General features: G+C 63.5%; 99 protein-coding genes and 1 tRNA gene. 47 read left to right on the top strand and 53 right to left on the bottom strand.

Annotated elements, in window-relative coordinates:
* Positions 1-332 precede the first annotated feature (332 nt).
* The 6 genes from ntrC to rph form a co-directional block, all read right to left on the bottom strand.
* Entirely contained in the window at positions 333-1,802 is a 1,470-nt protein-coding gene (ntrC, locus tag C7440_RS18560) for a nitrogen regulation protein NR(I) (RefSeq protein ID WP_116519498.1), read from the bottom strand.
* Positions 1,803-1,875: 73 nt separating this feature from the next.
* Positions 1,876-2,931 (bottom strand): nitrogen regulation protein NR(II), encoded by a 1,056-nt coding sequence (gene glnL, locus C7440_RS18555; RefSeq protein WP_116519497.1) that lies wholly within the window; start codon positions 2,929-2,931, stop codon positions 1,876-1,878.
* A gap of 28 nt (positions 2,932-2,959) precedes the next feature.
* The gene (gene glnA, locus C7440_RS18550) at positions 2,960-4,372 is read right to left on the bottom strand and encodes a type I glutamate--ammonia ligase (protein WP_116519496.1); all 1,413 of its coding nucleotides are present in this window, start codon (positions 4,370-4,372) and stop codon (positions 2,960-2,962) included.
* Positions 4,373-4,623: 251 nt separating this feature from the next.
* On the bottom strand, positions 4,624-5,832 hold the full coding sequence (gene hemW / locus C7440_RS18545) for a radical SAM family heme chaperone HemW (protein ID WP_371743503.1): 1,209 nt from the start codon (positions 5,830-5,832) through the stop codon (positions 4,624-4,626).
* 12 nt (positions 5,833-5,844) lie between these two features.
* Positions 5,845-6,495 (bottom strand): RdgB/HAM1 family non-canonical purine NTP pyrophosphatase, encoded by a 651-nt coding sequence (rdgB, locus tag C7440_RS18540; protein WP_116519501.1) that lies wholly within the window; start codon positions 6,493-6,495, stop codon positions 5,845-5,847.
* 228 nt (positions 6,496-6,723) lie between these two features.
* Positions 6,724-7,500, bottom strand: coding sequence for a ribonuclease PH (gene rph, locus C7440_RS18535; RefSeq protein WP_371743501.1), 777 nt, complete (start codon positions 7,498-7,500; stop codon positions 6,724-6,726).
* A gap of 44 nt (positions 7,501-7,544) precedes the next feature.
* On the opposite strand from rph, the gene C7440_RS18530 reads away from it, so the two are divergent.
* On the top strand, positions 7,545-8,543 hold the full coding sequence (locus C7440_RS18530; RefSeq protein WP_116519493.1) for a YicC family protein: 999 nt from the start codon (positions 7,545-7,547) through the stop codon (positions 8,541-8,543).
* Between the two features lie 205 nt (positions 8,544-8,748).
* On the opposite strand, the gene C7440_RS18525 is transcribed toward C7440_RS18530, so the two are convergent.
* On the bottom strand, positions 8,749-9,765 hold the full coding sequence (locus C7440_RS18525; protein WP_165832640.1) for a DUF808 domain-containing protein: 1,017 nt from the start codon (positions 9,763-9,765) through the stop codon (positions 8,749-8,751).
* A gap of 135 nt (positions 9,766-9,900) precedes the next feature.
* Here C7440_RS18525 and C7440_RS18520 point away from each other — a divergent pair, with 135 nt between their 5' ends.
* Both C7440_RS18520 and C7440_RS18515 read left to right on the top strand, forming a co-directional pair.
* Complete coding sequence (locus C7440_RS18520) at positions 9,901-11,664, top strand: VRR-NUC domain-containing protein (RefSeq protein ID WP_133244307.1); 1,764 nt, start codon at positions 9,901-9,903, stop codon at positions 11,662-11,664.
* Positions 11,661-14,162 (top strand): ATP-dependent DNA helicase, encoded by a 2,502-nt coding sequence (locus C7440_RS18515; protein ID WP_116519490.1) that lies wholly within the window; start codon positions 11,661-11,663, stop codon positions 14,160-14,162. The genes C7440_RS18520 and C7440_RS18515 overlap by 4 nt, the downstream gene beginning before the upstream one ends.
* Here C7440_RS18515 and C7440_RS18510 read toward each other — a convergent pair.
* Positions 14,104-14,640, bottom strand: coding sequence for a cupin domain-containing protein (locus C7440_RS18510; protein ID WP_116519489.1), 537 nt, complete (start codon positions 14,638-14,640; stop codon positions 14,104-14,106). The two genes, C7440_RS18515 and C7440_RS18510, sit on opposite strands and share 59 nt — an antisense overlap.
* A gap of 11 nt (positions 14,641-14,651) precedes the next feature.
* Positions 14,652-15,593, bottom strand: coding sequence for a 5'-methylthioadenosine/S-adenosylhomocysteine nucleosidase (locus C7440_RS18505; RefSeq protein ID WP_116519488.1), 942 nt, complete (start codon positions 15,591-15,593; stop codon positions 14,652-14,654).
* Between the two features lie 232 nt (positions 15,594-15,825).
* On the opposite strand from C7440_RS18505, the gene pbpG reads away from it, so the two are divergent.
* Complete coding sequence (gene pbpG, locus C7440_RS18500) at positions 15,826-16,854, top strand: D-alanyl-D-alanine endopeptidase (protein ID WP_116519487.1); 1,029 nt, start codon at positions 15,826-15,828, stop codon at positions 16,852-16,854.
* A gap of 106 nt (positions 16,855-16,960) precedes the next feature.
* Here pbpG and C7440_RS18495 read toward each other — a convergent pair whose 3' ends face one another.
* Both C7440_RS18495 and C7440_RS18490 read right to left on the bottom strand, forming a co-directional pair.
* A complete protein-coding gene (locus tag C7440_RS18495) occupies positions 16,961-17,995 on the bottom strand; it encodes an ABC transporter substrate-binding protein (RefSeq protein ID WP_116519486.1) in 1,035 nt (344 codons plus the stop codon).
* A 272-nt stretch (positions 17,996-18,267) separates the two neighbouring features.
* Complete coding sequence (locus C7440_RS18490; protein WP_116519485.1) at positions 18,268-19,035, bottom strand: SDR family NAD(P)-dependent oxidoreductase; 768 nt, start codon at positions 19,033-19,035, stop codon at positions 18,268-18,270.
* A 223-nt stretch (positions 19,036-19,258) separates the two neighbouring features.
* On the opposite strand from C7440_RS18490, the gene C7440_RS18485 reads away from it, so the two are divergent.
* The 3 genes from C7440_RS18485 (at position 19,259) to C7440_RS18475 (ending at position 22,078) form a co-directional block, all read left to right on the top strand.
* Positions 19,259-20,293: an ABC transporter substrate-binding protein gene (locus C7440_RS18485; RefSeq protein WP_243410971.1), complete on the top strand. Its 1,035-nt coding sequence runs from the start codon at positions 19,259-19,261 to the stop codon at positions 20,291-20,293.
* A 54-nt stretch (positions 20,294-20,347) separates the two neighbouring features.
* A complete protein-coding gene (locus C7440_RS18480; RefSeq protein ID WP_116519483.1) occupies positions 20,348-21,172 on the top strand; it encodes a TauD/TfdA dioxygenase family protein in 825 nt (274 codons plus the stop codon).
* 102 nt (positions 21,173-21,274) lie between these two features.
* Positions 21,275-22,078, top strand: a complete 804-nt coding sequence (locus tag C7440_RS18475; RefSeq protein WP_116519482.1) for an NRDE family protein — start codon at positions 21,275-21,277, stop codon at positions 22,076-22,078.
* Positions 22,079-22,125: 47 nt separating this feature from the next.
* Here the strand turns inward: C7440_RS18475 and ypfH are convergent, their stop codons facing one another.
* Positions 22,126-22,866: an esterase gene (ypfH, locus tag C7440_RS18470; protein ID WP_116519481.1), complete on the bottom strand. Its 741-nt coding sequence runs from the start codon at positions 22,864-22,866 to the stop codon at positions 22,126-22,128.
* Between the two features lie 139 nt (positions 22,867-23,005).
* Here ypfH and imuA point away from each other — a divergent pair, with 139 nt between their 5' ends.
* The 6 genes from imuA to C7440_RS18440 all read left to right on the top strand — a co-directional run bounded on the left by imuA (position 23,006) and on the right by C7440_RS18440 (position 30,378).
* Entirely contained in the window at positions 23,006-23,734 is a 729-nt protein-coding gene (gene imuA, locus C7440_RS18465; protein WP_017522520.1) for a translesion DNA synthesis-associated protein ImuA, read from the top strand.
* Positions 23,664-25,142 carry a Y-family DNA polymerase gene (locus C7440_RS18460; protein WP_026067553.1) on the top strand — a complete coding sequence of 493 codons (1,479 nt, stop codon included), beginning with the start codon at positions 23,664-23,666 and terminating at the stop codon, positions 25,140-25,142. The genes imuA and C7440_RS18460 overlap by 71 nt, the downstream gene beginning before the upstream one ends.
* Positions 25,143-25,147: 5 nt before the next feature.
* Positions 25,148-28,441: an error-prone DNA polymerase gene (locus tag C7440_RS18455; protein ID WP_116519480.1), complete on the top strand. Its 3,294-nt coding sequence runs from the start codon at positions 25,148-25,150 to the stop codon at positions 28,439-28,441.
* Positions 28,442-28,613: 172 nt separating this feature from the next.
* The gene (locus tag C7440_RS18450) at positions 28,614-29,267 is read left to right on the top strand and encodes a ferritin-like domain-containing protein (RefSeq protein ID WP_116519479.1); all 654 of its coding nucleotides are present in this window, start codon (positions 28,614-28,616) and stop codon (positions 29,265-29,267) included.
* Positions 29,268-29,479: 212 nt separating this feature from the next.
* On the top strand, positions 29,480-29,941 hold the full coding sequence (locus C7440_RS18445; RefSeq protein WP_116519478.1) for a GatB/YqeY domain-containing protein: 462 nt from the start codon (positions 29,480-29,482) through the stop codon (positions 29,939-29,941).
* Complete coding sequence (locus C7440_RS18440; RefSeq protein ID WP_116519477.1) at positions 29,938-30,378, top strand: PaaI family thioesterase; 441 nt, start codon at positions 29,938-29,940, stop codon at positions 30,376-30,378. Before C7440_RS18445 ends, C7440_RS18440 begins: the two co-directional genes overlap by 4 nt.
* Positions 30,379-30,469: 91 nt before the next feature.
* Here C7440_RS18440 and C7440_RS18435 read toward each other — a convergent pair whose 3' ends face one another.
* Positions 30,470-30,868 carry a BPTD_2524 family lipoprotein gene (locus C7440_RS18435; RefSeq protein WP_040547958.1) on the bottom strand — a complete coding sequence of 133 codons (399 nt, stop codon included), beginning with the start codon at positions 30,866-30,868 and terminating at the stop codon, positions 30,470-30,472.
* A gap of 111 nt (positions 30,869-30,979) precedes the next feature.
* Positions 30,980-32,059 carry an alkene reductase gene (locus C7440_RS18430; protein ID WP_017522527.1) on the bottom strand — a complete coding sequence of 360 codons (1,080 nt, stop codon included), beginning with the start codon at positions 32,057-32,059 and terminating at the stop codon, positions 30,980-30,982.
* 93 nt (positions 32,060-32,152) lie between these two features.
* Here C7440_RS18430 and C7440_RS18425 point away from each other — a divergent pair, with 93 nt between their 5' ends.
* Entirely contained in the window at positions 32,153-32,806 is a 654-nt protein-coding gene (locus tag C7440_RS18425; protein WP_017522528.1) for a potassium channel family protein, read from the top strand.
* Between the two features lie 7 nt (positions 32,807-32,813).
* Positions 32,814-34,181 (top strand): TrkH family potassium uptake protein, encoded by a 1,368-nt coding sequence (locus tag C7440_RS18420; RefSeq protein WP_017522529.1) that lies wholly within the window; start codon positions 32,814-32,816, stop codon positions 34,179-34,181.
* Positions 34,182-34,208: 27 nt separating this feature from the next.
* Here the strand turns inward: C7440_RS18420 and C7440_RS18415 are convergent, their stop codons facing one another.
* From C7440_RS18415 to C7440_RS18410, 3 genes are all read right to left on the bottom strand, one after another.
* Positions 34,209-36,746 (bottom strand): mechanosensitive ion channel domain-containing protein, encoded by a 2,538-nt coding sequence (locus tag C7440_RS18415; RefSeq protein WP_017522530.1) that lies wholly within the window; start codon positions 36,744-36,746, stop codon positions 34,209-34,211.
* An 83-nt stretch (positions 36,747-36,829) separates the two neighbouring features.
* Positions 36,830-37,087 (bottom strand): hypothetical protein, encoded by a 258-nt coding sequence (locus C7440_RS19760; RefSeq protein ID WP_133244306.1) that lies wholly within the window; start codon positions 37,085-37,087, stop codon positions 36,830-36,832.
* Positions 37,062-37,138, bottom strand: a tRNA-Pro gene (locus C7440_RS18410). Before C7440_RS18410 ends, C7440_RS19760 begins: the two co-directional genes overlap by 26 nt.
* A gap of 171 nt (positions 37,139-37,309) precedes the next feature.
* Between C7440_RS18410 and pgaA the strand changes: the two genes are divergently transcribed.
* The 10 genes from pgaA (at position 37,310) to C7440_RS18360 (ending at position 47,897) form a co-directional block, all read left to right on the top strand.
* Positions 37,310-39,832 carry a poly-beta-1,6 N-acetyl-D-glucosamine export porin PgaA gene (gene pgaA, locus C7440_RS18405; RefSeq protein ID WP_243410970.1) on the top strand — a complete coding sequence of 841 codons (2,523 nt, stop codon included), beginning with the start codon at positions 37,310-37,312 and terminating at the stop codon, positions 39,830-39,832.
* A gap of 8 nt (positions 39,833-39,840) precedes the next feature.
* Positions 39,841-41,865, top strand: coding sequence for a poly-beta-1,6-N-acetyl-D-glucosamine N-deacetylase PgaB (gene pgaB, locus C7440_RS18400; RefSeq protein WP_116519476.1), 2,025 nt, complete (start codon positions 39,841-39,843; stop codon positions 41,863-41,865).
* Positions 41,862-43,193, top strand: a complete 1,332-nt coding sequence (gene pgaC, locus C7440_RS18395) for a poly-beta-1,6-N-acetyl-D-glucosamine synthase (protein ID WP_017522534.1) — start codon at positions 41,862-41,864, stop codon at positions 43,191-43,193. The genes pgaB and pgaC overlap by 4 nt, the downstream gene beginning before the upstream one ends.
* Positions 43,190-43,633: a poly-beta-1,6-N-acetyl-D-glucosamine biosynthesis protein PgaD gene (gene pgaD / locus C7440_RS18390; protein ID WP_017522535.1), complete on the top strand. Its 444-nt coding sequence runs from the start codon at positions 43,190-43,192 to the stop codon at positions 43,631-43,633. Before pgaC ends, pgaD begins: the two co-directional genes overlap by 4 nt.
* Before the next feature lie 162 nt (positions 43,634-43,795).
* Positions 43,796-44,248 carry a curli production assembly/transport protein CsgE gene (locus C7440_RS18385; RefSeq protein ID WP_017522536.1) on the top strand — a complete coding sequence of 151 codons (453 nt, stop codon included), beginning with the start codon at positions 43,796-43,798 and terminating at the stop codon, positions 44,246-44,248.
* Positions 44,249-44,701 carry a curli assembly protein CsgF gene (locus C7440_RS18380; protein WP_116519475.1) on the top strand — a complete coding sequence of 151 codons (453 nt, stop codon included), beginning with the start codon at positions 44,249-44,251 and terminating at the stop codon, positions 44,699-44,701.
* Positions 44,698-45,642, top strand: a complete 945-nt coding sequence (locus tag C7440_RS18375) for a CsgG/HfaB family protein (RefSeq protein ID WP_116519474.1) — start codon at positions 44,698-44,700, stop codon at positions 45,640-45,642. The genes C7440_RS18380 and C7440_RS18375 overlap by 4 nt, the downstream gene beginning before the upstream one ends.
* Before the next feature lie 93 nt (positions 45,643-45,735).
* Positions 45,736-46,374, top strand: a complete 639-nt coding sequence (locus tag C7440_RS18370) for a hypothetical protein (protein ID WP_017522539.1) — start codon at positions 45,736-45,738, stop codon at positions 46,372-46,374.
* A 123-nt stretch (positions 46,375-46,497) separates the two neighbouring features.
* A complete protein-coding gene (csgH, locus tag C7440_RS18365; RefSeq protein WP_116519473.1) occupies positions 46,498-46,824 on the top strand; it encodes a curli-like amyloid fiber formation chaperone CsgH in 327 nt (108 codons plus the stop codon).
* Between the two features lie 332 nt (positions 46,825-47,156).
* Entirely contained in the window at positions 47,157-47,897 is a 741-nt protein-coding gene (locus tag C7440_RS18360; RefSeq protein WP_116519472.1) for a response regulator transcription factor, read from the top strand.
* On the opposite strand, the gene C7440_RS18355 is transcribed toward C7440_RS18360, so the two are convergent.
* The 9 genes from C7440_RS18355 to C7440_RS18315 form a co-directional block, all read right to left on the bottom strand.
* Complete coding sequence (locus C7440_RS18355) at positions 47,822-48,772, bottom strand: EAL domain-containing protein (RefSeq protein ID WP_116519471.1); 951 nt, start codon at positions 48,770-48,772, stop codon at positions 47,822-47,824. The two genes, C7440_RS18360 and C7440_RS18355, sit on opposite strands and share 76 nt — an antisense overlap.
* Positions 48,773-48,911: 139 nt before the next feature.
* Positions 48,912-49,478, bottom strand: a complete 567-nt coding sequence (gene sufT / locus C7440_RS18350) for a putative Fe-S cluster assembly protein SufT (RefSeq protein WP_017522543.1) — start codon at positions 49,476-49,478, stop codon at positions 48,912-48,914.
* 9 nt (positions 49,479-49,487) lie between these two features.
* Positions 49,488-49,943 carry a Fe-S cluster assembly sulfur transfer protein SufU gene (gene sufU, locus C7440_RS18345; protein WP_116519470.1) on the bottom strand — a complete coding sequence of 152 codons (456 nt, stop codon included), beginning with the start codon at positions 49,941-49,943 and terminating at the stop codon, positions 49,488-49,490.
* Positions 49,940-51,199, bottom strand: a complete 1,260-nt coding sequence (locus C7440_RS18340; protein ID WP_116519469.1) for an aminotransferase class V-fold PLP-dependent enzyme — start codon at positions 51,197-51,199, stop codon at positions 49,940-49,942. The genes sufU and C7440_RS18340 overlap by 4 nt, the downstream gene beginning before the upstream one ends.
* Positions 51,196-52,506, bottom strand: a complete 1,311-nt coding sequence (sufD, locus tag C7440_RS18335) for a Fe-S cluster assembly protein SufD (RefSeq protein ID WP_116519468.1) — start codon at positions 52,504-52,506, stop codon at positions 51,196-51,198. Before sufD ends, C7440_RS18340 begins: the two co-directional genes overlap by 4 nt.
* Entirely contained in the window at positions 52,503-53,273 is a 771-nt protein-coding gene (gene sufC / locus C7440_RS18330; protein ID WP_116519467.1) for a Fe-S cluster assembly ATPase SufC, read from the bottom strand. The genes sufD and sufC overlap by 4 nt, the downstream gene beginning before the upstream one ends.
* Before the next feature lie 12 nt (positions 53,274-53,285).
* On the bottom strand, positions 53,286-54,734 hold the full coding sequence (gene sufB / locus C7440_RS18325) for a Fe-S cluster assembly protein SufB (protein WP_116519466.1): 1,449 nt from the start codon (positions 54,732-54,734) through the stop codon (positions 53,286-53,288).
* Between the two features lie 48 nt (positions 54,735-54,782).
* The gene (locus C7440_RS18320; protein WP_116519465.1) at positions 54,783-55,244 is read right to left on the bottom strand and encodes an SUF system Fe-S cluster assembly regulator; all 462 of its coding nucleotides are present in this window, start codon (positions 55,242-55,244) and stop codon (positions 54,783-54,785) included.
* Positions 55,245-55,372: 128 nt separating this feature from the next.
* Positions 55,373-57,181 (bottom strand): ABCB family ABC transporter ATP-binding protein/permease, encoded by a 1,809-nt coding sequence (locus tag C7440_RS18315; protein WP_116519499.1) that lies wholly within the window; start codon positions 57,179-57,181, stop codon positions 55,373-55,375.
* 87 nt (positions 57,182-57,268) lie between these two features.
* Between C7440_RS18315 and C7440_RS18310 the strand changes: the two genes are divergently transcribed.
* Together C7440_RS18310 and C7440_RS18305 are read left to right on the top strand one after the other, a co-directional pair.
* Entirely contained in the window at positions 57,269-57,787 is a 519-nt protein-coding gene (locus tag C7440_RS18310) for a sigma-70 family RNA polymerase sigma factor (protein ID WP_116519464.1), read from the top strand.
* Entirely contained in the window at positions 57,784-58,947 is a 1,164-nt protein-coding gene (locus C7440_RS18305; RefSeq protein ID WP_116519463.1) for a hypothetical protein, read from the top strand. Before C7440_RS18310 ends, C7440_RS18305 begins: the two co-directional genes overlap by 4 nt.
* 75 nt (positions 58,948-59,022) lie before the next feature.
* Here the strand turns inward: C7440_RS18305 and C7440_RS18300 are convergent, their stop codons facing one another.
* From C7440_RS18300 to C7440_RS18265, 8 genes are all read right to left on the bottom strand, one after another.
* Positions 59,023-59,811, bottom strand: a complete 789-nt coding sequence (locus tag C7440_RS18300; RefSeq protein WP_017522553.1) for a ferritin-like domain-containing protein — start codon at positions 59,809-59,811, stop codon at positions 59,023-59,025.
* Entirely contained in the window at positions 59,811-60,203 is a 393-nt protein-coding gene (locus C7440_RS18295; RefSeq protein ID WP_026067557.1) for a MerR family transcriptional regulator, read from the bottom strand. The genes C7440_RS18300 and C7440_RS18295 overlap by 1 nt, the downstream gene beginning before the upstream one ends.
* 65 nt (positions 60,204-60,268) lie before the next feature.
* Positions 60,269-60,598 (bottom strand): integration host factor subunit alpha, encoded by a 330-nt coding sequence (locus C7440_RS18290; protein WP_017522555.1) that lies wholly within the window; start codon positions 60,596-60,598, stop codon positions 60,269-60,271.
* 14 nt (positions 60,599-60,612) lie between these two features.
* On the bottom strand, positions 60,613-63,027 hold the full coding sequence (pheT, locus tag C7440_RS18285) for a phenylalanine--tRNA ligase subunit beta (protein WP_116519462.1): 2,415 nt from the start codon (positions 63,025-63,027) through the stop codon (positions 60,613-60,615).
* A gap of 46 nt (positions 63,028-63,073) precedes the next feature.
* Positions 63,074-64,096 carry a phenylalanine--tRNA ligase subunit alpha gene (gene pheS / locus C7440_RS18280; RefSeq protein WP_017522557.1) on the bottom strand — a complete coding sequence of 341 codons (1,023 nt, stop codon included), beginning with the start codon at positions 64,094-64,096 and terminating at the stop codon, positions 63,074-63,076.
* 77 nt (positions 64,097-64,173) lie between these two features.
* Positions 64,174-64,533 carry a 50S ribosomal protein L20 gene (rplT, locus tag C7440_RS18275; protein WP_017522558.1) on the bottom strand — a complete coding sequence of 120 codons (360 nt, stop codon included), beginning with the start codon at positions 64,531-64,533 and terminating at the stop codon, positions 64,174-64,176.
* 22 nt (positions 64,534-64,555) lie between these two features.
* Positions 64,556-64,753 (bottom strand): 50S ribosomal protein L35, encoded by a 198-nt coding sequence (rpmI, locus tag C7440_RS18270; RefSeq protein ID WP_026067558.1) that lies wholly within the window; start codon positions 64,751-64,753, stop codon positions 64,556-64,558.
* Positions 64,754-64,987: 234 nt separating this feature from the next.
* On the bottom strand, positions 64,988-65,467 hold the full coding sequence (locus C7440_RS18265; protein WP_116519461.1) for a MarR family winged helix-turn-helix transcriptional regulator: 480 nt from the start codon (positions 65,465-65,467) through the stop codon (positions 64,988-64,990).
* Between the two features lie 253 nt (positions 65,468-65,720).
* Here C7440_RS18265 and C7440_RS18260 point away from each other — a divergent pair, with 253 nt between their 5' ends.
* Entirely contained in the window at positions 65,721-67,076 is a 1,356-nt protein-coding gene (locus tag C7440_RS18260) for an MFS transporter (protein ID WP_017522561.1), read from the top strand.
* A gap of 16 nt (positions 67,077-67,092) precedes the next feature.
* Here the strand turns inward: C7440_RS18260 and C7440_RS18255 are convergent, their stop codons facing one another.
* Together C7440_RS18255 and C7440_RS18250 are read right to left on the bottom strand one after the other, a co-directional pair.
* A complete protein-coding gene (locus C7440_RS18255; protein WP_026067559.1) occupies positions 67,093-68,640 on the bottom strand; it encodes a YifB family Mg chelatase-like AAA ATPase in 1,548 nt (515 codons plus the stop codon).
* A gap of 42 nt (positions 68,641-68,682) precedes the next feature.
* Positions 68,683-69,129, bottom strand: a complete 447-nt coding sequence (locus C7440_RS18250) for a solute carrier family 23 protein (RefSeq protein ID WP_116519460.1) — start codon at positions 69,127-69,129, stop codon at positions 68,683-68,685.
* 11 nt (positions 69,130-69,140) lie between these two features.
* Between C7440_RS18250 and C7440_RS18245 the strand changes: the two genes are divergently transcribed.
* The gene (locus tag C7440_RS18245) at positions 69,141-69,869 is read left to right on the top strand and encodes a LysR substrate-binding domain-containing protein (RefSeq protein ID WP_017522564.1); all 729 of its coding nucleotides are present in this window, start codon (positions 69,141-69,143) and stop codon (positions 69,867-69,869) included.
* Between the two features lie 38 nt (positions 69,870-69,907).
* Here the strand turns inward: C7440_RS18245 and C7440_RS18240 are convergent, their stop codons facing one another.
* Together C7440_RS18240 and C7440_RS18235 are read right to left on the bottom strand one after the other, a co-directional pair.
* Complete coding sequence (locus C7440_RS18240; RefSeq protein ID WP_017522565.1) at positions 69,908-70,168, bottom strand: accessory factor UbiK family protein; 261 nt, start codon at positions 70,166-70,168, stop codon at positions 69,908-69,910.
* 422 nt (positions 70,169-70,590) lie between these two features.
* A complete protein-coding gene (locus C7440_RS18235; RefSeq protein ID WP_017522566.1) occupies positions 70,591-70,947 on the bottom strand; it encodes a hypothetical protein in 357 nt (118 codons plus the stop codon).
* A gap of 483 nt (positions 70,948-71,430) precedes the next feature.
* Between C7440_RS18235 and C7440_RS18230 the strand changes: the two genes are divergently transcribed.
* On the top strand, positions 71,431-71,769 hold the full coding sequence (locus C7440_RS18230; protein WP_017522567.1) for a P-II family nitrogen regulator: 339 nt from the start codon (positions 71,431-71,433) through the stop codon (positions 71,767-71,769).
* Positions 71,770-71,780: 11 nt separating this feature from the next.
* Positions 71,781-73,007, top strand: coding sequence for an ammonium transporter (locus C7440_RS18225; protein ID WP_017522568.1), 1,227 nt, complete (start codon positions 71,781-71,783; stop codon positions 73,005-73,007).
* Positions 73,008-73,183: 176 nt separating this feature from the next.
* Here the strand turns inward: C7440_RS18225 and ptsP are convergent, their stop codons facing one another.
* From ptsP to thrS, 6 genes are all read right to left on the bottom strand, one after another.
* Positions 73,184-74,938, bottom strand: coding sequence for a phosphoenolpyruvate--protein phosphotransferase (ptsP, locus tag C7440_RS18220; RefSeq protein ID WP_017522569.1), 1,755 nt, complete (start codon positions 74,936-74,938; stop codon positions 73,184-73,186).
* 22 nt (positions 74,939-74,960) lie between these two features.
* Positions 74,961-75,233 carry an HPr family phosphocarrier protein gene (locus tag C7440_RS18215; protein ID WP_017522570.1) on the bottom strand — a complete coding sequence of 91 codons (273 nt, stop codon included), beginning with the start codon at positions 75,231-75,233 and terminating at the stop codon, positions 74,961-74,963.
* Between the two features lie 64 nt (positions 75,234-75,297).
* Positions 75,298-75,699 carry a PTS sugar transporter subunit IIA gene (locus tag C7440_RS18210; RefSeq protein WP_116519459.1) on the bottom strand — a complete coding sequence of 134 codons (402 nt, stop codon included), beginning with the start codon at positions 75,697-75,699 and terminating at the stop codon, positions 75,298-75,300.
* 1 nt (position 75,700) lies between these two features.
* A complete protein-coding gene (gshB, locus tag C7440_RS18205; RefSeq protein WP_116519458.1) occupies positions 75,701-76,657 on the bottom strand; it encodes a glutathione synthase in 957 nt (318 codons plus the stop codon).
* A gap of 57 nt (positions 76,658-76,714) precedes the next feature.
* Positions 76,715-77,302, bottom strand: a complete 588-nt coding sequence (gene infC, locus C7440_RS18200) for a translation initiation factor IF-3 (RefSeq protein WP_218940713.1) — start codon at positions 77,300-77,302, stop codon at positions 76,715-76,717.
* Positions 77,299-79,236 carry a threonine--tRNA ligase gene (thrS, locus tag C7440_RS18195; protein WP_116519457.1) on the bottom strand — a complete coding sequence of 646 codons (1,938 nt, stop codon included), beginning with the start codon at positions 79,234-79,236 and terminating at the stop codon, positions 77,299-77,301. The genes infC and thrS overlap by 4 nt, the downstream gene beginning before the upstream one ends.
* 371 nt (positions 79,237-79,607) lie before the next feature.
* Here thrS and C7440_RS18190 point away from each other — a divergent pair, with 371 nt between their 5' ends.
* From C7440_RS18190 to C7440_RS18170, 5 genes are read left to right on the top strand one after another with little or no spacing between them, the layout of a single operon-like run.
* Complete coding sequence (locus C7440_RS18190; RefSeq protein ID WP_116519456.1) at positions 79,608-80,723, top strand: ABC transporter ATP-binding protein; 1,116 nt, start codon at positions 79,608-79,610, stop codon at positions 80,721-80,723.
* Complete coding sequence (locus tag C7440_RS18185) at positions 80,720-81,787, top strand: ABC transporter substrate-binding protein (protein WP_116519455.1); 1,068 nt, start codon at positions 80,720-80,722, stop codon at positions 81,785-81,787. Before C7440_RS18190 ends, C7440_RS18185 begins: the two co-directional genes overlap by 4 nt.
* 22 nt (positions 81,788-81,809) lie before the next feature.
* Positions 81,810-83,036 (top strand): ABC transporter permease, encoded by a 1,227-nt coding sequence (locus C7440_RS18180; protein ID WP_116519454.1) that lies wholly within the window; start codon positions 81,810-81,812, stop codon positions 83,034-83,036.
* A gap of 28 nt (positions 83,037-83,064) precedes the next feature.
* Entirely contained in the window at positions 83,065-83,958 is an 894-nt protein-coding gene (locus C7440_RS18175) for an ABC transporter permease (RefSeq protein WP_207775432.1), read from the top strand.
* A gap of 15 nt (positions 83,959-83,973) precedes the next feature.
* Positions 83,974-84,900 carry a LysR substrate-binding domain-containing protein gene (locus tag C7440_RS18170; RefSeq protein ID WP_017522579.1) on the top strand — a complete coding sequence of 309 codons (927 nt, stop codon included), beginning with the start codon at positions 83,974-83,976 and terminating at the stop codon, positions 84,898-84,900.
* Between the two features lie 45 nt (positions 84,901-84,945).
* On the opposite strand, the gene C7440_RS18165 is transcribed toward C7440_RS18170, so the two are convergent.
* The 3 genes from C7440_RS18165 to C7440_RS18155 all read right to left on the bottom strand — a co-directional run bounded on the left by C7440_RS18165 (position 84,946) and on the right by C7440_RS18155 (position 88,701).
* Positions 84,946-85,866 carry an alpha/beta hydrolase gene (locus C7440_RS18165; RefSeq protein ID WP_116519453.1) on the bottom strand — a complete coding sequence of 307 codons (921 nt, stop codon included), beginning with the start codon at positions 85,864-85,866 and terminating at the stop codon, positions 84,946-84,948.
* 70 nt (positions 85,867-85,936) lie between these two features.
* Positions 85,937-87,721, bottom strand: a complete 1,785-nt coding sequence (ilvB, locus tag C7440_RS18160; RefSeq protein WP_017522581.1) for a biosynthetic-type acetolactate synthase large subunit — start codon at positions 87,719-87,721, stop codon at positions 85,937-85,939.
* Positions 87,722-87,864: 143 nt separating this feature from the next.
* On the bottom strand, positions 87,865-88,701 hold the full coding sequence (locus tag C7440_RS18155) for a fumarylacetoacetate hydrolase family protein (protein ID WP_026067562.1): 837 nt from the start codon (positions 88,699-88,701) through the stop codon (positions 87,865-87,867).
* A 338-nt stretch (positions 88,702-89,039) separates the two neighbouring features.
* On the opposite strand from C7440_RS18155, the gene C7440_RS18150 reads away from it, so the two are divergent.
* The 3 genes from C7440_RS18150 to C7440_RS18140 are packed head-to-tail and all read left to right on the top strand — an operon-like array spanning position 89,040 to position 92,744.
* Entirely contained in the window at positions 89,040-90,068 is a 1,029-nt protein-coding gene (locus tag C7440_RS18150; protein WP_017522583.1) for an amidohydrolase family protein, read from the top strand.
* 49 nt (positions 90,069-90,117) lie between these two features.
* The gene (locus tag C7440_RS18145) at positions 90,118-91,593 is read left to right on the top strand and encodes an aldehyde dehydrogenase family protein (RefSeq protein ID WP_116519452.1); all 1,476 of its coding nucleotides are present in this window, start codon (positions 90,118-90,120) and stop codon (positions 91,591-91,593) included.
* Positions 91,590-92,744, top strand: a complete 1,155-nt coding sequence (locus C7440_RS18140; RefSeq protein WP_116519451.1) for an iron-containing alcohol dehydrogenase — start codon at positions 91,590-91,592, stop codon at positions 92,742-92,744. The genes C7440_RS18145 and C7440_RS18140 overlap by 4 nt, the downstream gene beginning before the upstream one ends.
* Before the next feature lie 44 nt (positions 92,745-92,788).
* Here the strand turns inward: C7440_RS18140 and C7440_RS18135 are convergent, their stop codons facing one another.
* Both C7440_RS18135 and mdeB read right to left on the bottom strand, forming a co-directional pair.
* A complete protein-coding gene (locus tag C7440_RS18135) occupies positions 92,789-94,198 on the bottom strand; it encodes a dihydrolipoyllysine-residue acetyltransferase (RefSeq protein WP_116519450.1) in 1,410 nt (469 codons plus the stop codon).
* A gap of 8 nt (positions 94,199-94,206) precedes the next feature.
* On the bottom strand, positions 94,207-96,876 hold the full coding sequence (gene mdeB / locus C7440_RS18130; RefSeq protein WP_116519449.1) for an alpha-ketoglutarate dehydrogenase: 2,670 nt from the start codon (positions 96,874-96,876) through the stop codon (positions 94,207-94,209).
* Between the two features lie 158 nt (positions 96,877-97,034).
* Between mdeB and C7440_RS18125 the strand changes: the two genes are divergently transcribed.
* Positions 97,035-97,499 carry an Lrp/AsnC family transcriptional regulator gene (locus C7440_RS18125; RefSeq protein ID WP_116519448.1) on the top strand — a complete coding sequence of 155 codons (465 nt, stop codon included), beginning with the start codon at positions 97,035-97,037 and terminating at the stop codon, positions 97,497-97,499.
* A 70-nt stretch (positions 97,500-97,569) separates the two neighbouring features.
* Here C7440_RS18125 and C7440_RS18120 read toward each other — a convergent pair whose 3' ends face one another.
* Positions 97,570-98,754, bottom strand: coding sequence for an ABC transporter substrate-binding protein (locus tag C7440_RS18120; RefSeq protein WP_116519447.1), 1,185 nt, complete (start codon positions 98,752-98,754; stop codon positions 97,570-97,572).
* A gap of 282 nt (positions 98,755-99,036) precedes the next feature.
* Between C7440_RS18120 and C7440_RS18115 the strand changes: the two genes are divergently transcribed.
* Both C7440_RS18115 and C7440_RS18110 read left to right on the top strand, forming a co-directional pair.
* Complete coding sequence (locus C7440_RS18115; RefSeq protein WP_116519446.1) at positions 99,037-100,578, top strand: class I adenylate-forming enzyme family protein; 1,542 nt, start codon at positions 99,037-99,039, stop codon at positions 100,576-100,578.
* Positions 100,575-101,294: a GntR family transcriptional regulator gene (locus C7440_RS18110; RefSeq protein WP_116519445.1), complete on the top strand. Its 720-nt coding sequence runs from the start codon at positions 100,575-100,577 to the stop codon at positions 101,292-101,294. Before C7440_RS18115 ends, C7440_RS18110 begins: the two co-directional genes overlap by 4 nt.
* 58 nt (positions 101,295-101,352) lie before the next feature.
* Here the strand turns inward: C7440_RS18110 and C7440_RS18105 are convergent, their stop codons facing one another.
* Positions 101,353-102,996, bottom strand: coding sequence for an FAD-dependent monooxygenase (locus tag C7440_RS18105; protein WP_243410969.1), 1,644 nt, complete (start codon positions 102,994-102,996; stop codon positions 101,353-101,355).
* Between the two features lie 291 nt (positions 102,997-103,287).
* Here C7440_RS18105 and C7440_RS18100 point away from each other — a divergent pair, with 291 nt between their 5' ends.
* Both C7440_RS18100 and C7440_RS18095 read left to right on the top strand, forming a co-directional pair.
* A complete protein-coding gene (locus C7440_RS18100) occupies positions 103,288-103,911 on the top strand; it encodes a VOC family protein (RefSeq protein WP_017522593.1) in 624 nt (207 codons plus the stop codon).
* 162 nt (positions 103,912-104,073) lie between these two features.
* A complete protein-coding gene (locus C7440_RS18095; protein WP_017522594.1) occupies positions 104,074-105,105 on the top strand; it encodes an aromatic ring-hydroxylating dioxygenase subunit alpha in 1,032 nt (343 codons plus the stop codon).
* A 13-nt stretch (positions 105,106-105,118) separates the two neighbouring features.
* Here the strand turns inward: C7440_RS18095 and C7440_RS18090 are convergent, their stop codons facing one another.
* On the bottom strand, positions 105,119-105,628 hold the full coding sequence (locus C7440_RS18090) for a MarR family winged helix-turn-helix transcriptional regulator (protein ID WP_116519443.1): 510 nt from the start codon (positions 105,626-105,628) through the stop codon (positions 105,119-105,121).
* A 64-nt stretch (positions 105,629-105,692) separates the two neighbouring features.
* Here C7440_RS18090 and C7440_RS18085 point away from each other — a divergent pair, with 64 nt between their 5' ends.
* Positions 105,693-106,424 carry an SDR family oxidoreductase gene (locus C7440_RS18085; RefSeq protein WP_116519442.1) on the top strand — a complete coding sequence of 244 codons (732 nt, stop codon included), beginning with the start codon at positions 105,693-105,695 and terminating at the stop codon, positions 106,422-106,424.
* A 24-nt stretch (positions 106,425-106,448) separates the two neighbouring features.
* On the opposite strand, the gene prpR is transcribed toward C7440_RS18085, so the two are convergent.
* Complete coding sequence (prpR, locus tag C7440_RS18080) at positions 106,449-108,389, bottom strand: propionate catabolism operon regulatory protein PrpR (RefSeq protein ID WP_306669725.1); 1,941 nt, start codon at positions 108,387-108,389, stop codon at positions 106,449-106,451.
* Positions 108,390-108,594: 205 nt separating this feature from the next.
* Between prpR and prpB the strand changes: the two genes are divergently transcribed.
* Together prpB and prpC are read left to right on the top strand one after the other, a co-directional pair.
* On the top strand, positions 108,595-109,509 hold the full coding sequence (gene prpB, locus C7440_RS18075) for a methylisocitrate lyase (RefSeq protein WP_116519440.1): 915 nt from the start codon (positions 108,595-108,597) through the stop codon (positions 109,507-109,509).
* Positions 109,510-109,533: 24 nt separating this feature from the next.
* Positions 109,534-110,724 carry a bifunctional 2-methylcitrate synthase/citrate synthase gene (gene prpC / locus C7440_RS18070; RefSeq protein ID WP_116519439.1) on the top strand — a complete coding sequence of 397 codons (1,191 nt, stop codon included), beginning with the start codon at positions 109,534-109,536 and terminating at the stop codon, positions 110,722-110,724.
* Positions 110,725-110,906 lie beyond the last annotated feature (182 nt).

Raw genomic sequence — 110,906 nt, 5'->3', positions numbered from 1 at the left:
GCATAAACCTCAACTTCTCGAACCGCCCGGTGCGGACCCGCATGCCGGGTGGTGTGGGAGGGGCGCAGCCTCAAGGCTGCCCCCTATCCCGATTTCGCGAGCGCCCCAAAAACAAGGTGACGCGAGGGAAGCCGGCAAAGCCGGCCGCAGCTCTCCGGCGCCCAAAATACGGCCCCGCAGCACGCCGGTTTAAGACTCAGAAACAACCTTCCGATCTGCATCACGCCAGCTTAAAGAATCTCAAAAAGCGGCCGCCATTCTCAGCAGCGCGCCGACTCAAGAACCCAAAGAATGGCCGCAGTACTCTGCCCCGACGACTCAAGAAAAGCCCTTCAATCAGCCGACGACAATTTCAGTTCCTGGCATTTGCGAGTCAGCGTATTGCGCCCTATTCCCAGCCGCTGCGCAGCCTCGGCACGGCGGTCGCGCGAATGCTTCAGAGCCGTGCGGATCAGCGTCGCCTCGAACTCGCGCATCAAGGTCGCCATGATCGCCGGCTCGTTACGCTCGAGCCGCCGGGCCACGTCTTGAGACAAAAGCTGGGACCACACCGGCGTGCCCAGGTCCTCCTCCCGGGCCGCGTGTTCCACCAGCCCCGTCACCGCAACACTCGATTGCGGCGACGCCTGATCACCCCCCGCCTGCACCTCCGGCGGCAGATCCTCCACGTCCACCCATTGGCCCGACGCCATCACCGTCAGCCAATGGCAGAAATTCTCCAGCTGGCGGATATTGCCCGGGTAATCGAACTCCACCAAAGCGCGCTGCGCCTCCGGAGTCAGGCGCCGCACCGCCACGCCAAGCTTCTCGGCGCTGTTCTGCAGAAACAGCCCCGCCAACGCGGGAATGTCCTCCTTGCGTTCGCGCAAGGGCGGCAGCCTGAGGCGGATGACGTTCAGGCGATGGAATAGATCTTCGCGGAACTGGCCCTGCGCCACCCGCTGCTCCAGCGGCTGGTGGGTGGCCGCCACGATCCGCACGTCTACCCTGATGGCCTGCGAGCCGCCCACTCGATAGAAACTGCCTTCGGCCAGCACGCGCAGCAAGCGCGTCTGCAGTTCAAAAGGCATGTCGCCGATTTCATCCAGGAACAGCGTGCCGCCATCGGCCTCTTCGAAACGGCCCCGCCGCATCGTGGTCGCGCCGGTGAATGCGCCGCGCTCGTGGCCGAACAGTTCCGCTTCAAGCAGATCGCGTGGGATGGCCGCCGCGTTCAGCGCCACAAAAGGCTTCGCGGCCCGTGAGCTATGCGTGTGCAGGGCGCGGGCGATGAGTTCCTTGCCGGTGCCCGACTCGCCCGTGATCAGGACCGTCGCGGGCGACACCGCAAGGCGGCCTATGGCGCGGAACACCTCTTGCATCGCGGGCGAGGCCGACTTCATCATCAGGCGCTCACCGCTCAACGCAGGCGTCGCTTCCTGCTCGGCTTCGTCCTGCCCCGCCGTGGTCTCGATGGCGCGCTGGATCAGGCTGACCGCCTCGTTGATGTCGAAAGGCTTGGCCAGATAGTCGAAGGCCCCTTTCTGGAAGGCAGCGACCGTGCTGCTAAGATCGGTGTAGGCCGTCATGACGATGACGGCCAGGCCGGGATGTCCCTGCTTGATCTCCTGCAGCAGCGCCAGCCCGTCCTTGCCCGGCATGCGTATGTCGGTAATCAATACGGCGGGAGTGGCGGTTTCCAGGGCGCGCAGCATCTCGTCCGCCGAAACAAAGCTGCGTGCGGGCAGATTGGCGCGCTGCAGCGCCTTCTCGAGCACCCAGCGTATGCTCTGATCATCGTCGACTATCCAGACGGCCTTCATGGCAACTCCAAAGAGAAATCGAGCGCAGCCGCTGCGCGGATCGAGGGTTCGAATTCGTCGGTCCACGCCGGCTTCATGGCGACTCCAGCGGCAGTATCAGGCGAAACTCCGTACAACCGGGGCAGGAATCGAATTCGATGATGCCGCCATGCTGCTGCACGAACTCCTGAGCAAGGCTCAGACCCAGGCCGGTTCCGCTTGCGCGCCCCGTTACCAGCGGATGAAAGACCTTCTCGCGCAGCGCTTCGGGTACGCCCGGCCCGTTGTCGATGACGGATATCACCACCCCCATGCGGACGGGGCGGCTGGCCAGCACCAGCTGGCGCCCGATGCGGGTGCGCAGGGTAAGCACCGGCTTCGATTCCGACCCATGCTCGAGCAGCGCCTGCGCGCCGTTGCGGGCGACGTTCAGCAAGGCCTGGACAAGCCTTTCGCGATCGCCGGTCAGATCCGGAACCGAGGCGTCGTAGTCGCGCCGCACTTCGACGGCCGGTGAAAACTCGGCGCGCACCAGGGTGAATACGCGTTCGCAGATTTCGTGAATATTGAAGCGCAGCATTTTCAGGCTGTCGCCTTGCGGCGCGATAAGCCGGTCGATCAGCGCTCGAAGCCGGTCGGCCTCGCCGACGATGACGCTGGTGTATTCGCGCAGGCCGCCTTGGCCCAGTTCGGCCTCGAGCAACTGGGCCGCCCCGCGGATGCCGCCCAAGGGGTTCTTGACCTCGTGAGCCAGATTGCGCAGAGATTCCCTTTGCACCTGCAGTTCTTTGCTCAACTGCTGAGTGCGGTCGGGCGCGCCCTGGTGCTCCAGGCTGCGAACCTCGAGCAATGCGGCCCAGTCGGGGTGGTCGACGGGCGCCACGGTAACGCCCACCGGCAAGTCGGCCGCCGAAGTCCTGGCCATGGTGGCCAGCCGCAGAACGCCGTAGTGTCCGCGCACCGCGTCCACAAAGCGCGACTCGAGCGCCGCGTCGCCGGCAAACAAGGCCAGTGCATCCATGCCGGCCAACTGGCGCTGAGACAAGCCGAACAGCTCTTGCGCCGCCACGTTGGCCTGCAGCACCAGGCCGTCATCGTCCAGCGCCAGTATTGCGGTGGCAAGCAGGTCGAAGTGATCGAATGATGTCATCGCTTCGCCCGCCTGCCCGAGTTCATGCCTACAGGCTGTAGTACATGTCGAACTCGACCGGATGGGTGGTCATGCGCAGGCGCGTGACCTCGGCCATCTTGAGTTCGAGATAGGCGTCGAGCATGTCGTTGCTGAAGACGCCGCCGCGCGTCAGGAACTCGCGATCCGCATCCAGCGACTCGATGGCCTGCTCGAGCGAAGCACATACCGTCGGAATCTTGGCGTCTTCTTCGGGCGGCAGGTCGTACAGGTTCTTGTCGGCCGGATCGCCCGGGTGGATCTTGTTCTGCACGCCGTCCAGGCCGGCCATCATCATGGCCGAGAAAGCCAGGTAGGGATTGGCCAGGGGATCGGGGAAACGCGCCTCGACCCGCCGCGCCTTGGGGCTGCTGACATAAGGAATGCGGATGGACGCGGAACGATTGCGCGCCGAGTACGCCAGCTTGACCGGGGCCTCGAAGTGAGGCACCAGGCGCTTGTACGAGTTGGTCGAGGGATTGGTGAGCGCATTCAGCGCCCGCGCATGCTTGATGATGCCGCCGATGTAGAACAGGGCGAACTCGGACAGGCCCGCATAGCCGTTGCCGGCGAACAGGTTCTGGCCGTCCTTCCAGATGGACTGGTGCACGTGCATGCCCGAACCGTTGTCGCCCACCACGGGCTTGGGCATGAAGGTGGCCGTCTTGCCATAGACGTGGGCCACGTTATGAATGGTGTACTTCAAGATCTGGTTCCAGTCCGCGCGCTCCACCAGGGTGGAGAAGCGGGTGCCGATCTCCATCTGGCCGGGGCCGGCCACCTCGTGGTGGTGCACCTCGACGGGCACGCCCTGCTGCTCCAGCAGCAGGCACATTTCAGAGCGCATGTCGTGGAAGGAGTCGACCGGGGGCACGGGCACGTAGCCGCCCTTGACCGAAGGCCGGTGGCCCATGTTGCCGCCTTCCAGTTCGAGGCCGCGAGACCAGGAGCCCTCTTCGGACTTGATCTTGACGAAGCAGCCCGAGGCGTCGTCGTTCCAGGTGATGCCGTCGAACACGAAGAACTCGGGCTCGGGGCCGAAGTAGGCGGTGTCGCCCAGGCCGCTGGACTTCAGGTAGGCTTCAGCGCGGCGGGCCAGCGAACGAGGATCGCGGTCGTATCCTTTGAGATCGGAAGGCTCGAGCACGTCGCAGGTAAGAATGAGCGTGCTTTCTTCGCGGAAGGGATCCAGGCGCGCGGTAGAGGGATCGGGCATCAACAGCATGTCCGAGGCTTCGATGCCCTTCCAGCCCGCGATCGACGAACCATCGAAAGCCTGTCCGGATTCCATTTTTTCTTCGTCGACGGTGCCGCCGGGGACCGTCATGTGGTGCTCGCGGCCGAGCGTGTCGGTAAAACGAAAATCCACGAAGGCGACTTCGCGTTCGGCGATCAGCTTCACAATATCTTCTGCGGTGGACATAGATGCTCCAGGCTGGTGAATGTCAAAAATAGGACGTCGATATGCATTACGCAACATCCATGCCAGTTTCTTCGGCAGGCCTGGCACAGCGGCGCCTGCTTGGTTTCGGGAAATATCAGGTGTTTTGAATGCGGAAAACGCCCTGTTTTGGTGCAACGCCCCATATTGGGTCAAATTGTAGTGCAAAGCCGGTGCACGGTATTCCGCCATTATGGAAACCAGTGGTAAGCGGCCAGGGGCTGTTAACAGGTCTAATCCAGAAACATGGCCTGCAGGTCGTTCAAGAAACGCCAGCCCAGCGGCGTGGCCTGGATGCGCGAAGGGTCGCTTTGCAGCAGGCCCTTGGCCACCGCCCGGTTCACAACCGGCAAAATGGCGGCCAGGCTCAAGCCCGTGCGCTCTTCGAAGCTGGCGGCGCTTACGCCGTGCTTCAGGCGCAGGGCGTTCAGCATGAACTCGAAGGGCAGCTCCGAAGCCTCTACACTGCGTTCTTCGGCGATATGGCCACCTTGCCGCTGCAGGGCCGCCGTCATCCACGATTGCGGCTGGCGCAGCCGCGACTGGCGCAGGATGCGGTCGGGAAAGGACAGCTTGCCGTGCGCGCCCGGCCCAATGCCCAGGTAATCGCCGAACTCCCAGTAATTGAGGTTGTGACGGCTGCGCCCTTGCGGCCGGGCGTAGGCCGACACCTCGTAGCGTTGCCAGCCGCCCTCTTCGGCCAGCTGCGCCACCGTGTCCTGCATGGCCGCGGCCGTGTCGTCGTCGGGCAAGGCCGGCGGCGGATACTTGGCAAAGACCGTGTTGGGTTCGAGGGTAAGGTTGTACAGGGAAAGGTGTTCGGTGCCGAAGGCCATGGCCGTTTGCAAATCGGCGCGACAGGCATCGGGGCTCTGGCCGGGCAGCGCGAACATCAGGTCGAGGTTGACGCGGCCGAAAGCCTTTTGCGCAGCCTCGATGGCACGCCTGGCCTGGGCTGAATCGTGTATGCGGCCCAGGGCCGCCAGCGCGGCATCGTCGAAGCTTTGTATGCCCAGCGACACGCGATTGACGCCGCTGCGCGCGTAGTCCTGGAAACGCGCCGCCTCGACCGTGCCCGGGTTGGCTTCCATGGTGATTTCGGCATCGGGCCAAAGGTTCAGGCAGGCGCGGAACATGGCCAGCATTTCATCCACCGCCGCGGCCGACAGCAGGCTGGGCGTGCCCCCGCCGATAAAGACCGTATGCACCTGCCTGCCCCATATCAGGGGCAGCGCCTGTTCCAGATCCGCACGCAGCGCCGACAGATACTCCTGCTCGGGCAACTCGCCCTTCAGTTCGTGCGAATTGAAATCACAGTAAGGACATTTGCGCACGCACCAGGGCACGTGCACGTACAGCGAGAGCGGCGGAAGGCTGGCCAGCCTGATGCCACCGCCAAAAGCCGAGGCCGGCGCGGCCTTGCCCTCGGGCGCAATGCGTATGACCTTTTGCACTTAGGACTCGTCGTGCCCCGCAAGAGCACGAAGCAATTTGCGCAAAGCGCGCGAACGATGGCTATGGCTATTTTTTTCTTCGGGAGCCAGTTCGGCCGCCGTCCTGCCCAGGTCGGGCAGGTAGAAGTAAGGGTCGTAGCCGAAGCCATTCGCGCCCGCGGGCTCGAGCGCGATCTGGCCGTGCCATACGCCTTCGGCAATGATGGGCCGGGGGTCGTCCGCGCTGCGCACGTAGACCAGCACGGCAACGTAAGACGCGGAACGATCGGCTTGCCCTTCAAGGGTTTGCAGCAGCAGCCTATTGTTGGCCGCATCGGATTTTTCACCGCCGTCCAGGCTGGCGTAGCGCGCCGAATACACGCCGGGCGCACCGCCCAGGCAATCGACGCACAGACCCGAGTCATCGGCCAAGGCCGGCAAGCCCGTATGCCGGCTGGCATGGCGGGCCTTGGTCAGCGCGTTCTCGACGAACGTGGCGTAAGGCTCTTCGGCCTCGCCGACGCCCAGTTCCCCTTGCGGCACCATCCGCATGCCCACGCTGGCCAGAATGGCTGAAAATTCCTTGAGCTTGCCGGCATTGTTGGAGGCCAGAACGACTTTGGACAGTGCGGATTCGCTGGGAGATTCGGACGAGGGAGCGTAGGAAGACATGGGAATGAAATAAAAAATGAGCGGGGCCCGCACAGTGGCTGCTGCAAGCTATGAGCTGCGCAGGCTGGAAACTTATACGGGGCCGAGCATGAAGGGCGCCCGCATGGGCGGCGCCCTTCAACATGGACGATGTCTGCATTTTAACCGACCGGTTCGGGCCGCAGGCTGCGCCGGCCCGGACGCCATGGCGGGTGGAACCCCAATGCGCCCGGCTTCTGGAAGCGTGCTTCAGGCCTCGCCCGACAGCGCCTGCTTCTGCCATTGCACCAGCTGCCCTATGCCCTGGGCGGCCAGGCCAAGCAAGGCGTCGAGCTGAGAACGGTCGAATGTCTGGCCTTCGGCCGTACCCTGTACCTCGACAAAGCCGCCTTGGCCCGTCATGACGATGTTCATGTCGGCGCCGCAGCCCGAGTCTTCCGGATAGTCGAGGTCGAGCACGGGCTGGCCGCCCACCAGTCCGACCGACACCGCGGCCACGTGATCGCGAAGCGGGTTGTCCGCAAGCTGGCCGCCCTGCACCAGGCCCCGCACGGCCAGCGCCGCCGCCAGCCACGCGCCCGTAATGCTGGCGCAGCGCGTGCCGCCATCGGCCTGGATCACATCGCAATCAAGATGAAGCGTGCGTTCGCCCAGCGCCTGAAGATCGAACACGGCGCGCAGGCTGCGCCCGATGAGACGCTGGATTTCCTGCGTGCGGCCGCTTTGCTTGCCCCGCGCCGCCTCGCGATCGGAGCGCGTATGCGTAGAGCGCGGCAGCATGCCGTATTCGGCGGTGACCCAGCCCTGCCCCTTGCCCTTCAGGAAGGGCGGAACCTTGTCGAGCACGCTGGCGTTGCACAGCACATGGGTGTCGCCCATTCTGATCAGCACTGAGCCTTCGGCATGGCGTGTGTAGCCGGTTTCAAGCGAGACTGGGCGCAATTGGTCTGGAAGACGGCCTGAAGGCCTTGGAGCGGGACTGGAAGACAAGAAAACTCCTGATTTGATGAAAGGTGCTGCCCGCATGGGCAATAATAGAGATCACCCATCATTATGCAGGATACCCATTCATGATAAGCAGCATGACCGCCTTTGGCGCCGCCCGCGCCGAATCCACGCTGGGCAGCGTTACCGTCGAAATCCGCACGGTCAACAGCCGCTATCTGGATGTCAGCCTGCGCCTGCCCGACGACCTGCGCCTGGCCGAAGCACCGCTGCGCGAGCAGATAGGCGCGCATCTTCGGCGCGGCAAGGTCGAAGTGCGCGCCTCGTTCGCACGCGCCGCCGACAGCGCCGAACAGGAACTTGCCGACGACTATCTCAAGCGCACGGCCGAACAGCTGGGCCGCGCGCGCGCCTTCATTCCCGATACGCCCGCCCCTACCCTGGCCGAACTCATCAAGGGCGCAAGCGCTTCCGACGAGGCGCCCGACCCCAGGGCCTGGAGCGCCCTGTGCACCGAGGCCAGCGGCCAGGCGCTGCTTGAACTGCAGGCCAACCGCGAGCGCGAAGGCAGGCGCCTGGCCGACATGATGCTCGATTGCGCGCGCGGCGTGGCCGATATCGTCGAAACAGTCGAAGGCGAAGTGCCGCGGCTGCTGGCCGAGCATCAGCAGAAACTGGCCACCAAGTTGCGGGAAACCCTCGAGGCCGCCAGCCCGGCGGGCCTGTCGATGATCAGCGGCGAAGAACTCTCGGCCCGCATCGCCCAGGAAAGCTCGCTGTTCTCGTTGCGCATCGACGTGGCCGAAGAGCTGTCGCGCCTGCGTTCGCACATCAGCGAGCTTCAGCATCTGTTGGGCGGCTCAGGCACCTCTTCCGTCGGCTCCGGCGCAAAGTCCCCTACCGGCAGTCCGACCTCCGCGGCCGCTTCGGCCGCCAAGCCCAAAGGCGCCGGCAAAGCGGCCACGGGCAGCATCGGCAAGCGGCTCGATTTTCTCTTCCAGGAAATGAACCGCGAAGCCAATACGCTGGGTTCGAAAGCCAGCGGCATCGAAGTAACCCGCGCCGCCATCGATCTCAAGCTGCTCATCGAGCAGATGCGCGAGCAGGCGCAGAATATAGAGTGACGCGCGAGGTGGGGAAGCCCCTGGGCCGGCCGCGCAAAAGTGGGCATGACCCAGGAACAGTTCGCAAAACATTTCTTTTGCCGCTGCGCGGTCTCATCAATGCAGTCGGGCCAATCCACTACAGAGGCTCCTTTGAGGAAACGCTTCCCTAGCACGCACTCGAACTCGAAATCAGCGTCCGAAGGCGGCTGCACCGCAAACGCCTCTAACCGCGCAGGCGGCGCAGCGCCACAAGCACCCCATATACGATGAAGCCCGCCACGATGCCGGTAGCGGCGCTGATCAAGGCGGGGCCCAGGTAGGACGAAACCGCTTCCAGTATGGAAACGTGTTCGCCGGCGGCGTGATGAAATGCGTGGTGCACCCAGCCTTCCAGCGGCGCAATGCCATGCACGAGCAAGCCGCCGCCCACCAGGAACATGGCGGCCGTGCCGGCGATTGAAAGGCCCCGCATCAGATAGGGCGCGAACGCCAGCACGCCCCGCCCCGTGGCTCGCGCCAGACGGGCGGTCGTGTGCGGGCCCTTGCGGCGCAGCAGATAGGCCCCGACATCGTCCAGCTTTACCACGGTGGCCACCAGGCCATACACGAGAATGGTCAGCAGCACGGCCACCACCGCCACCACCAGGGCGCGGGTGCCGAACGGCGCGTTGGCCACCGTGCCCAGGGTGATGGCCACGATCTCGGCCGACAGAATGAAGTCGGTGCGTATGGCGCCCTTGATCTTCGCCTGTTCGTTCGTCCTGAGGGTGGCCGCATCCAGGTCGGCCGTGACAGCGGCCATTTCCTGCCGGGCCTGCGCCGCATCATGAGGTTCCGCGTCCGCGACCGCTTCATGGCCGCCTTCCGCGGCGGGCTTATGAGCCCTGTTCGCCTTGTGCGCCTTGCGAAAAAAGGAATGGATGATCTTCTCGGCCCCTTCATAGCAAAGGAAGAGGCCCCCGACCATGAGCAGGGGCGTTACGGCCGCGGGCAGGACGGCGCTGATGAGCAGGGCCAGCGGAACGAGTATGAGCTTGTTCAGGAATGAACCCTTGGCCACCGCCCAGACGACCGGAAGCTCGCGCTTTGCCGCCACGCCGCTGACCTGTTCGGCGTTGAGGGCGATGTCGTCGCCCAGCACTCCGGCGGTCTTTCTTCCTGCAAGCTTGGTCATGGCCGCGACATCATCCAGTATGGTGGTGATGTCGTCCAGCAGCATCAACAGCCCGGCTCCAGCCATGTCGTCTCCCTTCCCGTATGTAAGCCGGCGTCGGCGCCGCCAGCCACCTCGGCCGTGCAGCGCCTGGCGCCGTGTCCATTTTTCCATGCCCGGGCCGGCCTGATATACTGTTTTTATACACAGCATATCGAATACATGGCGAAGCAGCTCGACAACCCCTTCTACTACCTCGACAACTTCGAGTTCGTGCTGAACTGGGTCGAGCAGCGCTACGCCGACATCCTCAACGGCGTCGAGGCCCGCTTCATTCAGCAATATCGGGGCCTGCCACGCGCGTCGCGCGCCTTGCTGGCCCGCATGGTCATGCGCCGGGGCGTCCTGTTCCGCCAAAGCCGGCTGCACTACCCCGAAATCGGCCCCGCCGCGCCGGCCCTGGCGCCGCTCGTGGCGGCGGGCTGGGTCGACGATGCGCCGCTGCTTGGCCTGCGGCAATTGTTCGATCTTTTCACCAAGCCCGAATTGCTTGGGGCATTCGCCGGCCAGGGCCTTCCCTCTACATTGTCGAAAGCGGCCATGTATGCCCGGATGGCCACGGCGTTGCCCCCATGCTTCGCCTCGGCCGAAGCAGGCGCCGTGGCAACGCCGCTGTCCGCCACCCACACCGAAGCGGCGCTCTCCGGCGAGCCCCGCGGCCACAGCGTGCACATGCCCGCCGGCCGTGAGTACCTCGCCCCCCTTTCCGGCTGGTGGGCGCAAGCCGGCGACCCGGTCTGCGAACTGCTCGTCATGCCCTTGTGCGAACGCTTCAGACTCATGTTCTTCGGCAATCTTCGCCAGGATTGGAGCGAGTTCGTGCTGGCCGACCTGGGCCTGCTGCGGTACGAGACAGTTGCCTTCTCGGCTTCGTGCCGCGCCCTTGAAAGCCGGCGCGACATCGACGACTACCTGCATCTGCATGCCTGCTCAGACCGCCTGCTGGCGGGTGAAGACGCCGCGGCCGTCATGGCCTGCGTTTCGCCGCAAGCCCATGCCAACCCCTGGATAGAGCGCCGCCGCGCCAAGCTGCTGTTCCGCATCGGCCAGGCTTGCGAGCGGACCCACGATTGGCAAGGGGCGCTGCGGGCCTACGGCGCAAGCAGCCACGGCGAGGCAAGAATGCGGCACATACGCGTGCTTGAACGGGCCCTGCTCTACGAGCCGGCCCTGCTGGCCGCCGAGGCAGCGCTGAACGAACCCGCCAGTGAGGCCGAGGCGCAGCAGCTGGCACGCATGCATCCACGGCTGAGGCGCAAGCTGGGTTTACCCGTCCAGGCCGCGCTCAAGCCGCATCCGCCCGCAACGCTTACCCTGCATGCCCCGCCCGAAGATGCCGCGCACGGCGTCGAGGAACTGGCGCGGCGGCAGCTGCACCAGGCCGAGGCGCCGGCCCACTACGTAGAGAACACGCTCGTCAACGCTCTGTTCGGCCTGCTGTGCTGGGAGGCGCTGTTCGCTCCCCTGCCCGGCGCCTTTTTTCATCCTTTCCAGCGGGGGCCGGCCGACCTGAGCGAGCCCGATTTCATGCACAGGCGACGGGCGCGCTTCGATACCTGCCTGTCGCAGCTTGATTCCGGCCAATACCTGCACACCATCCGGGCCAACTTCGACGCCAAGGCCGGACGCCAATGCTCCTTCGTGCATTGGCCGGCCCTGAACACCCAACTGCTGCAACATGCCCTGCAATGCATACCGCCTGAACACCTCAAGAAATGGTTCCTGCGCCTGCTGGCCGACATTCCCGCCAACCGTTCGGGCTTTCCCGACCTTATCCAGTTCTGGCCCGAACAGCGCCGCTACCGCATGATCGAGGTCAAGGGCCCGGGCGACCGCCTTCAAGACAACCAGCGTCGCTGGCTGGCCTATTTCGCCGAACACGACATGCCTGTGGCCGTCTGCTTCGTGCAGTGGGCGGAAACATGAGCTATGCCGTCTCGGTGCGCACATTATGCGAGTTCGCCGCCCGGCGCGGCGACCTCGACCTGCGTTTCCACCTGGGCCCCAGCGCCCAGGAAGGCATGCTGGGCCACCGCATCGTCACGGCCCGGCGCGCCGATCATTACCTGAAAGAGATCCCGCTTCAGGCCCAGCACGGGGCGCTGACCGTGCGCGGACGCGCCGACGGCTTCGACCCCGAATCCCGCCGCCTCGAAGAAATCAAGACCTATCGGGGCCGATTGCGCGACATGCCGGCCAGCCACAGCGCACTGCACTGGGCGCAAGCCCGCGTCTACGGGCACCTTATGTGCCGCAAGCTGAATCTGAATACCATCGAGCTGGCACTGGTGTATTTCAACGTAGCCACAGGACGCGAGACCATACGCAGCCAGGAATGCAAGGCCGCCGATCTTGAAGATCACTTCAATGCCCTGTGCGGCCGGTTTCTTGCCTGGGCGCTCCAAGAAATCGAACATCGCCGGCAGCGCGACGCGGCGCTGCAGGCGCTGCAACTGCCCTTCGAGGGCTTTCGCGACGGCCAGCGCACGCTGGCCAAGGCAGTGTATCGCGGCCTGCGCGACCGCACCCATCACGCCATCCAGGCGCCTACCGGCATCGGCAAGACCATGGGCACGCTGTTTCCCGCGCTCAAGGCCATGTCCGAACAGAAGCTGGACAAACTGTTCTTCCTTACGGCCAAGACGCCGGGGCGCAAGGTGGCGCTGCATGCCCTGCAAGCCTTGCAAGGCCCGCGGCTCATGCCCTTGCGGGTGCTGGAGCTGGCCGCGCGCGAACATGCCTGCGAGCACCCCGACAAGCAATGCAATGGGCAAAGCTGCCCGCTGGCCAGGGGTTTTTACGACCGTCTTGAAGGGGCGCGAGAGCAGGCGCTGAAAGAAGGCATGCTCGACCGGGCGGCATTGCGCCGGCACGCACTGCGCCATGACATATGCCCCTATCACCTGGGCGCCGAGCTTGTTCCCTGGTGCGACCTCGTCGTGGGCGACTACAGCTACTATTTCGATGTGGGCGCCACGCTGCACGCCCAGACCGTTGTGCAGGAGTGGCGCACGGCTGTCCTGGTCGACGAGGCCCACAACCTGGTCGAACGGGCTCGCGCCATGTACTCGGCCACGCTGCGCCAGCAAGATGTGCGGGCATTGCTGCGGCTCCTGCCTGCGGCACCCCGCGCTGCTTTCGGGCGGCGCCGTACCGGCACCGAAGCGCCGGCATCGGCCAAGCCGGTACCAGAACAGGTGCCGCTTTGGCTCGAGGCGGGCCCGCATGATGTGCAGGCCGACACCGCGCAACCCGCCGGTCTGCGCAATGCGCTGGACAGCCTGGCACGCAATTGGCAGAAGCTCATCGCCGGCCAGGCGGGCGCCCAGCCGGCTCAGGCGGCCCCGCCCGAGCCTCTTCTTCAATCGCTGCGGCAGGCTGCTGGCGCCCTGTCCGACCATCTGGAACAGGCGGACGATTCCACACACGATGAAGCATTGCGCCTGTACTTCGAGGTCCAGCATTTCCTGCGCATGGCCGAAAGCTTCGGCCCGCACTCCCTGTTCGAAACGACGGCATTCCATCAAAGCGCAGGCGGCGACGGATTCCACGAATGCAGTATCCGCAACGTCGTGCCGGCGCCCTTCCTGGAGCCCCGGTTCCAGGCCGCCCACGCCTGCGTGCTGTTCTCGGCCACCTTGCAGCCCAAGGCCTTTTACGCCGACGTGCTGGGCCTGCCGGAGTCGACCGCATGGCTGGACGTGGCCACGCCGTTCAGCGCCGAACAGCTTCAGGTGCGCGTGGCCGGCGGCATCTCCACGCGCTATGCCGACCGCCAGGCTTCACTGGCGCCCATGGTGGAACTCATCGCCGCGCAATACGCCCGCAAGCCGGGCAATTACCTGGTGTTTGCCAGCAGCTTCGATTACCTGCACCGCCTGGCCGAGGCGTTTGCCGATCGCCATCCATCCATCGCGCTATGGGTGCAATCACGCGAGATGGACGAGGCGGCCAGGGCTGATTTTCTGGCGCGCTTCGATGCTTCTGGGCGCGGCATCGGCTTTGCCGTGCTGGGCGGCGTCTTTGCCGAAGGCATAGACTTGCCCGGCGATCGCCTGATAGGCGCGTTCATAGCCACGCTGGGCCTGCCGCAGGTCAATCCCAGGAACGAAGCGCTGAAGCAGTGCCTGGAAGCCAGTTTCGCCGGATGCGGCTACGACTATGCCTATCTGTATCCCGGGCTGCGCAAAGTAGTGCAGGCGGCGGGCCGCATCATACGCACGCCGCAAGACGCGGGCGTGGTCTATCTGATGGACGACCGCTACAACAGGCCGGCCGTGCGCCGGCTGCTGCCGGCTTGGTGGCGCATCGAACAGGCGCGGGCCGCCCCAAGGCCGGCGCCCGAACTCCCATTGCCACCCGTGCTCAGCGCCGCGCAGGGGCAAGCCGACGAATCAGCCCGGCATGCTCGGGGTGCTGCCTGATCAAGGCCTGGGGGTCGGCCAGCTCGAACTCGCTGAACTCGAAGCCCGGAGCCACCGTGCAGCCCACCAGGGCAAATGCATCGCCCGCGGCTTGGTCCGGAGCGCGCAATGCGCGTGACGCCAGTTCGGCGGCAAACCAGCGCCCCGCCGGCACCACCGCCTGGAACGTGCAGCCGGCCTCGCGCAGCGGATCTCCCAATCGATGGGTCAGCAGGCCACCGCTCTCATCCAGCACATGGATGTCCAGGGCCTGGCCCGCATAAAAATGCCATAGCTCGTCGGAAGCAATGCGGTGCCAGGCGGAATAATCGTTGTCTTCGAGCAGGTAGTAGATGGCCGTGGAAGCGGCGCGGCGGCCCGCCTGAACCGTGACGCCCGCGGCACTGCGATAGGTTTCGCGGTAGTAGCCGCCCTCGGGATGAGGCTGCAGGCCGAACTGCGCGACCAGGCGATGAACGGGTGTGTCGATGCTGCTCATGCAAGGCTCCTTTATTGCCATGCCTTCAAGAAGGCCATCAGCACCCGGGTGGAATTTTCGGCGGCCAGGTTCAGGAAGGTGTGGATTTCGTTCGCGCCGTCGCCGCCTCCGGCCAGATCGCTGAGCGAGCGAAAGGCAATGAAGGGCACACCGTTGCTGTAGGCGACCATGGCGCAGGCGGCGCTTTCCATGTCGACGACGTTGGCCTGGAACGCATCGTGCAGGTGCTCACGCAGGGCTGCATTATCGACGAACACCGGCCCGGACACCCCGTTTCCCCCGATCACCAGCGACGGCCGCTTGCTCAGGCACTGCCCCTTTGCATCGCAGCTTGTCAGCTCGACATCCTGGATACCCTGCGCCGCCGCGAAAAGCCCCGGGTCGACGTCGAACCAGAATTTTTCATGCGGCATGGGCTGTTCGGCGGTGCGTACCTTGACAGGCCGGGTGAAGAACATGCCGAAGCCCGGTGCATCCACTGTGCCGCCCACGCCCATGGCATCGTAGCGTCCCGGCTCGATCTCTTGCGCGGCCACGGTTTCAAGATACTGGCCCCAGCGCCGGACCACCGTTACGTCGCCGATGTTCAGCTGCGGATTCACGCCTCCGGCCACGCCGCTGAAAAGGATGTGGGTGACAGTGAAGCGATCGAGCACCAGTTGAGTGTTCATGGCGGCATTGGTCATGCTGATACCGCTCAAGAAAACAACCACAGGCTTGTCTTGCAAGGTGCCCGTAAGGAACTCGACGCCGTTGATGGACCGGCTGGATGCGTCCTGCAGGGCCTCGCGCAATATGACCAGTTCCGGTTCGAAGGCGGAAACAATGGCGATGCGCGGCGTTTCGTCCACGCGGCTGTCGGCATGCGCCAGCGCGCTCATGCCGGCAAGGCAGAATGCGATCAGCAGATACAGGGGCAGGACGAAGCGGCGCAGGGGCACGAAGGGGCTCATGTGTTTTTGTGATCAAACGTAATTGGAATGTGCCCATTGTATTTGCATCGTCTGGCCCTGCAACCCCGGAATTTCGCAAGCCGCCGCGTTCCGCCGAAAAAATGGAAGCCGCGCCCAGAAGGTATAAAAAAGCTTTAAGTTATGAATGTAACCCCATAAATATATTGGTGATTTCGTTTTTGTCTGATATCATCGCCTTCAGTTTTCCTGCCTTGAAAAGCCCGCGCCCGCCATGCCTTTTGCCTATCGCCGACACCTCCTGTCCTGCTCCCTGGCCGCCGCCCTGGCCGCCGGCGTGCTGTCTTCGTCTCCACTGCGGGCCCAAGAGCCCAGCCAGGCCCGCATGCAGCCGGCGTCGGGGGCAGCGAGCCATGTCGCGCCCCGGCGCAGCCATGCGCTGGCGGGTAGCGGACAAGGCGGCGTCATCCAGGTGGCATTGCGCCAAAGCCGGCTCGAGACCGCGCCTCTGCCTTCGCATTCCGAACCCGCAAGCACGCTGCCTCATCTGGCCCAGCTGCATTCCGAAGTCGCCTTCGTGCAAGACCTGGACAGTTCTACGGTGCTGTACGACCAGAACAGCGACGAGGCGCGCCCCATCGCTTCGATCTCCAAGCTCATGACCGCGCTGGTAGTAGCCGAGGCCAAGCTGCCCATGGACGAAATCCTGACCATTGCCGACGAAGATGTCGACCGGGTGCGCTATTCGCGTTCGCGCCTGGCCGTGGGCACCAAGCTCAGCCGCGCCGACATGCTGCATCTGGCGCTCATGTCTTCCGAAAACCGGGCCGCCCATGCGCTAAGCCGCCACTACCCCGGCGGGCTGCCCGCCTTCGTGCGCGCCATGAACGACAAGGCGCGCGCACTGGGCATGCGCCGCACGCATTTCGTGGAACCCACAGGCTTGTCCGAGCACAATGTCTCGACGCCCCGCGACCTGGTCAAGCTGCTGCGCGCGGCATCCGGGCAGCCCCTCATCCACCGCTACTCTACCGATGAAAGCTATCAGGTTACCGTGGGCAAGGGCCGCTCTCTCAAGTACAACAACACCAATCGCCTGGTCAAGAGCAGCCAGTGGGACATCCAGCTTTCCAAAACCGGCTTCATCAACGAAGCCGGGCAATGCCTGGTCATGGTCACCCGCATCGGCGGGCGCGATCTGGCGATTGTCCTGCTGAACGCCACCGGAAGCTACTCGCGCATAGGCGATGCCGTGCGGCTGCGCAAGTTCGTTGAAAGCGAAACCAACCTGGCCATGATGTAGAGTGGGCCCCGGCACGAACCGGCTTGCCCCCTTCATTCGCTGAACATGCCCTTGGAACATGCAGGCGGGCGGACCGCCGCAACGGGGCTCCGCCTGCCTGGCCGGATCACCTGCCGTGGATGGCCGACTCGAAGCGCTGGTAGGCCTCTTCCTGTTCGTCCAGCACCGTGCCGGGGTCCAGTATCTTCAGCTTTATGCCTTCGAAAGGCGGATCGATCTTCTTGTTGGTGGCGTAGTAGCCGATCTTGCGCAACACGCCTTGCGCTTCTTCGCTAAGCATGTAGTCGTAGAACAGCATGGCTGCATGGGGATGCGGTGCGTTCTTCAGTATGCCCATGCCTATCGTGATGGTTACGGCCGGCTCGATGGCGAACCATTCTATCGGCGCACCGGTCTTCTTGGCCTGCTCCACGCTGTAGTCGTATACCGTCAATGCCAGCGGCACCTCGCCCGAACCCACAAGATTGGTCAGCAGCGGATGGCCATTGCGCACCGACAACTGGTTCTTGGCAACCAGGTCCTTGAAGAACTGCGTGCCCTTTTCTTCACCCATGTCGTGCACGACCGAGGCCATCCAATCATAGTCCGAACCCTCGATGGCCAGCTTTCCCTTCCACTTGGGGTCGAGCAGGTCTTCATAGGTCTTGGGCAGGTCTTCTTTTTTGACGGCCTTGGTGTTGTAGGCCTGCACCAGCGTCAGCAGGTTGATGGACACCCATTCCTGGTGACCGGGCACGGCTTCGTCGATCAGGTCTTCGAAATGCGGGCTCTTCACCTTCTGCAGCAGACCCTCGCGATGCAGCGCCTCCATGGGTGGAGACGTGCTGGCGATGATGTCGACCTTGGGCTGGCCGGAGCGCGCCTCATTGATGACGCGCTGCTGGATCAGTTCGGAGCGCGCGCGCCAGACCTCGACCTTGATGCCGTATTTCTTCTCGAAAGGCTGGATCAAGTCTTTGGCGTATTGGGTGGGAATGGTGGTGTAGAAGACCAGGTCGCCCTCTTTCTTTGCGCCTTCCTCTATGCGCGCCTGCCGATCATCGCCGGCGTATAGCGCGATGGGCTCCGTACTTTGGCTCCATGCAAGGGATGACACGCAGTAAAGCATCGAGCAGGCCAAAGCCCTGAACATCTTGTTCATCGCAGTTCTCCTTCTTTGGATGGCCGGACTCGCCCGCCCGAGGAGGCGGCGGCCCGATATAGGTTTTCTTTGCCGGCGTTTTTAGTATCGACGCGCTCATTTTGAGTGTCAACGCATTTGTTCTTTTATACGGAATATAGTTTCACTTTATTGAAATCGAGTGTGTTGGAACGGCGACCTTCCGTCCCCGGCCGCAGGACAACGGATGCCGGCCGGGACTTTTCACTTGGCGCCATGCGGCCCAGCCGCGGCGGGCCGGGCCCTAGCCGGCTTCAATGCATGCAGGAGCCGCCGTCCACCACCAGTGTCTGGCCGGTGATGAAGTCGCTGTCGGCCGAGGCGAAGAACACCACCGCACCGGTCAGGTCCTCGGGGCTTTGCACACGCTTGAGGGCACGCGTGGCACTGGCCTGGGTGCGCATCTTCACGATGCTCTCGTCAGGGTTTTCTTCTGACAAAGTGCTGCCCGGCGCCACGCAGTTGACGCAGATATTGTCCTTGCCCACTTCATTGGCCAGGGTCTTGGTAAAGCCCAGGACGCCCGCCTTGGAGGTAACGTAGTGGATGCGGCTGGGAGAGCCCTTCAGCGCCGTGCCCGAACTGACATTGATGATTTTCCCGTAGCCCTGCTTGCGCATCTGCGGGATGACCGCGCGGCTGGCCAGCCAGGGCCCCTTCACATTGACCGACATCATACGGTCCCACTCGTCGATGCTGATCTCATCGAACGGCGAGCGCGACATGGGCACGGTGGCGAATATCGCCGCATTGTTGACCAGTACATCGATGCGGCCGAAACGCCGGATGGCAGCCTGGGCCATCTGCTCGACGCTGGCGGGGTCGGATACGTCGGTGCGCACGCCCAGCGCCTCGTGGCCGGCATCGCCCAGTTCCTTCGCCACTGCCTGCGCCGCCGCTTCGTCGATCTCGGCAATGACCACCTTGGCCCCTTCCGCTGCAAGCCGCATGGCGTACGCCTTGCCAATGCCGTGCCCTCCACCGGTAACGATCGCTACACGGCCCTCGAGTCTGTCCTTCATCTTGTCTCCTGTTACGTGGCTGCAAATACACCTGGAACGGCGGAACGCCTTGCGCTACCTCGCATGCAGGCGGCCATGCCGACTCTAGCACCGGCCTTTTCCACGCGTCAATAAAATTTTCCATATAAAGGAACAATATCCCTTTATGCAGAAAATGTTCTACTTTCCCCCTATGTCGTGCTATAACCAAATCTCACATCGAGGAGACATCCTTATGATACATATGAGCATAAAAAGCCTGGTATCTTCAATCGCCGTATCGGCCGCCTGTTTCTTGCCGGCGCATGCTGCGTCGTTCGCCGAACTGGCTTCCAAAGACACACCGCAGCGCCATAATCAGTTGGTGGAACAGGCACGCAAAGAGGGTTCGCTTACGCTCTACACCTCCATTCCTTCGAAGGACATGGCCGTGCTCGCCGCCGACTTCGAAAAACGCTACGGCGTACGCGTGAATGTATGGCGCGCCTCCACGCTCAAGGTTGTCCAGCGCCTGGTTGCGGAACATAAAGCGAACCAGTGGAATTTCGACGTGGTCGACATTTCGTCTCCCGAACTCGAGGCCCTGTACCGCGAAGATCTATTGCAGGAAGTCGACTCGAAGCTGCATGCCGCGCTGCTGGAAGACGCCATGCCTTCCCATCGCGGCTGGGCGCCGCAATTCATCACTCTCTTCGTCCAGGCCTACAACACCAACGCCATCAAGAAAGAAGACCTGCCCAAGACCTATGCCGACCTGCGCGATCCCAAATGGAAGGGCCTTCTGGGCGTGGAGGCCAGCGATGGCGACTGGTATTGCGGGCAGATCGAACACCTTGGCCAGGAACAAGGCAAGCAGCTTTTCGACGACATCGTCAAAACCAACAAGTGGTCGGTGCGCAGCGGGCATTCACTGCTGGCGAACATGGTCGTTTCGGGCGAGGTTCCTATCGGGCTCACCACCTACAGCTACATGATCGACCAGGCCAAGCGCCAGGGAGCGCCCGTCGACTGGTTCGCCATCGATCCCATCATCGCGCGCACGAACGGCATCGCCGTATCGCGCCAGCCGGCCAATCCGCATGCCGCGCTGCTGTTCTATGAATATATGATCAGCGATGCCCAACCCCTGATCCTGAAGATGGACTACTACTCGCCCGTGAAGAAGCTGGCCTCATCGCCCAAGGGTGCAAGCATACGCTTCGTGGACCCCCTGACGGACCGGGCAGAGATCGAGCGCTGCAACCAGGCCTTCATGGAACTGAACAGACTGTCGAACTAAGCTGAACCAAAAGGTCGTCCGGCTTTGCCAAGCTTGCACGACCAGGAGACGAACATGGCACTTTCCTTCACTCCATTCGATGCCGCGCTTGGGGCAAGCGTGGCCGGGCTGGACATTACAAGCATCAGCGCAGGCGAAGCCGAGCAACTGCACGACGCCTGGCTGAAATACCATGTGCTCGTCATCCACGGTCCCGTCGTCACCGAAGACCAGCTCGTCAGCTTCGGCGAATGCTTCGGCAAGATCGAGAACGCCAGGCGGCAATCGGCGCTGGCGTCGCGGCCCGAGATCATGGTCATCTCGAACATCCGCGACAACGGCCAGGCCGTGGGCGCCCTGCCCGACGGCGAGCTGACCTTCCACTACGACCGCATCCACCAGAAGGTTCCCAACAAGGCCGGCGTACTACACGCGCTCGAGATTCCCGATGCCGGCGGGGAAACCTTGTTTTCGGACATGTGCCTGGCCTATGACACCTTGCCTGCCGACATCCGCCGGCGCCTGGACGGCCTGACCGCCCTCAATACCTACGAATACGGCCAGACCCATGCCGAAAACAAGAGGCTGGCGCAGGATGCGCCGACGGCGGTCCATCCCGTCGTCCGCACCATACCCGAGACGGGGCGCAAGGCCCTGTTCATCTGCCGCCTGATGACCGACCGCATCCTGGAGCTGAGCGAAACCGAGAGCCGTGAACTGCTGGACAGCCTGTGCGACCATGCCGAGGACGCACGCTTCATGTATGCGCACCGCTGGCAAGTGGGCGACATCCTGGTCTGGGACAATCGCTGCGCCATGCACGCCCGCCGCGATTTCGACGGCAGCCAGCGCCGCCTGATGAAGCGCGTCACGGTGGGCGAGACACGAGCGCCGCAATAAGACTTTCAATGCTGCGCCCCATCGATAGGGCAATGACGGCGGGCCTGCACCCTCCCAAATACAGTAAGCTAGGGCTCATCGTCATCCCTTCTTCGACAAGACATGTGCATTGCCTATTTGGCCATCGGCGCCCATCCCGACTGGCCCCTGTTCATCGCGGCCAACCGCGACGAGTTCCATGCCCGCCCCACTATGGTTGCGGGCCCCTGGCCCACGCATCCCGAGCTGCTTGCGGGCATCGACCAAATGGCCGGCGGAACCTGGCTGGGCGTGACGCGCCAGGGCCGGTTCGCCCTGCTTACCAATTATCGCGACATGGCTTACAAGGCTCAGGCTGCTTCGCGCGGCGCGCTCGTGGCCGACTACCTCAAGCAAGAAATGCCGCCCGGCGACTATGCCGCGCAGATTGCCCGGCAAGGCGGGCGCTACAACGGCTTCAACCTCATCGTGGGCGACCTGGAGCAAAGCTGCTATGCGAGCAACCGGCACGGCGACGGCCAGGCCGTCGTGCTCGAACCGGGCCGGCATGTGCTCTCCAATCATTTATTGAACACGGCCTGGCCCAAGACTCAAAGGCTGAAAGAGCGGCTGGATGAATACCCCATGCAGGAACTGGCCAAGACGCTGAACCCGGTTTTCGACATTCTGAAGGACACGACCCCCGCCGAAGATAATGCGCTGCCCAGCACAGGCCTTTCGCTCGAGCGCGAACGCCTGCTAAGCAGCCCCTTCATCATCAGCCCTGAATACGGCACCCGCTGCTCCACCGTCGTGGCCATCAATCGCGATGGCCGGGGCTTTTTCAGCGAGATCACCTACGATCCGCAGGGAATCCCCGCCGAACGCCATGACTGGCCCTTCAGCCTGGCGCGGCATCCCGTGCCGGCAGCGGGCTCTGAATCCTGAACCACGCTGCCCGGGCGTGCACCGTGCACAGAGGCCCAGTCTTTATATCAATGCAATGTTCGCGAAGGCGGATCAAGGTCGGACAGGTCGGGCGCATCGGGATCGTTGCGCAGTTCGCCCAGGGCCGCTTTCCAGCTGCGCAGCGGCACGCATGTCTGCAGGCGATAGATGGCCTGGCGAACCAGGGCGTCGTGCAGTTCGTGGCCCACCTTGGAAGCAACGTCGAGGGTGGCGTCGCCCTGCAACTCGGCCAGGTGTTCGTGGGTTTCACGCATGAACTCCACCGGCACGACCGGGTCGTCTTCGCCGTGCAGAAAATGCAGGGTGGTGGCCGGCGGCGCCATGTCGGGCAGGCGCGCATAACAGCCTGAAAACGCCAGCACCCGGCCCGCCAGGTCGAGTTGTTCGTGGACCGCCTCCAGCGCAATGGTGGCGCCCTGACCAAAGCCCACCAGAGCGGTGTGCTCTCCTTCGAGCAGATATTGCCTTTGCAGGCGCTGGATAAGGGCGACCAGGCCGGGGAGCGCCGTCTTGACGCGTTCCACATAGTTTTCTTCGGTCAGCCCTGTTTGCTGAAACCAATGGTAGGCGGTGTCGGCCGAGCGCAGCGGCGCATAAGGCAATACCACCATGCTTTGGGGAAAAGCCTGCTTGAGCGATTGGGCCAACTGGCCTAATTGCTCAGGCGATGAGGCGTCGTCATGAAGCAAGACGAAGAGCTGCCGGGGCGCGCCCTGGGCGGGCACGTAGATCAACGGCATGGGCGGCTGCCCTTTGGGTGTAGTCATGAATGGGTTCCATGCGAACTGGTTACATAAAGCTAGATTAGCCCAGGCGGGCCTTTTGTGACAAACCGGTCGGCCGGTTGGAAAACGCCGATCCGCCTGAGATATACTGTTCATAAATACAGTATTTGGCCACATTACCATGAAGCCTTCCCCGTCCCTCCTGCGCCACCCCGAGCATATCCATCCCAGCCTCTGGAAGGGCACCCAGCTGGCCCAGGCCCAGCGCCCGGCGCTGTCCACCGGTTTCACCCGGCTCGACGCCGAGCTTCCGGGCCGGGGCTGGCCCATCGGCGCGCTTGTCGAAATCTCCCTCGAACGCCCCGGCATCGGCGAAATCTCCCTGCTGCGTCCCGCCTTGGCCCAATTGGGCCGCGAACGCAGCATCATGTTCATCCAGCCGCCTTGCGCACCGCACTTTCGTTGCTGGGCCAACTGGGGCCTGCAAGACCAGCGCCTGCTCTGGGTGCAAACCGATAACCTGCACGACACCCTGTGGGCCTGCGACAAGGCCCTCAGGCACAACGCCTGCTCGGCCCTGCTTTGCTGGGCGCCCGGCGCCCAGGCCCAATCGCTGCGGCGTCTTCACCTGGCCGCCCAGCAAAGCAACACCCTGCTCGTCATGCTGCGCTCGCCGGCCGAGGCCCGCCAGCCCTGTGCCGCACCGCTGCGCCTGGGCCTGCGGCCCGCGGCGCAAGGCCTGCTGGTGTCCATCCTCAAGCGCCGCGGGCCAGCCTGCGAGCACGCCATTCCCATCATCCTGCATCCCGAACGCGCCTACTCCAGCTCAGGTGCCCATCATGTCTCTCTGGATCAGCCTTCATCTGCCCCGCCACAGCCTGGACGCCGTTTTTCCTCATTGGCGCACTAGGCGGCTTGCCGCGGCCGTCATCGACCAGGCACAGGTCTGCGCTCTTACGCCCGCAGCCCTGCAGGCTGGCATCACGCCGGGCATGCGCCATGGCACGGCGCGGTCCGTGGCGCCGCAGGCCCTGCTAAGCCGCCGCGACCTTCCGGCCGAAGCCCAGGGCCTGCAGCAGGCGGTGCTGTGCCTGCTGCAATTCACACCCGACATCACCTTGCTCGATGCACACTCATTGGCCCTCGAGGTCAGCGCCAGCCTCGACCTGTTCGGCGGCCCCCGCGCCTTGTGGCGCCGGGCGCAAGACGCCCTGCAAGATCTGGGCCTGACCCTGAGCCTGGCCATGGCCCCCACCGCCCAGGGGGCCTGGGCGCTGGCATTGCAAACACAAACCAGGCGCCGCCGCGTGCTCAAGCCCGCCACATTGGCACGGCGGCTCGATGCCCTGCCCGCAAGCTGTCTGCCCGCCCTGCTGCCCTGGGTCGACTGGATGCAGGGTCTGGGATGCTCTACCCTGGGCCAGTTGCGCCACCTGCCCCGCAAGGGCTTGCAGCAACGCACCGGGCCCGAGGCCATGCGGGCCATCGATGCCGCCTATGGTCGCCATGCTCCGCCCTTCACCTGGGTCGTACCGCCGGCCAGCTTCTGTCTTCGCCACGAGCCCCTGCAACACCTGGAACACATCAATGCCATGCAGGCCGTGGCCGGCAAGCTTGTCGACCAGCTATGCGGCTGGCTGCAGGCAAGCCACCGCTCAAGCAGCCGGCTCTCGTTCATGCTGCACCATGAAAAAGGCCGCCAGGCTCGGCCGCCTTCCCGGCTCGAACTCTCTTTGTCGCAGCCCGGCTGGCGACCGGACGATTTCCTGCCCGCGCTGGCCGAACACTTCAGCCGGCTGGTCCTGCCCGGCCACGTTCTGGCCATCGAGCTGTCGGTCGACGAAACCCAAGAGCGCGTGGCGCGCAGCCAGGGCCTGTTCCCCGAGCCCGCCCAATGGGCCCGCCAGGAAAACCGCCTTCTCGACCTGCTGCGCGCCCGGCTGGGCGAAGACCGCATCCTTGCCGCCAAGCCGTTTGCCAGCCATCTGCCCGAATCCGCCAATCGCTGGGTATCCGCCGCCCAGGCGGGCGAATCCGCCACGAACGTCCCCGCACCCCTCCTGCCCGAGCAGGCCCGGCCTTTCTGGCTGCTCGACCCACCCCTGGCCCTGCAGGTCGACCGCCACAGCCCCTTGTATCAGGGCCGCCGCCTGCGCCTCATGCAAGGCCCCGAGCGCATCGAAAGCGGCTGGTGGGCCCATGATCACCAGCAGCGCGACTACTTCATCGCCCAAGATGCGCAGCATGCGCGCTACTGGATCTACCGCCAGCGCGCCGCACTTGATGCGCGCTGGTTCCTGCATGGCCTCTTCGGATAAGCATCATGCAGCCTGACACGCTTCCCGACTACGCCGAGCTCGACTGCATTTCCAATTTCAGTTTTCTAAGCGGCGCCTCCCACCCTTACGAGCTGGTCCGGCAGGCGGCCAAGCTCGGCTACAGTGCCCTGGCCCTGGCCGATGAATGCTCGGTGGCGGGGGTGGTGCGGGCATACATCGAGTCGCTTGAACACAGCATCCACCTCATCGTCGGCAGCCGCTTCCGGCTCGACACGCATGGGCCGGACGAACTGCACATCGTCGCCCTGGCGCGCAACGACGAAGGCTACGCCAATCTTGCCGAACTCATCACCTTGGCGCGCACACGCAGCACACCCAAGGGGCAATACCAGCTAAGCCTGCAAGATATCCTTGAACCGCCGCGGGGCTTTGAGCACCTGCGCGGCCTGCCCGGCTGCGCCATCATCTTCAAGCCCGCCTACGGCATCCAGGCAGAGGCACTGCGGCGCCAATTGCAGCGCCTGCTCCCTGCCTTTCCAGAGGGCTTCTGGCTGGGGCTTACCCTGCACCACCGCCAGGACGACGCCCGCCATGCCATGGTGCTGCAGCAAGCGGCTCAAGAACACGGCCTGCGCATTACGGCCACCGGCGAAGTGCATATGCACAGCCGCTCGCGCCAGCCTCTGCACGACACGCTCACGGCCATCCGGCTGCGTACCCCCATTGCCCAGTGCGGCTATGCCCTGGCTTCCAATGCCGAACCGCATCTGCGCAGCCGCCTGCGCCTGCTGCAGCTATATCCGCCGCAGGCTCTGGAAGAAACCCTGGCCATCAGCCGGCTTTGCCGTTTCGATCTCAATCGCCTCAAGGATCGCTACCAGTATCCGCGCGAAACCGTGCCCCAGGACATGACTCCCGCCCAGTATCTGCGCCAAGAAACTTATAAGGGGGCCCGCGAACGCTACCCTCGAGGCATACCGTCCAAAGTCCAGGACCAACTGGAAGAAGAGCTGAACATCATCGCCACGCTGCGGTACGAGCCCTATTTCCTCACCGTATACGACATCGTGCGCTTTGCGCGCAGCCAGGGCATTCTTTGCCAGGGCCGCGGTTCGGCCGCCAATTCGGCCGTCTGCTATTGCCTGCGCATCACCGAGGTCAATCCCGACAACGGCAACGCCCTGTTCGCCCGCTTCATCAGCGCCGAGCGCAACGAGCCCCCTGACATCGACGTCGATTTCGAGCACCAGCGGCGCGAAGAGGTCATCCAGCACATCTACGAGTACTACGGGCGCAAGCGGGCGGCCCTGACCGCCGTGGTCATCACCTATCGCGCGCGCAGCGCACTGCGCGACACCGGCAAGGCCCTGGGCGTAGAGCTCGACCTGATCGAAAAAGTGACCAAGTCCTGTCGCCACTGGGACGGCAAGGGCGAGCTGATCCACAAAATGGCCGAACAAGGCCTTGACCCCGATTCTCGCCTGGCCCGGCAGTGGGCCGCCCTGGCCCAAGACCTGCGCGATTTCCCGCGCCATCTTTCGCAGCACCCGGGCGGTTTCGTCCTGGCCGACGACAACCTGGCCCGGCTGGTGCCCATCGAAAACGCCGCCATGCCCGGCCGCAGCGTCGTGCAGTGGGACAAGGACGATCTCGACGCGCTCAAGATCATGAAGGTCGACGTGCTGGCCCTGGGCATGCTGTCGGCCCTGAACCGCATGCTGGCCATGGTTACGCAGCGGCGCGGGCGGCGCTTTACCCTGGGCGACATCCCGGCCCACGACGAGCCTACCTTCGAGATGATCCGCCAGGCCGACACCATAGGGGTCTTCCAGATCGAGTCCCGCGCGCAAATGAGCATGCTGCCGCGCCTCAAGCCCAAAGTGTTCTACGACCTGGTCGTACAGGTGGCCATCGTGCGGCCCGGGCCGATACAGGGCGGCATGGTGCATCCCTACTTGCGCCGGCGCAAAGGAGAGCCCTTCGACGCTCCCGCCGGCATCAAGAAAATACTCGAACGCACGCTGGGCGTGCCCATCTTCCAGGAACAGGCCATGCAGATCGCCATCGACGCCGGCGGTTTTTCGCCCGGCGAGGCCGACGAGCTGCGCCGCTCGATGGCCGCCTGGCGGCGCAAGGGCGGCATCGGCCCTTTTCATGCAAAGCTCGTCAACGGCATGAAAGCAAAGGGCTACGACCAAGACTACGCCGAGGCCATCTTCAAGCAGCTCGAAGGCTTCGGCGAATACGGCTTTCCCGAAAGCCATTCGGCCAGCTTTGCCAAACTGGCCTATTTCAGCGCCTGGTTCAAGCGCCACGAGCCCGAAGCCTTTCTGGCCGCCCTGCTCAACTCCCAGCCCATGGGGTTTTATTCGTCCAGCCAGCTCGTGCAAGATGCGAGGCGGCATGGGGTCCAGGTCCTGCCTGTGGACGTCACTACCAGCGGTTGGGAAACTTGTCTCGTCCCGCCCGACGGCGGGCTGCTCGGCAAGGACTCTCCCTCCAGGAACATCGGCCCACCCTCTGACTCCAGCCTTTCGAAGAGCGTGCCTGGCAACCATGAATCGCTGAATGAAGCGACCTTATGCGATGATGAAGCGCGCAAAAGCTGGGTCTCGTCCGAGGACGCCCCTCGGCCTGCGGTGCGACTCGGCTTCAACCAAATCAAGGGCTTTTCCAAAGAAACCGGCCTGCGCATTCAGGCCGCGCGGCAAGACGGCCCTCTTCGTGACCAGCACGACCTGGCCCTACGGGCCGGCCTCGAACGCGCCGACCTCGAACGGCTGGCCGGCGCCGACGCCTTGCGCCAACTCAGCGGCCACAGGCGCCAGGCGCAGTGGCAGGCCGCCAATCCGCCCTTGAAGGGCCTGCTGCGCGATGCGCCGGTCTGCGAAACCGAATTCCCTTCGCTCGAGCGGCCCACCGAGGGCAGCGAAATCCTGGCCGACTATCATTCCACACAGCTTACGCTGCGGCGCCATCCCCTGGCCCTGTTGCGCCGCCTGCCCGAACTGCGGCCCTTTGCCAGCGCCGCCCAGCTGCAGCAGTGCCCCGATGGCCGCCTGGCCCGGGCCTGCGGCCTGGTCACCATGCGCCAGCGGCCGCAAACCGCGAACGGCATCATCTTCGTCAGTCTCGAAGACGAGACCGGCATCGTCAACGTCGTCGTCCGGCCCCCGGTGGCCGAACGCCAGCGCATCCCGCTGCTGCAGTCGCGGCTGATGGGGGTGCACGGGGTCTGGCAGCAGCACGAGGGCATCTGCCACTTGATGGCTGGCCGGCTCATCGACATGAGTGCCCTGCTCGGAACCCTGCCTGCCCGCAGCCGCAATTTTCATTAAAGCGCAGGTACCCCCAAACTCTGCCCGATCACGATGGGGTAGCCATACCCGCGACAGCCCGCGTCGCTAAAGCGGCGGCATGATATTTGCTCGCTCGACATGAGCCGCGCAAGCGGCCGGGGCGACGGCGCGCGCCGTCGCAGCGAGAAAATTCAATACAGGAGTGCGCCGTATGCAAGCCAAGGAAAATCAAGCTCAAACTTCGGGACATCAGAACCCCACTGCCGAAAACCGAGGCCATGAACCCGAAAAAAGAGGCGGCGCCGATAATCGGGATACCCGTCAAGGCGCCCAAAGGCCGGACAAATTCGAATTCGACGTCCAGGCCGCTCGTGCCCGGGCCCGCGAAAATATCGATGCCGGCGTGATCACTGCCGCCTACGGCGCAAACCGCGAAGAAGTGCTGCGAATGCTTAACGAAGCCCTGGCCACCGAGCTTGTCTGTGTGTTGCGCTATAAGCGCCACTACTTCATGGCCAGCGGCATCCATGCCGATCCGGTTGCCGCCGAGTTCGCCGAGCACGCCACCCAGGAGCAGGATCATGCCGACCGGATCGCCGCCCGCATCATCGAGCTTGGGGGCAAGCCCGATTTCAATCCCGTCACCATCGCGCAACGAAGCCATTCCGAATATGTGGAAGGCGAGAACCTGAAGGACATGATTCGCGAAAACCTGGTCGCGGAACGTATTGCCATCGACAGCTACAAGCGCATGGTCGACTACATCGGCGATGGCGACCCGACCACCCGCCGCTTGCTGGAAGACGTTCTGGCGGTCGAGGAGGAACACGCGCACGACATGGCGGATTTTCTCGAAGCCGGCTGATCCCACCACGGCGAGCCGCTCATCCGCGCGGTAAGAACGACCTGGCACACTTATCGCGCTTGCCTGGCTTGCAAAGCCTGCGTGCCCGAAGGCTGCGTTAAAATGAGGCAGGCGACGATCGGCCCGTCTCCGCCCAATCCCGTTCCCACACATCAAGCGGCCCGGGCCGCCCCTTCAATGCGGCGCCCAGCGCCCTCTACACAGGACACACCATGAGCAACACGCTCAAGCCCCAACTGAGCGACGCCGTCAAGGCCGCCATGCGCGCCAAGCAAAGCGAACGCCTCGCCACGCTGCGCTTCCTTCAAGCCGCCATCAAGCAAAAAGAAATCGATGAAAGGCGCGATCTCGACGATGCCGAAGTCACCGCCATCATTGAAAAACAGGTCAAGCAGCGCCGCGAGTCCATCGCCGCGTTCGAACAGGCGGGCCGCACTGAAACCGCCGAACAAGAAAAAGCCGAGCTGCGGGTACTGCAGGAATTCCTGCCCGAACAGGCCAGCGCCGAGCAAGTGGATGCCGCCATCGAGCAGGCCGTTGCCCAGGTCAACGCCGAAGGCGCAAGCGGCCCCGCAGCCATGGGCAAGGTCATGGGCCTGCTCAAGGCCTCGCTGGCCGGCAAGGCCGACATGTCCGCCATCTCGGCAAAGGTCAAGGCGCGCCTCAATCCATGAGCCCCCGCCCGACACCCCCTGCCGGTCAGGCGCCAGAGTCGCCCGACTACTTCGGGCTGAGCATTCCCTACATGGCTTCGCTCGGGCTGGTGCCCGAACAATCGACGCCCGAACTGGCTCGCACCCGCATGCCCCACCGGCCCGACCTGCTCAACAGCCGGGGCGACGTGCACGGAGGCGCCCTGATGAGCGCGCTCGATTTCACGCTAAGCGCCGCGGCGCGTGCTCATGAACCCGGCACGGGCATGGCCACCATCGACATGACCACGCATTTCCTGGCGCCCGCCCGGGGCACGGTGATATTCGAAGCGCGCTGCCTGCGCATCGGCGCCTCGCTGGCCTTTTGCGAAGGCCAGGCCCGCGATGAAGAAGGCACGCTGCTGGCCACCGCCAGCGCCACCTTCAAGATCGTGCGGCGCAAGCGCGCAAGCGGCTGAGCCATGAAAAAACCGGCGACATGTCGCCGGTTGATGATTATGTGGGCCTTGCAAGGCCCGGCCCGCCGCGCCCATGGCGCCGGTGCGGCCATTATTTATAGACGTGGCATACGGAAGCGTCCATGCGGATGGACTGCTGCATGGCGTTGAGCACGTCCTGGTTCCAGGAACCGTGCCCCGAAACGATCTGCACCACCTCGGTATGCTTGGCATCGACCGCCTTCAGGCTGGTGCGCGCCATTTCAACGCCGGTAATGGGATCGATCACCGAGACGACCCCGGTGCTCATGGCAGGGTCGATGCGGCTGCGCACCTTGACGGTACTGTTTCCGTACTGGCATTCATTGGCCTGGTGGGCGGCCCGCATATAAACGACCTGATAGGTGTGAGGCACCGTATACGTGACATTGGGCGAGCTGCCGTCCGTCTGTATGCCCAGCGCACATCCGCCAAGCAGGCCCATTGCCAGAACCGCCGACCACGCTTTCATGGTGTTTCTCCGACTGATGATACTGTCCGAATCATACGCCCGCCGTCCTCCGCAAGCCAGCGCATCCGTCTTGCGCATGACGTCGGGCCTGGATGGCGCTTGCAGCGGCCCCTAGGCGGACAGTTCGGAAGCGCTACAGGCCGTGATGCAGGGATAGTCGGTGTAGCCCCGGGGGCCGTCCCCATAGAAAGTAGAGGGATCCCAGGTGTTCAGGGGCAGGTCTTCGCGCAGGCGGCGCACCAGGTCGGGGTTGGCGATAAAGGCCTTTCCGAACGCCACGGCGTCGGCCAGGCCCTGGTCGAGCAGGTGCTGGGCGCTTTGCGCGTCGTGCCCCTCGTTGGCGATGACAGGCCCGCCAAATTGCTTTTTGATGGTGCCCAGCAGGCTGCCGGGCCCGGCCGATTCGCGCACGAACACGAAAGCCAGTTTGCGCTGGCCCAGTTGCTCGGCCACATAGCTGAACAGCGCCTGGGGATCGGAATCGCTCATGGAGTGGGTGTCCCCGCGCGGCGACAGGTGCACGCCCACCCGATCGGCGCACCAGATGCCCACGCAGGCATCGACGATTTCAAGCAGCAAACGGGCCCTGTTCTGTACAGACCCGCCGTATTCGTCGGTGCGCTGGTTGGAGCCGTCGTGAAGGAACTGGTCGATCAGGTAGCCGTTGGCGCCATGCACCTCGACCCCGTCGAAACCCGCTTCTTTGGCATTGCGCGCCGCATGGGCGAAATCGGCGATCACGCCGCGTATTTCGTCGGTTTGCAGGGCCCGGGGCACGACGTACTCGCGCTTGGGTCGCAATTGGCTGACATGGCCCTCGCAGGCGATGGCGCTGGGCGCAACGGGAATCTCGCCGTTAAGGTGTTCGGGGTCTGATACGCGCCCCACGTGCCAGAGCTGCAGGAATATCTTGCCGCCCTTGTCATGAACCGCGCGGGTGATTTTCTTCCAGCCCTCGACCTGGGCATGGCACCAGACACCGGGGGTGTTGGAATAGCCCACGCCTTGAGGCGAAACAGAGGTGGCCTCGGTGACGATCAGGCCGGCACTGGCCCGCTGACAGTAATACTGCCGCATCAGCTCGTTGGGAATACGCCCCGGCGCAGCGCGCGTGCGCGTCAGGGGCGACATCACGATGCGGTTATTCAGGGACACGGCGCCCAATTGGACGGGTTCGAACATACTGGTCATGAGAAACTTGTATTAAGGTAAACCCTAGTACTCATAAAATTAACATAGTTCGTCCGGATATACTCGCTCAAACCACTTTCAGGCGGTAAAAACATGGCGCAATTTGCTGTATTGGGGCTGGGCCGCTTCGGTTCAGCAGCCTCTCAGGAACTCATCAAGCTGGGACATTCGGTGCTCGGCGTCGACGCGGACAACAAACTGGTGGCCAAGTACGCCGACGAACTCACCCGCGCCGTCATCGCCGACGTCACCGACAAACAGGCCCTGGAAGAACTGGGCGTCGACAGTTACGACGTGGTGCTGCTTGCAGTGGGCTCCGACATCCAGGCCAGCCTGCTGTGCGTCGTTCATCTCAAAAGCTTGGGCGTGAAGTCCATCTGGGTCAAGGCCTCGTCGCATACCCATCACCTCATCTTGAACAAGCTGGGCGTCGAACGCATTATCCATCCCGAAGAAGAAATGGGCATACGCATCGCCCAGGCGCTCAGCTACCCCATGGTCGAAGACTATATTTCGCTGGGCAACGGCGAATTCATCGTTGAAATCCACCTTAGCGAGCAGCTCGAAGCCGCCGCCCTGGGCCGCCTGCTTCACGATACGCCCTCGCCCATCCATGTGCTGATGGTCAAGCGCCGTGCCGACATCACCGTCCACCCTCCCGTGGAATTCGAAGTGCAGGGCAATGACGTGCTGGTGCTGCTTGGCCAGTTGAATGCGCTCAAGGCCATTGCGCCCAAACTGGCTTAGGCAGCACATGCGCCTTCACAAGCTCTGGTCCGGCCATGCACCTTATAAGCGGCTGCGCAGCGGCGGCGTGTTCAGCGCCAGCCCGCCCATGGTGCTGGCCGGGGGGTTCATGCTGCTCATCCTGCTGGGTGCCGGCCTGCTCTGCCTGCCCTTCGCCGCCGACAAGCCCCTGGGCTTCTTTACCGCCCTGTTCACGGCCACGTCCGCGGTCACTGTTACCGGCCTGAGCATCCTCCAGGCCGACACCCAGCTGCGCCCGTTCGGCTACGCGGTGGTGGCCGCACTAGTGCAGATCGGCGGGCTGGGCTTTGTCACATTTGCGGTCGTGGCGGCCATGTCGCTGGGCAAGAAAGTGGCCCTGCAATACCAGGCCGTGGCGCTCGAAGCCTTCAACCAGACCAGCGTGTCCAAGATCCGGGCCACGGCCTTCGCGGTGTTCAAGCTGAGCGCAGGCATAGAGATCATGGGCATCCTGGTGCTTACGGCATGGTGGCTGCCCGGTTCGGGTTTTCTGCAGGCCCTGGCCGACGCCGTGTTTCATACCATCATGGCGTTCAACAATGGGGGCATGACCCTGCCCGGCACCGCAATGAGCCGCTACCTGGGCGACCCGATCACCATCCTGTCCACGACCGCCCTCATCATCCTGGGCGGCATCGGCTTCTCGGTGCTGAACGACGTGCGCACCAAGCGAAAATGGGGCACGCTTACTTCTTACACCCGCATTATCCTGTTGGCCACGCTATTGCTGAACCTGTTCGGCTTTCTGATGATCTGGGTCCTGGAATACGGCAACCCCGACACCCTGGGCCAACTGCCCGTCCACGCACAGGCCCTGACGGCCTGGCTGCAAAGCGTAGCCTCGCGCACCGCGGGCTTTCACAGCCTCGACCTGGCCCACATGCGCGACGAGACCACCCTGGTGCTGATGCTGCTGATGTTCATCGGCGGCGGCTCGCTGAGCACCGCCAGCGGCATCAAGGTGGGCACCTTTGTCGTGCTGCTTGCCGCGGCCTGGGCCTATATACGCGGCCATCGCGAAATCGTGCTGCTTCGGCGCACCATCGCTCCCGACACCGTGCAAAAATCGCTCGCCCTGCTGCTCGTCACCGGCGCACTGGCTTTCGTGGCCACCCTGCTGATGTGCATAATCGAAAAAGCCCCCTTCATCGACATACTGTTCGAAGTGATTTCCGCCCTGAGCACCACCGGCGCCACGCGCGACCTTACCCCGGGCCTGTCGTCACCGAGCCATCTGCTGCTGATCGTGCTGATGTTCGTGGGCAGGCTGGGCCCCCTGACGCTCATCTACAGCCTCAGCACCCAGCGCGCCAGCCGCGTGCGCTACCCCGAAGCCCCCTTCCAGGTAGGCTGAGGCCGGCCCGCGGCGAAGGGATAGCGGCTAACGGCCCGAATCCGGGCCGCCGCCCACGTCCGGCCCCGAAGGCCCCGGCCCCTGGGTTTCGGGCTTGCCGCCCGAGGACGGTCTGGCGGCCCCTTCATCCTCGCCATTCGGCTCCGACAGGTCGTGTCCCGCTGCGGGGGCCTGCTGCAAAGCCAGCCCCTCGGCGTCGCCCGGCTGGGGCTTGGCAAAATGCAGCACGGTCTGGGGATACGGCAGGTCGATGCCCGCCTCGGCAAAGCGCTTGCGCACCAGGCGGTTGAATCCGCGCTGTACGGCCCATTGCATGCCGGGCACCGTCTTGATCAGCACGCGGATGTTGTAGCCGCGCTCATGCAGCGATGTAACGCCAGGGATCTCGATATTGTCCAGCACCATGCCGGCCAGGTCCGGATCCTGCATGAACTCGTCGAACGCTGCGTGCAGGTGGCGGACGGCTTCGTCCACGTCGGCCCCATAGGCAATCGCATATTCACCGTAGTGATAGCCGAAGTCGCGCATGTGGTTGGACACCTTATCGATGGCCGAGAACGGGATCAGGTGATAGCCGCCGTCCAAAGTGCGTATGCCGACCGAGCGGATGGTGATTTTCTCGACCGTGCCGAAAATGCCCGCTACCTCGACCACGTCATTGTGATTCATGCCGTTTTCGAGCTGGATGAACACCCCAGTGATGACGTCCTGCACCAGCTTCTGGGCGCCGAAGCCTATGGCCAGGCCTACCACCCCCGCGCCGGCGATGAGCGGGCCGATGTCCACGCCTATCTGCGACAGCACGACCAGCACCGTCATGGTCACGATGACCGCCAGGGCGGCGCTGCGAAACAGCGACAACAGCGTCTTCTGCCTTTCGGTGGTGCGCCCCGACGAGTCGTCGTTCAGACGGCTTTCAATAATGCTGGCCACCACCGTCCATATGCCCATGGCAAACAGCAGTATCACCGCCACGTGCACCAGGGTGGCGATCGCTTCGCGCCCTTCCGGCGAGTAAAGCCATGCGCTCAGGTTGAAGGCCCGCCAGGCATCCAGCACCAGCAACAGGGCGACCACGAGAATGACGCCCCTCAGCAGGCGTATGGCGCCCGGCACGTAGGAGTTCAGGCGATGCTCGAGCAGCGGAAGCCGCCGGCGCAGGTCGGAAGAAAGCGTGATGCGCCGCGTCAGCAGGGAGGAAAGCGCTGCGGCCAATACCGTGGCCACGCCCACGATGATCAATGTGCGCAGCGTCGCCTGCGCCATGAAGGGCAGCGCGTCTTGCTGGTCCACCTGGGTGGCGATGAGCAAGGCGGTGAAATAGGCCAGGCCGACCCAATGCCACAGCCTGCCCGCGACGCGGTACAGGGTGGAGAAGAAGGCGTTGGAAGCCGCCTCGGCGCGCTGCTCGAGACGCCCGCGAACATCGTGCCGGTTGGTCCAGATCACCCTTACGGCGTATACATATACGCCCAGCATGATGAACAGCCCCGCAAGCTGCCCGATGGAGGGCGTCAGCATCTGTTGCACTACGGGCACCGCCACCAGCATGCCGTAGCCCGTAATGCTGATGATGCGCTGCAGCCAATTGCTCCAGTATCTGGCCCGGTCGTCCTCCATGCGCCACAGGCGCAAATTGGGATGCCGCTCCGAGAACACGGCCCGACACAGCGAGCGCGCGAACTCAATGGCCACGAAGGCGCTGACGAAGATCAGGGCCAGCAGGATGGAGGTGCGCCACTGCTCTTGTATGAACAGGGCGAGTGCATAGCCGGCCAGGGCGGCCAGCAGGATGGCCCCCGCATCGATGGCCAGCGCGCCGACGATGGCTCCCACGCGCGGGGTCAGATGCATCGGGCGCCGGCGCACACGGGCCGAGCCAGGCACGTGTTCCGTCTGGCTGGACCGGACCCATGCGTCCAGGCGCCGAAAAAACCACAGCGCCACAAGACGGAAGACCGCAAAGGCAAGCAAGGTCGCGACGATGACCAGCACCAGGTTCAGCAGGCGTGAACGCCACTGTTCGGCTGTCATGCCATGTATGCCTTCGCCCGCGAAAAGCCCGCGCAACATGCCGGCCGTCTGGGAAAAGTCATGGGCCATTCCGGCGGCGAAAGCCTGCAGTGCACCGGCTACCCCGCCCAGGGGATCGTCTTCGCCGGAGCCCGATGCCTCGCCTTGCCCTGTCGTTGCAGAGCCCGCGGCGCCGGCGGCGCTCGTTCCGCCCCGGGGTTCAGGGGCCGCGGCGCGTTCAGCGCCCTCTTCGGCGGCGGAAGACGTAGCGGGCGTTTCACCGGCCAGTTCACGCAGCTGTTCGATCAGGACCTGGCGGGATCGTTCGTCTTCAAGCAGGTTTGCCAGCGCAGCGTATGAAGGCGTGCCGGCCGGCGCGGCACGCGGCGCCGGAGAATTTCCGGAACCGGCCTGTGCGGACGATGCAGGCGGAGAGTCCGCCGGCTGCGCCGAGGCAATCGGCACCACCGCAAAGAAACAAAGAAGCAATATATAAAGCAGCAGAGTCTGCACCCGGACGGCAAAAGCGCCCTCACCGTTGCGACAAATCAATACCCATCTCCTTGTTTTTCTGACCAGACGGCTGCAACGGCCGCGCCATCGCAGTTGCCCTTAAAGGGTAACATCGCAAGGCTTCAGGTAAAACCGCGGGCCGCCGTGGTCACGTCGACGATGGGTTCGCCGGCACCGCCGAGTATCTGATCAGCCGTAAGAACGCCGGAAAATGCAGGATTGGCGCTACGCTGAGCGGCCGCCTTTTGCACCAAGATTGTGTGCCTGGGCAAGGCCGCATCAACATCAACAGAACCACAAAAACCAAATGGGCTTACAGATTGACTCTGTAAGCCCATTTGGTTTGGAGAATTTTGGTCGGGACGGAGTGATTCGAACACTCGACCCCTTGCACCCCATGCAAGTGCGCTACCAGGCTGCGCTACGCCCCGAGAAAGAACAAGATTCTAGCATAGATTTTTTTGGCGTGTAAGCGCCCTTCGTCCCCCTTCATACGGCTTAGGTTTTCCGGCTCGTATCTGGTACGCCATACGCCGCATGTCCGTTTGTTGCACTTTGTCTAATATTTTTGCCAAGGGCCGAGAACTGGGGAGAACGGAAAAATGCGCCGTGCCGTATGCGATCACACAAATCTGCCATGGGCGGCACGGCCGGCGGCGCATCGCGCCCGGATTCTGGACTGCGCCTGCGTTGTACTGGCGCTGGCCGCCGCGGCTCCGGCGCAGGCGGTCACCGCTAGAGCGGGAGGCGAGGAGTATCGGCAGTTGATCGAACAGGCGCGTGCCGGTCGCCATGATTGGGCGCTGGAACGCCTGGCCGAACAGGCCCGGCTGCATCCGCAAGACCCGCGCATCAGGCAGGACCAGTTGATCGTGGCCGGCTGGGCGGGCCGCCATGACGAAGTGCTTCGCCTATACCAGGCATTGCCCCCGAAAGCCCTGCCCTTGCCCCGCGCCGCCCTGGCCGCGGTGGCCCGGGCATACCGGGACGAACGCCAGTGGCCCGCAGCCTTGTCCTTGTATCACGAAGGAATACGCCGCTTTCCTGGAGACGCCGACTTTCGCCTGGGCGAGGCGCTGGTGCTGGCCGACTCAGGGGAAGCGGAGGCCGCGCTCGACATGGCCCATGGCCTGGTGGAACGGTCTCCGAACAATCCGTCCAGCCATCTCGTCCTGAGCTATGCGTACAGGCTGAATCAGCAGCCCTATGCCGCCCTGGAGGCGGCCTCCAAAGCCTATTCGCTTGCACCCGCAAACCGGAACGTCGTAGAGGAATACATCAGCGCGCTGGCGGCCGCGGGGCTCGCCGACTCGGCGCTGCGCGTGGCGCGCGACCATTCCGACATGGTCCCTGCCCGCCACATGCTCGACCTGGAAGGCGATCGTGCGGCCGAGTTGACCCGGCTGGCCTCCAGGCCGTCCCGCCAGGAGACCGAGCGCTATGCCGTGGCCGACCGGGCCCTGCAGGCCTACGCCCAACTGCCGCCCGATGGCGAAGCAAAACCGGAGGGCTACGCGGCCCTGGCGCAGCGTGAGCGCATCGATCGGCTCATCGCATTGCATTCGCGCGCCCGAATGGGCGAAGTGGTAAGCGAATATGAGAAACTGCGCGCCGAAGGCGTAGAGGTACCCCACTATGCTCTGGGCCATGTCGCGGATGCCTACCTCGACCAGCGCCAGCCGGAAAAAGCGGCCGAACTCTATCTGCAGATCCTCAATGCCGAGCACTCGCGCCAGGTCGACCCGTCGGTGCGCCTGAGCCATCAATCCGGCCTGTTCTATTCCCTGGTGGAATCCGAACGCTTTGATGACGCACAAGAGGTCGTGTCGGGCGCCCTGGAGGAACAGCCCGCCTGGCGCCATCTGAAAGGCACGCCGGTGCCCCAGCCCAACGACCTGAACCTGGAAGCAAGCCAGTATGCCGCCATGGGGCATCACTATGCCGACGATACCGTTCAGGCACAGGAAGGCCTGGAACACCTGGTGGCCCGTGCCCCCGGGCATTCGGGCCTGCGCAGCGCCCTGGCCCAGGTCTACCTGGCCCGCGGATGGCCCCGGCGCGCCGAAGAGGAACTGAAGATCGCCGAGACCCAGACGCCACGCTCGCCGGCCGTGGTCGCGGAACAGGGCAAGACGGCCATGGCCCTGCAGGAATGGAGGCAGGCCGACCTGCTGATTTCCGACGTGGCGGCGCGCTACCCGGAAAACTCTTATTCCAGGCAGCTGGTGCAAGACTGGGAACGCCATAACCGCGCCGAACTGCGCATTTCGGCCACGCGCGGGCTGGCATCGGACAGCCCGGTCGCGGGCAATGGCGACCTGGTCACGGATGCGGTGGTCTACACGCCCCCCATCGACTACAACTGGCGGGGCTTTGCGGGCGGCGGTCTGGCGAAGGCCGACTTCGATGAATACGATGCCGACTACCATTGGTTCCGCGCCGGCGCCGAATGGCGCAGCCGGGGCCTGACTGCGGAAGCCGAAGTCTCTTCCAACCATTATGGCCGCGGCGCCAAGGTCGGCGCCCGCGTGCAGCTTGCCCACGACCTGGATGACCAATGGCAAATAGGCGGGCAGTACGCGTTCCGCTCGCGCGAGACCCCCCTGAAGGCGCTGGCCAACGACATCACCGCCAACCGCCTGGACGCTTATGTCCGCTGGCGGGCAAGCGAACGGCGGGAGTGGAGCCTGACGCTTTCGCCCTCGCGCTTCAGCGATGGCAATCGCCGGACGGAGGCCGCCATATCCGGCCGCGAACGCCTGTACACGGCGCCGCACGTCAAGCTGGACGGCCATCTCGATATCTCGGCTTCGCACAACACACTGCAGGACGCCCCCTATTTCAACCCTCGGGCCGACTTGTCGGTGCTGCCCTCCTTGTCCCTGACGCACACCTTGTACCGCCGCTACGACACGGTACTGGAACAGCGCTTCATGCTGGGCGCGGGCATCTATGCGCAACGCGGCTATGGGTCGGGCGCCATAGCGGCGATCGGATACGGCCTTCGCTACCGCTTCAACGAAATGCTGGACGCCGGAGTAAGCATCACAGGCGTCAGCCGCCCCTACGATGGCGTGCGCGAGCGCGAAGCCCGCGTCATGTTCGACCTTCAACTCCGATTCTGAGACACGAGATGGCTGCCTATCCGACCCGCCTGTCCTGCCTCGCACTCCTGTTCTGCGCCCTGCTCGCGATGGCGGGCTGCGCGGGCCAGCGGACGACGTTCGTACCGCCCGACCAGCGTCCCCTGGACAAATCGGAGCAACCCTGGCCGCTCAATCATTACCTGGTGCTGGCCTACCATGACGTGGAAGACGAGGATCCGGACCAATCCTTCGTGTCCGTGCGCACCAATCACTTGATCGAGCAGTTCTCGTGGCTGCGCGACAATGGCTACCGGCCCGTCACGGTGGACCAGATTCTGGCCGCCCAACGGGGCGGTCCGGCCCTGCCCGACCAGGCGGTGCTGCTTACCTTCGACGACGGCTACCGAAGCTTCTACACCCGTGTGCTGCCAATACTGAAGGCCTTCAAATGGCCGGCCGTGCTGGCGCCGGTAGGCGTCTGGGTCGACACACCGACCGGATCCAGCGTCGATTTCGGCGGCAAGAAGGTCGAAAGAAGCCGCTTCCTTACCTGGAGCCAGATCGCCGAGATCTCGCGCTCGGGCCTGGTGGAAATCGGGGCCCATACCGATGCGCTGCATTACGGCGTGGTGGCCAACCCCCAGGGCAACGAGCAGCCCGCGGCCGCCGCGCGCATCTATGACCCGCAAAACCGCTCCTATGAAACAGATGCGGCCTATGAACAGCGCGTACGCCGGGACGTCAGGAGCATCAGCGAGAAGATCCGGCGCGTAACCGGCAAGACCCCCAGGGTGTGGGTATGGCCCTATGGCGAGGCAAGCGGCCAGGCGCTCCGGATCGTTCAGGAGAACGGCTACGAGCTCGCCCTGAACCTGGACAACAGCCTCGCCTCGGTCGACAAGCCGTTCAGCGTGCCCCGGCTTCTGGTGGCCAACGACCCTACCCTGCAAAGATTTTCCCAGGCGGTCGTGAACATGGAAAACACCGTGGAAATGCGGGTGGCCCATGTCGACCTGGATTATGTCTACGACAGCGATCCCGAGCAGATGGAGCGCAACCTGGACAAGCTTGTCCAGCGCGTCGCCAACCTGGGCGTCAACACGGTGTTCCTGCAAGCCTTCGCCGACCCCAACGGCGACGGCCTGGCGCGCGAACTCTACTTTCCCAATCGCCATCTGCCCATGCGTGCCGATCTGTTCAACCGCGCCTCATGGCAACTGCGCAGCCGTGCGTTCGTCAAGGTCTACGCCTGGATGCCGGTGTTGAGCTTTCAGCTGGACCCTTCGCTGCAGCGGGTCACCCACTGGTACCCGGAGGGACCGCGCGTCGATCCCGGGCAGTACCAGCGGCTGTCGCCCTTCGACCCGCGTGCGCGGCAGCAGATCATCGACATCTACGAGGACCTTGCGCGCAGCGCGCTCTTTGGCGGAATCCTGTTCCACGACGATGCGCTGCTGTCCGACTTCGAAGATGCCAGCCCTTCTGCGCTGGCCGCCTATCGCGCTGCTGGGCTGGGCGACTCGATCGAGCAGCTGCGCTCGGACCCCGACACCCAGCAACGCTGGACACGTTTCAAGAGCCTGTATCTGGTCGACTTCACCAAAGAGCTGGCGCAGCACGTGCGCACCATACGCGGACCACAGCTGATGACGGCTCGCAATATGTTCGCCTCGCCCATCGTCGAGCCGGAAAGCGAGGCCTGGTTCGCCCAGAACCTGGACGACTTCCTGGCCGCCTACGACTGGACCGCGCCGATGGCCATGCCCTGGATGGAGGGCATATCAGAGGCGGAAAGCAAGGCCTGGCTGCGTCGCATGGTCGACACTGTGGCCGAACGTCCGGGCGCGCTCGACCGCACCGTCTTCGAGCTGCAGGCACGCGACTGGCGCCGCGGCCCCGACGGATCGGAAGCGGGCCACGTGGATTCGGTCCTGCTGGCCGACTGGATGCGATGGCTGCAGATAAGCGGGGCCCGGAATCTCGGCTACTACCCCGATGACTTCGTGCAGGACGAGCCCCATCTGGAAACCGTCCGTCCCTTTCTGTCCAACAATTGGTATCCCTTCCAATGACTGCGCGCCTGACTGCCCTGCTGATCCTGTGCATCGTCCTCGGCATCCCGATCGGCCTGACCATTCTGACCACGAGCAGCCTGCTGCTGAGCTTCGTGTTCTTCTACCCCTTGTTCATGTCGGGCATCTGGATGGCGGGCGGCCTTTACTTCTGGCTGGTCTGGGAAAGACGCTGGCCCTGGGCCCCGGGCAAGATCACACCCGTCCTGCCCGGCAACCCTCTCATCAGCATCGTCATACCCTGCTACAACGAGGCCGAAAACGGGGCGGAAGCCATACTCGCGGCGCTGGCCCAGCGATACACCCACATTGAAGTGATTGCAGTCAATGACGGTTCGACGGACGACACGGCCTCGATGTTCGACGAACTCGCCGCCCAGCATCCGGCCCTGCGCATCATCCACCTGGCCCGCAACCAGGGCAAGGCCATGGCGCTGCGCATGGGCGCCATGGCGGCGCGCGGCCAGTACATCGTCTGCATCGACGGCGACGCCATGCTCGAGCCCGATGCGGTGGCCTACCTGGTAGCGCCCATGCTGGGGCGGCCGCGGGTGGGCGCAGTCACGGGCAACCCGCGCATCCGGACGCGCTCCACCCTGGTGGGCCGCATACAAGTGGGTGAATTCTCGTCGATCATCGGGCTCATCAAGCGCACACAGCGCGTCTATGGCCAGCTCTTCAGCGTGTCGGGCGTGGTCACGGCGTTTCGTGGCCGGGCCCTGGAGGACGTGGGCTACTGGAGCCTGGACATGATCACCGAGGACATCGACATCACCTGGAAGCTGCAACGCAACCATTGGCAGGTGTTCTTCGAGCCGCGCGCGCTGTGCTGGATATTGATGCCAGAAACCCTGCGCGGCCTGTGGAAGCAACGCCTGCGCTGGGCCCAGGGCGGCGCCGAGGTATTCCTGAAGAACATCGGGCTGTTCGGCAGTTGGGAACACCGCCGCATGTGGCCCCTGATGCTCGAGTTCATGCTGTCGACCATCTGGGCCTTTGCCATGGCCCTGACCGTATTGCTGTGGCTGACCGGATTGCTGTTCGACGTCGAACCCGCGCTTCGAGTGTCGCGGGTCTGGCCTCCGTCGTTCACCGGCATGGTGTTGGCCGCGACCTGCCTGCTGCAATTCGCGATCAGCGTTTTCATCGAACGACGCTACGAACGCGACATCTCGCGCGCCCTGTATTGGATCGTCTGGTATCCATTCGTGTACTGGCTCATCAACCTGTGCACCACTCTCGTCAGTTTCCCCAAAGTCATGCTGCGCATCCGCCGCCGGCGCGCCCGGTGGACCAGTCCGGACCGCGGCATCAAGGAGTTGTCATGACCCCCATCATCCGCACCCATCGCTCACGCGCCCTTGTCATCATCGACGCCCTGATAACCGCCCTGGGCTGGCTGGCTTTCAGCTATCTGGCCACGGCGGGCATCATCGCCGTCATGACGGGCCTGGACCACAGCTTCGAGTTTTCCTTGATGGGCAGCGAAGTACCCGTGACCCATGCCTTGCTGCTGTATGTGACCATCGCTGCCCTGAATGCCTTGATCCTGATTCTGTGGGGCACCTATCGCAGGCGCTCGACCCGGACCGCGCCGCAGAGCAACGCCGCTTCGGATGATGCCTCGCTGGCCGAACGGTTTGCGCTTTCAGGCGCCCAGCTGCAAGACATAAGGCTGAGCCGGCTGCTGGTCATCCACCATGCCGACAACGGCGAAATCAGCCGCTGGGAAGGCTATGACGCCTCGAATATACGCCTTACGGCCTAGATCGCGAGCGACGCAAAACAGGCGAAAAGACTTACGCCGTATGGCGGTCGCCACTTTAGGGCATACGCCTCATGTTGTGCTGCGGATGGCTCTTTATTATGAACATACGGTTTCCACAAGTAATAACACCTTTCTTTTGTAAGCGCGAGAGGGGGCAGGCAAATGAGACGCTGGATCAAGCATGGCCAGGCAGCGCTGTTCACTTTGGGTTGGGTGGCCGCCTACGCGGCGACGGCACAACTGGACAGTGACCTGTTACAGAAAAGGCCTGAAAGAAGCGTACTCGACGATCCTCTGAGCGGCATCGTGGTCAACCGTACCGTCACCGTGCTGGGCAACGATTTCTATCAATACTTCGCACGTGCATGGCGTGAGAAGGACGGCGATCACCGCTACTCGATCTCCGTGCACGAACGGCCTTCCGCGCGCTGGGGCAGCGAGATCTGGGTCCAGTATCGCCAGCAACGGGTGTTTCACATGTTTCTGTCGCCGGCCCGCCAGGCAGCCAAGGAAATCAGCGAGCAGGCGGCCCAGCTCGTTTACGAGAACGTCGTCAATAGCGAGATCCAGCGGATGCTGGTTCAAAGCCAGGACTTGGGAGAAGAGGAGCTCTAAATGAAGACCAAACACAGACTCCATGGCGCGGCATACTGCGCATCAGCGGCCTTGGCGGCCCTGCTGGCAAGCTCGCCCGCCACGGCCACCGAAATGGTGTACTACCCGCTCAACCCCTCCTTTGGAGGAAGCCCGCTGAATGGACCGGTGCTGCTGAATTCCGCACTGGCCACCAACAAACATACGGATCCGGCGGCCGATCAGGATTTGTACGGCAGCAACCAGCAGTCGCCGCTGGAAATATTCCAGGACACGCTCGAGCGCGCCATTCTGGGCCGACTTGCAGCATCGGCCACTTCGCGCATCGTGGGCGAGGACGGCAAGCTGATCCCGGGCAATCTCGAAACCGAGAACTTCACCATCAACATCGTCGACGTGGGCGGCGGACTGCTCTCGATCACGACCGTGGACAAGGTGACCGGCGGATCAACGACCTTCCAGGTGGGACAATGAAGACGCGCGCCCGCCACCCGGCCGCCCTACGCCCGGCACGCGGCCTGAAGGCCGCCGCCCTGGTCGTTGCCTGCGGCGTGCTCACCGCCTGCGCCTCTTACCGGGAACCCGTGGAAGTGGGCACGGCCGCCCAGCTGACGCCGGCCACCCCCTCTACCCACGACCTGCTCAAGCTGCCCGAGCCCAAAGGCAAGATCGTGGTAGCCGTGTATGGCTTCCGCGACCAGACGGGCCAGTACAAGCCTTCGCCGGACAGCTCGTTCTCGACCTCGGTCACACAGGGCGCCGCCTCGATGCTGGTCAAGGCGCTGAAGGATTCAGGCTGGTTCACCCCGGTCGAGCGCGAAAGCCTGCAGGAGCTCCTGACCGAGCGCCGCATCGTGCGCGCGCTGGACGGATCGCAGGACAAGAACGCGCCGCAGATCAGCATACCCGCGCTGCTGCCCGCCTCGATACTGATAGACGGCGGAATCATCTCGTACGAAAGCAACGTCCGGACGGGCGGCCTGGGCGCGCGCTTCCTGGGCATAGGCCTGTCGACGCAATATCGCATGGACCAGGTGACCGTGGGCCTGCGCAGCGTCGACATCCGCAGCGGCCGCGTGCTGCAGACCGTCTCGACGACCAAGACGATTTTTTCCTACGAGGTCCGGCCCAGCGTCTTCAAGTTCGTGAACTTCAAGGACCTGCTGGAAATAGAGGGCGGCATCACCCAGAACGAGCCCGCACAGCTGTGCGTGAAGGAAGCCATCGAGGCGGCCGTGGTGCATCTGACGGTCCAGGGCCTGAAAGACAGCAACTGGGCCTTGAAGAATCCCGACGACTGGAACTCTTCGATCATCCAGGACTATCTGCGTGCCGAGGCCGGCTACGCACAGCCTCTGGATGAAGCGCAGGCGTCCACTGTCGCGGCCGCATCGACGGCTGCCCAGTCCGAATGACCAGGCACCCAATCGAGTTGTGATCGGGCCCGGTTCTGAAGACCGCCGGGTACCCGTGAAGCATCCCCGGTCTTCATAACGAGGAGAAACACTATGACTTTCAAACTATCCGCCATCGCATTGGGCGTCGGCATCATGTTCGGCGCGGGTTCCGCCCTGGCCGACACCGCCACTATCTCGCAAACAGGCTCGTGGAACGATTCGTCGATCGAGCAGTACGACAACAACAACGCTGTCTCGACCATCACGGTAGACGGCTACGGCAACGATGCCGTGGTCGTCCAGCAGGACGTGAACTCTGCATCGGCCCACATCACCCAGACCGCAAACCGGGGCGATGCCACGATCGATCAGAGCGGGTCCGAATACTGGCACCACACCGTAGCGGGCAACAACCAGACCGCCAATATCAATCAGACATGGGGTTGGGGCAACACCGCGTGGGTCACGCAGCGCGGCGACAACACCGACGCCATGATCACCCAAGGCGGATTCGGCAACCTGGCTGGCATCGAGCAGCGGGGCACCGGCAACACCCTGGTGGCGGCAAGCATCACCCAAAGCGGCACGCTCAATGACGGCTACGTCGAGCAAAGGGGTTCCAACCTGAACGCCAGCATCAACCAGACCGGCTACAAGAACGAAGGAGTGATTCTGCAAACCGGTTCGGGCCATGTTGCGACCATGACCCAAGTGGGCGCCCACAACGTCGGCTACATCAAGCAGCGCTAAGAGCCGCGCCAGTCGCTGATCAGCGCGATGCCGGCCCCTGGCACGGGTTGTGCATCGCGCCCCGAGCGAACGGCTGCAGGCCGAATCAACACCGACACGTCGAAATCAACAGGAGCATGAACCATGAATGCCGACACCGACCTGCAGGTATGGCTGGAAACACAAGCCCAGACACGGCCCGGGATAATCGTGCCCTACGTGCAAAGCAGTCACTCCACCCATTTGCGCTATCTGCTTCGCACCACGGTAACCCGAGGCGGAAGCAGCAGCCGGGTAAGCCAGGGCGGCATGCTGGAAGTACCTGCCGGTACCGCCGTACCCTTGCCCCGCTTGGCCGTCAGCCAGCCAGATGGACAATGCCGTATCGAACTGGTACTGGCTGAGAAAAAGGGTTCGGAAAGACACTATGAATTTGACTGCGCTTCTGCGCGCCCCGCAGCGGGCTACTGACATATAACCGCAGTTTATTCACTCATATACTTAGTATTTATCCCCATATTTTATATTTATTTATTTACTCATACATTGAATTACAATGTTGCAGTTAATTTCCAATGAAATCATTTACTTGTACATATTATTTCATTTAAATTATTGACGTCGCGAAAAGGGCGAAAATACGCCACATAGAGGGGAGCCGCCTGCTGGGCAGGCCCAGTGCAGAATCATCCTACGTGCAACAACCGTTTGTTGCGATCGGCAAGGGGATACTTTGTGCGCCACACCAGTCAGACGCGAATCCCAACCCTCTAACATGCAACGTCGCACGTAGGAAGATAAGCATGACCATTATCAAAGTAGTGGAACCACATGCAATACTCCGGTTGGGACTCCTGCAACTCATCGCCAACGTCGTCCCCGACGTCAAGATCGAAGGCGCAGACTACGCCGCCATGACCGGAGCCAGCCGCGACCCGCGCGACATCGACCTCGTGCTACTGTCGATCTCACCCGCAGAAGACACCAACCACCTGATAGACGCGGCGCTGCACGCCTACGCGCCCCGCTCCATCATGCTTCTGTCGGACCATCATCAGTTGCCGGGCTCTATCGCCCTGCCCGCCGCCGTATGCGGGTATGTGCCCAAAAATGCCGACCCCGAGGTGCTGCAAGCGGCCATCCGCCTGGTCCTTGCCGGCGGCACTTGCTTCCCCTTGCGCAAGCAGATCACGCCGGAGCAAAGGGTGCGCCCGTCCAAGCGGCCCGACACGCCAGGTCCCGACAGCAAGGCCCAGGAACCGTGCCAGGGCAAGCTTTCGCTGCAGGCGCATGCCGAGTCGGAGATGCTGGGCCTGACGCCTCGACAGTACGAAGTGCTGGTGCTGCTGGCCAGGGGCTATCCGATGAAGACGGTAGGCCGCTATCTGAATATCTCGGTGGCCACGGCCAAGGCGCATACGGAAACCCTGTACCAGCGCCTTGACGTGCACAACCGCAATGCGGCGGTCTATGCCGCCGTGTCGCGCGGCGCCAAGCTGGGCTGGACCTGCATCGGCGGGCAGTCCGAGACCTCGGGCCGGTAGCCGCCGGCCCGGGCTTTTCCCGCCGCGGACGCCGGGGTGGGCTTGTGCTCGTCCATATGCCGGGACAGTTCGCAAAGCAGCGGGCCGGGCACGCTGGCAAAAGGCCGTGATTCGGGCATGCCAATGTAGAAACCCTGGCCACCCGGTATGCCGATGCCGCGCAGAAACTGCAGCTCTTCCACTTGTTCAATGCCCTCGGCGACCACTACCGCCCCCGACTCGAGCGCAATGTCGCGAATCGAGCGCAGGAACTGCTGCTTGAGGGAGTCAAGATGGACGTCGCGCACAAAATACATGTCGACCTTGACGTATTCGGGCTTGAACTCCGACCAGCGGCGCAGGCTGGAATAGCCCTCACCCAGGTCATCGATGGCCAACTGGAAGCCCGCGCCTCGATACGACGCGAGCAGACCGGGGAAATGCTCGCGATCATGGACGGAGTGCTCTGTCAGTTCGAGGACGATCCGGGCCGGCGCCAGGCCCAGGCTCTCGAGGTTCAGGGCCATGGCCTTGCCGTCGCGGGCAAGCCGCGGCAATGCGGGCGCACCGATGTTGAGAAACAACTGGCCGGGCAGGCCAAGGCCGGCAAAGCGGCGCAGCAAGGTCTGGCAGCAACGCAGCTCGAGCTCGATGGTCAGGCCGTTCTCGCCCGCCACCCGGAATAGGTCCAGCGGCGAACGCAGCGGGCTTCCGGAGGGGCCGCGAATGAGTCCCTCGTAGCCTACGAGGGTCCCCCGCTGCAAGTCGACAATGGGCTGGAACACCGGCACGAGCCGGTCATGCCTCAGGATGTCGCTCAGGCAGTCGAGCAGAGTCGCTTGAATAGGTTCCCCCTGAAATCCGGGCGGGCTTCCAGCAACCTCGTGCAACGACATATTCAACGCCTCCCGACTTTCACACCAACACTACAGCGCGCAGCCATAGGGTTCGCAAGGGTATAACGGACGACGCGAAGAAAAATTTAGCGCCACCGCGTCGATGCTATCTTACAACGGTGTTGCGCTTGCTGGCATCCTACATCAGGCCTAGTTCCAGTTTGCCATGCTCGCTGATCATCTCACGGCCCCATGGCGGATCCCACACCAGGTCGACGCTGACGTTTTCTACGCCGGGAATCGACATCAGCTTGGTGCGCGCTTCATCGGCGATGAAGGTGCCCATGCCGCAACCTGGCGCAGTCAGTGTCATGTCCACTTCGATGCGGAACGTGCCCTCTTCCTGGCCCGGCAGCACCTCGCAGCGATACACCAGCCCCAGGTTGACGATGTCCACGGGAATTTCAGGATCGTAGCAAGTGGCCAGCAGTTCTAATGCCGAGGCCTCGACCGACTCGGCCGTGACAGGTCCGGAGGCGGGCTGGACCGCCGGCGCCTCGACCGGCTCCAGGCCCAGGGCGTCTGCATCACGGCCCTCGATGCGGTAAAGATTGCCTTCTACGTAGACGGTGTAGCTGCCGCCCAAGCGCTGGGTGATTTGTGCCACGCAACCTTCCTGGATGGTGACGGCCTCGCCAAAAGGCACCGACACGGCCGGGCAGTCCCGGCTGACGACAACTTCATTGGGTCTTCTATTGTGATACATGGAACAGCCTCATTCGGTTTTGGCGGTGTCCGCCACGCCGGCCAGGGCGTTATGCAAGGTGTGCCAGGCCAGAGTCGCGCACTTGACCCGCACGGGAAACTCTTTGACGCCGGCCAGCACCTGCAGCTTGCCGAAGTCGCGCCCTTCGGGCTGGGACTCGGTAAGCATGGCGTGGAAATCGCGAAACAGGGCCTCGACTTCGTCGAGCGGCTTGCCGCGCACCGCTTCGGTCATGAGCGAGGCCGACGCGGTAGAGATCGCGCAGCCCTGACCCACGAAACTGGCTTCGGCCACGACGCCGTTTTCGACCCGCACGTAGACGGTGAGCTCGTCGCCGCAAAGGGGGTTGTGGCCGCGTGCAACGTGGCTGGGCCGCTCCATGCCATGATAATTTCGCGGGCTTCGGTTGTGGTCGAAGATGACTTCCTGGTAAAGCTCGCGCAGATCGGGCTGCATGTCGCTCATGAGGCCTCCTGTATGCCGAACAATGCCTGGGCCTTGCGCACGGCGGCCACCAGGGCCGTGACGTCATCGACGCTGTTGTACAGGGCGAAGGAGGCCCTGGCCGTGCCCGGTATGCCGTAGCGAGTCATGATGGGCATGGCGCAATGATGGCCGGCCCGTATGGCCACGCCCTCGGAATCCAGTATGGTGCCCAGATCGTGCGGATGGATGCCGTCTATGACAAAAGAAAGAATGCCCGCCTTCTTGCGCGCCGCGCCGATCAGCCTTACGCCGGGCAAGGCCGATATCTCTTGCGTTGCCAGGTCGAGCAGATGCTGCTCGTGCGCGGCGATGCGATCGAGTCCGACCGACAGCACGTAGTCGATGCCCGCCGCCATGCCTATGACGCCCGCGATGTTGGGCGTGCCCGCCTCGAACCGCTGCGGCGCGTCGGCATAGGTAGAATTCTCGAAGCTGACGGTAAGAATCATGTCGCCGCCGCCCTGCCAGGGCGGCATGGCCTGCAGCAGTTCGCGCTTGCCGTACAGCACGCCGATGCCGGTAGGCCCATAAAGCTTGTGGGCCGAGAAGGCATAGAAATCGCAGTCCATGGCCTGCAGGTCGACGGACTGGTGGGCCACGGCCTGTGCGCCGTCGACCAGCACCCGTGCGCCCGCTCCATGAGCCAGGCGCACGATCTCGTCGACGGGATTGACCGTTCCAAGAGCGTTGGACACATGGGCCACACAGACCAGCCGCGTGCGCGGACTCAACATTGCTTCGTACTGGTCCATCAGGAGTTCGCCGCGGTCATCGATGGGCGCGACCTTGATCTGCGCTCCGGTCTGGTGGCAAAGCAGCTGCCAGGGGACAATGTTGGAATGATGCTCCATGCCCGTGAGCAGGATTTCGTCGCCCGCCTTCAGGTTGGCCCGGCCCCAGCTCTGGGCGACCAGATTGATGGATTCAGTGGTGCCGCGCGTGAAGACGATTTCGTCGTCATGGCTTGCGTTGAGAAACGCGCGCACGGTGGCGCGGCCCGCTTCGTACAGGTCGGTGGCATGCTGCGACAGCCAATGCACACCGCGGTGGATGTTGGCGTTGGATTGCTCGTAGAAATCCGATTCGGCCCGGATGACCGACAAGGGCTTTTGAGTAGTGGCCCCGTTGTCGAGATAGCAAAGGCGCTTGCCCCGGACCGGCCGCGCGAGTATGGGGAAATCGTGCGCGAGATCCAGAATGGGTTGCGAAATAGCGCTGGATGCATTGGCGCTCATGCAATGTCTCCAAGAAGGCTGCCGCCCGGCAGCAATGCCCGAACCGTGGCGGCCACGCGGCGGCGCATGGGCTCCAGCGCAATGCGCTGAAGCGCCTGGGCCGCGAAAGCGTAAGTCATGACGCCATGCGCATGCGCCTCGGACAGGCCGCGGGAACGCAGGTAGAACAGGCTTTCTTCGTCTATCTGGCCCACCGTCGCCCCATGCGCGCACTTGACGTCATCGGCATAGATTTCGAGCTCGGGCTGCGATGTGACCCGAGCCGTGCGCGACAGAAGCAGGTTGTCGGAACGCTGGATGGCATCGGTGCCATCGGCGCCCTGCCTGACCTGGATGCGTCCGGTAAACACTCCCTGCGCCGAATCGGACAAGATGCCCCTGTAATACTCGTGGCTTGTACTGTCGGGCCGGGCGTGATCGATGCAGGTATGGTGATCGACGTGGCGCCGCCCGTCGGCATAGAAAAGGCCATTTAGCAGCGCATGGCAATGCCGCCCGTTGAAACGCGTTGCGATATCGTTGCGCGCCAGCCTGGCGCCGAACGAAATGGAGTGCGATTCATAGGTCGAGCCTTCGTCCTGCTGGATGTCGACCGACGCCAGGTGGAAGGCCTCTACGTGCTCTTGCTGCACTTTCAGGTGGGTCAGCCGCGCATCCCGCTCGAGCCTGCCGCGCAGCACGGTGTTGGTCAGCGTGAACGACCCGGCGCTGCCCAGGTAATGCTCGACCAGCGTGGCGCTGGCGCCCTGACCCAGCAGCACCACGCTGCGCGGGAAGCTGGCCGCGCCCGCGCCGGCGGCAATGTGCACCAGGTGCAGCGGTTCGTCGAGCGAGGTGCGCGCCGCCAGTTCGACATAGGCGCCGTCCGCCGCCAGGGCCAGATTCAGGGCGGCGGGGCTGCCGCCTTCTTCGGCCTGGCCCAGGCTGGCCTCGAGCTGCCCGGCATCACCGGCCAATACCTGCGCCAGCGGTGCAATGCGCACGCCCTCGGGCAGGCTGCCGATACGAGACAGGCCGGCCTCGAACCGCCCGTCCACGAACACCATCCAATGGCCGTTCTGCCCCTGGCGCAATGCCTCCAGATCGAACCCCGACGGGGTCCCGCGCGATCCGTCGAACTTCTGCTGCTGCAGGAAGGCCAGCGAGGTATGGCGCCAATCTTTGTGGCGGGTGGTGGGCCAGCCTTCGGCCATGAAGCGGTCGAGCGACCTTTGGCGCGCGTTGGCCAGCCAGGGTGCACGAGCCCCTGGCAGACTCGGCCCCTGGGCCTGCGCCCGGTCGAACCACGTTTGAAGCACTTCGCTCATGCGCTGGCCTCCTTGCCCTGGACGGCTTCTTTCTTGATCCAGCCATAGCCGCGCTCTTCGAGTTCGAGCGCCAGCTCGCGCCCGCCGGAGTGGGCAATGCGCCCCGCCGACAGTACGTGGACATGATCGGGCACGATGTACTCGAGCAGGCGCTGGTAGTGAGTGATGACGATCAGCGCGCGATCGGGCGAACGCAGGCGGTTCACGCCTTCGGCCACCACGCGCAAGGCATCGATGTCCAGGCCTGAATCGGTTTCGTCCAGTACTGCCAGACTGGGTTGCAGCAACGACATCTGCAGCACCTCGTTGCGTTTTTTCTCGCCGCCCGAGAAGCCCTCGTTGACCGAACGATAAAGAAATTCTTCTTTCATGCCCACGGTCTTCATTTCGGCCTTGACCAGGGTCAGGAAATCCATGGCGTCTAGCTCGGGCTCGCCGCGATGACGCCGTACGGCGTTGACCGCGGCCCGCAGGAAATAGGCGTTGGAGACACCCGGTATTTCGATGGGGTACTGGAAGGCCATGAACAGCCCTTCTCGTGCCCGCTCTTCGATGGGCATGGAGCACAGGTCGCGTCCGTTCCAGGTGATCGAGCCGCTTTCGATGTGAAAGTTTTCGCGGCCTGCAAGCACCTGGGCCAGCGTGCTTTTTCCGGAGCCGTTGGGCCCCATGATGGCATGCACTTCGCCCGCCCCGACCGCCAGGTCCAGCCCGCGCAGTATCTCTTTTTGGCCGATCTTGACGTGAAGATCCTTGATTTCCAACATGTTCCGTTCTCCTTAGCCGACGCTGCCTTCAAGGCTGACGCCCAATAGTTTCTGTGCTTCCACGGCGAATTCCATGGGCAGTTCCTTGAAGACCTCTTTGCAGAAGCCGTTCACGATCATCGAGACCGCGTCTTCGGCCGACAGGCCGCGCTGCATCGCATAGAACAGCTGGTCTTCGCTGACCCGAGAGGTGGTCGCCTCGTGCTCGACGTGGGCGCTGGGATTCTGCGCCTCGATGGTCGGGAAAGTGTGCGCCGCGCATTCCTTGCCTATCAGCAGAGAATCGCACTGCGTGTAGTTGCGCGCGTTCTCGGCCTTGGGCGTAACGCGTACCAGCCCGCGATAGGTGTTGCTGCCGTGGCCGGCCGATATGCCCTTGGAGATGATGGTGCTGGACGTGTTGCGGCCCATGTGGATCATCTTGGTGCCCGTGTCGGCCTGCTGGCGGTGATTGCTCAGCGCCACGGAGTAGAACTCGCCCACCGAATCGTCGCCGCGCAGCACCACGCTGGGGTATTTCCAGGTAATCGCCGAACCGGTCTCGACCTGGGTCCAGGAAATGCGCGAACGCGCGCCGCGGCAGTCGCCGCGCTTGGTGACGAAGTTATAGATGCCGCCCTTGCCGTCCTTGTCGCCCGGGTACCAGTTTTGCACTGTCGAGTACTTGATCCTGGCGTCGTCGAGCGCAACCAGCTCGACCACGGCCGCATGCAGCTGGTTCTCGTCGCGCATGGGCGCCGTACAGCCTTCGAGGTAGCTGACGCTGGCGCCTTCCTCGGCAATGATGAGCGTGCGCTCGAACTGTCCGGTATCGCGCGCATTGATGCGGAAATACGTGGACAGTTCCATCGGACATCGCACGCCCTTGGGTATGAACACGAAGGAGCCGTCGGAAAACACGGCCGAATTGAGCGCCGCATAAAAGTTGTCGCCCGGCGGCACCACCGTGCCCAGGTATTTGCGCACCAGTTCCGGGTGCTCTTGCACCGCCTCGGAGAACGAGCAGAAGATGACCCCGACCTCGGCCAGCTGCTTGCGGAAGGTGGTGGCCACCGACACCGAGTCGAACACCGCATCTACGGCAACGCCCGCCAGGCGGGCCCGTTCGTGCAGCGGCACGCCCAGTTTTTCGTAGGTGCGCAAGAGCTCGGGGTCGACCTCATCGAGGCTTTTGGGCCCGTCGGCCTTGCTCTTGGGCGCTGAATAATAGACGATGTCCTGGAAATCGATGGGCGGAAAGTCGACCATGGCCCATTCGGGTGTTTCCATCTCGAGCCAGCGCCGATATGCCTGCAGCCGCCATTCCAGCATGAACTCGGGTTCGCGCTTGCGGGCCGACAGCTGCCTGATCGTATCTTCGGACAAGCCCTTGGGCAAAGAGACCGACTCGACTTCGGTCACGAAGCCGGCCTCGTACTCGCGGTCCAGAAACGATCCGATGTTGGGGGAAACACTTTCCATTTGATATTCCTCTTGAAGGCGCGCCGAAGCGCGCGTCGCCGATTCAATTCAGACTAGTTGCTGCCTGCGCACCACGGCCCGAGTCCCGGGGGGGCGCGAAAGCGGAGGCGGCTGGGCCATGTCGGCCACTGACACGTCTTCGAGCGTGCGCCGCACGATCGCATTGATGCGCTGCCAGTTTTCGCGCAATGTGCAGCCGGTTTCAAAATCACAGCTGCCCGGCACAGCGGTGCATTCAGTCAGCCCGAAAGGCTGGTCTTCGAGCGCGTCGATGACCTGGGCGATGGAGATCTGCGCAGCCGGACGCCCCAGGGCATAGCCGCCCTGCACGCCGCGCACGCTGCGCACCAGCCCGTGCCGGCCCAGCAGCTTGAGCACCTTACTGACAGTAGGAGGGTTCAGGCCCAGCGCCCTGGCCAGCTCGGAAGCACTGCACAGGCGCTCGGGACAGCCGGCCATATAGGTAAGCACCAGGGTGCCGTAATCCATGATCTTGCTGATGCGCAACATGATGCGGGCTCCAGTGAATGTCTTGGCAGTTGGCGGCAAATACCGGCTTGGCCGCCCCGCTGCCTGCTTATCTATACAGTACTCTGCTGGTCCTATATGAGTCAAGCATGCCCCTACCCTTGGCAGGGTCAGGAGGAGGTGAGCTCTTCTTCGCCATCCTCCTGCCCCGCCTGCTGCAGCATCCACATCTGCGCATAGCGGCCTCCCTGCAGCAGCAGCTCTCGATGCGAGCCCTGTTCGATCACCCGGCCGTGGTCCAGCACCAGGATCTCGTCCGCATCCACCACCGTCGACAGCCTGTGGGCAATGATCAGCGTCGTGCGGTTGCGGGCAATCTGACGCAGTTCGTCCTGGATCGCCCGCTCGGTGCGCGTGTCCAGCGCGCTGGTGGCCTCGTCCAGGACCAGTATCGGCGGGTTCTTCAGCAGGGTCCGCGCAATCGCCACCCGCTGCTTTTCGCCGCCCGACAGCTTCAGGCCCCTTTCGCCCACCTGGGTTTCATATCCTTCCGGCAGGCTCATAACGAAATCGTGGATGCGCGATGCCCGGGCCGCCTCCACGATGTCCTCCCGGCTGGCGCCAGGGCTGCCATAGGCAATGTTGTACAGAATGGTGTCGTTGAACAGCACCGTGTCCTGGGGCACGATGCCGATGTGGCGCCTGAGGCTGGCCTGCTCGAGGTCGCGCACATCCATGCCGTCGACCTTGACCGCGCCCTCGCTTACATCGTAGAAGCGGAACAGCAGGCGCGAGAGGGTCGACTTGCCGGCACCCGAGGCGCCCACCACGGCAAGCGTGCGGCCGGCGGGAATCTCGAAGCTCACATCGAACAGTATCTGCCGGTTCAGCTCATAGCCGAAGTCCACATGCTCGAATTGCACCGAGGCGCTGCGCGTGTCCAGGACACGCGCCGAAGGCTTGTCGGCCACCTCGAGATTCTGCTCGAGCAGGCCGAACATGCGCTCCATGTCCGCCAGGGCGTGCTTGATCTCTCGATACACGAAACCCAGGAAATTAAGCGGCGCATACAACTGCGTAAGATACGCCGACACCAGAACCACGTCGCCCACGGTCATAGTCTGCTTTACCACGCCGCTGGCAGACAACCACAGCAGGGCCGTGACGCCCACGGTAATGATGACGCCCTGCCCCATGTTCAGCAGATTGAGCGACACCTGGTTCTTCACCGCCGATTCCACCCAGTTGCCCAGGTTGCGGTCGTAGCGGTTCAGCTCATAACTTTCGTTGCCAAAATACTTGACCGTCTCGTAATTGAGAATCGCATCGATCGCCTTGCTGTTGGCCTGGCTGTCCAGGTCGTTCATGCTGCGCCGGTACACCATGCGCTTCTCGGTAACCAGCAGCGTAAAGACGATGTACGAGGCAATGGTGCCCAGCGTGACCACGGCAAACAGGAAGTCGTAGCGCCACAGCAGTATGGCCGCCACCATCCCTATCTCGAGCAAGGTCGGCAGCACGTTGAACACCATGAAGTTCAGCAGGAAGCCGATGCCCTTGGTGCCGCGCTCGATGTCCCGGCTAAGCCCGCCGGTCTGGCGCTGCAGATGGAAACGCATCGACAGGGCGAACAGGTGCTCGAACAGGCGCACAGCGATACGGCGGATCGAACCTTGCGTGACGCGCGCAAAGAGCGCGTCGCGCAACTCGCCGAACACGCTGGAGGCCAGCCTGGCGAAGCCATAGCCCAGCAAGGCCGCCACCGGCTGCACCATCAGGGTCTGCGGCAGGCTCAGGCCATCGACCAGATCCTTCAGGAACAGCGGGGTGACCACGCTGGCGATCTTGGCCGCGATCAGACAGGAGAGCGCAAAGATGACGCGCCATTTGAACTGCCATACAAAGGGAAGTAGCGAACGTATCGTCTTGATGTCGTCGCGATTGGCTGGGGCCGGGCCCCGGTAGTGGATTCTGCTCATGAACGAAGATGAAAAGTGAAGGACCGCGAACGGCGGCGCAGGCAACACCTTATACAATAAACCCGCAATCAAGAAACCGGAGACCACATGGTCGACTCGACTTTCGACTACCACGCCGCCCTGTCCGCCTGCGCACAGGGCGACCCCCAGGCTCTGCAAGACCTCTACACACAAGAGGCTCCGCGCATGCTCGCCCTGGCCAACATCATGCTGGGCGACCAAACCGTCGCACAGAACGCCGTCCACGACGCCTTCGTGCTGGTATGGAAAAACGCCGGCAGCTACGACGCGCGCACGGGCAGCGCCCGCGCCTGGATCTACAGCATCATGCGCTACCGCAGCCTTAGCCTCCTGCGGCGCAACCCCGCTCCGTCCTCCGCCGCGCCGGCCACGCCCGGCGCCCCGCCGCTTCGCGAAGACGCCGCCGCCGGCGTTGCCGCAATGCTGGCGCGGCAGCCCGAAAATACGCGCAAACCCGTGCTCATGGCCTTCTACAACGGCCTGAGCTACCCTGACATCGCGGCCCGGCTGGGCTGCTCGACGGCCGAATTGCGCAATCGCGTGCGTTCCTGCCTTCGCGCCTTGCGGGAGTGCGAACCGGCATGAGCCTGCTGCATCACAAAGACGATTTCCTCATCGCCGAGTACACGCTCGGCCTGCTCGATCCGGACGAAGTCGCCCAGGCGCATGCCGTGCTTGGCGGCGACGACGACGCCGTAGTGTGCGCCCTGCAGTGGGAAGCCCGGCTGCTCGAGCTGACCGATGCGCTGACTCCCTTGAATCCCCCCGCGCCCTTGCTGGGGCGCATCCAGGCTACGCTGGGGCTGCCGCGCAACGCTCCGGTCCAGGCACGGCCCTCGGCCGGAACGGCCGCCTCGGCGCCGCCCGCCACGCTCGGTATGCGGCAAGCCGGTGCGGGGCAACGTCCCGTGCCGCCCGTGCAACGCCAGGCGCCCCCCCCTCCTTCACCCCGGGTTCCGGCACCGCCCGCCTCGTCGGCGCAGTCGGGCATGGCCATGGATTTCGAACCCCGGCTCATCCGGCCCGACGCGGCATCCACCGCCCAACCCCGGGCGGCGAGCCCTGACCGGTCCGTGGCTGATTCCGCCGGAGGCCCAGCTGTAAACACGCCCTCCGCGCATACGGCACCCGAAGCGCCCTCATCCGAACCGCAAAGAACCGGCGAGACGACCTCGGGCCCGCCGCGCGTACGCACTGCGCCGCCCGATCCCCTCGAGGCCTTTCGGCCGGGCGCCGGCTCGCGTCGGCCGCCCAGGCAGGCGATCTGGCGCAGCCTTTGGTTCTGGCGCGCCCTCAGTGCGGCATTGGCGATACTGGCGGGGGTGCTGGTGCTGCCCAAAGACACGTTCAAGCACGACCCCGCACTCAGCGCCTCGCTGCAGCCGCCCAGCACGCCGGCGCCCAAGATCGTGCAGATTGCCATCATGCAGGCCCCCGGACTCAGTTCGACACCCGGCTGGGTGCTGACCGTCGACAGCCGGCAAAACCTCGTCCTGGCTCCGCAGGTGGATATTGTCGTGCCCGAATCGGAATCAGTGTACTTGTGGACCCACAACGAACAGTCGCCTCATCCGCGGCTTCTTGGCGTGGTCGATCCCACCCGCTCCTTGACCCTGCCCATGGAAGTCACCGGCGAGATCGTTCCGGGGCAGATCTTTGAAATGACGCAAGAATCCAACGTCGCACCGCCCAGAGAGCCCGACGGACCGATACTGTTCATCGGACGCACCGTCAGCCTTGGATGAACACAGCGGGACTTTCGCGGTTGGGGGGGCCGTGCCTCTTCAGGCCGGCCCTGCCGCTTGAACACCGCCCCGGGGTCAATCCGACGCTACGGCGGCCTGCTGCAATGCCTGCAATTCGGCCTCGCTGAACCCAGCCTGCCGGCGGGCCTGCAGATTGAAGGGGCCGCGCAGGCGCGGAGCGCGATACTGGCGCGCCAGTTCACGATACTGCGCCACCGGGTCTAGCCCTTGCTGCCGGCATAAATGCCCGTACCATTTGTTGCCAATGGCCACGTGCCCGATCTCGTCACGCAGGATCACGTCGAGTATGGCCGCGCCCCGCTCGTCGCCCGCTTCCGCCAGCTTGCCACGGATGGCCGGCGATGCGTCCAGGCCGCGCGCCTCGAGCGTGCGGGGCACCAGGGCCAGGCGCGCCAGCAGGTTGTCGGAGGTGCGCTGCGCCATTTCCCACAGGCCGTCGTGGGCCGGAAAATCGCCATACTCGTGGCCCATGCCGCGCAGATGCTCGGCCAGCAGGCTGAAGTGATGGGCCTCTTCGCGTGCCACGCCCGCCCAGTCGCGGTAGAACCCGGCGGGCATGCCGGCAAAGCGCCAGACAATGTCCAGGGCAAGATTGATGGCATTGAACTCGATGTGCGCCAGCGAGTGTATGAGTGCCGCCCGGCCTGCCTCGGTATGCGCCGAACGCTGCTTTACCTTGAACGGCCCGACCAGTTCGGGCCGGGCGGGACGCCCGGGTATGCCCTGCGGTTCGGCTACACACCAAGATGAGTCGACATCGTGCGATGCATCGATCATGGCCACGGCGGCGATCTTGTCGGCCGGCGCCCGGCACAGCAGCGCCGCCAGGGCTTGCGCCCGCATTACTGCCCGCCGGAAGCGCCCAGGGCCTGGGCCAGTTCGTCGCGCGCAGCCTGCAGCTCGGCGCGCACCATTTGCAGCTCGTTGCCGCTGAGGCGAACCGCCGCCTCTTGGTCGAAAGGCGCCTGGGCGTCGCCCAGGCGGTTGCGCGCGCCGCTGATGGTAAAGCCCTGCTCGTAAAGCAGGTCGCGTATGCGGCGAATGAGCAGAACCTCGTGGTGCTGGTAATAGCGGCGGTTGCCGCGCCGCTTGACAGGCTTGAGTTGGGTGAATTCCTGTTCCCAGTAGCGAAGCACATGCGGCTTGACGCAACACAGGTCGCTGACCTCACCGATGGTGAAATAGCGCTTGGCCGGAATCGGCGGCAAGGTAACGGAGGTTTCAGTGGAACTCATGGGCGATCGTTATATGAATGAATGGCGTGGTTCGATCGGGCAGGCCCGGCGTGCCTTCTTGCTGCTTAGTCGGATCGGCTTGCTGACGTGGATGCCCCGGCCTGCTCGACCACGCTCTTGAGCTTCTGGCTGGCGTGGAACGTAACCACGCGCCGGGCTTCGATGGGTATGACTTCGCCGGTCTTGGGATTTCGGCCCGGGCGGGGGGGTTTGTCGCGCACCTGGAAATTGCCGAAGCCCGAAAGCTTGACCTCGGTGCCCCGGGCCAGGCATTCGCGGATTTCTTCAAAGAAGGTGTCGACGATATCTTTGGCTTCGCGCTTGTTCAGCCCTACCCGCTCGAACAGCAACTCGGCCAATTCGGCCTTGGTCAAGGTACGCGAGTCTGGATTCATACTAGATAAGCTCCTTAAGCACGCTGGCGCGCCCCATGGGCGTCGACAAGCGCCTGCAGCAATCGGCCCATGCACTGTTCGACCCGGGCGTCGTCCAGGGTGACCTGTTCGTCTTGCAGCCAGAATCGCAGCGCCATGCTTTTGTCGCCGCCCGCCGGGGCCTGCGACGGATCGCGCCATACGTCGAACAGCCTGATGTCCTGGACAATGCCAAGAGTAGCATCAGATTCAATGGTTTGGGTAAGGGTGTTCAGTAAATCCTGATACAAGACGTTCGCACCTACCCAGAAAGCCATGTCGCGCACGGCGACCGGCTGGCGCGAGAGCTCGCGCGGACGGGGCATGGGAGCAACCTCCAGGGCCTGGACGTCGATCTCGAACACCACCGGGGCATGCGCCAGGTCGGCCTGTTGCACCAGGCGCGGATGCAGCTCGCCCAGCCAGCCCACCGCCCGGCCGTCGAGCAGCAGGCCGGCGCCGCGGCCGGGATGCAGGGCCGGATGCTCGGCGGGCTGGCAGCACAATTGCGCCGCGCGCGCGCCCAGCAGGGTCTCGACATCTTTCTTTACATCATAGAAATCGACCTGGCGCGTGGGAGCGCCCCACTGCTCTTCCAGGGCCGGCCCCCATGCCGCCCCGGCCAGCCGCTGCGGCTGGGCCACCCCGGCTACGGACAGTTCGCCGTCGCGCACCGAAGCGTCGCGGTAAAAGACGCGGCCCAGTTCAAAAACCCGCACCCTGGGCTGCTTGCGGTTGACATTGTGGCATATGTTGTCGACCAGGCCGGCCATGAGGCTGGAGCGCATGACCGCAAGCTGGCTGGCGATGGGATTTAGCAGGCGGATGGGATCGGCGTTGCCGGCGTACTCGCGCTCCCAGTCTTCCTGGACGAAGGAGAAATTGACGACTTCCTGATAGTCCATGGCGGCCATGGCGTGGCGCAAGGCATGAGGCCCGCGCAGCGTCTCGGGATCGACGCGCATATGGGCCGGCGCGCGCGGCGGCTGGTCGGGCAGGCGCTCGAAGCCGTAGATGCGGGCCACCTCTTCGATCAGGTCTTCTTCGATTTCAATGTCGAAACGGTACGAGGGCGGCACCACGCTGAAGACCGCGTCGCGGCATTCCCAGGCAAAGTCGAGGCTATCGAAGATGCGTTCGACCTCGGCCTGTTCGACCGGCACACCCAGCACCCTGTGGCAGCGCTGCAGGCGCATCTGCACCGGCTTGCGCTCGGGAAGGTTGATGCTCTGGTCGTCGATGGGGCCGGCCTGGCCGCCGCAGACCTGCTGGATGAGACCGGTAATGCGCTCGAGGTCGCGCACGATGTTCTGGAAATCGACTCCGCGTTCGAAGCGATGGCTGGCTTCCGAGCTGAACTTGTAGCGCCGCGCCTTCCCCATGATGGCGTCGGGCCACCAGAATGCCGCCTCGACGTAGATGTCGGTGGTGTCCAGCGTGACCGCGGTGGCTTCGCCGCCCATGATGCCGGCCATGCTTTCCACTACGTCGCCGGCGGCGATAATGCCCACGTCGGGAGCAAGTTCCACCGTCTGGCCGTTGAGCAGCTCGAGCTGCTCGCCCTGTTTCGCCCAGCGCACGGTCAGGCCGCCCTGGATGCGCTGCAGGTCGAACACGTGGGTCGGACGGCCCAGTTCAAGCATGAGGTAGTTGGAAATATCGACCAGGGCCGACACCGAGCGCTGGCCGGCGCGCTCGAGCCGTGAAACCATCCAGTCGGGCGTCTGCGCACGGGCGTTGACGCCCCGGATGACGCGGCCGGCGAACCGGCCGCATAGGTCGGGCGCCTGCACGTCGACCGCCAGGCGATCGTCTATCTCGACAGCGGCCGGCAAGGCTTCCGGCAGGGCCAGGGGCGAGCCGGTCAGGGCAGAGACTTCCCGCGCCACGCCCAGTATCGACAGGCAATCGGCCCTGTTGGGCGTGAGCTTGAGGGTGAACAGCGTATCGTCCAGGTCGAGCGTCTCGCGCAGCGACTGCCCGACGGCCGCCTGGGCATCCAGCTCGAGCAGTCCGGCGTGGTCTTGCGACAGGCCCAGCTCGCGCGCCGAACACAGCATGCCGAACGACTCGACCCCGCGCATCTTGGCCTTGCCGATCTTCATGCCGCCGGGCAGCACGGCGCCCAGCCGCGCAAGCGGAACCTTCAGGCCGGCGGCGGCATTGGGTGCGCCGCATACGATCTGCAGCGGCTCGCCCGAGCCATCGTCCACGCGGCATACACGCAATTTGTCCGCGTCGGGGTGCTTCTCGACTTCGAGGATGTGAGCCACCACGATGCCGCTGAAGGGCGGCGCGACGGGCTCGGTTTCCTCTACTTCAAGGCCGGCCATGGTCAGACGATGGGACAGCTCGTCGGTGCCCAGGCCGGGATTAACAAACGTGCGTAGCCAAGATTCCGGGAATTGCATGATGTTTTGTCAGATCCGTTTGCAGCGGCTGGCGTCCAAGAGGCGCTCAGCGATTGAATTGACGCAGGAAGCGCAAATCGCCTTCGAAAAACTGGCGCAGGTCGTTGACGCCGTGACGCAGCATGGTCAGGCGCTCGAGACCCGATCCGAAGGCGAAGCCGATGTAGCGCTCGGGGTCAAGCCCGAAGTTGCGCACCACCTGGGGATGCACCTGCCCCGACCCCGAGATTTCGAGCCAGCGGCCCTGGTTGGGGCCCGAGGTGAACATCATGTCGATCTCGGCCGAGGGTTCTGTGAAAGGGAAGAACGAAGGACGGAAGCGCACCGAAAGGTCATCGGTTTCAAAAAAGGCGCGCAGGAAGTCGGTATACACGCCCTTCAGGTCGGCAAAGGAAATGTCCTCGGCGATCCACAGCCCTTCGACCTGATGGAACATGGGCGAGTGGGTGGCGTCGCTGTCGACGCGGTAGGTGCGGCCGGGTGCGATGACCTTGATGGGCGGCTTGTTCATGCGGGCATAGCGTACCTGCATGGGGCTGGTGTGCGTGCGCAGCAGTAGCGGCAGCCCGCTTTCGTCGTTCATGTCGACGTAGAAGGTGTCCTGCATGGAGCGGGCAGGATGGTTCTCGGGATTGTTCAGCGCGGTGAAGTTGGTCCAGTCGTTTTCGATCTCGGGGCCTTCGACCGAATCGAAGCCGATCGACGAGAAGATGGCCTGCACCCGCTGCCAGGTCTGGATCACGGGATGAATGCCGCCGACGCCCCGTCCCCGGCCAGGCAGCGTCACGTCGATCGTTTCGGCGGCCAGGCGCTTGTCGAGCTCGGCCTGGGCAAGCTCGGCGCGGCGCTGGTTGAGCAGCCCCTCGATCTGCTGCTTGACCTGGTTGATGCGCCCGCCCTGCTCGCGCTTCTGCTCGGGATCGAGCTGGGCCAGGCCCTTGAGCAAAGCGGTAAGCGCCCCCTGCTTGCCCAGAAAGCGCGCCTTGGCGTTTTCGAGCGCAGCCGGGTCGGCTGCCTGGGCGAAGAGTTCTTTTGCCTGGGATATCAGGTCATCAACCGGTAAAGTCATGGATCATCGCTTCCAAAAGCAAACGGAGCCCCCGAAGAGCCCCGTTCGCAGCAACACAATATCGTGATCGAAGTAGCTTAGGCAGCCAGGGCGGCGCGCGCTTGGGCGACGACGGCGGCAAAACCCGCCTTGTCGTTTACCGCCATGTCGGCGAGCACTTTGCGATCGAGTTCGATAGAGGCTTTTTTGGTACCGGCGATGAACGCGCTGTAGGTAATGCCGAGTTCACGGCAGCCCGCATTGATGCGGGTGATCCACAGGGCGCGGAAGGTGCGCTTTTTGTTGCGGCGATCGCGGTAGGCGTACTGGCCGGCCCGCATGACCGCCTGCTTGGCGATGCGGAAGACATTGCCGCGGCGACCGCGGTAGCCTTTGGCGGCATTGATGACTTTTTTATGACGGGCGCGGGCTGTAACGCCGCGTTTTACGCGTGGCATGGTATGGGATCTCCGTTAGATATCAAGCAAAAGGCATCATGGCCTTGACCGAGGCGACGTCGGCCTTGTGCACGGCCGTCGAACCGCGCAGGTGGCGCTTGTTCTTGGTGGTCTTTTTAGTGAGGATATGGCGCTTGAACGCCTGTCCGCGCTTGATGGATCCGCTACCACGAACCACGAAGCGCTTTGCGGCGCCTCGCTTGGTTTTCATTTTAGGCATGACAAAAACTCTGTTGTGATTTATGGCCGCAGGTGGCTGCCGGCAAAAAGGCAGCGCTTGGCAAACCCGCCGAAAAACCTCGGCCCAAAGCACCCAAAAGTGCTTAAAGCAAAAGTCTTCGTGAGCCATTTATGGTTCTTTCCCCCGCTTGGGCTTAAGGGCCCAATAAAGGAAAGCCCTTGATTATACGACATTTCTTCATAACCTGCATAGGCCAGGCAGGTAAAAACGGTGTCAGCCTGCACGAGGTGTTTTTCTGGGCGCCCTGCTGAGGCTGTTGTTGCCATTGACCAGAACGGCGATCAGGCGCATGAATTCGGCGCGTTCGTGCTCGGGCAAAGGCTCCAGGAGAAGCTCCTGCGAGCGCAGCACGGCCGGCGTAGCCGCCTGGAGAAGCTCGCGCCCCTGCTCGGTGATGGTAAGGCAGAAAGCCCGCCGGTCCGTCGGCGAAGGCCTGCGCTGCAGCAAGCCCCTGCCCTCGAGACGGTTGACCACCCCCGTGGTGGTGGATGCATCTTGCCCGATGGCGCCCGCCAGGGTGCGCTGGTCTATGTCGGGGTTGGCCAGCACGGACTGCAAGGCTGCAAACTGCACCGGGGTAATGCCGAAGGGCTCGGTTTCCTGCAGGAAGATGGCGACCGATATCTGATGCAGACGCCGAGCGAAATTGCCGGGCAAGCGGTTGAATTCGATCGCGGCGGGGTCTGTTTTCATATATTTAAGGGTTAACCCTAGTTTCATTGAAAAATGCTGGTAAGCGATTTTTTTAGTTAGTATACTCATTATAAGTGCACTCACAAACAGGGTTTTCCCTGAGCCAGACAACAAGCTGCCGGCCCGTTGCCAAGTCCGGTGCTCTCTTCAGTGCATCAATCCTTGAACCCGCCTATTTCTTTCTGGCGGACGAATCGCCCCTGCATCGCAAGCTGGGCATCTACCAAACCCGCCCCTAAGGGCCGTCACCGAAATGTCGCAATCCACTCATATCGACGTCCAGGACTTCCTGGACAAGCAAAAGCTGTCGGGCTTGCAGATCCTGACTCTGTTCCTGTGCTTTTTCATCGTCGCCGTCGATGGCTTCGATACCGCCGCCATCGGCTTCATCGCGCCGGCCATCCGGGCCGAATGGGGTCTTGACGCCGCGCACCTGGCGCCCGTTTTCGGCGCCGGCCTGTTCGGCCTGATGGCCGGATCGCTTATCTTCGGGCCATTGGCCGACCGCTATGGGCGCAAGCGCATCCTGATGCTGAGCGTGTTCTTCTTTGGCCTGATGACGCTGCTTTCAGCCTGGTCCACCTCGGTCGAAATGCTGATCGCACTGCGCTTCCTTACCGGCCTGGGCCTGGGCGGAGCCATGCCCAACGCCATTACCATGAGCTCGGAATACTCGCCCCAGCGCCACCGATCGGTACTGGTCACCACCATGTTCTGCGGCTTTACCCTGGGTTCGGCAATGGGTGGAATCGCCGCCGCGCACATCGTCGAAAGTTTTGGCTGGCACTGGGTGCTGGTAATGGGCGGCGTGCTGCCCATCGTACTGGTACCGGTCCTGGCCCTGATCCAACCCGAATCGCCCCGCTACCTGGCGCTCAAAGGGGGTGCGGACGAACAAGTGCGCCGCCTGATGCAACGCATCGCTCCCAATGAGGATCTCGCCGGCGCCACCTTCACGGTACGTGAAAAGCGCGCGCCCGGCTTTCCCGTCAAGCACCTGTTCGCCCCCGAGTTGCGCTTTGGCACCCTCTCGCTGTGGGCCACCGTGTTCATGACCTTGCTGGTGATCTACCTGCTGTCGAGCTGGCTGCCCACCGTCATCAACAACACCGGCATGTCGCTCAAGAATGCATCCCTGGTAACGGCCATGTTCCAGGTGGGCGGCACCGCGGGCGCCATCATTCTCGGCCGGCTCATGGACCGTTACTCTCCTCAGCGCGTCCTGGGCATCACCTACCTGATCGGCGCCGCCTTTACCTTCATGATAGGCAGCACGACCGGCAGCACCGCCATGCTGGTGCTGGCCGTGTTCGGCGCCGGCTTCTGCGTATCGGGCGGCCAGGTCGGCACCAACGCATTGGCCGCGGCCTTCTATCCCACCGGCTCGCGAGCCACCGGCGTAAGCTGGTCGCTCGGAATCGGCCGCATCGGCTCGATACTTGGATCGTTGGCCGGCGGCTGGATGCTGGTGCTGGGCTGGAGCATTTCCACCATCTTCCTGGCCGTCAGCATTCCCTCGCTGATAGCCGCCTTGTGCATGGCCGCCATGGCCCGCAAGCGCAAGCAGGCGGCGCCTGGCCTGGAGCAGGCGATAGGCGTCTCGAGCTAGAGCCTGCCCAAAGGCCCTAAGCCTCGGGGCGGCCGCCCGCGCCCCAAGGCTGGCGATAGCGGGCAGCTTCGGCAAGATGCCCGCTATCGATGGCGTCGCTGCCCCCCATGTCGGCCAGGGTACGCGCCACGCGAAGCACGCGGTGCACGACCCGGGCCGACCAGCTCCAGCGCCCCATGGCCTCGCGCAACAGCGAACGCGCATCGTGCTTCAGGGCGCAATGGCGCTCCATGCCCTCTACACCCAGCTTGGCGTTCAGGCACGACTGCCTTTCCAGCTGCCTGCCGCGGCAACGCTCCACCCTTGCCCGAATGGGTTCCGACGCCTCGCCGGACGGGGCATCAAGCCAGTCGGCGCCCGCCGCCGGCAGGCTGATCTGCAGATCGACGCGGTCAAGCAAGGGCCCCGAAATGCGGCTGCGATATTTCTCGATGCGGTCGGGCGTGCAGGCGCATCGCATGCGCGCGTGGCCCAGCCAGCCGCAGGGGCAAGGATTCATCGCCGCAACCAGCTGGAACTGAGCCGGAAACTGCAGGGTGAGGCTGGCCCGGGCGATGGACACGCAGCCGGTTTCCAACGGTTCACGCAAGGCCTCGAGCACATGGCGCTGGAATTCGGGCAACTCGTCCAGGAAGAGAACCCCATGATGCGCCAGGCTGATTTCGCCCGGCTTGGGACGTACGCCGCCTCCTACCAGGGCAGGCATGGAGGCCGAATGATGAGGAGCCCGGAACGGGGCCATCGAGCTGAAACGGGGCTCTTTGCCTCCCACGCTGGCAAGCGCGGCGACCTCGAGCGATTGCTGGTCGCTAAGCGCCGGCAAGAGGCCAGGCAGCCGATGGGCAAGCATGCTCTTGCCGGCGCCCGGCGGGCCCGACATCAACAAGCTGTGTCCGCCGCAAGCCGCGATTTCGAGGGCGCGGCGGGCATCGGCCTGGCCCCGCACCTCGGACATGCAGGGCACCGGCGCGCAATGCGCCGCCCAAGGCGTGGCGGATGCCGGGCCCAGAGGCGCGCCGCCACGGAAATGCTCGACCACTTCGCGCAGGCAGCCCGCCGCCAGAACCCGCAAGCCGGGCACGTGCGCCGCCAGCCCCGCGCACGCGGCCGGCAGCACCAGCGCGGCCCCCGGCTGACTGTGGGCGACGGACAGCGCGATGGCCAGCGGCGCCGCCACGGGCACCACCGCGCCGGTAAGGGAAAGCTCGCCCGCGAACACGTAGCCGCCCAGTTCCGGAGGGTGATCCGCCTTGCCGCCCTGGGCCGCCGGCGCGGAGATCTGGCCCGAGGCCGCCAGTATGCCCAGCGCGATCGAAAGGTCGAAGCGCCCGGATTCCTTCGGCAGGTCGGCGGGCGCCAGGTTGACCGTAATGCGCCCCGCCGGGAAATCGTAGCCGCTGCTGAGTATGGCCGAGCGCACACGCTCGCGGCTTTCACGCACGCCCGTATCGGGCAGCCCCACCAGGCCGAAGGACGGCAAGCCCGGCCCGACGTGCACTTCGACCCGCACGGCAAAACCCTGCAGCCCGCACAAGGCCTGGCTGGCCAATACCGCTAAGGACATGAAGGCATACCCCGCTGCAATGAAGACAAACGGCAGTATGCGTCAGGAAAGCTTGCTGGCGGGCAGCCCGCGGATGAACACGTCCATCCGTATTACGACCCTGCCCAGCAAAGCCGCCACGACAAAGCCTATGACAATGCCCAGCAGTACGGCGATGTTGCGCAGGAAACCGCGCGCATACTTGTTGATGGCAATGATGGAGAACAGAACCAGGGCGGTGATGCCCAGGTTGACAGGGTCGCCCGCGTTGGGCCCCCGGCCCGCCACCCAGTTCACCCCCACCGGAATGAGATTGAGCCCCGTAACGGTAATGACCGTGCCCGTGACCACCGGCGGGAACAACTTGATCATGCGGCCCACCAGCGGGGCAAGCAGCAAGGTGATCAGGCCCGCCGCAATAATGGCGCCGAACATGCCCCGCAAGCCGATGCCGGGGTTCGAGACCATGACCATCATCGGCGGTACGGCGGCGAAGGTAACTCCCATCATCAGAGGCCGGCGTGCGCTTTCATCAAGAGGTCGAAAAAACCTTGAAAAGCCTGGACGGCGTGGTGGCCGACCTGCGCGACCTGACCTCCTTGCGCACTGGCAGGGTGCGCGTGGTTGCCTCCACCGTCATATCATCCGGCCTTCTGGCCAAGGCTTTCAAGGAATTCAAGGAATTGCATCCGAACGTGCAGTTCGCGCTTCATGATGTCGCCGAGGAAGCCATCATGCGCACGGTATTGGCCGGCAATGTGGATTTCGGCATCGGCACCGCGAACGAACTGGCTCTTGGCCTGGACGAAGAACATTTGTTCGACGACCGCTTTATTGCACTATTCCATCAAGGCCATCGCCTGGCGCGCCGGCGGCGCATCACGTGGGCTGAACTGCAGGGCCTGCCGTTTATCGCCCTGGCACCCAAGAGCCCCATACGCAAGCTCATTGACAATGCGGTACAGGACGCAGGCCTGAGGCTGAACATCGTCAATGAAGTATCGTTTGCCACCACCGTGCTCAGCCTGGTGGGGGCGGGCATCGGGGTCAGCGTACTGCCCATGAACAACCACCCTTCTTTGCCCGCATACCAGGTGCATGGAAGCCGGCTGGTCGAGCCGGTTATTACCCGCAAGATATCCATATTGAAGCCCAGCCACCGATCGCTGTCGCCTGCTGCGCAGGCATTCGCCCGCTTTCTGCATGAGCAGGTAAACCGCAAGGACTGGCCTGGACCGCCTTCGCTATGAGGCAGGAACAAGCAAGGCGCGACTGGCAACACCAGCCCTTACTCTTGCGGCGAGCCGCCCAGGCTGGCAGCGGTCTCGAGGGCCTGCACCTTGGCCTCGAGCACGGCAATGCGCGCCAGCGCCCGTTCCAGCAGTTCGGACTGGGTGTCGAACTCTTCGCGGGTGATCAGGTCAAGCCGCGAGAACGTCTGCGCCATCATCGCCTTGACGTTGCGCTCGATGTCGGCCGCGGGACTTTTGGCGATCAGCTCGGAAATGTTCTTTTGAAATTCTTCAAAAAAATCGCTGCGGTTGGCCATGACGGGCTCCAGAAAAGTGATCAAACTCGAAATTACCCATAGTTTAGTTAAATTCCACCCTCAGCCGCGGAAGATTCTTGCCGGGCGCCGTCGCTTCACGCCAGCGGGCAATACAGCCCTTCGTCCAGGGCGCGGCGCCTAGCGTGGGGGCGTTTTTACCGGGGGCGCCGAGCCTTGGGGCGGCCCGGCGGTAAAAAAGCCCCCACGCCGCGCAGGCTACTGCCTGCTTGCTGTCCACCTCGCGGCCTGCATGCCGCTCGGATTCGCCAGGCGCAGGACAGTCCGCAGGGACTGTCCTGCGTCCGGGCTCATCCCCCGAGGGGCGTTTTTACCGGGGGCGCCGAGCCTTGGGGCGGCCCGGCGGTAAAAAACAGGCGGGCCGCTGAACGCGGCCCGCCTGCATTTCAATGCGCCGGAAAGGCTTAGTTGGACGAACCGCCAACCTTGTCCTGGATCGCCGCGTCGGCCTTGGCGGCGCCGTCGGCGACAGCCTGGCGGGCACTTTCGGCGGCAGAGGCCACTGCGTCACCGGCGTTGTCCGCCGCCTCGGAAGCCGACTCCTTGGCGTCGTTCATGGAGCTGCTCGGAGCGGGAGTGGCGGGTGCGCCGGCATCCGGCTGCGTGCCAGGGGCGGGCGTCATGGGATCGGCGGGAGCTGTGGCGGGCGGCGCGCCGGCATCGGCAGGCGGCGCGTTGTCGTCTTCGTTGGAGCACGCAGCCAGCAAGCTGACGGAAGCGGCCATGGCCAGAACAGCAACGTAAGTACGGGTTTTCTTCATGGATTTCCTCACTTTGTCCAGAGTCGCGGTTTTACTTGACACTGAGCCCGGTGCGACTAACGGTTCAGTAGCGAGCTTGTAACAACTGGCTTGGTTACAAGTCTAGCCACCGATTCGGGAAATCACCTAAAGCTAGTGTAAACCGTGATTACAGCGGGGGCCCACGGCCGAACCCGGCAATTGCCCTTCGAGCCGCATGAAGACAGCACTTGCGGAGAGCCGATGCGTTCCGGCCGGCATACATCAGGACACAAAACCCCCGGCCCATCCACCTCTTGTTACAGGCCCCTGCCCCATAGACCATCGCTGCGCAACCATGCACCGGCATGAGCATAAACGCACCGGCGTGGTGCGCTTGCCGTGTTCCATCACACAGCGTCCGCGGTAAAGGCCCCCGGCAAGCCACGTGCCTCTTTACCCGAAAAAATTGGCATGGATGTTGCGTATGGCTAAAGGCACCCCTTTGGAAAAGGACCTACTCACATGAAACTCATTACCGCGATCATCAAGCCGTTCAAGCTGGACGAAGTGCGTGAAGCCCTGGGCGCCATCGGCATCCAGGGAATGACCGTAAGCGAAGTCAAGGGCTTCGGCCGGCAGAAAGGCCACACCGAGCTGTATCGAGGCGCGGAGTACACCGTCGACTTCCTGCCCAAGCTGCGCATCGACATGGCGGTTTCCGAAGCCATGCTGGAACAGGCTATTGAAACGCTGTGTTCGGCCGCCCACACCGGCAAGATCGGCGACGGCAAGATCTTTATTACCCCCCTCGAACAGGCCGTGCGGATCCGCACCGGCGAATACGACGACGCGGCGCTATAGGAGGCCAGGCCATGGATAAAGCTGATTTTGTTTGGGTGAGCGTATCGACCGCTCTGGTGCTTCTGATGGTGGTGCCCGGCCTAGCCCTGTTCTATGGCGGCCTGGTGCGCGCCAAGAACGTGCTGTCCGTGCTGGCGCAGGTGCTGAGCGTATTCTGCCTGGCGATCATCTTGTGGTTTGCATATGGCTATTCGCTGGCCTTCACCGAAGGCAATGCCTTCATCGGCGGTTTCTCGCGCGTGCTGTTCAGCGGCATGGCGCAGCTGGACACCATGAGCTTCGAGATGGCGGGCAGCATTCCCGAGATGGCCTTTGCTTCTTTCCAGGCCACCTTCGCGGGCATCACCTGCGCACTTATCGTGGGCGGATTCGCCGAACGCGCCCGGTTCGGCGCGGTCCTGCTGTTTACCGCGCTGTGGCTCACCTTTGCCTACCTGCCCATCGCCCATATGGTCTGGGCGCCCGGAGGCTGGCTGTTCGAGCGCGGGGCGCTGGACTTCGCCGGCGGCACGGTGGTTCACATCAATGCCGGCATCGCGGGCCTGGTCGGCGCCTACTATATCGGCAAGCGTCTCGGCTACCGCCAGGAAGCCATGCCGCCGCACAGCCTGCCGCTGACCATGGTGGGCGCCTCGCTGCTGTGGATGGGCTGGTTCGGCTTCAACGCCGGTTCGGCGCTGGGCGCGAATGAAACAGCCGCCCTGGCCTTCTTCAACACACTGCTGGCAACCGCCGCGGCGGTGCTGGCCTGGATTGCCGTGGAATGGATAGGCAAGGGCCGTCCTTCCCTGCTGGGTGGAGTGTCGGGCGCCGTAGCCGGCCTGGTGGGCATCACGCCCGCCGCGGGCCTGGTCGGCCCAGGCGGTGCGCTGATCATCGGCGCAGTCACCGGCGCGGCCTGCGTATGGGGCGTCAACGGCCTCAAGCGCCTGCTGCGCGCCGACGACGCCCTGGACGTGTTCGGCATACACGGCGTGGGGGGCATCGTGGGCGCAATGCTGACAGGCTTGTTCAACGCCCAGGCACTGGGCGGGCCGGGCCTGGCTTCCATGAGCGAGGTGCCCTATCAGCTATGGATACAGCTGGAAGGCATTCTGATCACCATCGTGTGGTGCGGGATTGTTTCGTGGCTGGCCTACATAGTTGCCGACAAGGTCTGCGGACTGCGGGTCAGCATGGATGCCGAACGCCAGGGGCTGGATGTTCACGAGCACGGGGAAACTGCTTACCAGCGCTGACCACTCGCCAGGCTTTGGCTCTCTCGTCAAGGCATGAGCGCCCCAAGATCTGGACTACTTGTCCGGCTCTTGGGGCGCGCTTCACCTCTACGCTTGTCCAGGCATGAGCCGCTGGGGGCGCTTAAAAACTCAATAGAAGCGCCACGCCAGGCCCCTGGCGCGACCCAGGCGAAAGATCAGCCCTCGAGCGATGCCAGGTCGATGCGTTCGGCGCGGTTCAGCGCCGAGGCCACCTTGACGCGCAAGGCGTTGGAGTGAGCCAGGCGGATTTCCTTCTTCACGTCGAGCAGCTGCTGCGGATGCATGGAGAACTCTTTCAGCCCCAGGCCCAGCAGCATGCGGGTCATGCTGGAGTCGCCGGCCATTTCGCCGCAGACCGCCACGGGCTTGCCGCCCCGCTCGGCGGCATTGATGGTGTGGGCGATAAGGCGCAGCACCGCCGGATGCATGGGGTCGTACAGGTCGGCCACGTCGCTGTCGCCCCGATCGATGGCCAGCGTGTACTGGATGAGGTCGTTGGTGCCTATCGAGAGAAAATCCAGGGCCTCGACAAAAGGCTCGATGGCGATGGCAATGGCCGGAATCTCGACCATGGCGCCCAGGGCAACGTTCTTGTCATGCGGTTCGTTGCGGGCGTCGAGCTCGCGCCCCGCCGCGATAATGGCCTGCTTGACCGCGCGCACCTCGTGCATGTGCGAGATCATGGGAATGAGTATGCGCACGGGCCCATGGGCGGCCGCCCTGAGCAGCGCGCGCAGCTGGGCGGCGAATATTTCCGGATTGGCCAGGCAATATCGTATGGCGCGCAAGCCCAGCGCCGGGTTGGTGGCCACGGCGATCTCGCCGTCCAGCGTCTTGTCGGCGCCGATATCGAGGGTGCGTATGGTAACGGGCCGGCCCTGCATGGTGCGTACCACCGAGGCATAGGCCTGGTACTGCTCTTCTTCGGTCGGCAGGCTGCTGCGCCCCATGAAGAGAAACTCGCTGCGGAACAGGCCTATGCCGTCGGCGCCCGCCCGCATGGCCTCTTCGGCCTCTTCGGGCAGCTCGATGTTGGCCTCGAGCTTCACCGCCACGCCATCGAGCGTCAGCGCCTCGGCGTCGCGCAGCAGCGTCAGTTCGGCGCGCGCGTCGGCATAGGCGCTTTGCCGGCGCATGTATTCGTGCAGCACGAAGTCGGGCGGGTTCACGATGACGGCGCCGGTCATGCCGTCGACGACCAGTACATCGCCATCGCGCACCAGCGCCCTGATGTTGCCGATGCCCACCACGGCGGGCACGTTCATGCTGCGGGCCACAATGGCCGTATGGGAAGTGGGACCGCCCAGGTCGGTCAGGAAGGCGCCGAAGCGGGCGCCGCGCAGGCGCAGCATGTCGGCGGGAGAAATGTCGCGCGCCACGACGATGAGGGGCTCGCCGTCGTGGCCCGCCTCGAGCTGCGGCAGCAACGCCGTGCTGCCCGACAGTACGCGCAGGACGCGTTCGATGACCTGGCGGATGTCGGCGGCGCGCTCGCGCAGATACTCGTCTTCCATCGCCGCAAACTGCTCGGCAAGGAGCTGGCCCTGCGTCGTCAGCGCCCACTCGGCGTTGTACTGCCTTTCAGCAATCAGATCGCAGGTCTGCTGGGCCAGCATGGGGTCGTCCAGCAACAGGCTGTGCACCGTAAGCAGCGCCGCCATCTCGCGCGGCGCATCGGCCGGCAAGTTGCGCACCATGTTCTGCAGATCGTCCCGCGCGGCCGCCAGCGCCTCGGTAAGGCGCCGGCATTCTCCGGGGACGTCGTCCGGCTGTATGCGGTAATGAACCACCTCGAGGGCGGCCGCGCCCATTACCGCCGCCCGCCCTATCGCATAACCCTTGACTACGCCCTGGCCGCGCATGCAGATCGTGGCGTTCAGGGCGGAGACGGCGGACTCGGCAGCGGTCATGGGCGATCCTAAAGGGTGGCGGCTATTCGTGCTCGCCGAATTTGTTGGCGAACAAGGCCTGTATTTCGGCCAGGGCGCGGTCCGCATCGGGCCCTTCGGCATCGACGGTGACCGTTACGCCGAGGCCGGCCGCCAGCATCATGACCCCCATGATGCTCTTGGCGTTGACCCGCTTGCCCTTGCGCGCGATGAATATCTCGCAATTGCTGAAGCCCGAGGCCAGTTGCGTGAGTTTCGCCGCCGCTCGCGCGTGCAGCCCCAATTTATTGCTGATGACGATATCGACTGCCGGCATGTCTGTTCTACTTGATTAGTGTCCGTATGAATGACTGGCGTGGAACGGAAGCGTTGCGCCCCGTTCAGGGAATACAGTCGGCCCGCACAATGCCTTTCAGTGCCCCTTGGCGGACTTTTTCGCTGAGTTCTTCAGGGTTGTCCTGATTGTCGGTAAGCGCCTTGAGCACCATGCAAAGATTGGTGCCGGTTACCAGCGCCACGCTCATGCCCTGGGCGGTAAGGCTGCGCACCGCCCGGCTGGCGATGTTGAAGGGAGTGGCTCCGTAGATGTCGCACAGGATCAGGGCGCCTTCGCCGCGATGGGGCGCCAGCAGGCTTTCGAGCCTTTGAGCGGAATCGTCGGGCGAATCGTCGGCATGCACGTCGAACACCAGAATGTCGGGTTCATGACCCAGGATATGGGCGGCGCAGTCGGCAAAAGCCTGGCCGAGCGGCGCATGCATGACAAGGGCCAGGCGTACCATCTCAGCCACCCGCCGCCCGCTCGAGCGCCACCGCAAACGCCTGTGCCACGTCGAAATCGGTTTGTTCGGTAATCTCGACGAAACAGGTCGGGCTGGTGACGTTGACTTCGGTCAGGTAGTCGCCAATGACGTCGAGGCCCACCAGCAGCAGGCCCCGCTCAGCCAGGCGCGGCCCGAGGGAAAGGGCGATTTCCTTGTCGCGGGCGGTAAGCGGCTGCGCCACGCCCCGGCCGCCGGCGGCCAGGTTGCCGCGGGTTTCGCCGGCAAGCGGAATACGCGCCAGCGCATAAGGCACGGGCTCGCCGCCTATGATGAGGATGCGCTTGTCGCCGGCCACGATCTCGGGGATATAGCGCTGCGCCATGATGGTGCGCTGGCCATTGTCGGTAAGCGTTTCGAGAATGGCGCCCAGATTGGGCTCGGCCTTCTGGAGCCTGAAGATGCCCATGCCGCCCATGCCGTCGAGCGGCTTCACGATGACGTCGTGGTGCTGGGCATGGAAGGCGCGCAGCCGGGACATGTCGCGGGTGACCAGCGTGGGCGAGGTGAACTCGGCAAACTCGGTGATGGCCAGCTTTTCGGGGTGGTTGCGTATGGCCGCACCCGTGTTGAATACCTTGGCGCCCTGCTTCTGAGCGAACTCGAGCAGGTGGGTGGAATAAAGGTACTCCATGTCGAACGGAGGGTCTTTGCGCATCAGCACGGCGTCGAAGCCGTTCATCGACACGTCGGCCCGGGCGCCCTCGCGCCACCAGCCGGGCTGGTGAAGATCGGCGCCGTCGACGAGCTGGATGGCCTGGCACTGCACCTTGACGACACCCGCGTCGATATACAGATCGCCCTGCAGCGCAACGCTGAGCGTATGGCCTCTTGCGGCCAGCGCACGCATCATTGCCACGGACGAGTCTTTATAGGCCTTCAGGGAAGGCAGCGGGTCGATAACGAATAATACGTGCATGGAAAGGCTCTGTGTGCCACCCGGCCGCGGCAAGGGCCGCCGGGTGGCGCTGTGGGATCAGGAGGCGGAGTCGTTCTGCTTGCCGCCCGCCTTCTTGCGGGGAGCCAGCACCATGACCATCTGGCGCCCTTCGAGCTTGGGCATGGCCTCGACCTGGATGAGTTCGCCCAGATCGTCGCGCACGCGTTCAAGCACCCGCATGCCGAGCTCTTGGTGAGCCATCTCGCGACCGCGGAAGCGCAGCGTTACCTTGGCCTTGTCGCCGTCTTCGATGAAGCGGCGCAGATTGCGCAGCTTGACCTGGTAATCGCCTTCGTCGGTGCCGGGCCGGAACTTGACCTCTTTGACCTGGATGACTTTTTGCTTGGCGCGCGCTTCAGCCTGGCGCTTTTGCTCTTGGTACTTGAACTTGCCATAGTCCATGAGCCGGCACACGGGCGGCGCGGCATTGGGGGCAATTTCGACCAGGTCGACTTCGTTTTCTTCTGAGAGACGGAGAGCCTCGGATGTCTTGACTATACCCAGCTGCTCGCCGTCGACGCCAATAAGTCGCACCTCGGGAATACGAATTTCACCATTGATGCGATGTGGTTTTTCGGTTGCGATATCTACGACTCCTAGAGTTGATGAAAAATGCGGCGTCAGGCCGCCCCGACGTCACGCCGGGTGTCGATGTCTTGTTGAAGACGCTGCGAAAACTGTGCCAACGGCATGCTGCCCAGGTCGCCTCCTCCGCGAACCCGCACCGCGACAGTGGCCGTGTCGCGTTCTTTTTCACCTACTACCAGAATGTAGGGAATTTTCTGCATGCTGTGTTCTCTGATTTTACGGGTGATCTTTTCACCGCGCAAATCGGCGCTGGCCCTAAACCCTTGTTTTTTCAGGCTTAGGGCGACTTCAGCGGCATAATCGGCAAAATGCTCGGAAATGCAGCACACCACCACCTGCTCGGGAGACAGCCAGGGAGGCAGCGCGCCGGCGTAGTTTTCGATCAATATGCCGATGAAGCGCTCGAACGAACCCAGGATGGCCCGATGCAGCATGACGGGCGTCTTGCGCTGGTCGCTGGCGTCGACATACTCGGCGCCCAGCCGCTGCGGCATGGAAAAATCAACCTGTATGGTGCCGCACTGCCAGTGCCGTCCGATGGCGTCTTTAAGGGTGTACTCGATCTTGGGACCATAGAAGGCGCCCTCGCCTTCGGATATCTCGAACTGGCAGCCCGTGCGGTTCAGGCTTTCGATAAGGGCCTGCTCGGCCTTGTCCCACACTTCGTCGGAACCGATGCGCTTTTCGGGGCGGGTGGCCACCTTGTACAGAATCTCGGTAAAGGCGAAATCGGCATAGACCTTTTGCAGCAAGGCGGTAAAGGCCGCGCATTCATCTTGCAGCTGGTCTTCGGTACAGAAGATGTGGCCGTCGTCTTGCGTGAAGCCGCGCACCCGCATCATGCCGTGCAGCGAACCCGAGGGCTCGTTGCGGTGGCATTGGCCGAACTCGCCATAGCGTATGGGCAGCTCGCGATACGAATGCAGGCCCGCATTGAAGATCTGCACATGGCCCGGGCAGTTCATGGGCTTGAGGCCGTAGACACGGTTCTCGGACTCGGTGGTGAACATGTTCTCGGCGTAGTTGTCCCAGTGGCCGGTTTTTTTCCACAGCGACAGATCAAGGATTTGCGGCGCCTTGACCTCTTGGTAGCCGTTGTCCAGGTACACCTTGCGCATGTATTGCTCGACCTGCTGCCACAGCGTCCAGCCCTTGGGATGCCAGAAGATCAGGCCCGGCGCTTCATCTTGGAAGTGAAACAGGTCGAGCTCGCGGCCCAGCTTGCGGTGATCGCGCTTCTCGGCCTCTTCGAGCATGGTGAGATAGGCGGCCTGTTCTTCTTTGGTGGCCCAGGCCGTGCCGTAGATGCGCTGCAGCATCTCGTTCTTGCTGTCGCCGCGCCAGTAGGCGCCGGCCACTTTCATCAGCTTGAACACCTTGAGCTTGCCGGTGGACGGCACGTGGGGGCCGCGGCACAGGTCGATGAAGTCACCTTCGCGGTACAGGCTGATGGCCTCGTTCGAGGGAATCGACGCGATGATCTCGGCCTTGTAGGCTTCGCCTATGCCCTTGAAGAACTCGACCGCATCGTCGCGCAGCCATTCTTCGCGGGTGACGACTTCATCTTTGCGGGCCAGCTCGGCCATTTTTTTCTCGATGGCCTCGAGGTCTTCGGGAGTAAACGGGCGCTTGTAGGAAAAATCGTAGTAAAAGCCGTTTTCGATGACGGGGCCGATGGTGACCTGGGCGTCGGGGAACAGCTCTTTGACGGCATAAGCCAGCAGGTGGGCGGTAGAGTGCCGGATAAGGTCGACGCCCTCGGGGTCTTTGGCGGTAACGATGGCCAATTGCGCGTCCTGCCCTATGACGTAGCTGGTATCGACCAGCTTGGGCTCGTGGCCGGGCAGCGTGACGCGGCCCGCAAGCGCGGCGCGTCCCAGCCCGGCTCCGATGGAGCTGGCTACGTCGTGGACGGACACCGGGCCGGGAAACTCGCGGCTGGAACCGTCGGGCAGGGTAATTTGAAGCATAAATCGTCCTAATACAAAAAACGCGGCCTATGCCGCGTTTTTATGGGAATGCACTGCTGGGGTCTGTTGGTGATCGATACGCGGCGACGACTAACAAGCCGTTGTCGTAGTTCGTTCGATTGGAATATGCATGGATTGCGGACCCCTGTTCATGATCTACACAGTGTAACACTTAACCTGCTTATTCTCCTGTGAAAAACGGTGAAGGCCGGGGCTTGCCGTCCTGGTATTCGCCGATCTGTTGTTTAAACCCCACCGGCAACCCAGGGTAACCCCCGCTTTCGCCGCCTCGCCGGAATTGCTATGCTGTGGCGGGCGTTTTTTGGAGGAACCCCCGCAGCCGCCGTCGACCAGGACAAGAATGCCAAACAATGAATGAAGCAGCGTTTCTCAAGTTTTCCCATGTCCGCAAAACCTATGATCAAAAGTCCCTGGTCGTCGATGATTTCAATCTGGACGTAAACAAAGGCGAGTTCATCACCCTTCTGGGCCCGTCGGGGTCGGGCAAGACCACCGTCCTGATGATGCTGGCGGGCTTCGAGCATGTCACCAGCGGCCACATCACTGTTGGCGGCCAGCCCATTACCCGCATCGCGCCCCACAAGCGCAACATCGGCATGGTGTTCCAGAACTACGCCCTTTTTCCGCACATGACGGTGGCCGAGAACCTGGCCTACCCGCTCAAGGTAAGGCGCACTCCGGCGGCCCAGATAAAACAGCGGGTGGCCGAGTATCTCAGGCTTATCGAGCTCGAGCCCTTCGGCGACCGGCATCCCGGCCAGCTGTCGGGCGGGCAGCGCCAGCGCGTGGCCCTGGCGCGCGCCCTTATTTTCGAGCCCACGCTGGTTCTCATGGACGAGCCCCTCGGGGCGCTCGACAAAAAGCTGCGCGAACAGATGCAGTTCGAAATCACCCGCCTGCACCGCAAGCTGGGCTTCACCGTCATCTACGTCACGCACGACCAGTCCGAGGCGCTGACCATGTCCAGCCGCATCGCCGTGTTCAACGCCGGCAAGGTCCAGCAATACGCCAGCCCCGACGCGCTGTACGAACAGCCCGCCAACGCCTTCGTGGCCAGCTTCATCGGCGAGAACAACCTTATTTCGGCCGGACGCCCCGACGCCGATGGCCCCGGTACTATCCGCACTACCTTGCCCGACGGCACCGTGCTGCGTGCGCGCAATGGCGATTGCCAGGCTTCCACCCGGCGCTGCGTGCTTTCCATCCGTCCTGAAAAACTGGCCATTTCGCAGCCGGGCCAGACCTTCGACAACCAGGTAACGGTGGGCTTCCTCACCCGCCATTATGTCGGCGACTTCATTCGCTATTACTTTCAATTGCCCGGGGGCGGGCGCGCCGTCGTCAAGCTGCTGAACGACACCCGCGCGCCACTCCTGCGCGACGGCCAGCCCGCCACGCTGGGCTGGGCCACCTGCGACAGCTTCGCCTTCCAATCCGACGCACCGATCCAAGGAGAAACAACATGAAGAACAAAACAGCCCTGTCACTGGTCGCGGGCGCATTGCTCGCGCTGGGCCTCTCGGGCACCGCTGCAGCGCAAGAGGCCCTGACCGTGGTGTCCTTCGGGGGAGCCTATGGCGCCACACAGAAAAAACACCAGATCGACCCCTATGTGGCCGAGACCGGCAAGCGCGTCATCTTCGAAACCTATAGCGGCGGCATCGCCGAAATGAAGGCCCAGGTGCAGTCGGGCAACATCCAGTGGGACGTGGTCGACATGGAAACCATCGACCTGGAGCGCGCCTGCTCCGAAGGCCTGCTCGAAATCATTCCCCGCGACATCCTTCTGCCCGGCGACGACGGCACGCCGGCCGAGCAAGATTTCATACCCGAAGGGCTGGCAAGCGAGTGCGCCGTGGCCGAGATCGTCTACAGCACCATCTATGCCTACAACGAAAAAACCATAGGCCCCAACCGCCCGGCCACGGTCGAGGACTTCTTCGACGTAAAGAAATTCCCGGGCAAGCGCGGTCTGCGCAAGAGGCCGCAATTCGTCATGGAGTGGGCGTTGATGGCCGACGGCGTGCCCGACAAGGACATCTACAAGGTGCTTGCCACCCCCGAAGGCCAGGCCCGCGCCTTCGCCAAGCTGGACACCATCAAGAACGACGTGATCTGGTATGACAGCTGGTCGCAGGCGCCGCAAATGCTGAACGACGGCGGCGTCAGCATGATTCAGGTGGCCAACGGCCGCATCTTCGACGCCATCCGCAACGAAAACAAGCCCTTTACCATCGTGTGGGACGGCAATATGTACGACCTGGGCGCCTGGACCATACTCAAGGGCACGCCCAAGCTGAAGCAGGCGCTGGAATTCGTCGCCTTCACCACCAGCACCAAGGCCCTGGCCGGTTTCGAAGACGTGGCCTACGGCCCGCCGCGCAAGTCATCGCTTGCCCTGGTCGACAAAGACGTGCTTACCCACCTGCCCAGCGCCCACATGGATGAAGGCGTTCAGGTAGACAGTGTGTTCTGGGCCGACTACGGTGAAAGCCTCAGCGAAAAGTTCAATGAGTGGCTGCTGAAGTAGAACCGCAGTGGAAGCCTTGCCAATGCTGACACCTGACGAGGCTCGCGCCGAGCGGCGCGAGCTGCGCCGCCGCCGGCGCACCGCCCTGCTGCTGGTGGCGCCGTTGCTGGCCTTCGTGCTGTTCGCTTTTTTTGCTCCCATTGCCAACATGCTGTACCGCAGCGTCTACAACCCGACGCTGGCCGAGCTCATCCCTCAAACGCTTGCGCACCTCAAGCAATGGGACGAGGCCCCCTTGCCTTCGGCTGAAACCTTTGCCTCGATGGCGATCGAGCTGAAAAAGCTCTCGGCCGAGCGCAAGGCGGGGGTGCTGGCCGCAGCGGTGAACCAGGCCTACCCTGGCGCTTCCAGCCTGATCAATTCAACAGCCCGCCGCATGCGCGGCCTGGACGACGGCATTGCCCCGGCCGAGGCGGCCCAGGCCTTGCGCGACGCCGACAATCGCTGGAGCGAGCCCGACCTCTGGCACGCCGTCAAGCGCAGCGGCCAGGTACATACGATTACCCACTACCTTACCGCCCTTGATCTCGAGCGCAACCAGCAGGGCGAGATCGTGCAGCGCGAATCGGCGCGAATCTATGTGCAGCTATACAGCCGGACCCTGGGCATGGCGCTGGCCATCACGCTGATGTGCATCGCCCTGGGCTACCCCCTGGCCTATTATCTGTGCCGCGCGCCCAAGCGCCTGGCCGGCGTGCTGATGATATTCGTGCTGCTGCCCTTCTGGACCTCTTTGCTGGCCCGCACCACCGCCTGGATCGCCCTGCTCCAGCCCCACGGCATCATCAATTCGGTGCTGCTGTCGCTGGGTGTCATACGGCAGCCGCTCGAGCTGCTTTACACCGGCCTGGCAACGGTCATCGTCATGACCCACATCCTCCTGCCCTTCATGATCTTGCCGCTGTACAGCGTGATGCGCGGCATCGACCCCGGCTATGTGCGCGCCGCGCAGTCGCTGGGCAGCACGCCCTGGTCGGCGTTCTGGAGGGTGTTCCTGCCCCTCAGCATGCCCGGGCTCAGCGCGGGGGCGCTGCTGGTATTCATCATCTCGATCGGCTACTACATTATTCCTGCGCTGGTGGGCGGTACCGACGGCCAGATGATCTCCAACATCATCGCCTTCCATATGCAGCGCTCCAACAACTGGGGGCTGGCCGCGGCATTGGGCACATTGCTGCTGGCCGTGATCGTGATCCTGTACTGGGTATACGACCGCCTGGTGGGCGCTCGCAACCTGCGGCTGGCCTAGGGCCTGTTAACGCTAAAAGGACAGTCGCATGAACACGCCGACAGCCGAACATCGCAATACCGGGCACAAGCGGCGCCCAGCGCCCGCGAGCCCCGTCGAAGGAAGCGCCCGGCTGGGGCATTGGGCGCTTCGCATCGCAGCCTGGGGGGCGCTGGCCTTCCTCATGCTTCCCATTCTTGTCGTCATCCCCCTGTCGTTCAACGCCGAGCCTTTCTTCAGCTTCACTTCCGGCATGCTGCGCTTCAGCCCCGACGCCTATTCGGTCAAGTGGTACGATGCCGTCTTTGCCAGCAACAGCTGGATGATGGCCATACGCAACAGCCTTATCATCGGCCTGTGCTCAACCGCCATCGCCACCGTGCTTGGAACCATAGCCGCAATCGGGCTGGCCAGCTCCGACATGCCCTGGCGCCGGCCCATCACCGCGGTATTGCTTGCGCCCATGATCGTTCCTCTTGTCATCGTCGCCGCGGGCATGTTCTTCTTTTATACCCGCTTCAACCTGGTGGCCACCTTCAGCGGCATCATCATCGCCCACGCCGCCCTGGGCGTGCCCTTCGTCGTGCTGACCGTCACGGCGACGCTGGCGGGCTTCGACCGCTCGCTCTACCATGCGGGGCTCAACCTGGGGGCTTCTCCTGTACGCGCTTTCATCGACGTCGTGGTCCCGGTCATCCGGCCCGGCGTCATCTCGGGCGCCCTGCTGGCCTTCGTTACCTCGTTCGACGAAGTGGTGCTGGTGCTGTTTCTTGCCGGCCCCGAGCAGAACACCATTCCGCGCCGCATGTTCTCGGGCCTGCGCGAGCAGATCAACCCCAGCATCCTGGCGGTGGCGACTTTGCTCATCCTGATGTCGATCTGCCTGCTGTTCGCGCTGGAGTTCCTGCGCCGCAGGTCAGAGCGGATCAGGGCGGGGCGCTAATAATTAAGGACGGCCATGAAACTCATACAATTGCGCAACCTGCTGGCCATCTCCGAACAAGGCAGCGTGCGGGCCGCGGCGCGCCAGCTGGGCATTGCTCAGTCGGCGCTTACGCGCAGCATACAAGAGCTCGAGCGCGAACTCGACGTCGCCCTGTTCGAGCGCCAGGCCAAGGGAGTGCGCCTGACCGAAACCGGCAAGCACTTCATAGTCCGGGCGCAGGCCATCCACAACGAGGTCCGACGCGCCCAGGAAGAAATCGAGCAACTGCGCGGCATCGCCAAAGGCGTGCTTCACCTGGGCCTGTCCACCGTTTCGCAGATCGCGCTCTTTCCCTATGCGGCCAAGGCCTTTCGCGCCCGCTATCCCGACGTCGTGCTGCATGTGCGCGACGGCTTGTATCCCACCATGGAACCCTACCTGAAGAACGGCACGCTCGACGTGTACGTGGGCCCCGTCCTGAACCATCGGCCGGCGCCCGACATCACCGTAGAGAAACTGCTGGACAATCCCCGGGGAATCATTTGCCGCAAGGGCCACCCCTTGGCCAAGGCCAGGTCGCTGAGCGACCTCGTCGATGCAGGGTGGGTTACCACTTCCGTAACGTTCAGGGCCGAAGAAGAGCTGGGCCCCTTGTTTGCGCAACACGGCCTGCCCAAGCCGAGGCTGATATTCCGCGCCCACTCGGCCCTGTCCTTCGTCACTGCCATGGTGTCGTCGGACGCCTTGGCGATGCTGCCCGTGCAGTTTGCCGAACTGACCATGGCCGGCGCCGAGCTCGAGGTCATCCGCATTGCCGAACCCCTGCCCGAGCCTCCGCTTTGCCTGGTGCGCCGCAACGACATCCTTCCGACGCCGGCGGCGGAATACTTCTGCGACATGATACGGCGGGCCAGCGGCCATATCGAACAAGAAAGAAAGGCCTCGAAAAAAGCCCTTTGACTCGAGGCGGGCGACGCCCCAGGCGCCGCCCGCCATGCCCGCGGCTTATGCTTGCGGCGGCCGCACGCAGCAGCGAAGCGCAAAGGCAAGTTGCTCGAGCTGAAAAGCCGCGCCCAGCCGGTGAAAATCGATGCAATGCCCCGCGTTGTAGAAATTGGCGGCATCCACCCGGGGCGAATGGGTGAAGGCGGCAGCGAATCCCGCAATCTGGTCTTCGCCCGTGATCCACAGGCGATCGAACTCTCCCTGACGGTAATGGACAGGCACCTGGACCCGCGCGGCAAGGTCTTTCACCGACGAATGCCAGGTCGTGACGATGTCGATGAGTTCAGCGCGGGGCACCGGCGCGTCGGAGGCATGGCTTCTTTCAGGCGCATCCGCTTCGAACGTCCAGGAAGGGCCGAACATGACCTGTTCCTTGAGTGCACCGGGCAGATCGATCATGGGTATGTCGGGCAAGGCGGCCCACTGCTCCCCGCTCTCGGGGGGCGTGACCATGCCGACGCCCGAGACCGCTATGCCCAGCAAGGGCCATGACGGCCGCCGGGCGGCGATCGAGACGGTGATGGCGCCGCCGATGGAATGTCCGATCAGCACCACGCCTCTGGCCGCGCCGCCCGCGTGGCGCCATACGTGGCCGATCGCGTCGTCCAGCCATTCGGCGTTATGGGCTACCGTGGCGTCGGCGGGCGCCAACGGCGTCGTCTCGCCATAGCCTGGACGATCCAGCGCGATGATGGGCAGTCCCAAGGCCGCGGCACGTTCGAGCAGCGAAAAGCCCGGCAGGCCGAAATACGCGGACGAATAGGTGCCGCCATGCAACGCGATGATCAGGGGATAATCCTTGCCCGGCGGCGATGCCGGCTCGCGTTGCCGCCCGGATAGAACGCCTCCTTCGAAAGCGGTGTTGAAACGGGCGCTGCGCGGCTCGGCTGCGCGCTGGTGTTTTTCTTCTTGATTCGACATCCAGTCCTCCTTTTGAAAAGTCATACTCACGGGCGCGGAGCCATGTCGCGGCAGCGCCGGGATAGGCGGCTCACACGGCCTCGTCCAGGTCGTGCGCGCCCAGCAGCATTTCGTTCAAGCCTTTTCCGGCCTCGATCATCGGCCAGACGCTTTCCGCCTCATCCGTGATGAAGTTCATGAAAACCAGCCTGTCTTTCATCTGAAAAGCTTCGCGCAGCGAAGCCGCCACGTCGCCGGGGTTCTCGATGGTCATGCCGACGTGGCCGAACGACTCGGCCAGCCGGTCGAAATCAGGCAAGGCGTCCATGTACGACTCGGAATGGCGCGAACTGTTGTAGACGTCCTGCAGCTGCCGCACCATGCCGAGCGAACGGTTGTTGAGCATGATGATCTTGGGCGTAAGGCGGTACTGCCTGCAGGTCGCAAGCTCCTGGATGCACATCTGGATCGAGGCCTCGCCGGTCACGCAGGCGACGGTCGAACCCGGATGCGCAAGCTGCACTCCCATGGCGTACGGAAGCCCGACCCCCATGGTGCCCAGCCCGCCCGAGTTGATCCAGCGCCGCGGAGCGTTGAACTTGTAGTACTGTGCGGCCCACATCTGATGTTGGCCCACGTCGGACGTGATGAAGGCGTTTCCTCCGGTGACCGCGCAGAGCTGCTCGATCACGAACTGCGGCTTGATGGCCTTGTCCGCGGCCGGGTATTTCAGGCAGCCCTTCGCGCGCCAAGCATCGATCTCCTTCCACCAGTCGAGCACCGGCGCGGGCGTCGACGCCTGCTCATCCAGCTGCGCCAGCATCTGCGTCAGAACGGCCTTGACGTCTCCGACGATGGGGACGTCTACCTTGACGCGCTTGGAGATGGATGTGGGATCGATGTCGATATGGATGATCTTGTGCGCTTGGCGCGCAAAATGTGCCGTATTGCCGATGACCCTGTCGTCGAATCGCGCGCCGATGGCCAGCAGCACATCGCAATGATGCATGGCCATATTGGCTTCGTATGTGCCATGCAATCCGAGCATGCCCAGGAAGTTGCCGCTCGTTCCCTTGTAGCCGCCCAAGCCCATCAGCGTATTGGTGCAGGGATGGCCCAGCCGGTCGACCAGCCGGTTGAGTTCGGGCGCGGCGTCGGCCAGAACCACGCCGCCGCCCGTGTAGATCAATGGCCGCTTCGCCTTCAGCAGCATCTTCAGCGCGCGCTGGATCTGGCCCGGGTGCCCTTCCGTGTTGGGCTTGTACGATCTGACGCTGACGGGCTTGCTGTAGTCGAACCGGCATTTGCTCGTGGTGATGTCCTTGGGGATATCGACAAGCACCGGTCCCGGGCGTCCGGTGCGGGCGATGTGGAACGCTTTCTTGATGGTCGCCGCCAATTGCCGGACGTCCCGGACCACGAAGCTGTGCTTCACGCAGGGCCGCGTGATGCCCACGGCATCGCACTCCTGGAACGCGTCTTGTCCGATGACGCTCAATGGAACCTGGCCCGAGAGAACGACCAGGGGGATGGAGTCCATATACGCCGTGGCGATGCCGGTCACCGCATTGGTGACGCCCGGCCCCGAAGTGACGAGCGCCACCCCCACGCGGTTCGAACTGCGCGAATAGGCGTCGGCGGCATGGACGGCCGCCTGCTCGTGCCGCACCAGCACGTGCGTCACGATATCTTGCTGAAACAGCGCATCGTAGATGTTCAGCACTGCGCCGCCCGGATAGCCGAAAACGTGTTCGACGCCCTCTTCGATCAGGCATCGCACGACGATTTCGGCGCCGGTCGGCACGTCGTCGCACGTGCCATCCGAAACGCTGGCAGCAGGGTTTTCGTGAACGATCGAATCTTCCAGAGTTTCCATTTTCCCGCCTGAGCTCAGGTGTTATGAATAGGAAATAGGATAATCGCGTCGCCACGAAATTTGCTGCTTAATTAAACCGCCCCTTGCCCAGCATGCAGTGTTTAAAGTTAGTTTTTTATACGTAGGCGGTTTTTTATACCGGGCTACACCACTTTCTGCGTCTGCGCGCCCAACTGGTCCATGCGCAGGGTGATGACATCGCCCTTCTTCAGGAACTGCTGCGGCTTCATGCCCAGGCCGACGCCGGAAGGCGTGCCGGTAATGATTACGTCGCCCGGCAGCAAGGTCATGAACTGGCTCAAATGGGAAACAATCTGGGCCACAGGGAAGATCATGTCGGCGGTAGTGCTTTTTTGCCTTGTTTCGCCATTGACCTTCAGCTCCATCTCAAGCACCTGGGGGTCGGGGATTTCGTCGGTGGTGACCAGCCACGGGCCGATGGGCCCGAAGGTGTCGAAGCTTTTTCCCTTGCTCCATTGACCACCGCGCTTGGCCTGCCAGTTGCGCTCGGAAACGTCGTTCGCCAGGCAGTATCCGGCAACGTGCTCGAGTGCCTTCTCGACGGGCACTTTTTGCGCCTTCGTACCGATGATCAGGCCCAGTTCGATCTCCCAGTCGCCCTCTTGCGCGCCGTCGGGCAGGACGATGTCGTCGTTGGGTCCAGACAGCGAGGTGATGGCCTTGGTAAAGATGACGGGCTCTTTGGGGATCTCCATGCCGGCCTCTTCGGCATGCTTGCGGTAGTTCAGGCCGATAGCGACGAACTGGCGCGAGCCCGCGACCGGCACGCCGATGCGCACGGACTCGTCGACCAGGGGCAGCTTCTGCAGGTCGATGGCCGTAAGGGCCCTGAGACGCTCTGGCGCCAGCCACTCGGGTGTCAGGTCGGGCACCAGAAGGGAAAGATCGCGCATGCGTCCTTGTGCATCGAGCGCCCCGGCTTTCTCCTGCCCTGCCGGGCCATAGCGTAGTAGTTTCATGGTCGTTTCCTGGTGAATGATTGAGAGTCATTGCATCGTACACACACCGCCGTCCAAAGCCAACAGACCGCGGAACAGGCCGGATGCCGGAGAACGCATCCGGGAACGGGCGCACAGGCCGATGATTCGCTGGCGTTGGTCGGGCATGCCTGGCGCCGCAATGATGCTTTCAAGTGATCGGCAAGGTGTTTTTCTCATCTGTCGCAGCGGGAGGCTCTTGCCTACACTCGAAAAAAACAGACCCGCGAGACAACATTCCCCAGCCTCATCCGGCACACTCCAGCCGCCGATCCGTCCGCATCCGAACCGCGGCGCGCAGGCGCAGTCGATCAGAGACCATGAAAAAAATAGACATCTACAACCACGTGCTTCCGCCTCAATACCTCGAGCTGGTCAAGACGCACTCCAAGGACGCCGGCATCGTCAAGCGCATGGTCGGCCTGCGCATGCTGTGGGACATGGAGGCGCGCGCCGCCATGATGGTCGAGAAGTTTCCCGACGTGGTGCAAGTGCTTACCCTGAGCCAGCCTTCGCCCGAGATGCTGGGCGGGCCGGAACAATCGCCGGAGTTCGCCCGTGTGGCCAACGACGGCATGGCGGAGATCTGCCGCCGCTGGCCCGACCAGTTCCCCGCTTTCGTGGCCGCCTTGCCCATGAACAACGTGCCCGCCGCCTTGAAGGAGATGGACCGCGCCATCAATGAACTGGGTGCGCGGGGTGTGCAGGTGGTGACCAACGTGAACGGACGCCCCCTGGACGACCCCGAGTTCTTCCCCATTTTCGAGGCCATGGCCACGCGCCACGAGCTGCCGGTGTGGATGCATCCGTTCCGGCCCGGCACGGTCAACGACTACAAGGACGAAGAGCGCTCGAAATACGAAGTGTGGCAAGTGCTTGGATGGCCGTTCGAGACCTCTGTCGCGATGTCCCGCATCGTATTCTCGGGCATGCTCGAGAAGCTGCCCGCCCTGCGCATCATCACCCATCACTGCGGCGGCATGCTGCCCTACTTCGCGGGCCGCGCCGAAACCCTCTGGGCGCAGTTGGGCAGCCGCAGCGCCGACGGCAGCGAGGCTGAGGTGCTCAAGCGCCTTTCAAAGCCGCCCATCGAATACTTCAAGATGTTCTACGGCGACACCGTGCTGGGCGGCTCGGCGTCGGCCCTGCGCTGCGGGCTCGACTTCTTCGGTGTCGATCATGTGGTCTTCGCCTCGGATTGCCCTTTCGATCCCGAGGGCGGTCCCATGTTCATCCGCGAAGGCATACGTTCCATTGAAAGCCTGGATCTCAGCCCCGACGACGCCGACAAACTGTACTTCGGCAATGCGCTGCGGCTCATGCGCCTGCGGCGCCTGGGAAAGCAGTAGGCGGCGAGACCCGCCCGGCCTGAAAACACGATGAACAAGGAAACATGACATGAACAACGCAATTGCGGTGCAAACGCGCCAGTACTGCCAGTTGATAGCAGGAGAATGGGTCAATGCCGACGACGGCGATGCCTTCGACGACATGAACCCCTATAGCGGCGAAGTGTTCGCCCGCATCCCCGCTTCGGGAAGCGCCGAAGTCCAACGTGCGGTCGAGGCGGCCCACAAGGCCTTTCCCGCCTGGGCGGCGATGGGTGCGCGAGAGCGCCAGGCGCTGTTCCTGAAAGCGGCCGACATCCTCGAACGCCGGGCCGACGAAGTGGTTCTGATCATGGCCCAGGAAACCGGCACCGCCACGCCCTTTGCCCGGTTCCAGATCCAGTGGGCATCGGGCTTCCTGCGCCAGGCCGCCGGCTATCCCTATTTGCCGGGCGGCGAGATCGTGCAGTCGGACACGCCGGGCGTATTTGCCATGGCCGTGCGCAGGCCGCTGGGCGTGGTGGCGGGCATTTCGCCCTGGAACGGCGCCCTTGCCCTGGGCTTCCGCACCATCGTCGCGCCGCTGGCCTGCGGCAATACAGTCGTGCTCAAGCCGTCGGAAGAAGCTCCCGTATCGGCGGGGCTGCTGATGGGCGAAATCATGACCGAGGCGGGCTTTCCCGCCGGGGTGGTCAACGTGGTCACGCACGCACCCGGCGCAGTGGGCCCCATCGCCGACCATCTGTTCGAAAGCCGCAAGGTCCGTGCGTACAACTTCACGGGCTCGTCGGCCACGGGCGCGCTGCTGGCCGCCCGTGCGGGCAAGCACCTGAAGCGCATCGCGCTTGAGCTGGGCGGCTACAACCCCATGATCGTCCTCAAGGACGCCGATCTCGACTATGCGGTCGACACGGCTGTTTTCGCGGCCTTCTTCCACCAGGGGCAGATCTGCATGAATACGCGCAAGATCCTGGTCGAACGCTCGCGCTATGAAGACTTCCTGGCACGCTTCGCGGCGCGTGCGCGCGACATCAAGCCCGGCGATCCCAGCGACCCGCGAAACAAGATCGGCCCCCTGATCAACGACGCGGCCGCCGAGAAAGTGAAGCAAGCCATCAAACAGGCGGTGGACAAGGGCGCCCGCATCGTGGCGGGCGGTGGTTCGGAAGGCCGCTGCGTAGAGCCCACGGTGCTGGTCGATGTTCCCAGAGACGCGCCCATCCATTGCGAAGAAGTGTTCGGTCCGGTGGTGATCGTCCAGCCGTTCGATACCGAACAGGAAGCGGTGGACGAGGCCAACGGAACCGACTATGGCCTCACGGCCTCGGTCATGACGGCGGACGTCTGGCAAGGCATTACCCTGGGCGGCCGGATACAGGCCGGCATGGTCAACGTCAACGGCCCCACCATGGGCGGCGAGCCGCAAATTCCGTTCGGCGGCGTCAAGGACAGCGGATGGGCACGCTTCGGAAGGTGGGCCATCGACACCTTCAGCGACCTGAACCTGATTACCGTCAGCAACGACAAGCGCAGGTACCCTCTATGAAGCGCGGCGAAGCCGGCGCGGCCGCCCTGGTCCTGGATCTGCCGCGCACAGTCTGCGCTGCGGGCTCCATTTGCACATTGGCCGGCGAACTGGAAGCGCTGGGGGTCCGGCGGCCGCTGCTGGTCACCGACAAGGGCATACAGGCCGCCGGCCTCGTGGCCAGGCTGGCCGATGCGTACGGCAATGCAAACGCCCTGGCCGTCTTCGGCGACGTCACCGAAAACCCCTTGTTCTCCGACGTGGACCGGGGCGTGGCCCTGTACCAACAGCATTCGTGCGATGGGGTCGTGGCGCTGGGCGGCGGCTCGGTCATCGACACGGCGAAGTTCATCGCCCTGCTGGCATGCAATACGGGGCACATCGCCGACTACGCCGGCAAGCCGGGCGTTGCGCACAAGGCTTCAGCCCCCCTCGTCGCCATTCCCACCACAGCAGGAACAGGCAGCGAAGCCTCGCACTCCGCGGCGATCCACCCCGACGCTTCGGCGCCCGCAGTCGGCATGAGCTCGCGCCATCTCATCCCCCGTGTCGCCATCCTCGACCCCGAACTGACAACCGGCCTGCCGGCCCGGCTTGCCGCCGCCACGGGTATCGATGCGCTGTCTCATTGCATCGAAGGATATCTGTCCGACAAGGACCAGCCCCTGGGCAAGGCCATTGCGCTGGAGGGCATCGCGCGCGTTGCCGGCGCGTTGCGGCGCGCCGTCGCCGAACCCGCGGATCTCGATGCGCGCACCGACATGATGCTTGCCGCCTATGCCGGAGGGGTGTCGATCGGCATGGGGCTGGGGCCTGCCCACGCCGTGGCGCTGGCGTGCAGCGACCAGGGCTTCCACCACGGGGTATTGAGCGGCATCGGCCTGGTTGCCACGCTGGAAGCCACCGTGGCCAAGGTGCCCGAACGCGGGGCGGCGGTGGGCGATGCATTCGGCCTGGCGCCCGGCGCCTCGCTGGCCGCCGCGATTGCGGACCTGATGCGCGAACTGGGACTGCCCGCCACCTTGGCCGAGCTGGGCTATGCAGCGGACGGGGTCCAGGCCCTTGCCGATGCCGCGCAGCGCAGCCACTTCAATATCTTCGCGCCCGCCAAGCCGACTTCGGCCGAGTATGCCGCCATGCTGGCCGAATCGCTGGCCGTTCCGGTTTCCTGACGCCGGAGCCGGGGCGGCCGGCGAAACGGCCGGCGGCAGCCGCCTTAGAGCAGCACCCTGCGCAGATCGGTCAGCGCCGCACTGAGATAGACACTGAAGCGCGCGCCCAGCGCCCCGTCCACCACGCGGTGATCATAAGATAGCGACATGGGCATCATCAGGCGCGGCGCAAATTGCTCGCCATTCCATACAGGCTTCAATGCTGTGCGGGACAAGCCCAATATCGCCACCTCCGGCGCATTGATGATGGGCGTGAAGCCCAGGCCGCCGATGCCCCCCAATGAAGAGATCGTGAATGTGGCGCCCTGCATGTCGGCCGGCTTGAGCTTGCCTTCCCGCGCCTGGGTGGATAGCTGGGCCATTTCCTGCGCGATAAGCATGACCCCTTTCTGGTCGGCGTCTTTGATGACGGGCACAACCAGCCCATGCGGCGTGTCGGCGGCAAAGCCGATATGGTAGTAATGCTTCAGGATCAGGCTTTCGCCGTCTTCGCCCAAAGAAGCGTTGAACGAGGGAAACTGCTTCAGGGCCGCAACGCTGGCCTTGATGGCAAAGGCCAGCAGTGTCAGCTTGGCGTTCGCGCCGTCCTGCGCGTTCACCTGCTTGCGAAAGGCTTCCAGCTCGGTGACGTCGGCTTCATCGTACTGCGTCACGTGGGGAATCATCACCCAATTTCGATGCAGGTTGGCGCCGCTGATTTTCTTGATGCGGGACAAGGGTTGCACTTCAACCGGCCCGAACTTCGAAAAATCCACCACCGGCCAGGGCAACAGGTTCAATCCCGTTCCGCCTTTGCCGCCGGTAGCCGTCTCGCCGCCCGCCAGGGCCGACTTTACGTGCTGCTGCACGTCCGCACGCTGGATGCGGCCCTTGGCGCCGGTACCCGGCACCCGCATCAGGTCCACGCCCAGTTCACGCGCGTATTGGCGTATTGACGGCGAGGCATGCACGGTGGATTGCGAGGCGGCGTCTCCATCGCCCGCATGCAAGCCCTCCTGCTCGGCTGGCCGCCGCGGGACGGCCGTCGTTGGCGCCGCGTCCAGGGCCCGTTCCCCGGCAAGCTGCGCGACCGGGATTGGCCCTGCGGCCTCAACCGCCGGCAGAGCGGTCGCCTGGGGCTCGGCCTGCGGACGGGGCTCGATCTGCGGGCGGGGCTCACCCGACGTGCCTGGCGGCGCATCGGGGGACGGCGCTTCGTCCGCCGGGGCGGCTTTGCCGCTTGGCCGCAGCATCAGCAACACGGCGCCTTCGGCAATCTTGTCGCCCACCTTGATGCCCAGCGACTCGACCACGCCGGCGTGGCTGGACGGTATCTCCATGCTGGCCTTGTCCGACTCCACAGTGATCAAGGACTGATCGGCCTCTATGGTGTCGCCTTCCGCCACCATGACTTCAATGACCTCGACTTCCTTGAAATCCCCGATGTCCGGGACTCGTATCTGCATCAGTTCCATGACCGCCTCTACACCTCGGTCGACAGGGGCTTGCCCAGGTCCAGGTCAAGCGCCTGGGCGAAGGAGCGCAGGCTTTCCGGATCGGGCGACAGCTGGCTGAAGGCCGTATAGGCGATCCAACGGGCGTCGACCTCGAAGAAATCGCGCAGGTTGGCACGCGTATCGCTTCGTCCGAAGCCATCGGTGCCCAGGGTGGTGTAGGAGCCCGGCACGAAAGCGCGTATGCCTTCGGCCACCGCACGCACATAATCGCTGGCCGCGATGACCGGCGCCCCGCCGTCGCCCAGCACCTGCGTTACGTAGGGCTGGTCTCCGGCATGTCCCAAGCGCTGGCTGCGCTGCGAAGCGATGCCGTCACGGGCCAGTTCGGTATAGCTGGTAACGCTCCACACCTCGGCGTCGATATCGAGCTTTTCCTTGAGCAATCCCGCCGCGGCGATGGCTTCTTTCAACACCGGCCCCGAAGCAAGCAAACGCACTTGGGCTTCGGACAATGCCGCCAGGCAGTACATGCCCCGGCGTATGCCCTCTTCCACGCCTTCCGGCATGCTGGGCTGCGCATCATTCTCGTTGGTGACCGTCACGTAGTAGAAGACGTCCTCCTGCTCTTGAAGCATGCGGCGCATTCCATCTTGCAGTATGACGGCGACCTCATAGGCATAGGCGGGGTCGTAGGCAATGCAGTTGGGAATGGTGGATGCCATCAGGTGGCTGGTGCCGTCCTGGTGCTGAAGACCCTCGCCCGCCAGGGTGGTTCTGCCCGACGTGGCGCCGATCAGGAAGCCTCGCGCCCGCTGGTCGGCCGCCGCCCAGATCAGGTCGCCGATGCGCTGGAAGCCGAACATGGAGTAGTAGATGTAGAACGGCAGCATGGGCACGCCATGTACTGTGTAGCTGGTGGCCGCGGCCGTCCATGACGAAATCGCGCCGGCCTCGGTAATGCCTTCTTCAAGAATCTGGCCGTCCGTGGCTTCGCGATAGGACAGGATCGAACCGATGTCCTCGGGTTCGTAAAGCTGGCCCTGGGAAGAGTAAATACCCACTTGGCGGAACAGATTGGCCATGCCGAAGGTGCGAGCCTCGTCCGCCACGATGGGAACGACATGGCGGCCCACGCCCTCGTCCTTCAACAGGCCCCCCAGCATGCGCACCAGCGCCATGGTGCTGGACATCTCCTTGCCCTGCGCCTCGAGCGCAAAACGGGCGTAGGACTGGATTTCAGGAACCGTAAGTACCGGCGAATGCGCGTTGCGGCGCGGCATGAAGCCGCCCAGTTCGGCGCGGCGCTGCATGAGGTGGCGCATTTCGGCGCTGTCGGGCGCGGGTTTGTAGAATGCCAGCGCCTCGCAATCCTGGTCGGAAATCGGCAGGCGGAAGCGATCGCGGAATTCGAGCAGGCTGTCGGTGTCCAGCTTCTTCTGCTGGTGGGTGGTCATCTTGCCCTGGCCGGCGGCGCCCATGCCGAAGCCCTTCTTGGTCTGGGCCAGGATCACGGTGGGCTGCCCGCGGTGATTGGCCGCCGCATGATAGGCGGCATGGATCTTCTTCATGTCGTGGCCGCCCCGCTTGAGGCGATCGATCTCGTCGTCTGTCAGCATCGAGGCGATGGCGCGCATGCCGGGCGTCTGCCCGAAGAAATGCTCTCGATTGAAAGCGCCGTCGTTGGCGGCGAAGGTCTGCAGTTGGCCGTCCACGGTGCGGCCCAGCACTTCGACCAGCTCGCCGGCCGGATCACGCGCGAAAAGAGGATCCCAGTCGGAACCCCACAGCAGCTTGATGACGTTCCAGCCCGCACCCGCGAACAGGGTTTCCAGTTCGTCGACGATGCTGCCGTTGCCCCGCACCGGGCCGTCCAGCCGCTGCAGGTTGCAGTTGACCACGAACACCAGGTTGTCCAGATGCTCGCGCGCGGCCAGGCTCAGGGCAGCAAGCGATTCGGGTTCGTCCATCTCGCCGTCGCCGAAGACGCCCCAGACCTTGCGGTCTTGCGGCGCCAGAAGGTTCCGATGCTCCATATAGCGCATGAACCTGGCCTGGTAGATGGCGCTGATGGGGCCGATGCCCATTGAGCCTGTGGGAAACTGCCAGAAATCGGGCATCAGCCAGGGATGGGGGTAAGAAGCCAGGCCCCGCGCGCCTTGTTTTCCGGCCTGTATTTCCTGCCGGAAAAGCGCGAGTTCCTGCTCACCGAGGGACCCCTCGAGAAAGGCGCGCGCATAGATGCCGGGGGCGGAGTGCGGCTGGAAATACACCAGGTCTCCGCCGGACTCGTCGCTGCGGGCCCGGAAGAAATGATTGAAGCCCACTTCGAACAGATCGGCCGCGGAAGCGTAGCTGGAGATATGGCCGCCCAGTTCGCCATAGGCTCGATTGGCGCGCACCACCATCGCCAGGGCGTTCCAGCGAATGATGCTGGCCAGGTTCTGCTCTATCTCGAGCGCATCCGAACCGCCCGGAAACGGCGGTTCGTCCTGGGCGCGTATGGTGTTCTCGTATGGCGTGTTGCGCGAATCGCGCCATTGCAGTCCCAGCCTTCTGGCGGTTTCGCTGAGTTGGGTCATCAGGTAGCGCGCCCGCTCGGGCCCGGCAGCCTGTACCACGCCCCGCAGCGCATCCAGCCATTCCGCCGTTTCCTGCGTGTCTTCATCGGGGTTCAGATGTTGGGTCGACATTTCCATGCCCTCTCTCCTGGTTCAATTTCTACTGAATAGGATAATTCCGACGACACCGAATAGGTAACTGTATTGGCCTTTCGAACACCCCAAATTCAGCATAAAATTCTGTATAAATATATTCATGCAGAATTTATTTTTCAGAATAATCAAAGAGGCAAGCCATGGAACTCGACGCCACCGACCTGCGCATCCTGCGGGTGCTGCAAGAAGACGCCAAGATCAGCAACATAGAACTCGCCAAGAAAATCAATCTGTCCGCGTCTCCGACATTGGCCCGGGTCAAGAACCTGGAAAAGAACAAGATCATCTCGCGCTATGTGGGGCTGGTCGATCCCGCCGCGCTCGGACTGAAGATGAACGTCTTCATCCAGGTCAGCCTCGACAGGCAGGAATCAGCCGCATTGGATCGCTTCGAACAGGAAGTCAGCCGCTTCGGCGAAGTGATGGAGGTCTACCTCATGACGGGCGACGAAGACTATCTGCTGCGCATCGTTGTCCCGGACATCCAGGCGCTGGAGCACTTCATCCTCGATCACCTGACCAAGATCCCAGGCATCAAGAAAATACGCTCCAGCTTCGCGCTCAAGCAGGTCAAATACAAAACAGCGCTGCCGATAGACTCGTAGCGCTGTTTGCCTGAACTTGAAACGGGGCCGTGCCTTGGATACCCCGAAGGCAAAGGCCCGGCGCCATGCCTTAGCTCATGGGGCACTGCTTGTAGTAGGCGTCCTTGTGGGCCTTCATGGGCGTCGCCGCGGTGCGGACCGTGTAGCGCCCCTGGTCGTCCTTGATCACCTCGTACATGGAGAAATCTTGGATGGGGAAGTGATTGGTGTTGAACTTGAAGTCGCCGCGCACCGAGTTGAAATCGGCTTCTTTCAGGGCAGCCCTGAACGCATCTTTATCGGCGACGTTGCCCTTTACCTTCGCGATGGCCGAATCGAGCAGCTGTGCGGCGTCATAGGCTTGCGCCGCCCAGGTCGAAGGAATGACGCCGTACTTTTCTTCGTATGCCTTGACGAACTGCTTGTTGGCCTCGTTGTCGATATCGGGCCCCCAGAAATGGCCGCCGAACGCACCCACGGCGCTGTCCTTCAGGGCCCTGAGCATGGGCAGCTCGAGCATGCCGCTGGAAAGCAGGGGAATGGATGAGGGCAAACCGGCAAGCTGGTATTGGCGCACGAACGACACCGCCATGCCCCCGGGGTAGAAGGCATACACCGCATCGGGCTGCTGCGAAGCCACCTGGGTCAGTTCGCTGGAGAAATCAAGCTGGTTCAGGGGCGTGTAGACCTCGTCCAGCACCTCGCCGTTATAGAAACGCTTGAAACCCTCGAGCAAGTCTTTGCCGCCCTGGAAATTGGCCGTCATCAGCACGACCTTCTTGTAGCCCTGGTCGCTGGCGTACTGGCCGACCACCTCGGCGATGTTGTCGTTCTGCCAAGAGGTGGAAAAGAAATTGGGCGAGCATCCCGCGCCGGCCAAGGGGGAAGGACCGCTGTTGGTGCTGATCAGGAACACGCCCTTGTCCGTAATCGTCTTGGCCACGGCCATCATGACGTTCGACCCCGTGATGCCCGCAATAATGGGAACGTCGTCGCGCTCTATCAGCTTCTGCACGACCTGGGTGGCCACCTCGGGCTTGAACTGGTCGTCTTCTTTCAGGACCTGAACGGGCACGCCGCCCAGCTTGCCGCCACGCTGTTCGATTGCCAGCATGAAGGCGTTGTACTGCTCTTCGCCGGGCACGGCCACCGCGCCGGAAAACGTGTTGAGAAAGCCGATCTTGATAGGCTGCTGCGCCTGTGCCTGTGCGATGGCGGAAGCCCCAAGCATCATGGTCGCGGCAACCACTGCCTTGCATACGAAACTGTTCATCATTGTGTTGTCTCCTTTATGTAAATATTTGTTTTCACTGCACTCTACCCCCGCTGAAATCGCCCGGGAAGATGACAATAAGCCGAGTTCGATACCTGAATCGCATCGCCCTTCAGCAACTCTGTACCAATGCCGGCGAATACCTCGCCTGGGCATCGCGCCAAACCGCAGCCCAGCAATCCGGCCTGGCCGTGCCTTCAGGAAAATCTCTATTTTCATATCAGCCCTGATCTCGTAATATATTACAAACATCATGTAAAACATCAAAGAAATACGGAGACCATCTTGCATCTAGGCCGACTGTTCCAAAGAAGCGTTCAAATGCACGGCGACCGGCCCGCGCTTGCCATGGGCTGCGCGCCTGCCGCCAACTATGCCGAACTGGATGCCCGGATCCGTGCGCTGGCCTATTGGATGCGCCGCGACCTGGGGCTGGAACCAGGCGACCGCGTCACGCTGGCCATGAAGAACCGCGCCGAATACGCCCAAGCCCTGCTTGCCGCCTGGCACGCCGGGCTATGCGCCGTGCCGGTCAACAGCAAGCTGCACCCGAACGAAATCGACTACATCCTGCGCGACTCGCAATCAAGGCTTTGCCTTACCGACGCAAACCTGTACAAGGGCTTGCGTCCCGTGGCCGACGACATCAAGGCGCTGCACCTGATCGACGTCGAAGCGCCCCGCTATGCGCACGCGGCCACCGGCCCCCAGGCCCCGGAAACCATCGAACCCGGTCAAGACAGCCACGCTCCCGCATGGCTTTTTTATACGAGCGGAACCACCGGTCGCCCCAAGGGCGTCGTCCTGAGCCACGCCAACCTCGTCAATATGGCGCTGAATTTCTATGCCGACGTGCAGCCGGTGGACGACACCGACGTGCTGCTGCATGTCGCGCCCATGTCGCACGGAAGCGGGCTTTACAGCGTGCCATGCTTCCTCAAGGGCGCCCTGCAGGTCGTTCCGTCCAGCGGCGGCTTCGACGAGGCCGAGACCTGCGAGCTGCTGCAGCACTATCGCAACGCCAGCCTTTTCGCCGCGCCGACCATCGTGCAGCGCCTTGCCGAATACGTCGCAAGCCGCAACGCCCCGCTTCCCGGGCTGAAAAGCATCATCGTGGCCGGCGCGCCCTTTTATGTGGAAGACATCAAGCAAGCCGTACGCGTGCTCGGACCCCGCATCGCCCAGATATACGGCCAGGGCGAATCGCCCATGAGCATCACGGCTCAGACAGCAAGCCGGATCGCCCGCGCGGTCGAACAGAACGACGACGAGTTCCTGGGCTCGGTCGGCCACGCCCAGGCCAGCATCGAGATAAGCATTGAAGACGCATCGGGCAATCGGCAAAAGGCCAACCAGGCGGGCGAAATCATGGTCTCGGGGCCGACGGTCATGCAGGGATACTGGCAGAACCCCCAAGCCAGCCACGACACGCTGCGCGACGGCAAACTGCATACCGGCGACATCGGCCTGATCGACGGCCGGGGCCTGCTGCACCTGAAAGACCGCTCCAAAGACGTTATCATCAGCGGCGGCACCAACATCTATCCGCGTGAAGTCGAAGAAACCCTCATGCAACACCCCGACGTCGCCGAAGTATCGGTCATCGGCATGCCCGATCCGCATTGGGGCGAATCCATATTGGCGTTCGTCGTGCGCCGCGAAGGACGCCCCCCTGCCGGCCCGGCCGAACTCGACGCACTTTGCCTGAGCCGTATGGCGCGATTCAAGCGACCCAAGCGCTATGTGTTTCTTGATCAACTGCCCAAGAATGCAACCGGCAAAGTGCTCAAGCGCCAGCTTTACGATCTTGTTCCACCCACGCCATGACCAAACAAACCGACGCCCTCTTCAACCGCCAGGCCGTCAGCCAGACCGACAAGGCCTATGGCCTGCTTGAAGAACTGATCGTCACCGGAGAACTTGCGCCGGGCAGCCAATGGTCGGAAACCGCCCTGGGCGAGCGCCTGGGCATTGGCCGCTCGCCCATACGCGACGCCCTGCAGAAACTCGCCTTTCAGCGCCTGGTGCACATCGCCCCGCGCCAGGGCGTCTTCATTTCCGAGATCGATTACCAGGGGCAGCTCAAGGTCATCCAGGCCCGCCGCGACATCGAGCATCTCATCGTCACCCAGGCGGCCCTTTGCGCCACACAGGCCGAGCGCCAGGCCATGACCGGCCTCATGGCCGAGCTGCGCAAGCTCAAGAAGAACCATGACATGCGGGGCTACATGCGCCTGCATTTTGCGCTGACGGACGTGCTGGGCATAGCTTCGCGCAACAGCTATGCCGCCGAGTTCTACGCCATATTGCAAACCCTGTCGCGCCGCTTCCTGTATTTTCACAAAAAGCGCCATGCCGACCTGACGCTGATCTGCGACCTGCACGTCGATCAGCTCAAGGCGATCGTCAAGGGTTCACCAGAAGCTGCGCAGCAGGCGGCCGCGGCGCGCAACGACTACGCCGAAAGCCTGGCCCGCGACACCATCATGGAAATGATCGCCAGCTCGGAACTGCAGGTATCGACGCCGCGCCGTCCCCGCTGAACCGGCCGGCACGGGGCGGGCGCTAGTGTGCTGTTTGATTAATTAGTCAAACAGCACACTAGGCCTCGGCCTTGGCCCGAACGCCCAGGCCGCTGACCCTGGCCAGTACGTCGTCTCTCCAGACATCGCCCGTCCAGGCAATGTGCTGGTCGGGCCTGATCAATGTCAATGGCTGTGGGTACAGGCCGCGGATGCCGGCTTCTTCGGGCTGTATCACCGCCAGCGGTATACCCAGGCGCTGCGCCTCTTCTCTGGCGGCATCCACCCCTGCGCGCCCCGACGGGGACGACACCAGCAGTGTCAGGCCCAGGCCGAAATGGTCGAACAGCGAGCTGCCGTCGTGCAGCCAGGCATGGGGAGCCCGGCATCCGGGCTCGGCCCTGGGCACGTAGTTCAGGAAGTCGCGCGGCGGCTCGGGCCGGTCGGCCCGGTCTATGACGGGCGAATCGGCATAGCAATCGCCCAATATGGTTCCCAGGGTGTAGAACTCGGAAAGCTTGCCTCGCCGGATGTGCTCCGCGGCCCGCCGCCGGGCGGCTTCTCCCTGCTCGTTGTCGGCCTCGATATCGTTTTCAAGCAAGCCGTTGCTCATGAGTTTGTGGTTGGCGGTCGCCTCGCCCATGACGTGAACGTGCACGGGCCGCCTTTCGCGTTCGTAGCTGTCGAGCAGGGGCGGCCCGCCCCAGCCCTTCAGCACGGCCGAAAGCTTCCAGCCCAGGTCGACCGCGTCGCCTATGCCCATGTTCATGCCGAAGCCGCCAAAGGGCGGATGCATATGGGCCGCATCGCCGGCCAGGAATACCCGCCGGTCGCGATAGTGGGTGGCCAGCAGGCGGCTGGCCACCCATTCGTCGGCGCTGAGCACTTCATACGGAACATCGATGCCGGTGGCGCGGCGGATGAGGGCCGGCGCCTCTTCCTTGCTTATATGCACGTCGGGCGCCAGGCCGGTGGGCATGAAGAACCAGCGGTCGCCGGTATCCATGGGGCCGATCAGGCTCGGCACGTCGCTGTTGATCTGCCAGTACATGATGGCGGGACCGTGCGCGTGCGCCTTGGCCAGGCCGGGTGCGCGAAACACGAAGTTGTAGTTTCTGGACAGGCCGTACTCGCCCTCGAGCCTGGCGCCGATACCGTCCCGCACCAGGCTGCGCGGCCCGTCGCAGCCGACCATGTATTGCGCCTGAACCTCGAACTGCTCGCCGGTCTTCAGGTCGCCAAGGCGGGCGATCACCAGGTCGTCCCGCTGCTCGAAGCCCAGCAATTCGCACTGCAGCTGCAGCTTCACCGAAGCCAGGGTCTGCAGCCGGTCGCGCATGATCTGTTCGACCGTGTACTGCGGAATCCATTGTGCATGCTCCGAGTACAGTGGGTTGCGGCCCGGCCCGCAGTACAGCGCATTGTCGAACCGCGCCAGCCGGTGCCCCGACAGCCGCGTGGTGAACACAACATTCGAAGGGTAATCGATGCCCAGCGGAGAAGCGTCGCGCAGCGCCTGTGCAATGCCCCAGCGCCTGAAATGCTCGCGCGACCGCACGTTGGTGGTCTTGGCCCGCGGCGCCACGCCGACTCGATCGTTCTTGTCGATGACCAGGCAATCGATGCCCCTTAGCCCAAGCTCTATGCCCAGGCCCTGACCCACCGGGCCTGCCCCCACGACAAGCACCTGCGTCGCAACGCGACCGATCTTGGCTTTATTCACGTATTGTTCTCCACCGAGTGTTCTTTGCAGCATTCATTTTTCCAGGGCTTTTTCCAGGACGAAACCTGTTCCGGGAAAATACCTCTTGGAAAATTTACCCAGCCCGCTACAGTGGCATAAGATGGCAATTCGATCCGGGTGATGCCAATAGGTAATCATCCGGACGAAACCGGTTGCGCACAGCGCGGCAAAACGAGTCAAAATGCATTGACAGTGGCAAGTAGTATCGTCACCATACTAAAAAGGCGCCGCACTCCCACGCAGACGCACGAACGAACACAGGAGACAACCATGACCGTCGCAACCCAGGCAGAAGCCACCACCACCGAACAGAACGAACCCGCCGTCAACCTGAAGTTCAGCCACATGGGCCTCAGCGTAAAAAACATACCGGCAATGGAAGAGTTCTACACCAAGGTACTTGGCTTTACCGTGACCGACCGCGGACATGCCGGCGGAATGCAGCTGGTGTTTCTCTCGCGCGACCCGCTTGACCACCATCAGATCGTGCTGGCCACCGGCCGTCCCGCCGAGCTTCCCGGCAACACCGCCAACCCGCAGTTCGGGCCCAGTATCAACCAGATATCTTTCAAGCTGGGCGGGCTTTCCGACCTGCGCGACATCCAGAAGCGCCTGGCCGCGGCCGGCGGCGACAGCATCTTCCCCGCCAATCACGGCATCGCCTGGAGCATCTACGCGCACGATCCCGAAGGCAACAATCTCGAGTTCTTCGTCGACACCGACTGGTATATCACCCAGCCGTTCCTGATTCCGCTCGACCTGACCCAGAGCGACGACGAAATCTTCGAGCTGACCAAAAAGCTGTGCGAAGAAAGCGAGGGCTTCGAGCCCTATACGCAGTGGCGCGCCCGCATCGCCCAAAAAATGACGCCCTTCGTCGACCCGGCGCAATAAGCTCCGGCGGCCGCCGAAGCAGGCCGCCACACCTTCCGATATCGCTGGCGCGGGGCGCACGAGCCCCGCCAGCACTCGCGCGCCCGCATGCGCGCGCCCGCAATGCCGTCCCGCGACCTGCCCTGCCCGCAACCACCACACAGCCTTGCCAAGGAGAACGCCATGTTCATTCGAAACGCCTGGTACATAGGCGCCTGGGCCCATGAGGTCGAACAGGCGCCCTTTGCCCGCACCATCATGAACGAGCCTATCGTGTTCTTCCGCGACCACGCGGGAAAGGTCGGCGCGCTGGAAGATCGATGTTGCCATCGGGCCGCGCCGCTGCGCTTTGGCCAGGTCGTCGAGGGCGGGCTCGAGTGCGGCTATCACGGCATGGTGTTCGACGGCTCCGGACAGTGCGTCAAGATTCCGGCCCAGGACAAGATTCCCGCCAAGGCCTGCGTCCGGCATTATGCCGTCGTCGAAAAGGACGAGTTCATCTGGATCTGGATGGGCGATCCCGAACTGGCCGATGAATCGAGCATCATCGACTACCCCTTCCATAACGACCACGAGCGCTGGCCTCACAAGCACGCCGTATACGAAATCGAGGCAAGCTATAAGTTGATGGTGGACAACCTGATGGACATGACGCACGTGGGTTATGTGCACAAGTCGACCATAGGCGGCAACCCCAACGTGCACGTCGACGCCAAGACGGTCGTCACTCCCGGCGACAACGGCCTCAAGTACGTGCGCTGGCTGCTCAACAGCCCCCCTCCGGCCACCTACTCCAAGGTCGTTGAGTTCAAGGGCAATATAGATCGTTGGGCCGAATTCGAATACATAGCGCCCTCGTCCATCATCCAATGGACCGGCGGCATAGATGTTGGAAAAGGCGCACAAGAAAACCGCGACCAGGACGGCGTGGCCATTCGCGTATTCCATGGCCTGACACCGGTCACCGAAACAAGCTGCCTCTACTTCTGGGCCCCTGCCCACGGCTTCCGGCAAGACGAGCCCCAGATCACCGAGGCGCTGTATCGAGAGATCGACACGGCGTTCAAGGAAGACAAACGCATCGTCGAAGCGCAGCAGGCCATGCTGCTTTCCACGGGCGAAGACCGGACGGTAGACCTGGTTTCGGACGCCGCGCGCATCCAGATGCGGCGGGTCATGCAGCGACTTGAAAAAGAAAGCAACCCGGTGGACTGAGCCGCACCCGGGACTAGCCCCGCACACGCACCTGCGCGGGCCGGGCTCTCTCGTCGCATGCGGCATGGCCATGCAGGGCGCGCAAGGCCCGCTGCATGGCCCGCATGTCCTCTTCGCCGGTGATGCACGTCATTTCCGCCTGCACCTCTGTCATGGCGTTGCGGATGGCCTGCATGAGCTCTATGCCTTTTGCGGCAAACGACACTACTTTGGCCCGGCCGTCCTGCGGGTCGACACGAAGCTGCACCAGGCCCAATTGCTCGCACTCCTTGACGATCTTGCCCATGGAGCCCTTGGTGATCTGCGCTCGGGCGGCCAGGTCGACAATGCGCGTGCCGTCGGGATCGAGGTGGCGCAGGACATTGAAGTGAACGTGCCGAACCATCGAAAAGCCCGACTGTTCGAGCCGGCCCATCAACCTGCCTTCGAAAAAACTGAATCCGGCAAGCAGCAGGCGACCCACATTGTCCGAACGCCAGCCATGCGTCAAGCCCAGGTCCAGATCAGATTCACCCAAAGTCACGGTTGCCCTTCGATCTTGAAAAACTGAAATCTTACTCCATCACCCTGCTCGACAAGGAAGGAAAATGAACTCCAGCGATAAACCCATAGCACTGGTCACCGGCGCCAATAAAGGCATAGGCCTGGAAACCGTGCGCCAACTGGCAGAACGCGGCTACATTGTGTACCTGGCCTGCCGCGACCCGCGGCTGGGCGAACAGGCCAGGAAAGAACTGGACATGCCCCAGGCGGACATCCGGGTCGTGCAGCTGGACGTCACGGCTCCCGCCACCCTGGTCTCGTGCTTCAATACTTTGCACGAAGCCGAAGGCCGGCTCGACGTGCTGGTCAACAATGCCGGAGTGCAGCTGGAAAGGCTCGCGCCCACCGAATGCACCGAAGAAGCCCTGCGGCAAACCTATGAGGTCAATGTCTTCGGTCCTGTCCTGTTGACGCAGCGCCTGATGCCGCTGCTCAGGGCGGGCGCAAGGCGGACGATCGTGAACGTCTCGAGCGAGCTGGGCTCGCTCAGCCTGCACAGCTATCCGGACTTTGCTTTTCACCGTGTAAACCTGTTTGCTTACAACTCGTCCAAAGCGGCGCTCAATGCTTTCACCGTGCTCCTGGCCAAGGAACTGCTGGCGGAGGGATTCAAGGTCAATTCGGTCAATCCGGGCTACACCAAGACGGGCTTGAACCAGTTCAACGGCACCCGCTCCGTCGCACAGGCAGCCGAAGTCATCGTGCACTACGCCACACTGGACGCAAGCGGTCCCACAGGGGGCTTCTTCATGGAAGGCGGGCCGGTACCGTGGTAGCCGTGCCCGGGGGCCTTTGTTTGTTTAGCCGGCCCCCTGCCCGTCTGATTTCAATCGGCGCCAAAGCGTGGTGCGGCTGATGTTCAGCAGTTCTGCGGCCTTTGCCTGATTGCCGCCGCACTCGCGCAGCACCTGCTTGATGTGGCGCAGGTCGGCCGCCCTGCGACGCTCTTCCAATGAGCCGCTCGCGGCGGCGCCTTCCTCAAAGATCTCGGGAACCAGGGTCTTCAGCGCGTCGGCTGCAGCCCCTTGCGCCGGGTACAGGTCGCTGAGCACCATGACACGTTCCAGCACGTTCTCGAGTTCGCGGACATTTCCCGGCCAGGCATAGTTGCGCGAAGCTTCGAGCAAGGCCTTGACCAAGGCCTCGTCCAGCTGCGGCCGATCGCCTGGCTGCTCGAGCCATTTCTTTTGCAGCGCCTGGATAAGCGGACGCAGATCTTCGGGCCGGTCGCGCAGGGGCGCCAGGCGGATCAGGAGAATGTTCAGTCGATAATAGAGATCTCGCCGGAACACGCCCGCTGCGACTTGTGAAGCCAGGTCCTGATGCGTGGCGGCGATGATGCGCACGTCGATCGGCGTAGGATCGGTGGCGCCGATGCGCAGTACTTCTTTTTCCTGCAAGACCCGCAGCAAGCGGGTTTGCAGCGACAGCGGCATTTCGCCGATTTCATCCAGAAATAGCGTGCCCGTATGGGCGGCCTCGAACAGCCCTGTCTTGCCGCCGCGGCTTGCGCCGGTGAAAGACCCTTCGGTATAGCCGAACAGCTCGCTTTCAAGCAGGCTTTCGGGAAAGGCGCCGCAATTGATGGCCACGAAAGGCTGGCTGGAGCGCTCGCTTTCCATATGGATGCTTTGGGCGATCAGCTCTTTGCCCGTGCCGCTTTCCCCCGTGATGAGGACCGTGGCCCGGCTTCTGGCGCAAGCCAGCACGCGCGCCCTGACGTCGGCGATCAGCCTGCTGTCACCCACGATGTCGTCAAGCCCGTATCGCACGGAGCGCATGCGCGACGCGCTGCGCGTACGCAGGCTGCGGTCCATGCGGCGGATCGCTTCAGGGTCCTGGCAGGTAAGCACCGCGCCGGTCAGCCTGCCCTGCTCGATAATGGGTACCCGGCTGGTGACCAGCGTGCGGCCCGAAAACCGCTGGACCCGTTCGAGCTCGGGCCGTTGCCAACGCAGCGTGGGCTCGAGGTCGAGATCGCCCATGAAGGAAGCCAAGGGCCTTCCCACCAGCCTGCCGGCGGGCTGGCCCAGTATTTTTTCCATCGCCGGGTTCAATACCTCGATGCGCCCCTCGGTATCGACCGCCACCACGCCATCGCGCAGTTCGCCCAGAATGGTGTTGATCCGGTCGCGCTTGGCGGCCTCGGACCTGCGCAGCCGGCCCACCTCGACGGCATCTTCGATGGCTTCGCGCACCAGCCTTTGGGAATAGATCAACATGCCGGTCAGGCCGTTTTCGCGGGCCAGGTCCACGACCAGGCCGGGCGCGACCACGACTTCCACGTCCATCGATTTCAGCTCATGAACGCAGGCGCGGGCCTCGTCTTCGTTGCCATAGCTTCGCAGCTCGACCGGCAACGCAAAGGTTTCGACAAACTGCCGAATTTCGTCGGAAACCACGCCGTAGGTGACCAGCGCGATGCGCCCGGCGTACCGCCGGGCCGCGCTCAGGCCCTGCATGACATCGAAGCCGCTGACCCGGACCAGCACCACGGGAATGTCCAGGCGCTGGCGCAGATAATTGCCGTTGGAGCCGGCGGCAACAATCGCGTCGACCGTGGCTCGCCGGCGCAGGGCCGCGATATCGCCCACCGCTTCGTCGTAGGCCTTTTCGATCAGGGTGACTTCAGCGTTGCGAACGCTGGGAATGAGTTCTTCAAGCAAGTGGCGCAAGCCGTGAAGACCCACCGCCACGACGTGCACCGGTAGCTGCGGAGGCGAAGCAATGGGCATGTTCATGGCCTGTTTCCTTGAGCTCTGTTTCAGAAATTGAAACATGATTATTTCAATATTGAAACACGGTCGCAGATATTCGACGCCAAATAATCACGGTCAATATTTTTCTTTATTAAAAATAAAGACTTATGTATTCATAAAATCGACCGCGAATTTGGCATGAAGTTTGCGTATAGTTAAGCATTACCCATCACTTGGTCAAAATACCATGCCTTCAAGCCAAAACACTGCTCCTACGCCCGGCGAACTGTTCCGCGCCGCGCTGGCCGAAGAAAAGCCCCTGCAAATCGTCGGCGCCATCAACGCCAACCACGCCCTGCTTGCAAAGCGGGCGGGCTACAGGGCTGTATATGTCTCTGGCGGCGGCGTGGCCGCGGGTTCGCTGGGCCTGCCCGACCTGGGCATCAACACGCTGGACGACGTGCTGGTCGACGTGCGCCGCATTACGGATGTGTGCGACCTGCCCCTGATGGTGGACATCGACACGGGTTTTGGCCCGTCGGCCTTCAACATCGCCCGCACCGTCAAGAGCCTGATCAAGTTCGGCGCCGCCGCATGCCATATCGAGGACCAGGTGGGCGCCAAGCGCTGTGGCCACCGGCCGGGCAAGGAAATCGTAAGCCTGCAAGAGATGGCCGACCGGGTCAAGGCGGCCGCGGACGCGCGCATCGACGCCAGCTTTTACCTTGTTGCCCGCACCGACGCACTGGCCTCGCAAGGCCTGCAAGCCGCGCTGGAGCGCGCCCAGGCCTGCGTCGAAGCCGGCGCCGACGCCATCTTCGCCGAAGCGGTTCGCGATCTGGAAACCTATGCGGCCTTCACCGAGGCGCTTGACGTACCCGTGCTGGCCAACATTACCGAATTCGGGCAGACCCCCCTCTTCACGATAGAGGAACTGCGCAGTGTCGGCGTAGGCATGGCGCTTTACCCGCTCTCCGCCTTCAGGGCCATGAACAAGGCCGCCGAGGCGGTATACACGGCAATCCGGCGCGACGGACACCAGCACAACGTTCTTGACGCCATGCAGACACGCGAAGAGCTGTACGACCGCATCGGCTACCACGCCTACGAACAGAAACTGGACGAGCTCTTCCGGCAGAACGCCGGCGGCGCCGACAAATAAAACATCGCATACAAGGAGATACCCATGGCCACGACAAACCAGCGCCCCGCCTCGCCCGCGGCAGAGCCGGGAACCGGCGCACCCAAGGCCAAGAAGTCCGTCGCCCTGTCGGGCGTCGTGGCGGGCAACACGGCCCTGTGCACCGTGGGCCGCAGCGGCAACGACCTGCACTATCGAGGCTACGACATCCTGGACATCGCCGAAGCCTGCGAGTTCGAAGAGGTGGCCCACCTGCTGATTCACGGCCGCCTGCCCACCGCCGTTGAACTGAAGGCCTACAAAGAGAAGCTGAAGCGGCTTCGCGGACTGCCGCTGCAGGTACAGCACGTATTGGAAAGCCTGCCCGCCTCATGCCACCCCATGGATGTGATGCGTACCTATGTTTCGGCGCTGGGCTGCGTACTGCCCGAAAAGGACGACCACAATACGCCCGATGCCCGCGACATCGCCGACCGGCTCATCGCCGGCTTGGGCTCGGCCCTGCTGTACTGGTATCACTACAGCCACAACGGGCGCATCATCGATGTGCATACCGATGACGACAGCATAGGCGGCAACTTCCTGCATCTGCTGCATGGGGCCAAGCCCGACGCCGACTGGGTGCGGGCCATGCATACCTCGCTCATCCTGTACGCCGAGCACGAATTCAACGCCTCGACCTTCACCTGCCGGGTCATTGCCGGCACCGGCTCGGACATGTATTCGGCCATCGCCGGCGGCATCGGCGCGCTGCGCGGGCCCAAGCACGGCGGCGCCAATGAAGTGGCCTTCGAAGTGCAAAAACGCTACGCTTCGCCCGACGAGGCCGAGGCCGACATACGCAACCGCGTTGCCAACAAAGAAGTCATCATCGGCTTTGGCCACCCGGTGTACACCATCTCGGACCCCCGCAACGAAGTGATCAAGCGCGTGGCGCGGCAACTGTCCGGCAAAGCCGGCAACACCGGCATGTTCGAAATCGCCGAGCGGCTGGAAAGCACCATGTGGGACGCCAAGAAGATGTTCCCCAACCTGGACTGGTTCTCGGCCGTGTCATACCACATGATGGGCGTGCCCACGGCCATGTTCACGCCGCTGTTCGTCATTGCCCGCACCGCCGGCTGGGCGGCTCACATCATCGAGCAGCGCATCGACAACAAGATCATCCGGCCCACCGCCAACTATGTAGGGCCCGAGAACCGTACGTTCACACCGATTTCAGAACGCGGGAACTGAAACCCTTTTTCCCATCCCTTTGATCGAGCCGTCCGCCCGAAGGCGGATGGCTCAAACCTTGCCAACCGGAACAACAATGAGCACTCACATTTCCAACGTCCGTCCCGAGCCCGACCAGGTACTGGTCGACATCGTGGACTATGTGCTGAACCACCCGATCGACAGCGCCCTGGCCTACGACA

Source organism: Pusillimonas noertemannii (assembly GCF_003096595.1).
GTDB lineage: Bacteria > Pseudomonadota > Gammaproteobacteria > Burkholderiales > Burkholderiaceae_B > Pusillimonas > Pusillimonas noertemannii.
Note: the sequence above shows the minus strand (reverse complement) of the source record. Positions and strands in the feature narration are given on the sequence as shown.

Bases quoted from the DNA above. Each gene is read 5' to 3' on its own strand.
- ntrC (WP_116519498.1), bottom strand. From the start codon at position 1,802: ATGAAGGCCGTCTGGATAGTCGACGATGATCAGAGCATACGCTGGGTG.
- glnL (WP_116519497.1), bottom strand. From the start codon at position 2,931: ATGACATCATTCGATCACTTCGACCTGCTTGCCACCGCAATACTGGCG.
- glnA (WP_116519496.1), bottom strand. From the start codon at position 4,372: ATGTCCACCGCAGAAGATATTGTGAAGCTGATCGCCGAACGCGAAGTC.
- rdgB (WP_116519501.1), bottom strand. From the start codon at position 6,495: ATGTCTTCCTACGCTCCCTCGTCCGAATCTCCCAGCGAATCCGCACTG.
- rph (WP_371743501.1), bottom strand. From the start codon at position 7,500: ATGCGGGCAGCACCTTTCATCAAATCAGGAGTTTTCTTGTCTTCCAGT.
- C7440_RS18530 (WP_116519493.1), top strand. From the start codon at position 7,545: ATGATAAGCAGCATGACCGCCTTTGGCGCCGCCCGCGCCGAATCCACG.
- C7440_RS18525 (WP_165832640.1), bottom strand. From the start codon at position 9,765: ATGGCTGGAGCCGGGCTGTTGATGCTGCTGGACGACATCACCACCATA.
- C7440_RS18520 (WP_133244307.1), top strand. From the start codon at position 9,901: ATGGCGAAGCAGCTCGACAACCCCTTCTACTACCTCGACAACTTCGAG.
- C7440_RS18515 (WP_116519490.1), top strand. From the start codon at position 11,661: ATGAGCTATGCCGTCTCGGTGCGCACATTATGCGAGTTCGCCGCCCGG.
- C7440_RS18510 (WP_116519489.1), bottom strand. From the start codon at position 14,640: ATGAGCAGCATCGACACACCCGTTCATCGCCTGGTCGCGCAGTTCGGC.
- C7440_RS18505 (WP_116519488.1), bottom strand. From the start codon at position 15,593: ATGAGCCCCTTCGTGCCCCTGCGCCGCTTCGTCCTGCCCCTGTATCTG.
- pbpG (WP_116519487.1), top strand. From the start codon at position 15,826: ATGCCTTTTGCCTATCGCCGACACCTCCTGTCCTGCTCCCTGGCCGCC.
- C7440_RS18495 (WP_116519486.1), bottom strand. From the start codon at position 17,995: ATGAACAAGATGTTCAGGGCTTTGGCCTGCTCGATGCTTTACTGCGTG.
- C7440_RS18490 (WP_116519485.1), bottom strand. From the start codon at position 19,035: ATGAAGGACAGACTCGAGGGCCGTGTAGCGATCGTTACCGGTGGAGGG.
- C7440_RS18485 (WP_243410971.1), top strand. From the start codon at position 19,259: ATGAGCATAAAAAGCCTGGTATCTTCAATCGCCGTATCGGCCGCCTGT.
- C7440_RS18480 (WP_116519483.1), top strand. From the start codon at position 20,348: ATGGCACTTTCCTTCACTCCATTCGATGCCGCGCTTGGGGCAAGCGTG.
- C7440_RS18475 (WP_116519482.1), top strand. From the start codon at position 21,275: ATGTGCATTGCCTATTTGGCCATCGGCGCCCATCCCGACTGGCCCCTG.
- ypfH (WP_116519481.1), bottom strand. From the start codon at position 22,866: ATGACTACACCCAAAGGGCAGCCGCCCATGCCGTTGATCTACGTGCCC.
- imuA (WP_017522520.1), top strand. From the start codon at position 23,006: ATGAAGCCTTCCCCGTCCCTCCTGCGCCACCCCGAGCATATCCATCCC.
- C7440_RS18460 (WP_026067553.1), top strand. From the start codon at position 23,664: ATGTCTCTCTGGATCAGCCTTCATCTGCCCCGCCACAGCCTGGACGCC.
- C7440_RS18455 (WP_116519480.1), top strand. From the start codon at position 25,148: ATGCAGCCTGACACGCTTCCCGACTACGCCGAGCTCGACTGCATTTCC.
- C7440_RS18450 (WP_116519479.1), top strand. From the start codon at position 28,614: ATGCAAGCCAAGGAAAATCAAGCTCAAACTTCGGGACATCAGAACCCC.
- C7440_RS18445 (WP_116519478.1), top strand. From the start codon at position 29,480: ATGAGCAACACGCTCAAGCCCCAACTGAGCGACGCCGTCAAGGCCGCC.
- C7440_RS18440 (WP_116519477.1), top strand. From the start codon at position 29,938: ATGAGCCCCCGCCCGACACCCCCTGCCGGTCAGGCGCCAGAGTCGCCC.
- C7440_RS18435 (WP_040547958.1), bottom strand. From the start codon at position 30,868: ATGAAAGCGTGGTCGGCGGTTCTGGCAATGGGCCTGCTTGGCGGATGT.
- C7440_RS18430 (WP_017522527.1), bottom strand. From the start codon at position 32,059: ATGACCAGTATGTTCGAACCCGTCCAATTGGGCGCCGTGTCCCTGAAT.
- C7440_RS18425 (WP_017522528.1), top strand. From the start codon at position 32,153: ATGGCGCAATTTGCTGTATTGGGGCTGGGCCGCTTCGGTTCAGCAGCC.
- C7440_RS18420 (WP_017522529.1), top strand. From the start codon at position 32,814: ATGCGCCTTCACAAGCTCTGGTCCGGCCATGCACCTTATAAGCGGCTG.
- pgaA (WP_243410970.1), top strand. From the start codon at position 37,310: ATGCGCCGTGCCGTATGCGATCACACAAATCTGCCATGGGCGGCACGG.
- pgaB (WP_116519476.1), top strand. From the start codon at position 39,841: ATGGCTGCCTATCCGACCCGCCTGTCCTGCCTCGCACTCCTGTTCTGC.
- pgaC (WP_017522534.1), top strand. From the start codon at position 41,862: ATGACTGCGCGCCTGACTGCCCTGCTGATCCTGTGCATCGTCCTCGGC.
- pgaD (WP_017522535.1), top strand. From the start codon at position 43,190: ATGACCCCCATCATCCGCACCCATCGCTCACGCGCCCTTGTCATCATC.
- C7440_RS18385 (WP_017522536.1), top strand. From the start codon at position 43,796: ATGAGACGCTGGATCAAGCATGGCCAGGCAGCGCTGTTCACTTTGGGT.
- C7440_RS18380 (WP_116519475.1), top strand. From the start codon at position 44,249: ATGAAGACCAAACACAGACTCCATGGCGCGGCATACTGCGCATCAGCG.
- C7440_RS18375 (WP_116519474.1), top strand. From the start codon at position 44,698: ATGAAGACGCGCGCCCGCCACCCGGCCGCCCTACGCCCGGCACGCGGC.
- C7440_RS18370 (WP_017522539.1), top strand. From the start codon at position 45,736: ATGACTTTCAAACTATCCGCCATCGCATTGGGCGTCGGCATCATGTTC.
- csgH (WP_116519473.1), top strand. From the start codon at position 46,498: ATGAATGCCGACACCGACCTGCAGGTATGGCTGGAAACACAAGCCCAG.
- C7440_RS18360 (WP_116519472.1), top strand. From the start codon at position 47,157: ATGACCATTATCAAAGTAGTGGAACCACATGCAATACTCCGGTTGGGA.
- C7440_RS18355 (WP_116519471.1), bottom strand. From the start codon at position 48,772: ATGTCGTTGCACGAGGTTGCTGGAAGCCCGCCCGGATTTCAGGGGGAA.
- sufT (WP_017522543.1), bottom strand. From the start codon at position 49,478: ATGTATCACAATAGAAGACCCAATGAAGTTGTCGTCAGCCGGGACTGC.
- sufU (WP_116519470.1), bottom strand. From the start codon at position 49,943: ATGAGCGACATGCAGCCCGATCTGCGCGAGCTTTACCAGGAAGTCATC.
- C7440_RS18340 (WP_116519469.1), bottom strand. From the start codon at position 51,199: ATGAGCGCCAATGCATCCAGCGCTATTTCGCAACCCATTCTGGATCTC.
- sufD (WP_116519468.1), bottom strand. From the start codon at position 52,506: ATGAGCGAAGTGCTTCAAACGTGGTTCGACCGGGCGCAGGCCCAGGGG.
- sufC (WP_116519467.1), bottom strand. From the start codon at position 53,273: ATGTTGGAAATCAAGGATCTTCACGTCAAGATCGGCCAAAAAGAGATA.
- sufB (WP_116519466.1), bottom strand. From the start codon at position 54,734: ATGGAAAGTGTTTCCCCCAACATCGGATCGTTTCTGGACCGCGAGTAC.
- C7440_RS18320 (WP_116519465.1), bottom strand. From the start codon at position 55,244: ATGTTGCGCATCAGCAAGATCATGGATTACGGCACCCTGGTGCTTACC.
- C7440_RS18315 (WP_116519499.1), bottom strand. From the start codon at position 57,181: ATGAGCAGAATCCACTACCGGGGCCCGGCCCCAGCCAATCGCGACGAC.
- C7440_RS18310 (WP_116519464.1), top strand. From the start codon at position 57,269: ATGGTCGACTCGACTTTCGACTACCACGCCGCCCTGTCCGCCTGCGCA.
- C7440_RS18305 (WP_116519463.1), top strand. From the start codon at position 57,784: ATGAGCCTGCTGCATCACAAAGACGATTTCCTCATCGCCGAGTACACG.
- C7440_RS18300 (WP_017522553.1), bottom strand. From the start codon at position 59,811: ATGCGGGCGCAAGCCCTGGCGGCGCTGCTGTGCCGGGCGCCGGCCGAC.
- C7440_RS18295 (WP_026067557.1), bottom strand. From the start codon at position 60,203: ATGAGTTCCACTGAAACCTCCGTTACCTTGCCGCCGATTCCGGCCAAG.
- C7440_RS18290 (WP_017522555.1), bottom strand. From the start codon at position 60,598: ATGAATCCAGACTCGCGTACCTTGACCAAGGCCGAATTGGCCGAGTTG.
- pheT (WP_116519462.1), bottom strand. From the start codon at position 63,027: ATGCAATTCCCGGAATCTTGGCTACGCACGTTTGTTAATCCCGGCCTG.
- pheS (WP_017522557.1), bottom strand. From the start codon at position 64,096: ATGACTTTACCGGTTGATGACCTGATATCCCAGGCAAAAGAACTCTTC.
- rplT (WP_017522558.1), bottom strand. From the start codon at position 64,533: ATGCCACGCGTAAAACGCGGCGTTACAGCCCGCGCCCGTCATAAAAAA.
- rpmI (WP_026067558.1), bottom strand. From the start codon at position 64,753: ATGCCTAAAATGAAAACCAAGCGAGGCGCCGCAAAGCGCTTCGTGGTT.
- C7440_RS18265 (WP_116519461.1), bottom strand. From the start codon at position 65,467: ATGAAAACAGACCCCGCCGCGATCGAATTCAACCGCTTGCCCGGCAAT.
- C7440_RS18260 (WP_017522561.1), top strand. From the start codon at position 65,721: ATGTCGCAATCCACTCATATCGACGTCCAGGACTTCCTGGACAAGCAA.
- C7440_RS18255 (WP_026067559.1), bottom strand. From the start codon at position 68,640: ATGTCCTTAGCGGTATTGGCCAGCCAGGCCTTGTGCGGGCTGCAGGGT.
- C7440_RS18250 (WP_116519460.1), bottom strand. From the start codon at position 69,129: ATGATGGGAGTTACCTTCGCCGCCGTACCGCCGATGATGGTCATGGTC.
- C7440_RS18240 (WP_017522565.1), bottom strand. From the start codon at position 70,168: ATGGCCAACCGCAGCGATTTTTTTGAAGAATTTCAAAAGAACATTTCC.
- C7440_RS18235 (WP_017522566.1), bottom strand. From the start codon at position 70,947: ATGAAGAAAACCCGTACTTACGTTGCTGTTCTGGCCATGGCCGCTTCC.
- C7440_RS18230 (WP_017522567.1), top strand. From the start codon at position 71,431: ATGAAACTCATTACCGCGATCATCAAGCCGTTCAAGCTGGACGAAGTG.
- C7440_RS18225 (WP_017522568.1), top strand. From the start codon at position 71,781: ATGGATAAAGCTGATTTTGTTTGGGTGAGCGTATCGACCGCTCTGGTG.
- ptsP (WP_017522569.1), bottom strand. From the start codon at position 74,938: ATGACCGCTGCCGAGTCCGCCGTCTCCGCCCTGAACGCCACGATCTGC.
- C7440_RS18215 (WP_017522570.1), bottom strand. From the start codon at position 75,233: ATGCCGGCAGTCGATATCGTCATCAGCAATAAATTGGGGCTGCACGCG.
- C7440_RS18210 (WP_116519459.1), bottom strand. From the start codon at position 75,699: ATGGTACGCCTGGCCCTTGTCATGCATGCGCCGCTCGGCCAGGCTTTT.
- gshB (WP_116519458.1), bottom strand. From the start codon at position 76,657: ATGCACGTATTATTCGTTATCGACCCGCTGCCTTCCCTGAAGGCCTAT.
- thrS (WP_116519457.1), bottom strand. From the start codon at position 79,236: ATGCTTCAAATTACCCTGCCCGACGGTTCCAGCCGCGAGTTTCCCGGC.
- C7440_RS18190 (WP_116519456.1), top strand. From the start codon at position 79,608: ATGAATGAAGCAGCGTTTCTCAAGTTTTCCCATGTCCGCAAAACCTAT.
- C7440_RS18185 (WP_116519455.1), top strand. From the start codon at position 80,720: ATGAAGAACAAAACAGCCCTGTCACTGGTCGCGGGCGCATTGCTCGCG.
- C7440_RS18180 (WP_116519454.1), top strand. From the start codon at position 81,810: ATGCTGACACCTGACGAGGCTCGCGCCGAGCGGCGCGAGCTGCGCCGC.
- C7440_RS18175 (WP_207775432.1), top strand. From the start codon at position 83,065: ATGAACACGCCGACAGCCGAACATCGCAATACCGGGCACAAGCGGCGC.
- C7440_RS18170 (WP_017522579.1), top strand. From the start codon at position 83,974: ATGAAACTCATACAATTGCGCAACCTGCTGGCCATCTCCGAACAAGGC.
- C7440_RS18165 (WP_116519453.1), bottom strand. From the start codon at position 85,866: ATGTCGAATCAAGAAGAAAAACACCAGCGCGCAGCCGAGCCGCGCAGC.
- ilvB (WP_017522581.1), bottom strand. From the start codon at position 87,721: ATGGAAACTCTGGAAGATTCGATCGTTCACGAAAACCCTGCTGCCAGC.
- C7440_RS18155 (WP_026067562.1), bottom strand. From the start codon at position 88,701: ATGAAACTACTACGCTATGGCCCGGCAGGGCAGGAGAAAGCCGGGGCG.
- C7440_RS18150 (WP_017522583.1), top strand. From the start codon at position 89,040: ATGAAAAAAATAGACATCTACAACCACGTGCTTCCGCCTCAATACCTC.
- C7440_RS18145 (WP_116519452.1), top strand. From the start codon at position 90,118: ATGAACAACGCAATTGCGGTGCAAACGCGCCAGTACTGCCAGTTGATA.
- C7440_RS18140 (WP_116519451.1), top strand. From the start codon at position 91,590: ATGAAGCGCGGCGAAGCCGGCGCGGCCGCCCTGGTCCTGGATCTGCCG.
- C7440_RS18135 (WP_116519450.1), bottom strand. From the start codon at position 94,198: ATGGAACTGATGCAGATACGAGTCCCGGACATCGGGGATTTCAAGGAA.
- mdeB (WP_116519449.1), bottom strand. From the start codon at position 96,876: ATGGAAATGTCGACCCAACATCTGAACCCCGATGAAGACACGCAGGAA.
- C7440_RS18125 (WP_116519448.1), top strand. From the start codon at position 97,035: ATGGAACTCGACGCCACCGACCTGCGCATCCTGCGGGTGCTGCAAGAA.
- C7440_RS18120 (WP_116519447.1), bottom strand. From the start codon at position 98,754: ATGATGAACAGTTTCGTATGCAAGGCAGTGGTTGCCGCGACCATGATG.
- C7440_RS18110 (WP_116519445.1), top strand. From the start codon at position 100,575: ATGACCAAACAAACCGACGCCCTCTTCAACCGCCAGGCCGTCAGCCAG.
- C7440_RS18100 (WP_017522593.1), top strand. From the start codon at position 103,288: ATGACCGTCGCAACCCAGGCAGAAGCCACCACCACCGAACAGAACGAA.
- C7440_RS18095 (WP_017522594.1), top strand. From the start codon at position 104,074: ATGTTCATTCGAAACGCCTGGTACATAGGCGCCTGGGCCCATGAGGTC.
- C7440_RS18085 (WP_116519442.1), top strand. From the start codon at position 105,693: ATGAACTCCAGCGATAAACCCATAGCACTGGTCACCGGCGCCAATAAA.
- prpR (WP_306669725.1), bottom strand. From the start codon at position 108,389: ATGAACATGCCCATTGCTTCGCCTCCGCAGCTACCGGTGCACGTCGTG.
- prpB (WP_116519440.1), top strand. From the start codon at position 108,595: ATGCCTTCAAGCCAAAACACTGCTCCTACGCCCGGCGAACTGTTCCGC.
- prpC (WP_116519439.1), top strand. From the start codon at position 109,534: ATGGCCACGACAAACCAGCGCCCCGCCTCGCCCGCGGCAGAGCCGGGA.